This is a genomic window from Salipaludibacillus neizhouensis (assembly GCF_002886185.1).
Taxonomy (GTDB): Bacteria; Bacillota; Bacilli; order Bacillales; family Salisediminibacteriaceae; genus Salipaludibacillus; species Salipaludibacillus neizhouensis.
This window is the reverse complement of sequence record NZ_KZ614148.1, coordinates 40620-155962: the sequence shown is the minus strand read 5'-3', so window position 1 is coordinate 155962 and position 115343 is coordinate 40620. Positions and strand designations below refer to the sequence as shown.

Sequence of the window (115343 nt, the reverse complement as noted above, 5' to 3'; positions counted from 1 at the left end):
TCCAAATGTCGATATTCGAATTCACACCGTAGGTGGCGCAAATGATGACCTTTCCGATCTAAAAGCACAGATTGCTGCTGGTAATGGTCCTGATATTTTCACAAACAGTGGATACGAAAAAGCTAAACTTTGGAGTAATTATTTGGAGGATCTAACAGACCAACCATGGGTTGAAAATGCATATGAAGATACGTTATTACCAATGAAATTCGACGGAAAAATATACGGAATGCCGGTTAACCTGGAAGGATACGGACTCATCTATAATAAGGATTTATTTAATAAGGCAGGCATTGATACGTTACCAAAAACAGTGGCTGAATTAATAGAAGTGGCAGAAAAATTGCAAAAAGAGGGCATTACTCCTTTTGCAACCGGATATTATGAAGAGTGGAAATTGGGGGTCCATTTACTGAATGTGGCTTTTGCACAACAAGAGGATCCATCTGCTTTTATAAAAGGCCTAAATGACGGAACTGAAAAAATTGATAGTAATCAAAAGTTCAAAGATATAATCAAGTTGTTGGATGTAACATTAAAATATGGGAACGATAATCCGCTAACAACGGATTATAATATGGAAGTAACTTTGTTTGCTGAGGGAACTGCAGCAATGATTCAACAAGGAAATTGGATTCAGCCAATGATTGATAAATTATCACCCAATATGAATATTGGGTTTATGCCAGTACCCATTAATAACCAACCTATCGATGATGCCTTGATAGTTAGCGTACCTAATTATTGGGTAGTAAATAAACAAACATCACCAGAGAAAAAGAAAGAAGCGAAGAAATTTTTAAACTGGATGGTTTCTTCAGAGCAAGGCAAAACGTTTATGACGGAACAGTTCAAATTTATTCCGGCTTTCGATCACATAGGGGATGACAATTTAGGACCGCTCGCGGATGAAACGATCCGGTACTACAAAGAAGGGAAAACATTGAACTCTAATTGGTTTAATTTTCCTGTTGGAGTACGAAATGAGTTCGGACTTGCCATCCAATTATACGTAAGAAAACAACTTAATCGTGACCAATTACTAGAAGAATTTCAGAAGTCTTGGGAGAAGGCTTCCGGTAAATAAATCCTAGTAATTAAAGTTTCCCCACTCTGTCATAGCAATCTTCTCCCCATTCTTACTTGTTTACATGTGAGAAAACCACAACACCAAGCCTAGCATGATCCAGCTTTTTGTTGGCTAAATAATTATGAGGTTGTCCCAAAGGTTATGGGTGAATCGGTATCAATATAAGACTAAATTTCAATCAATATATGCCATATCCATAGTTTCAAAACTAACCTATAATTTTTATTGTAGATGAAACACGCTGGAACAGTTACTAGTTTCCTAGAAACACCCGAATAGTAACCGTATCACGCAATTTCATCAAAACACATTACAGGGGGTAGAGACTATGAACGTTAGCATGCTTGTCAAACAAGCGACAGTAGTAGTAACACTTAGTACAGCTATATTAATAGGAGGGAGTGGGTCACCAGCTTTTGCGGGACAAAAAGACTCATTAGATCACAATGAAACTTATGGCACGTCACAAATCACTCGCTCAGACATGTACGATATGATTTCTCAACATGGCGATGCAAAATTTACCGTGCCACAGTTCGATGCATCCACAATTAAGAATATCCTTTCAGCCACAAAAACGGATGAGAATGGCAATGTAATCGATATGGATGTGTGGGATACATGGCCGCTTCAGAACTCTGATGGAACAGTGGCAGAATATAATGGCTACCATATCCTATTCGGTTTAGCAGGAGACCCTAAAGACGCTAATGACACATTCATTTACATGTTCTATAAAAAAACAGATGAAACTTCGATAGACGCATGGAAAAACGCTGGACGTGTATTTGATGATAGTGATAAATACAAATCAGACGACCCATATTTGAAAGATCAAGCAGAAGAGTGGTCCGGTTCTGCAACCTTTACTTCTGATGGAGAAGTTCGCTTATTCTATACAAACCGTACAGACTTTAATACGGATGCCGAACTTTATGGGAAACAAACGTTAACTACGGCGCAAGTCAACGTATCCGAACCAAAATCTGGGACACTTAAAGTAGATGGTGTAGAAGATCATAAGTCTATCTTTGAAGGCGAAGACGGTTCAGTCTATCAAAACGTTGATCAAGCTTTCGGCAGCGGTAATATAAACTTTAATGAGAACCATACATTTAGAGATCCTCACTACATTGAAGAAGATAACCGTAAATACCTTGTTTTTGAAGCGAATACTGGAACAGATTATGGTTACCAAGGAGAGGAATCGCTATTTAACAGAGCTTACTATGACAATAGCAATAAATTCTTCCAAGATGAAAAGAATAAACTTCTGCAAAGCCCAATAAAAGAATTAGCTACTTTAGCAAACGGTGCACTAGGTATCATTGAAATAAATGATGATTATACATTGAAAAACGTAATGAAACCGTTGATTGTATCGAATACTGTGTCCGATGAAATTGAACGTCCGAACATCTTTAAACAGAATGGAAAGTGGTATTTATTTACAAGTGTAAGAGGATCAAAAATGACCATTGATGGAATTGATGATGAAGACATTTACATGTTAGGTTACGTGTCAAACTCTTTAACTGGATCATACAAACCTTTAAATAAAACCGGAATTGTATTACACCAAGATCTTGATCCATTTGATATTACTTGGACATATGCTCACTATGCTATCCCTCAACTGGAAAGTGATAATGTAGTTATAACAAGTTACATGACAAATAGAGGTTATTTTGAAGACCATAAATCTACTTTTGCTCCAAGCTTTACACTTAAAATTAAAGGGGCAAAAACATCTGTTGTTGAAAATGGTATTCTTGAACAAGGTCAAATAACAATTACCGAATAATCTAATATTTATCTATTATTTTACCGGGTGATATAAAAAGAAGAAAATGTCAGTGATGAATTGGCATTTTTTTTTTTGTCATAAAGAAAGTTTGACAATATCATTAGAATAAATATAAAAAATAGGAATAATCAAAAACGTGGTGAGTTACTTGGATAAAATATTTTTTAAAAAGAACGGATATAAGTTATTTGGTTTATTAATACTCGGTTTAATTATAATTATTATTGCCGGTTTATTAGAACATCTCGTCTCTAAGCCAAGTGAACCAATAGCAGATCATCATATAAATGAGTCTCAAGAGGCAACAATGGAGATTGAAGAGCAATCATATCGAGCTAACTACCATTTTACTACGCCCGACAAATGGAAAAACGATCCTCAGAGGCCGATTTATATAGACGGAAAGTATTATTACTATTATCTTTATAATGGTGATTACCCTAATGGAAATGGTACAGAATGGCGACTTGCAACATCAGAGGATTTGTTGCATTGGAGTGATGAAGGGGTAGCCATTCCAAAATATACAAATGATAATGGGGACCCATGGTCGGGATCTGTCGTTGTGGACGAGGAAAATACAGCTGGTTTTGGAAAAGACGCTTTTGTGGCGATTGTGACACAGCCCTCTAAAGATGGCGGCAAACAGGAACAATTTCTATGGTACAGCACTGACAAGGGAAAAACGTTTACCTCCTACAGTGACGATCCTATAATGCCAAATCCAGGTATAGATGATTTTAGAGACCCGAAAATCGTCTGGGATGATAATAATCATAAATGGATAATGGTCATGGCAGAAGGAATGAAAATAGGTTTTTATGAGTCTCACAACTTGAAAGATTGGCATTATACGAGTAGTTTCTTGACGGAAAATATCGGACTTGTGGAATGTCCAGATCTTTATGTGATGCGTGCCGATGACGGAACATTAAAATGGGTCTTAGGTGTCAGTGCAAATGGAAAATCGGTTGGTAAACCGAACACTTACGCCTATTGGACTGGAAACTTTGATGGAATGGAATTCATATCAGATCACAATGAACCACAATGGTTAGATTATGGCTTCGATTGGTATGGCGGAGTAACGTTTGAAGATGGAACAGAAAGCGATAAATACAACAAACGTTATGCAATCGCGTGGATGAATAATTGGGAATATGCCAATAATACCCCGACACTCCAAGAAGGTTTTAACGGAATGGATTCCATCGTTCGGCAGATTGAACTAGTGCATGAAGATGACAATTTGTATCATTTAGTTTCACAACCGGTCGAAGTATTGAATGAATTAACACAAACAACAGATTCTTATAAACATATCGAGGTAAACGGTACTGAAACACTTGATGTCACAGGTGATGTATATCAATTAGAAACGGATATCTCTTGGTCAGAGATTAATAATGTAGGCTTACGCCTTCGAGAGTCAGCAGATCAAACGCGCCACGTTGACGTAGGGATTTTTGTAGAAGAAGAATACTCTTACGTCAATCGTGATTTTACAGAACACCCAGACAAAAGTAACCAAAATGTTGAAAGTATGGCACCATTTGATGCTAGCAAGGAACATGTTCACTTAAAGATCCTCGTTGATAAAACAAGTATTGAAGTCTTTGTGGGTGATGGAAAGATCGCTCATTCAAGTTTAATTTTCCCGGAATCAGATGACAAAGGAATCACCATATTCTCCGAGGGTGGCAAAGCTAACTTTAACAATATTAAAATAAAACACCTTGGTTCAATTGATTGAACCAAGGTGTTTTACGGTCAATGTATTGTGCCTATCACTTGTCGAGTCTGCTAAATAAACACAATATAGTTTTACAACATAAAAAAAGTGCTTGTCCTATCGCTTTGTTGCGAGGGGCAAGCACTTTTTTAATCCTACTCGTTTCAATAAGGAAATAACTGTTTTTCTTCAAAAGCTACATCGGCAAGTAGCTTGGTAAAAATTCTCTGGATAACTAGAAGGACGACCTGCTCGCCTCGACCACTTGTTGTCCTTCTTAAAAATAACTTTTCATTGTACGTCTTGTCTAACAGAATCAACTTTACATCTTCAACTCTTGCAACATTCAAAAAATCATACATTTCTTGAATATTGCTACTGATGTTAAATAAGCTATGCAAGCTAATCTTCGATCTAATTCCATTAAGAAATAAAGAAGTCTTTTTTGTTAGCATAGAAACACTCCTAACCATTAATTAGTCATTACTATACGTTTATGAGAAATAAAGTGTCATTTTTATCTTTATGTACAAGAGAAAAAACTTATTGTCCGAAACTATCCATTACACTAACATTTGGCAATATATAATCTATACTGTATTCTCCACCAAAAGTATCGTGATCTCCTGAATCGAATACCATTCCAATCTTAATAATTTTCCTTGTGACTCTTTAAGATTGTCTGTTGCCTCCTCCTTTGCTCTTAAATAAATTACATGGAACTGGAATTGAAAAAATTCCTTCATTACTGCAAATTTTCAACGCAAAAAAACGACTATACTCCTCGTTAAGACGAGAAATAAAGTCGTTGATAACATATGTATGGTGGAGCCAAGGGGGCTCGAACCCCTGACCTCCACGCTGCCAGCGTGGCGCTCTCCCGTCATGGTTAGTTACACTGCCCCAAAATCCATACTCTAGTAAACTTACTAATATTATACTATCTTCAACAAAATTATGTTTTAATAACCTAAAAATGAGTATTGCGGATAAATTGAGCCAGTAAATGCGGAACGAGAGCCACTATTGATTACAGCCATAAGAATGTTCCACATCTGCAAAGTTTTATACCAGCGATGCCTTGGCTAAATCCTAACATCATTGACTTTCCTAATGCATTTGTATTGATATTAACTTGTAAGTGTTTAATTTCTATTGCAGTTAACGGTCTAAACTTACCACCTATGACGGAAATAAATGATTCTTTTTCTACGAAATCAACTTTCTGAGGATACGGAATAGTAGGAGCTGAAATTGGTACCCCTTTAGAACTTAATAAATGTAGTCCTTTTTCATAGGTCGTCATGGTATTGTTCAAAGCCATTTTAAAATAATCAACAACATCTTGTCTGGACGAAGTTGAAAGAGCATCTCCGTAGATTAATAAAGCAGCTCTAGACATTTGTGTAATGTAAAATAACATAAATATATCACTAAATAGACGTGGCGCTTCCTTTCGAATTATCCTGTTCTCCAAATCCTACGGGCATCGGTATGTTTTCTTTAGAATAAATTTCTTTTATTATCCTTAAATTTCTTTTGTGAATTATCTAATGCGAATTTCAAAAAATCTTTAATCTCATCATCTTCAACAACTTGGAGATGATGTTCGAAAACACAACTAAACAAAGAATCCCCCAGGTAATTGGAAAATAAATCTCCTAACTCCGAGGCATTTAACATTTTGTTTTGTTGATGCTCTTTAATTTGACCCAATACTTCCTTTTCAGTTTCAGAAAATGTGTTTGTTTCCAATGATACTGACCCTCCTAAAATGATATAGAATTAGTAATTCCGAACACCTTAAAATTATTAGATCCGCTAAGATTATTGAGTTAATTTTTACGAAACTATTCCCGTTAGTGACATAACAGCGAATCAAAACTTGTTCAACTATTGCAACTCCGTTAATTTAATAAATTTTTTCTAAGAATATTTGTATTTTCTTTGTCTAATTCTCCATAGCCTTCTTTCTCATTATTACTGACAATTTCTGCTGCACCTGCACCTGCACCTGCACTTTCATTAAACCAAATTTCGTATTCATACAATCTTTCAGGCATATTTTCGTCAAATTCGAGAAATAAAGTTGCTTTTACATTTGCTTTTCTAGCCATGTTAATCACTGTATAGGGAGACCATTTAATATCTTCGAATGCTTTCTTTAACAACTCAATTGATTCATTATCTGTTATCATTACAACTTCTTCGTAATCCCCTTCTTTATCAACCTTTTGAACATCCACTCTTGTTAAAACCCCTTCTTCTTGTCCAGAACAAGCAGCTAACAACATAATTGTAAAAAGAAAAATAACGCTCATTGTTTTTTTCATATACATACACCTCCATAAAATTAAACGTTATTCTTACTTAAATAGTTCCATTTTTTTTAAACTATCCTGCTCGTTAATTTAAGATCAATCTTTCACAAACAACTAATCCAACTCCTTCATCTGTTCGATAAAGCCGAATTGTTTAAAATGATATTTTATTGAACTTTATGGTCGGAATGCTTATTCTCAAAAATGGTTGAATGAAATGGAATTTTTATAAGCCCATTTACATAAGAGACATACCCAAAGTAATAAAAAATGCATATTATTTAATTGACTAACTAATTGGGAGGAATCTTATGTATAACGATAATTATACAAACGAGATCCATAATCAAAATGATGAAGTTTATCAAAATTTAGATAGCCTAGAACGACAATATCAAACGCAACATGCACCTTTTCATAGACCAAGATTTCCCTGGTGGTGGTTATTACCACCATATTACGCACCATATCCACCATATTACCCGCCGTACTACCCACCATACTACCCACCATACAGACCACCTTATTACCAAGGATACTAATTTCCTTCAAAGCGCTATCGCATGTAGCGCTTTGTTTTTTTATTACATGAAATCACTTTTTCATAAAAACAAGCCAATGTCTTCCTTATTTGTCCATGATTAATTCGACTGTTTTTTCTATCTATCCGCAATCAAACTACATCGTTTTTACCTTATTACATAAGATGTACTATCCCTTATGAAAGGGGGGGTTTACTAATGGGTGATTATGGATGTAAAAAAGACTCTAGTTTTGCGTTAATTGTAGTCTTATTCATTTTGTTAATTATTGTCGGTACAGCTTTCGTTAAACATTACTAAAATTTTTTGATGCGAGCGATTCTAAATAAGCGCTCGCTTTTTATATCCCCATTTCTGATTTGCATGATTCAATTTTTTATAACTACGGTTTATCGGTCAAATCCACCTAAAAAGTGAGCTGGTTTTTCATCATTCTTGTTCCACTGGGGTTTGTATGTTCAATAAGAAGAACGGAATCCTTTGTGGAAGGATTCTCCCCAATAGTTTAAGTGAAAAATTTCACAAAATCATATATTTTCTATATCACTTTAACATAAATTTCCCAATTAATTTTCAAAATCTTAGGAAATACTCTTCATACAGATAGGTAAGGGTTTGAAGTTATCGCTCCCTTTTCCCCCTGTTCACAACGTACGTGAGACTTTCACCTCATACGGCGTTCCAACTAATCCATTTCATTTATTCATAGATACATTTGAAACAACTTGTATCTCAGCGTCTTCCGTTTTAATAAGTCGGTGCCACCCTTGGGTGGTTAACCTCTATTAGTCTTACAAGAACCTTATTAATCGATAAAGAACTGTCTTACATGATTAAATAAACCTTCATTAGTCTAGTGGCTATCCCTCCATGTGGATTAGACATTTCATTGGTACTATGCCACCACTTTCACTGATATAAAGATAAGTTATCATAATAGCTATTTTCACTATTATTTTCCCTTTCAACGCTTCTTAAGAAGTAAGCCCTCCACGTTATCAGCTTACAACGTTGAATTATATCTATTATGGAATGAACTTAGGTGCTTCCTGTAAGCCTGTTAGCGTTTATATGCCTGTAACATATCATGGATTTTCATAATTGCTAGTCTTACTCATCCACTGCTAACTTCACCCTTAGTGATATACACATTTCTGTGTATTGCCAGTCTAGACCCGTATATTCAGAAGTTCGTCAGCTTAACCTTTTCTTATAGGTTTCTTTGCATTCTCACCGTATTCATTCAACTCAAGCATCATGATTTACACCACTCCCGCGAGTAGGTTTTCGTCAGCCGGAACTGTTACGGTAAATTCTTATGCCTTTTCACCGAGCTTATAACACTATCAGTCTTACTCATTCAAGTGCTAATCGACTTAGAGAGAACCCTTCCGGGCGTTACCCCATCATTTGATTCTTCGATATAATCCTTCAATTCCATAAGGAATTGCCTAGCCTTTACCGGAGTGATGTGACCATCATCCATTTAAACTAGAAACATTTCGCACAACAAACTGGCCCGTTTGTGGAGGACTGATCTATTGAAAGTCAATCAAATCTGTATAATAACTATAATATTTTTGATACAAAAACTATGCTTTTATTTCTTTGACTATCCAGAAGGTATGAAGTGGTAAACAGTCTGTCATCATTGGCTGCAGTTAACTATCGTAAAATACAAAATAAGAAACTTTGACAAACAATTTGCCACACAGTAAAAGGGCTACTCTACTTTGCCTAAGTCAGTGCAATTTCGGTAGTCCGCCACCACCATTGATTTAACTTGCAGTCAACAGAAAGCATTTTCGCTATGGCTCTTGCTCTATTCCATAAAAGAATAGTTCTATTAGTGGCTCTCTGTTTCGCAAATGATGGCTCAAAAGTATGCAATATTCATCAGATCGATAAACACATTTTTCCTTTGCACGTTTATACTTCTTTCAAAAACATTTAATAACAATAAAAATACTCTTGTTTTCAATATGTTTTATGAAAGATTAAACTCCTAAAAATATTACATCTCTTAGAATTGTTCAACCCAAAAAAACGACACCATTCCTCGTAAAGACGAAGAATAGCGTCGTTGATAACCTATGTATGGTGGAGCCAAGGGGGCTCGAACCCCTGACCTCTTGTCTGCCAGACAAACGCTCTCCCACTATGTTTAGTTGCACTGCCCCCAATGAATACAACTCTAATCGCAACACTATTGATTACGTTCTATTAATTACATAATCACCTAGCTCAAAATAATTAAATATCTACTGCTACAGTACATGACACAGGTCTATTTGGGTTGAAATGACAACTTACAGTTAATTATTTATAAATAATACCACCATTTGATCGATTTCTCTGGCTATCTTATGTTTTGAATTCATTATCTATTATATGTTCAATAAACCAATACATTATTTCTAGTAGATTTTTAAATTTCTTTTAACTCTTGACAGAAAGCGCCTTATTTTGTAATAAGGATTGTTACTGATTCTATCTGGCGAGACCTATATGATCTGCTGAAGAATGAAGTGCAATTTGCAAACATTTATTACATTAAGAAAAATAGAAGTATAATTAAGCCATTTTAAATTTAGGGGCAGCTATGTTTATAAATTGTTTTCAAGAAAAGCTTTAACAGAAAAAACTTCTATTTTAAAAAGCTGTTATGAAGAAAAATGAAATGTTTAGCTAAAAAAGATGGTGTATATGGTATGTCATTTTGAAGCCACGAAATAATCACACCTATTAAAGCTGATGAATTGTACCATACTATGATATCTTTTGGAATGCCTGCTTTTACAATAGAGGATTCCCCCATTTTTCCCTCTAGCATTAAGACAATTTTGTCGCTTAATAACGTATTTAACCGCTCTCGAAAGATTGGAACTACTTTTGATGCAAGAGTAATTTTATAAAAATCTGCGTCTTCAGATATGTGTACAAGTAATTTTTCTAACTTTTTTCCATTTTTTAATGGATTATCAAACACATGTTTAATGTCATCAATCATATCGTCTGCCATCTTTTCCTGCATGTCAGGAATGTCACTATAGTGTAAATAAAAAGTAACACGATTAATGGTTGCTCTTTCTGCCAACCGATTTACAGTAATTTTCTCTATATCCATTTCTTGAAGTAATTCAATAAAAGCATCTCTCAGTAGTTTACGAGTACGAATTTTACGTGGATCAGTTATAGAGTTTTGTCTGTTCACCTTAAATACCCCTTTCATTATCCGATTGAAAGCTACAATTATTAATTATCTGTCTAATATTTTATTGGTAAACGACATAAGTTCCTTGTTATGTAAACTAATTTACACTTTAGAGCTATGTGTAGGTTGTATAGACCGTTTATTGTAATGTAGGCTATTTAATATGATGTTGATTATACTACACATTGTAAATTAGTTCTACATACAGAAAGGAGAATTTGGTTTGAATAAAAATAAATCAACAGATGACCTGATTACAAAAAAGAACATTATTGTGTTTATTATGATTTTAGGAACTTTTCTTACTGCACTTAATCAAACGGTCATGAGTGTTGCTACTCCGGAATTAATGAAGGATCTTAATATTGAAGCATCAACTGCTCAGTGGCTAACCACAGGGTATATGCTGGTGAATGGTGTTTTAATTCCAATTACTGCCTTTTTAATTAAACGCTTTACTACCCGCCAACTATTTCAAAGTTCAATGATACTTTTTCTTGCCGGCACAATCGTTTCAGCAATAGCCTTCAATTTTCCAATCTTACTAATTGGGCGAGTGATTCAAGCAGCTGGCGCTGGAATTATTATTCCTTTGCTCTATAATGTAGTTTTAACACTCTATCCTCCAGCAAAGAGAGGAACTATCATGGGTATGGTGACGTTTGCGATTTTATTTGCACCAGCAATTGGCCCAACTCTAGCCGGCTATGTTCTAGATATCTCCTCTTGGAAAGTATTATTTTATGGGATGATTCCTTTTGTTGTGATTGTCATTGTTTGCGGTCATATTTATCTGCAGAACGTGTCGAAAACGGTGCGTGCAAAGGTGGACACTAAAAGTGTCATCATATCAACAATTGGTTTTTCAGGTTTATTATACGGTTTTAGTGTAGCAGGTAACAGTGGCTGGTTAAGTTTGGAGGTAATTGTTCCTCTTGTTGTAGGAGTCCTGAGTCTTGGTCTGTTTACATGGAGACAGTTAGTGTTGGAAAGTCCGCTTCTTGATCTACGGACCTTTAAATACAGTACGTTTACCTTGACTAATATAATAAATATAGGAATAACAATTATTATGTACGCAGATATGATACTGCTGCCACTCTATCTTCAGGATGCTCGAGGCTACTCTGCTATGGAGGCCGGTATATTAATGCTCCCTGGCGCACTTCTGATGGGCTTGTTAAGTCCTGTATCCGGAAAGCTCTATGACCGGTATGGAGCAAAATGGATTACTATAATTGGAATCATCATTACCATAGTTACAACAATTCCATTTACAGTATTGTCTGACTCAACGAATTATAATTATCTTCTCTTAATGTCTACTGGTCGACGAATCGGAATGGCTTTACTTATTACACCAATACAAACAGCTGGTTTAAATCAGATCCCATCTGCACTTAGTGCGCATGGCGTCGCGATATGGAATACAAGTAGACAAGTAGCTGGAGCGGTCGGGACTTCTCTACTTGTAACTGTCATGACTATCAGTACAAATGCAAACCTTCAGGATCAAATGTCTGTTGGAAAAACTAACGGTGAGATACCACAAAATATGTTAACGGCAGCTTCCATACAAGGAGTCAATGATGCTTATTTAGTGATTGTCATTATTGGAATCATTAGTTTAGTTCTTTCATTCTATATCAAAAGTGGATATATATATACAGACGAAATACAAAAAAGACAAATGGAAAGTTGAAAAGGTAATCAATAACAGATTCGTAAAAAACAATCTAGTTTGCAGCTCTATAAAACTTTTACTCATCGGTACGAACAGTTTATAAAAGAAACTTTAACCAATGATAAGAACTATTGAAACCTGTGTAAAAAATATATTTACACAGGTCACACGTAGACAAACTCGTATTCAAAGAGTTTGTCTACAGACTGAGAGGCATTCACAATCGAATGCCTTTTGTTTTTGATCAACTAATTATTGACAAGGAAATAAAATATTCATATATAATGATTAATTAGTGTGTTTCTAGTTAAAAATTCGAGAATTTGGAGTGGGTAAATTGTTAGATGAAAATGCTCTTATAGAAGATAATATTTTTGACAACCTTCCAATTTATAGATATCGTATTTTATTTTGGGTTGTTTTAGTATTTATTGCTGCTATCTTTTTGCAATTTTTAGAAGAAGTCATTTACGTTCAAACTGTGTTTTTCACAATGTTAATGATCCTCCATTTAACGCTACATAGCTTTTCAGGTAGCTTTAAAAACAATTATGCTTGGTTTTACTTTTTCCTACAATGTACTATCATATTTGTTTCAGCATTCATTATGCCACACGGGGCTCCTGCAGTGTTACTTGGTTTATTACCAATATTAATTGCTCAAAGTATCCATATATTCAATCACTCTCTCAAAGTAATTTTTGCTGTGGTGCTGTTATATTTACCTTATTCTTACGCAATTAGTGTAAATTATGGAATTCAAGAGCTGCCATTTTTTATTCCGATTTTATTTTTTATTATGGCTATCGCTGTGTTTTATTCAATTCTTTATGTGCGACAAGCAAATGCTTGGCGCCGGATGCAATATTATTTATATGAATTACAAATGGCAAATCAAAAAATTGAGGATCTAACAATTGTAAGTGAGAGAAAGCGTATCGCCAGAGATTTGCATGATACATTAGCACAGGGCCTTGCTGGACTTATTATGAGATTAGAAGCTATTGATATCCATCTTCAAAACGAAAATACTGATCGGGCAAAAGAAATTGTCCAAGAATCTATGAGTCAAGCAAGAGAAACGCTTCAGGATGCAAGGGAAGCAATAGATAATTTAAGATCCGATTCTGTTACTGAATTGAACTTTGTTCATGATGTAGAAAAGGAAATTTTAAAATTTACTGAAGCAATATCTATTGAGGTGAATAGATCTTTTGAGTCATTGCCACCATTATCAAGTCTCATTAAACAACATTGCATATACGTTATAGGTGAGTGTCTAATGAATATAGCTAAACATGCACAGGCAACTAATGTGAGCATTTCAATTTGTTGTAAAAAAGCGGAGTCAATAATTATTAAGATCGAAGACAACGGTGTGGGCCTCAATACAAGCAAAATAGGTAAGCAGGTTGGACATTACGGTTTGATAGGTCTGAATGAACGAGTTCGAATATTAAATGGTGAAATTGATATTAAAAGTGAAAAAGGAAAAGGAACAAGAGTATTTGTAAAAATTCCTCTTACTGGATCAAAGAAAAAAGATGAAAAATAATAAAAGTTTTGATTTGCCCAAACGTGCTTAAGGTTCATGGGCTTTTGTATGATTTATTTAAATTTCTTTACCTAATCTAATAGTACAAACGAACTTACTTTATTAGAGAGTGAAAGAAAATATATCTAGAGATTATGGTTAGCTAAGGTGGATTAGCAGGTGAAAATAGTGAGAAAGGTATGAGTTTCAATAAAATAGGTAGTATGAGAGTGATTCTTTTTCATAAATAGTTAATACCCGATCGTACAGTTGGTACATACCCAATTGTACGATTTTTTATATTGTTTAGTGCTATATAATGTGGATTAATAACAAAAGTGCTTTAAATGAGTTAGCACTTTTGGTAAAAGGGGGAGTTTAAAAGTATCTCATCGTGTTGATCCGATAACTACGAACAAGCAGGAAAAAACTAAATGCTTAACATTGAAGTAACCTTATTAAAAGAAAAGAGCTTGTATTGAGGTAAGTTTTTCTATTTCTCTTTAGGGAAAGTACAGGGTTTATTAGATTCTACTGAAATTAGAGGAGGTTTAAGATGCAGAATAATGAAGTAGTTGATATTACTATTATTGGAGGCGGACCAGTGGGGATGTTTGCAGCTTTTTATGCAGGGATGAGGCAAGCATCTGTAAAGATCATTGAAAATCTTCCACAGCTTGGCGGGCAGCTTTCAGCATTATATCCAGAAAAATACATTTACGATATTGCAGGATTTCCAAAAGTACGAGCTCAAGAACTCATAGACAATTTACAGGAACAAATGAACCTATTTAAAGAAAAAACGGAACTATGCTTTGGGCAATCAGTTCAGCAGATTGAAAAGGTTAATGGAGTATTTACCATTCACACTGAAACGGGAATGCATTTTTCAAAATCAATAATTATTACAGCAGGGAACGGTGCGTTTCAGTCAAGGAAATTACCTATTTAGATACCACAAAATCTGGATGATACGAACGTTCATTATTTTATTAATGATTTAGGTAAATTCTCCAATAGAAAAGTCGTTGTTTTTGGAGGTGGAGATTCAGCGGTTGATTGTTCCTTAATGCTAGAGCCGATTGCTGAAAAAGTTACACTCGTTCATCGACGTGATAAATTTCGTGCACACGAGCATAGTGTTGCTCTTCTTGAAATATCAAAGGTGGAGATTCTTACTCCTTATGTACCGGTTAGTTTAGAAGGACAGAGAGCTTTAGAAATAGTCATCCTTAAAGAAGCAAAAGGAGATACCGAAAAAGAGATTGAGGCAAACGATGTGCTCGTCAATTATGGATTTGTTTCGTCACTAGGACCTATCAAAGGATGGGATCTTAATATCGAGGGAAACTTGATTGTTGTGAACTCGAAGCAGGAAACAAATATTGAAGGAATCTACGCAGCATGTGATATTTGTACGTATGATGGAAAAATAAATCTCATTGCAACAGGTTTTGGAGAAGCTGCGACAGCGGTAAGTAACGCAAAGGTTTATATTGAACCATCAGCAAAAGTCCAACCATTGCACAGCACAAGCTTAATGGAAAAGAAGGACAAATCCCGTGTAAGAAAAAATATTTTTTACAGTGGAAAATGGGTGACCAATGTATGTGGTGAATCAAGAACATGCGTCGCGTGTGGAGTAGCAGCATTATTGAAAATACAAGTAGATTTTCACATCAAAACATTGACACCTTTATATAGGTAGGACATTTTGAGGATCCCTAGCACCAGAGCAAGGGTTATTAGGGGTACTAAGTGGAAAGAGCAGAGCCAATCCATTTTCAATATTCGCACAAACTAGAGAAATTGGATCAGTTGTACGATTGCCGTTTCCAATTGATTAACCCGTAAATATTGGGAGGTAAAAATGACTATAAAGTATACATTTGTAAATCAAAATACATGTATTGCCTGTGGTGCTTGTGGAGCAGCTGCACCCGCTATTTATGATTTTGATGATGAAGGAATCGCCTTTGTCAGGTTAGATGGTAACCAAGGTACATGCGAAGTATCTGAGGAACTGTGGGATGAGATGGATGATGCTTTTGAGGACTGTCCGACTGATTCCGTTAAAATATTAGATCGTCCCTTCACACAGAGAGAATAGTTATAAATAAATACCTTACAGTATAAAGAAGTAAAAGGGTGCAAATATTCTAGGAGGCTGACATAATGAATAAAGAAATAATAGATATGCAAGAAATCACAAAATTTCAATCTAAATCCGAAGAGTTTTGTCCAATGGATTGGTATAAGAAAATGCTAGTAAATGAACCAATATACTACAATAAAGAAACAGATACATGGAATGTTTTTAAATATAAAGATGTCAAACAGGTCTTAAGTAAACATGAATTCTTTTCAAGTGTAGGAAATAGATCAACAGTTGCTGTAGGCGCGAATAATAAAGAAGGACAGATCCCAGAAAAAGTAAATGTTGCTGGGAGCGATCCACCCAAACATCAAAAATCTCGTTCCCTATTGTCGGCAGCATTTACTCCTCGTAGCATAAAAAACTGGGAGCCTCGAATCCAGGAAATTGCCAATAAACTGGTGCATGACATGGAGGCAAACAGCACTGTTGATATTGTTCAGCAATTCTCAGGACTCTATCCAACCATGGTAATGGCTGACTTGATTGGAGTTCCTTCAACTGATAGTCTTAGGTATAAAAGATGGGTTGACGTTCTTTTTCAACCTTATACAAAAGGAAAAGAACAAGAAATTGATGAGAAAAAACAGAACGCTGCTCGAGAATATTTTGAATACCTGTATCCTCTTGTTATTCAAAAACACTCAAATCCTTCTGATGATATTATTTCGGATTTGATAAAAGTTGAGTTAGAAGGTGAAAGATTTACTGATGATGAGATTGTTCGAACAACTATGCTTTTACTAGGAGCTGGGATTGAAACAACTGGTCATATGATTTCAAGCATGTTTTATTCTCTATTGTATGATGATACAACCTTATACGAGCAATTAAGAAACGACCTGGAACTCGTTCCAAATGCTGTGGAAGAAATGCTTCGTTATCGATTCAATATATCTAAAAGAGAACGCTTCGTAAAACAGGACAATAATATTTTAGGTGTGGAACTGAAAAAAGGTGATGTAGTGATTGCGTGGATGAGTGCAGCAAATATGGATGAAGAAATGTTCGAAAATCCATTTGAATTAAATATACATCGACCAAATAATAAAAAACATTTAACTTTTGGTAATGGCCCACATTTTTGTCTAGGAGCGCCGCTTGCGAGGTTAGAATTGAATATTGCCTTAAAAACATTTTTACAAAATTTTTCACAAATAGAACCTGTTCAATCCTTTAACTTAGAAGAGAATCTAACTGAGTCTGCTCCAGGTCAGTCTTTAGTTCATTTACCTTTAAACGTGTACCAATAATAGATTTATTGTGAAAAATAATTTAAAGCATAATGATTTATTCTGCCCGAATATAGGGATCATATTCGGGTTATTTTTTTTCTTAATTAATAAAATAACTATTATTCCGCACGCTTAAAACAGTTGATTTGCCTCATTGGGCATAAGTATATTGCCCGAAAGTACGATATATAAATTAGCCATTCTTGATAGAATATTCATATACAAGATTCACATTTTAGAAAAACACCAAAAATCTAATCAACGGGGTGTCGTAAATGAAACTTAAAGACAAAATAGCGATTGTAACAGGAGCAGGCTCAGGAATGGGAAAAGCGATTGCGATAGTTTATGCCCAACACGGTGCTAAAGTAGTAGTTTCAGATATTAATGAAGATTCAGCAAATGCTACGGTGGAAGAAATTAAATCAAATGGTGGAGAAGCGGTAGCAGTTTTTGCTAACGTTGCAAATGAAAAGGATGTTCAAAATCTTATAGACAACTGTATTGAAACATTCAATACAGTTGACATTTTAGTTAATAATGCTGGTATTATGGATAATTTTATTCCTGCTGGCGAAATTGAGGATGAAATGTGGGAAAGAGTATTTGCTATTAATACTACAGGTGTCATGCGCACAACTAGAAAGGTATTACCTATCTTTTTAAAGAAGGAACAAGGTGTTATTGTTAATATTGCATCAAATGGCGGACTTCAGGGAGGACGTGCTGGTGCAGCATATACCGCCTCAAAACATGCGGTTCTTGGTTTCACAAAGAATACTGGATTTATGTATGCGAAAAGTGGAGTCCGATGTAATGCAATTGCACCAGGAAGTGTGGAAACAAATATAGCTGCTACATTAACGAATGTTAGTCAATTTGGTATGGAAAGATCTAGACCGGGGATGGCGACTAACCCACGTTTAGGACAACCAGAGGAAATTGCAAAGGTAGCTTTATTCTTAGCTTCTGATGACTCTAGTTTTGTTAATGCTACAACAGTTACAGTTGACGGTGGTTGGACAGCTTATTAATCAATACTTACACACTAAATAATCATTTACAGGATGAACATAAAGAATCAATCGAAAAAGGTAAAATTCTGGATTAAAGTGAACTCTTATAAAAAAGGTAATCTAAACGGTGACTTTTCTGAGATGATTTCTGTATATACAGTGTCATCTTTTTTTATACTATCAGATAGTTTTATTTAAGAAAAAAGTAAATCCTACACTCCAAAAGGAACAGGCAAATAAATCATGTTTTTCTATTTATTTGTATTCGTTTAAGTAACAGGTGAATAGATATCTTTAAAAGAAAGATATCTATTGATTACAATGACAAGGTTAACAATCATCCTACTTATAAGAATAGAATGATATTATGGTAATCTTAGTTTATGTAGGCACTATAGTATTGCAATTTTTAGAAGAAGTTCTAAATGCTCAAGCAAATATATTTACGGTATTAATGATCTTACACACAATATTATATAAATTCATGTACCAATTTAAACTTAAGTATTCATCCTTTTATTTTTTTCTACAATGTACGATCATTTTTATTTCTGCATTTATCATGCTTCATGGCTCACCGATTATTCTTATAGGATTATTACCAATCTTATATTCATTTTTTTGAAAACTCTTTTAAGGTTCTTTTAGCTATTATACTTTAATATTGACGGTACACCTTTGTTGTTTCAACATCCCGATTCTGTTTTTCATTATTGAGATTTCAGCCTTTTATTCAATCCTTTATGTTACAAGCGAATGCATGGGCTAACATGCAGTATTATATTAAAAAGTTAGAAGCAGCTAATCAAAAAATAGAGTAGCTCAAAATCGTAAACGAAAGAAAACAACTTGTGCGAGATTTACATGATACATTATATAATTGGAACGCAAAAGGGACTTACAAGTGACTTAAATATAGGAACTAGTGTAATGGTGAAAATTCCACTTGGTATGGAAGGTGAGAGGTTGAAAAAGAATATACTGATTGTTGATGACCATTTAGTTGTAAGGGAAGGGCTAAAGTTGATTTTAGAAACAAATGAATCCTTTAAAGTCATAGGTGAAGCTGGAAATGGTCAAGAAGCGATTGAGCTTCTCGAAAAAAATATTGTAGATGTTATTCTATTAGACTTAAATATGCCTGTTATGAGTGGACTAGAAACAATTCAACATCTTAATCAAGAACAGATTAACATTCCAGTCATAATCCTTACTACCTACAATGAAGATGAATTAATGTTAAAAGGCATCCAATTAGGTGCAAAAGGTTATTTATTAAAAGATACGAGTAGAGATGATTTATTTCGTACAATCGAATCTGCACTAAGAGGAGATACTCTGCTTAAGCCAGAAATCCTGATGAAAATTTTAAATATAAAAGAAAAAAGTGAGAAAAAGGATGATAATGATAAGTATAAGCAGTCAATTTTAACGGAAAAAGAATTATTTATCATACTAGCTGTATCGAAAGGCTACCGAAATAAAGAAATTGCATTTGATATGGGAATTGCTGAACGTACGGTTAAGGCACATTTAACGATCATCTATAATAAATTGAATGTTGATTCAAGATCTGAGGCTGTTTCTGTTTCGTTTAAGCAGGGTTATATTTCCTTATAACTGTATCACTTTGAGTTTCTGATTCATTACAAGTCGTTTGGCTAGGCTTATATTGGGCAACGGTATACTTTGAAACAAGCCCCTGTTCTGTCATTATACGGCCAATTCTACGTCGGGAAACCGTCCAACCAAGTTTTTCAAGCTTCTTTCTTGATCTTTCTCTGACCGTATATATTTCGGCTACTTTTAAAGTGCCCCTTATTGTTTGAATGGTGTTGAATGTTCGATTTTTATTTACATTTCTTCTCTATGATATATTCTTTATTAGCATCCAAGTAGTAATCTATTTTATTCTGAGGAATTATTATTCTCACACTTAATTATTATAAAAAAAATACAAGTTAATCTACAACAAGCAGATACTATACCGTTCATGAGAAATAAAGTGTCATTTTTATATTTATGTAAAGGGGAAAAACCTATTGTCTGAAACTAACCATTACACTAACATTTGGCAATTTATAATCTTTATTCTCCGCCAAAATTATCATGATCTCCTGAATAGAAGACCATTCCAATCTTAATTATTTTCCTTGTGATTGTTCAAGATTGTCTGTTGCCTCTTCCTTTGCTCTTTTATAAATTACATGGAACTAGAATTGATAAAATTCCTTCATTACTATAAACTTTGTTAACATTCAACTCAAAAAAGTTAGTAATATGCTGTCTTCGTATGAGTAAAAAATATAAACACGAAAAAAACGACTCTACTCCTCGTTTAGACGAGAAATAAAGTCGTTGATAACATATGTATGGTGGAGCCAAGGGGGCTCGAACCCCTGACCTCTTGTCTGCCAGACAAACGCTCTCCCAGCTGAGCTATGGCCCCAAAATGAAAGTCATATAAATGTGACTCACAATTTTAAATTATAATGTTTTTCCAGCCAATAATCAACCCTTTTATTTTTATTCGAAAATAATAAATAAAATATACCAGGCGAAACCTGCGATAATTGAAGCTATGAGACCTGATAAAACATTTTCTTTCAAAACTTTTTTGTGTTTGATGGCATCAAAAACAACCCAACCTCCAAACATCGTAATCGTAAAAATAATTGCTTGGAACATGACGGTCCCTCCTCACTTTTACTATCGTACCAAAATGGTGAATGTTTTGCATTACATTTAGTCAATAATGTAAGAAGAGAAACAGATAAAGGAGAAAAATGATGTTTCGAGAAACGTTACTCATGAAGTTTTACACGAATAGATTGTTGCTTCTAAAAGTTGTCGCCGCTTTGCTAATGTTTGTATGGGCGATAGGTTTAATCATGCATAGCATTGAGCCAGAAGAATTTCCAATGATTTTTGATGGTGTATGGTGGGCGATCGTGACAATTTCCACTGTAGGTTACGGTGATTTTGTTCCTGAAAGTGTTTTTGGAAGAATGATTGGAATTTCTTTAATCCTAGTAGGGATTGCTATTTTTTCATTTTTTGTGACCAATCTGGCTACCTCTACTATTTTAATTAAAGAGCAAAATGAAAGAGGGCTTGGCATGTATAAAAAAAATAATCATCTCCTTGTGATTGGCTGGAATGAGCGCAGTCGTCTACTCTTAGAGGAAACGCATGAACTCAATCCTTCACAAGAGCTTGTTCTTATAGACGAAACACTTCAGGTTTTACCGAAAAACTATTCCTTTGTTCGTTATATTAGAGGGAATCCCGGACAGGATGAAACGCATCTACGTGCCAACACAAAACAAGCAAAAACTGTCGTCATTACCGCAAACCTCCATATTGAGGAGCGTCAGGGTGACGCAAATACCATTTTAACGTTAATAACGTGTAAGGGGATAAATCCTGAGCTTTACGCCATAGTAGAGCTCGTCACAGAAGCTCAAGTCACGAATGCTAAACGAGCCGGTGCGGATGAAATTATTAAAGCTTCTCAGCATGTTAGTTTATTGCTTATGAACGGTACACTATTCCACGGAATAACAGATGTGATTTCAAAAATGTTGGACCATGATCAGATGGATCATTTGGGGATTGCCCGGTTATCGGAGGAATTGGTAGGAAAAACGTTTGAAAAGGCGATCGAAACCCAAGAAGATAAGGATCAATTTTTGTTAGGTATTCGCAGGGAGGGGGAAAATACACTTCACCCCCCTAAACATTTTATCTTAAAAAGAAAAGATGAGATAATTTATGTGAAAAGATAGCTTCAATTTAATGAAGCAATCAGCTCTTCACTATTATTCTTCGGATTATTTACCTGCGTACTTACTTCATAGGCGCTCATTTTATGTTCATAGGGAAGCAAGATTCCTTTCAATAATTGATGATCTTGAATGGAGGGATCTAACCAAGCATCCCGATTTCCTTCCCCTAAAATAACAGGCATCCGATCATGGATTTGCCCCATAAACGAATTCGGTTTGGTTGTAATAATTGTACAAGATACAATTTCTTCATCCTCAGATTGCCATCGATCCCATAATCCCGCAAATGTAATCAGGTTGTTTTCAGTTGTTACTCGAAAAGGTTTTTTTACATCCCCTTCTCTTTTCCATTCATAAAAACTATCAGCAATGATTAAACATCTTCGGCGGGTCAGTAATCGTTTGAATGCCGGTTTTTCATCAAGGCTTTCTCCACGAGCATTAATCATTTTAAAACCTATTTTTTTATCTTTTGCCCAAGATGGCACAAGCCCCCACTTTAGAAATCCTGCTTTCATGCCATCTTTACCGGCAACCAAACTCAATACATCTTGTGATGGGGCAACATTAAAACTTCCTTCGATCTCTGGAAAAACAATACCAAATTCTGCTTCTAATTGTTCTTTACTGGCTGTCAACGTAAAACGTCCACACATACAATCATCACCTCAATTTTAATGGATGGCTTTTATTGACTCTTTTTCTAGTATGTATCATTTTAACATACCCAACACTCTCAGGACCGGAGAAAAATAGCTTTCCCCAGCCTGAGGTATCAGTTTTACCAGCTACTTTGCTTCTTCATCTACAGGAGTTTTAGGTTCCGACCTTTTTCCAAATAATAAGTCATTCCACGGATCTCTATATACCGGTTTTTCATCTGTCTTTTCTTCGACAGGCCCTGCTTTTACATCTTCTTTTGCCTCAGAAGTATTCTCATTTATTGATTCTTTTTTCAAATAGGGAGCAGATTCCTTTTTGTTAGCCACTTTTTTCACCTCTTTCGTACACTTCACTAAAAATTAGAAGGACATTTCAGTTACATTATATTCATAGAAATGAAAAAGTGATTCCCCACTTTAAAAATGTTATTCTCTATTGAATTTTCAAATACAATTTTTTATCTTCATTTAACACGATTAGCCTTATGGTTAAACAGGAACAATTTTATTATTTTTTATTAGTTTTTTTCAGTAGCCCAATCAAAATCTTATTTACTGCCATAGGATGCAAGTGTAAGTGAAATACAAAAATATTAAATAAAGGAGAGGTTTTCATGAGTGCAGGATATGCAGGCGGAGGCTTTGCTTTAATCGTTGTATTGTTCATTTTATTAATTATCGTAGGTGCATCTTGGTACGGTGGCGGAGCATACTAATTCTTTAAATAGCATAAAGATTAAACATGAACTTCTGCCGATAAAGTAAGAAGGGAATTCCCTTCTTACTGCGGCATGAAGAAAGTTGTTATTTATACTTTCATACCTTTTAAGAAGCCTTCACGAGATATGTGAAGGCTTTTCATATTATTTACTGATTACTTTTTATTTACGTGGTGAAATATGAACACCGTTTATCAACACTTCTTCAAGTTCGCGTACATATTCCTTTCCCGTATTCACCCATTCTTGCGGGAATTCTGCATCAGAGTCTTCTGGTTCAGAAAATTGATTGAGAAGTGGGTTCGGATCATGAACATCCTCATCAAGTCCATCTTCGTATTTATGGGCTAGAAGAAATGGACGTTCGATTGTTACATTTACTCCTTTCATATCTAACTCTTCTCCCTCAACTGGTCGGAACGGTACTCTTACAAAAAGGTAAGATCCATCACTCTCCATTTCATAATCAAAATGGCCGTGATCGTATTCCCATCCTCCTCCAATCACATATCCTAACGGCTTTAATTTATTTTCTAGATCCATAAGCTTATATGTTTGGTCCTCTAACGCTGATTTTATTTCAATCATTGGTCATGCCTCCTTCATTGGACTTATAAAACTGTTCCACAAGTTCTCTTTTAACTAGTGTTCCCATCGAGGTGGACATATGCAATTTAAATTGCGAAGAATCAATTGTAAAATAATGGGGGGTCTGACCCCTTTTCACGAATTAAAAAACCCGTCTTCTCGTGAAAGAAAGACGGGCTGGTATACCTTTTAGTTTTCATCTAAACGTTTTTCTAGTTCTGCTTTCTCTTTTTCAAATCCTGGTTTACCAAGAAGTGCAAACATATTCTTTTTGTATGCTTCTACACCTGGTTGATCGAATGGATTTACTCCTAACAAATAACCGCTTAATGCGCATGCTTTTTCAAAGAAATAGATCAGGTGGCCAAAATTGTATTCGTTAATCTCAGAAATGTTTACAATCAAGTTTGGTACTCCACCGTCTAAATGAGCGAGAAGTGTTCCTTCATAGGCTTTATCATTCACGAAGCTCATTGTCTTTCCAGCTAAATAGTTCAAGCCGTCTAAATCACTGTCAGCCTCTTCAATCATAATTTCTTCTTTTGTAGAACCAACGTGTAAAACAGTCTCAAAGATATCGCGACGTCCGTCTTGAACATACTGTCCAAGGGAATGAAGATCCGTGGAGAAGTCTGCTGCTGCCGGGAAAATTCCTTTTTGGTCCTTCCCTTCACTTTCTCCAAACAATTGTTTCCACCATTCACTGACATAGTGAAGCGAAGGCTCGTAATTGACCATAAGTTCCACTGTTTTCCCTTTGTTGTATAGAGCATTTCTTACTGCTGCATACTGATAGGCCTCATTTGACTTCAAATCAGGGCTGCTGTATTCTTTGCGAGCTGCTGCTGCCCCATTCATCATGGCTTCAATGTCTAAACCTGCTGCGGCGATCGGTAAAAGACCAACCGCTGTAAAAATAGAGAAACGACCCCCAACATCATCAGGAATAACAAACGTTTCAAAACCTTCTTCTGTCGCTAGTTGCTTTAATGCCCCTTTTTCCTTGTCTGTTGTCGCGTAAATACGTTTGCGAGCTTCTTCTACACCGTATTTTTTCTCGACATAGTCGCGGAAAATTCTAAAAGCGATCGCGGGTTCAGTCGTTGTACCTGACTTGGAGATAACATTAATCGATACGTCTTTTCCTTCGATTACTTCAAGTAAATGACGAACATATGTTGAACTGATATTATTTCCTACATAAAAAATTTGTGGCGTTTTTCTTGCGCCTTTTTTAAGTTCATTATAAAAAGTATGTGTGAGTGCATCAATCGCGGCTCGAGATCCTAAATATGAACCACCAATACCGATTACTAAAAGAACGTCTGAGTCCGATTTGATTTTCTCTGCTGATTTTTGAATGCGTGCAAATTCTTCTTTATCATAATCTACAGGTAAATCAATCCATCCTAAAAATTCGTTCCCTGCACCTGTTCCTTGGTGAAGTGCTTCATGCGCGGATTTCACTGCATCTTGCATATAATCCACTTCGTGTTCAGCTAAAAATGATGCTGCTTTTGAATAATCAAAGTGTAACGTTTTTGTCATAGGACATTCTCCTCCATTTAATTACTGCTTTCATTCTCACTTTATTAAAACAAGCTTAAATAAGCAAGTAAACTTTTCATATTTTTACCTATTATACAAAAGCGTACAGCAGTAGCACCTACACAAAGAACGTAGGTGCTACTGGATTAAAGGTTTATATTTGTTATAGAGATGCCCTTAAAATAGACAACACATCTTCTTTGTTTAACTTATTAAAATTACCGAACTCGCCATTAATCATTGCTTTGTCAGCGATTTTATCTAACTGACTGTCATCAATGTCATAATCGGCCAAGTGGCTAGGTGCACCTAAAGAAGTCCAGAACTCTTCAAGTTTTTGAATGGATAGTTCCGCTAATTCCTGATCACTTTTCCCTTCAGGGTCAATACCCCAAACGCGAGTAGCCAGATTTATCAGCTTTTGCTCTCCCAGCTTCTGATGATGCTTCATCCACTGCGGGAAGAGAATTGCCAGGCCACCTGCATGGGGAATATCATACACAGCAGATACCGCGTGCTCAATGTTGTGAGAAGCCCAATCTCCGCGTGTCCCCATTTGCAGTGTGCCATTTAGCGCAATCGTACCTGAGTAAAGAACTGTTTCGCGAAGTTCAGTGTTTTCCAAGTCTTTTACGAGCTTTGGACCCGCTTCAATCACTGTATGCAACACCGCTTCACACAATCTCTCTTGTAATGGTGTATTTGTTTCTTGGTGAAAATATTGTTCTAATACATGCGTCATCATATCAACGATTCCGTAAATCGTATGATCCTTTGGAACCGATATCGTGTTTTGTGGATCAAGAATTGAAAATTTAGGGAAAACAAGTGGACTTCCCCAGCCGTATTTCTCCTGGGTCTCCCAATTCGTAATCACAGAACCAGCATTCATTTCTGAACCTGTCGCTGCTAATGTTAAGATAGTTCCAAATGGCACAGCGTCTTTGGGTGTTTCTTTCTTTGTCACTAAGTCCCAAACATCTCCATCATATTTTGCTCCCGCAGCAATTGCTTTCGTGCAGTCGATCACACTTCCGCCACCAACAGCTAAAATAACGTCAATGTTTTCTTTTTTACAAATATCTACTCCACGGTGAACAGAAGACAATCGCGGATTCGGTTCAACACCAGAAAGTTCACTCACTTCAAAATTATTTTTTGTTAATAATGATGTAACCTCTTCATGAAGACCATTTTTCTTAATGCTACCTCCTCCATAAACGAGAAGTACTTTATTACCGTATGGTTTTAGTTGGTTAACGAGTTGTTCTTGCACTTGTCCTTTTCCAAAAATCAAGCGAGTTGGATTTTGATAAACAAATGAATTCATCTTTAAAACGCTCCTTTTAATACTATTTAAATGAACCGGAAGTTTTTTCTCCTATCCAGCTTTAGTACTCACACGAAAACATGATTGCACATTTCATATTATCTCTTAGATATTCCCTAAATAGCAAAGAATACGTTTCTTCTTTATGATTTTTAATAAAATATGCTTTGCGTTTTTCTTAGATATGAATAATTCAGCGTTACTTAAAGCACTCTATAAAAAGAAGCTCACTTGCTTCGAGTTAGTAAATAATTTACCCCTTATAAGGAGGTGAGGAACGCATGAACGGAATCCAACGAACAGCGCTTGTTTTAACGATCATTGGTGCAGTAAACTGGGGCTTAATCGGATTTTTCAGATTTGACCTTGTCGCTGCTATGTTTGGCGGACAGGCTGCTGGATTTTCACGTTTCATTTATGCCCTCGTAGGACTGGCAGGATTGTATTGTATCTCTATTTTATTTAAACCAGATGCAGAGGTAGAAAGAAGTCCCGAACCGCAAGGCAGATAGTTGTTTCTGTCTACTTGGAGATTATGTAAATGAACCATTCGAATGTTTGCATTTTAGTCTATCCATTCATCTGACTAGTTTGAACAGAAGAATGAGAAAGAAAAAAGAGGTAGCCCATTATGAGCTGCCTCTTTATCGTTCAAAGAAAAATAATTATTTTTTGATGCGTTTGTTGAGATCTGCTTGAATCTCATTTGACTGCTTTAACCAGTCTTTAAGCTTGTCTTCAAGAGTGTTGAACCCTTGTGGTTGGCTTTGCTGACTGCTACCGCCGCGTTTGTTGCCTCCGCCCCCACGTGGAGCTCCGCCACCCTGTGGACGAGGACGCTCAGTGCGTTCAGGTTTAGGTTGAGTTTCTTTAATAGATAAAGAAATCTTACCAGATTCCTCATCAATAGAAAGCACCTTAACTTTCACTTCGTCTCCTACAGTAAGTTGCTCATTGATATCTTTAACATATCCATGAGCTATATGAGAGATGTGAACAAGACCTTGTTTTTTTTCATCTAACGCAACAAAGGCACCGAATGGTTTGATCCCTGTTACTTTTCCTTCAACGATACTTCCTACTTCATACTGACCTGACATGAAAACAACTCCTAATTATTTATTAACTGTGTAATTATAACATAGGAATACGATGATGACAAAAATTTTATTTATTTTCTCATTCATTTTTTTCCTTGACACGCACTTGCGTTCACTTTATAGTGAATAACGCCCTTATATATAGGGAAAAAATAAGAATGTTTTTCTTATGCAGGAGGAATCAGTATGTCAAAAAACACGGAACAATGGTCTTCGAAACTAGGATTTATATTAGCTGCAGCAGGATCTGCTATCGGTTTAGGGGCTATTTGGAAGCTTCCTTATGTGGCAGGAACGAGCGGTGGTGGAGCTTTTTTCCTCATCTTTTTATTATTTACCGTACTTCTAGGGCTTCCTTTACTATTAGCGGAGTTCACCATTGGTCGTCATACCCAAAAAGAGGCCGTTACTGCTTACCGTACCATTGCACCTCATACGAAGTGGCACTGGATTGGAAGGTTAGGTATCGTTACCTCATTTCTACTTCTTTCCTTTTATAGTGTAGTCGGTGGCTGGATTCTTATCTATTTGTTTCGAGCCTTCACTTTAAATATTCACGGAATGACTCCAGATCAATTCGGAGGTATGTTTCAAGAAACGATTGCAAACCCTGCTTTAGCTATTTTTGCACATTTTATTTTTATGCTCTTAACAATTTTAGTAATACAGATGGGAGTTTCAAAAGGCATTGAACGATCTTCCAAAATAATGATGCCTGCTTTATTCCTATTATTTATCGTCATTGTTGTACGATCGCTTACACTTGATGGAGCAATGGAAGGTGTGCGTTTTTTCTTGCTACCTGACTTTTCTTCAGTTACTGGCGAAACCGTATTATTCGCTTTAGGACAAGCTTTCTTTTCACTAAGTTTAGGGGTCTCAATCATGGTTACCTACAGTTCCTATTTAAAATCCAAAGAAAGCTTACCAAAGTCAGCGACATCAATCGTAGCCTTGACAATTTTTATATCAATATTAGCTGGGCTTGCAATTTTCCCTGCTGTATTTGCTTTTGGGTTAGAGCCTACAGAAGGACCTCCACTAATTTTCATTGTTTTGCCGGCGGTTTTTTCTAGTATTCCATTCGGAAGTGTATTCTTCATTTTATTTATGGCACTGCTTCTTTTCGCTACATTAACTTCCGCCTTTTCGTTATTAGAAATAATCGTAGCATCAATCACAAAAGGCGATGAAACGAAACGGAAAAAGGCTGCATGGATTGCTGGTTTACTCATTTTTATTATGGGTGTTCCATCCGCTTTATCTTACGGAATCCTGGCAGACACTTTGTTTTTCGGATTGACCTTCTTTGATTTTCTAGATTACCTTGTTAGTAATATCCTTCTTCCTTTAGGAGCTCTGTTAATTGCTATATTCGTACCTCTGAAAATAAAAAAGACGACCCTATTCGAGGAACTTTCGAAAGGATCTTCCATAAAAAAAGTTTGGTTCAATATTTGGTATGTATTACTAAGATACATAGCACCCGTCGCAATTATCATCGCATTTTTTCATGTAATTGGATTTTGGGATTATCTAAATCGTGTTTTATTTCGTATATTTTAATAGCAATGGTTCATACTAAGGGCTGTATACAACCTAGTATTCCCCCTTTTTGTGAAGAGTCCCAGTATACAAGGACTCTTCACTTTTTTTATTATAAAAAACGGCATAGCCGTCTTTTATTAAATACACCGTTAGCTTCTGCCGCCCCGAGTAGCACCTACGTAGTGCGTGTAGGTGCTACTCGAAAGGAGGTGGGTTTCCCTTGATACTTGCGGTGAGAAGGTAGCTGCTAATTTTATAAATTCTTATCTTATAATAAAAACGCGTAGCGTCTTTATTTCACTCTCTTATTAATAAACCTATCTATCCGCTCCACCGCTTCTTCCAACTGATTCATAGAGGCAGCATAGGAGCATCGAATATGCCCTTCTCCACCTTGACCGAATACATCTCCCGGAACAACCGCTACACGTTCTTCCACTAGAAGTTTCTCTGCAAATTGTTCAGAGGTGAATCCCGTTTTAATGATAGAAGGAAACACGTAAAAAGCTCCCCCAGGGTTGTGACAGGTTAATCCGATTTCTCGAAAAGATTTAACGACATAATTTCTCCTTTGACGGTAACTTGTAATCATTTCTTCCATCTCATCTCGCCCATTAGTCAATGCCTCTAATGCTGCGTATTGTGCCATTGTCGAAGCACACATCATGGAATATTGATGAATTTTCAGCATCGCTTTCGCATAGGTAGAAGGGGCAGTGACATATCCAACTCTCCAGCCAGTCATGGCAAAAGCTTTGGAAAAACCTGAAATTAAGATTGTTCTATCACGCATCCCTTTAATAGAAGGGACACTCACGTGCTCTGTGTCATAGGTTAACTCCGCGTAGATCTCATCGGACAGCACCACAAGGTCATGCTCACACACGACACGTGCAATAGATGCTAATGCCTCTTCCCCCATAATAGAACCGGTTGGATTACTAGGGAAAGACAACATAACCGCTTTTGTCTTGTCCGTGATTCTCTCCTCTATCATTTTCGAAGTCACTTCAAAATTCGTATCTAAGGACGTTGGAACGGAAACAGGAACACCTCCAACAAGAGAAACTAATGGCGCGTATGATACAAAGCAAGGTTCCACAATTAATATTTCATCGCCAGGATTAACAATGGCCCTTAACGCTAAATCAATACCTTCACTTGCCCCGACAGTCACGACAATCTCATCTTCCGGGTTATAACTAACATCAAAACGTCTTTCTAAATATTGAGCAATCGCTTCTCGAAGCTCAATCATTCCTGCATTTGCAGTATACGATGTTAGGCCGCGTTCAAGGGAATGAATACTTGCTTCTCGAACATTCCAAGGGGTGGAATAATCCGGCTCTCCAACACCTAGTGAAATAATGTTATCCATCTTTGAAGCTAAATCAAAAAATCTTCGGATTCCAGAAGGTTTAATACTATTTACTGCTTCCGATAACTGTGTTTTGTGATCTGTTTTCATGGTACTCATGGAGAAACCACCATTCGATGATCTCCATCCTCTTCCGCTTCAAACACGACCCCATCATGCTTATACTTCTTCAATTGAAAATGGGTCGTCGTAGAGATAACTGAATCCAGCGTTGATAATTTTTCCGAAACAAATTTTGCTGTATCTGACATGGAACGACCTTCGATGACTACGGAGAGGTCATAGGTTCCTGACATTAAGTACAAAGCTTTTACTTCTTTAAAACGATAAATCCGTTCTGCTACTTCATCAAAGCCAACCCCTCTTTTTGGCGTAACTTTCACATCAATCATCGCAGTCACATTCTCCGTAACATCTACCTTACTCCAATCAATTATCGCTGAATAACCTAAGATTATTTTTCTCTTCTTCATATTTGCCAACATTTCAGAGACGTTTTCCAAAGAGGTGTCTAACATTTTCGCAAGTTTACTCTCTGACATTCGTCCTTCTTTTTCAATAAGTAATAATAGTTCTCTTTCCTTCTCAGTCATCATGTGTACCCTCCATTGTTTCTGTATAATGCGCATTCAAGTTAAATTCCGGTTCATATATACCTGGAACACTTCAAACCATCTAATATTCGTTTTATATTTGTTCTATAGGGAATGATACATGTAAATCTTCATTATACCAACCATCATACATTCTTTTCTATGGTCGACTTCTATATATTTTACACGACACAGCTCTGCCATACTAGAGCAAATATTCGCTTAATAAGAAAAACGCGTAGCATTTTTCTTAAATACAGCGGGGCCTTCGCCACCATCATTTAAGTATCAAGCGTAGGTTTCCCTTGATACGTGTGGCGTAAGTCCTATTTATTAGGAAAAACGCAAAACATCACTTCTGTCGCCATCTCTTAAATAGAAAGGGAGCTTTGTCTGATACCTGAAAGGAGCTAGCACGATGCACAATAGTAACGACAACCCGCATGTGAATGAATATCAACATGTAGCTATTATACTCGTAGATATGATTAATGATTTCGATTTTCCTGAAGCAGATATGCTTTTTGAATCCGCATTACCTGCTGCTAAAAACATTGCTAATTTAAAAAAACAAGCAAAAGAGCTAGACATTCCCGTACTATATGTAAATGACAATTACGGACGCTGGCAATCTGATTTTCCGGCACTGGTGGGTCACTGCAAAGATCGGACAGACTATGGTAAAAAAATAACAGAATTAATTGAACCTGAGGATAATGATTATTTTATTCTTAAACCTCAATACTCTGGATTTTTCATGACTCCATTAGAATTATTACTGGACTATTTAAATGTTAAATCGTTGATTATTACAGGTGTCGCAGGAAATATGTGTGTACATTTCACTGCCAACGATGCATTTATGAGAGGCTATAAACTATATATCCCTTCAGATTGTACAGCATCTAACAGAAATAAGGACAACAAGGAAGCACTCGATCTCATGCGAGAAGTTCTCCATGCTAATATAGACGACTCTACAAATTTAAATCTAAAAACAATTAAATATGAGTGGACTGATGAGTCTGGCAAAACTATCGACAAAAATTAGAAAGCCTCTCCACACGTATACGAGGGGCTGAGGTGACAATTGTTACTATTTCAGCCCCACTAGTTTAAGCGCCCCTTACGTTGTATGCTGCGCAATTTCTTTTTTGTGGAAAAGATAAATTGTTCCTATTAAAATCCCTATTATAAGGACAAGCGTGAATGCTAGATTAAGTCCGAATCCACTACCTACCTGTCCAGTCTGATACAAATTTTGACTATGACTGGTAAGCATCGCAGGTGAGAGTGTCATCAGATCCGGAGTGAGGGAACTTAACAAACTTAAAACAACTGTTAATCCGAGACCCGCAAAAGCAACAAAAGCTGTGCTGTTTAGCAATGCACTTAAACATAAAATCACTGTCATTACAAAGGCAATCCATATACCATAGATAATCCCTCCATATATTAAATCAGCAATCACCATCTTTTCAATTAATAGAAAAGTGTAATACACTGCTGCAATATATCCCATAGCATAGGAACCTAAAGAAATGCATAACAGATGGGCCCATTTAGCCGTCAAATAATTCGTGTAAGAAACAGGTTTTACTAAAACCAATATTTGTGTACCATGATTCTTTTCTTTCGCGACAATGCCCATATAAGCTAAAACAAGAACAAGGAATCCAATTTGACCAAACTGACCTAACGTCGCCGTTATCACTTCTGCGCCAGTAGGGATAGGAATATCCATCACTGCCCCTTCTGGAAGTCCGCCAAATTGTCCAATAATATCAGCAAAGTAATATGACGTAACCGGTTGCGTTATCCCTAACAAAATAAAGACAACAGGAATCCAGAGAATTTTATAACTTCGAACGGATTCTGTCCATTCTTTCTTAAATAACACGATCCATTGCCTCATCATGATTCAGTCACCTTCATAAACAGGTCCTCCAAAGAAGTTTTTGCCACTTCAAATTTGTATATTTCCAGTTCCTGAAACATTGGATCCTTTAAAATTCTCTTCCTTGCCTCTTCTACATTATCTACGGTTAGGGTTAGATTCTTTCCATCCAAACTATATTGGTCGATCCAATCCTGACCTTTTATTGTTTCCACCCATCCCTCCAACTTGTCTTCTGCTTCTATAAAAAAGGTTGGCTTTTGATAGGTATTCTGTAAATGTGTCAGTGATCCTTCGATGACTACTTTTCCATCTTTCATAATAAAAATATCATCTGATACTTGTTCTGCATCGTGCAAAACATGTGTAGAAAACAGAATCGATGTATGTTCTTTTAGACGCTTCATCATTTCCAACACTTCCTTTCTTCCTAAAGGATCAAGTGCGGACACAGGTTCATCTAAAATAACAAGCTTTGGCTCATGTACTAACGCCTGGGCAATACCCAAACGTTGCTTCATTCCACCTGAGTATCCAGCTATTTTCTTTTTACTATTATCGTTCAACCCTACCAAATCAAGCATCTCTTTCGTTCTCTGCTTTGCTTGTTTTGATGTTAATCCTGCAAGCTCTCCCGCAAAAATAACAAATTCCTCTCCCGTCATCCATTCATAAAACTTCGGATACTGAGGGAGATAACCGATGTATTGCCTGCGATCTCCTTGATAACTCTGATCAAATTCAATGGTACCGGTAGAGGGCGTTATAAGACCCGTTAATAAGTTCAGTGTCGTCGTCTTCCCTGCTCCATTCGGTCCTAGCAATGCAGTGCAAACTCCTTCCTTTATAGACAAGTTCACACCATCTACAGCAATGTGTTGGCCAAACCTTTTAGATAACGATCTCGTTTCGATCAATTCCATTTAGCGATTTCCCCTTCCAAATATAAAATAGACAATTGGACCAAGCGTATTGATAAACAAAATGACCAAAATCCAAAGCCATTTTGGTCCATTTAAATTTTCATTCTTTAAACAATCAAATAAAGCAACAATCATTAAAATAAATTGCAAGAGTAGTATAGGTGCTATTAATCCCCAGTTCAATTCCTGTAGTGCGTTCACTGCCTCATTCATTCGACTCACCATCCTTTTTCTCTTTTTTTTCTGGAATAATAACGGTGGATAAACTTCTTTTTCTTGCACTATCCGAGTTTAGTTTACTAAACCTTACTAACAGATCACGGTATTCACTTGAAAATTGCTGAAAATCCTCTTCACTAAGACACATTTCTACTTGATGATACCCAAAACCATCTTTCTCGAAGTTTACTTCTCCTTCCATATACTCTTCTAGCTGTTTTAAAATCATTGCATAATAGGTCATGAAATAGTTAAAATGATCATCTTTGCTGATTTTTCCAGCCTCTTTCGCATTAATAATTGCGTTTTTTTCATTTAATGCATAAGTTTTTTCCACCGTTCCCCGACGTTTTCGTTCTTCTTCTACATATATTATTTCAAATTTAGTTAACTGATTTAAGTGCCGGTATAAAGTGGCTTGTGGAACATCGCCTAAATAGTCAAGCATATTTAACACAGTCATGCTCTTTTTCGCTAATGCTTGAATGATTTTCATTCTTACCGGATGTAAAATGATCTCAGCCTTTGATTGTTTCATATAATCTCCTCCTTACTATTATCATATTTGATAATATAAATATAACCTTTATAAATAGGATAGTCAATTATTATTATCACAATTGATAATGAAACTTTTTTTGGTCGTTAAAACAACCAATCCTTTAGAAACCATTCTTCTTTAAAATATGAAACTTTTTTCAGCAAGTAAACGTAGAAAATGATAGACAAATTAATTGGAGGTTTGAATATGAAAAAAAGTTCGACGTTTATAGTCTCTGGAGTCATGTTGTTGGCTCTATCTGCTTGTGGTGAAGAGACTACTTCTGAAGGTGGTATGAGTGTGGAAGAAGTTTTAAATGAATCGATTGGTGCAATGGAATCAATTGAAAATTACTCTCTGGAGATGGATATGAATCAAATGATGGACATGGGAGAAGAAGGGGAAGTCAATATTGATTCTTCATCTGAAATGTCTTTATCGATGGAACCCATGACATTTGTCCAAACTACCTCGATGGATATGGGAGATATGGGTTTAGAGGAAAATATGGATATGAAATATTTATCATATTTTTCTGAAGAAGAAGGATTTTTCGTAGAAGACCCTATGACCGAGTCTTGGACGAAACTACCCGAGGAATTCATGGAGGATATGCTTGCAATGTCTGACTTACAAATGAGTCCAGAGGAACAGCTCAAACCTTTTGAAGAATATATCTCTCATCTTTCTCTTGAAGAAACAGACTCCACCTATATCATTGATCTTAAAGGCGAAGATGTAGACTTATCAAAATTAATAGATCAGCTCGGATCCTAGGAGCAGGCGGAGGAGGAATGGATGAGATGCTTCAAGGGATGATGGAGGATGTTGAAGTGGAATCAATAGATTATCAGATTATCATTGATAAAGAAACATTCTATCAAACAGAAGCAACAATCAATATGGTCATGGGAATGGATATTATGGACCAGAGCATTACGATCGATCAGGATACTCATATGACACTCTCAGAGTTTAATGAAATAGATCCCATAGAAATTCCTCAAGAAGTTCTCGATAATGCAACAGAAATGTCCGAAGATGAATTAATGGGTGGCGGCTTTTAATTTGAATTCAAGTTGTAATTAAAAATAAAAAAGGTAGGATGCACACGACCGGTGCTCCTACCTTTTTTTATACTTATTATAGATTAAGGACTAGTACTTTATCACGTAGCATAGAATCGATACTTCTTCCGATTCCTTGAACACCTTGTCCCGAGTTTTTAACTCCTAAGAACGGAAAGTGGTCCGGTCCTCGAGATGTTTTACCATTCACCTGAACAGTTCCAACATCAAGACGATCTGCAATTATAAAAGCACCCTCTAAGTTCTTTGTGAAAATGCTTGCTTGTAGACCATACTCATTTCGCTTCTCTAGATCAATAGCTTCTAATTCATTAGAAACTCTCATGATTGGTAAAACTGGGCCAAACTGCTCTTCCCAAGCAATTCTCATATCTTCCGTAACATTGTCAAGTAAAGTTGGACCAAGCAAATTACCGTCAACAATACCTTTAGTTACGATTGTTGCACCTTTTTCAACTGCATCATCAATCAAGGAAATAACATAATCAGCAGATTTTTGATCAATCATAGGTGTGATATCTACATCTTCAGTTGATTTTCCTACTTTTAATTTTGCAATATTAGCTTTTATCTTTTCAACAAGTTCGTCCGCAACCTTGTCGATTACCATCACACGTTTAATAGCTGTGCAACGTTGACCGGAATAACTTAATGAACCACTTACAATCTCTTTTGCTGCTTTATCAAGATCTGCATCTTCTAAGACGATTGCAGGGTCCTTACCGCCTAACTCAAGCACTACTGGAATCATTGATGCTTTCTTTGCAATATGTTGACCAGTAGCTGTACCACCAGTAAAAGTAATCATATTTACTTTCGGATGAGTAACGATAAGATCACCAATTACTGAACCTCGTCCTGTAACCACGTTTACGACGCCTTCTGGTAATCCGGCATTTACTAAAGCCTTAATCATTAGAAGTCCACTGATAGCTCCTTGTGTAGCTGGCTTAAAGACCACTGTGTTTCCTGTAATAAGCGCAGGAGCAATTTTAGATGCTGCTAAGTTTACAGGATAGTTAAATGGAGATATAGCTAGAACAACTCCATGAGGAACTTTTTGAACCATCGCTTTAGTTTGCTTAGAAGCACCAGGAAATGCATCCCCTTGAATGAAGCTTCCGTGAGTGCGAAGACCTTCTTCTGCAGTATGTCTAATTAATTGAGCTGTACGTTTCACTTCACTCTTTGAAGCAGATAGTGTTTTTCCAACTTCTAAATGAATCATTTCACCAATTTCATCAGTCATCTTTTCAAGCTCTTCAGCCCACTTATGAAGAAGACCAGATCTTTCGTGACCATCTGTTGCCGCCCAATTCTCCTGAACATCAGCAGTCTTATCCACTGCACGATTAACTTCGTCTTGAGACATTGCAGGAACTTCCCCTACAACAGAGCCGTCATCCGGCGAGATAATTTGAACAGTGTTTCCCGTGTCACTGCTCTTCCATTCATTGTTATAAAGATATGGATGAATTTTCACTTCTTTTTGTACACTCATGCAAAATCTCTCCTTTAAAGTTTTTATAATAATTAAATTAATAGAACGAATGTTTATAATTAAATCATTTGTAAACACTTACAAGCAAGTGATATGCTCAAAATACTTTAAATACTTTAAATTCTTAAAAAACTTACAAAACTTACAAGCAAAGATATTAAATATCTGTACAAAAAAAGCCTACCTTTTTATAGGTAAACTGAATAAATATAATGGTGAGCCATGAAGGACTCGAACCTTCGACCCTCTGATTAAAAGTCAGATGCTCTACCAACTGAGCTAATGGCTCTCTATTTGATTGTGTATAATCGATGAATCTGTTCGTTATCTTTGCTTATGACATTCAGCTTTTCTCTCTTACTACCTTACAATCTTTTCTTTAAAATTGGTGACCCGTACGGGATTCGAACCCGTGATACCGCCGTGAAAGGGCGGTGTCTTAACCGCTTGACCAACGGGCCACTATAGATAAAAGGTGGCGGAGAAGGAGGGATTTGAACCCTCGCGCCGCTCACACGACCTACACCCTTAGCAGGGGCGCCCCTTCAGCCACTTGGGTACTTCTCCTTAATGGCTCCACAGGTAGGATTCGAACCTACGACCGATCGGTTAACAGCCGATAGCTCTACCACTGAGCTACTGTGGAAAAATGGTGGGCCTGAGTGGACTCGAACCACCGACCTCACGCTTATCAGGCGTGCGCTCTAACCAGCTGAGCTACAGGCCCATTAAGGAATACATACATAGAAATGGAGCGGGTGATGAGAATCGAACTCACATCATCAGCTTGGAAGGCTGAGGTTTTACCACTAAACTACACCCGCTTAATATGAAAATATAATGTTTGTTATTTAGAAGGTACCTATGTATGGGTATGACTTGTCCTAAATAACTATTTCTATCAAGTTTTAATGATTATTTAGAATTATGGAAGTATGTTCCTGGAGCGGAAGACGAGATTCGAACTCGCGACCCCCACCTTGGCAAGGTGATGTTCTACCACTGAACTACTTCCGCAAAAAATAATGGCAGGGCTAGCAGGATTCGAACCTGCGGGTCACGGAATCAAAATCCGATGCCTTACCGCTTGGCTATAGCCCTATAATTTATCATAATTAATAATAATGGGGCGGCTGATGGGAATTGAACCCACGAGTGCCGGAATCACAATCCGGTGCGTTAACCACTTCGCCACAACCGCCATTATAATAAATATGGCAGGGGTAGCAGGAGTCGAACCCGCATCAAAGGTTTTGGAGACCTTCGTTTTACCATTAAACTATACCCCTATAACATGGTGGAGGGGGGCAGATTCGAACTGCCGAACCCGAAGGAGCGGATTTACAGTCCGCCGCGTTTAGCCACTTCGCTACCCCTCCATGTTTTCTTATCAATAAGTTACGAATCTCTTCGTCAAATTCTTTTAACTTCTTTTAAATTATAAAATGGCGGTCCCGACGGGATTCGAACCCGCGATCTCCTGCGTGACAGGCAGGCATGTTAACCGCTACACCACGGGACCTTGATTTAAATAGATAAAAAATGGAGGAGGAAGAGGGATTCGAACCCCCGCGGGATTTGACTCCCCTGTCGGTTTTCAAGACCGATCCCTTCAGCCAAACTTGGGTATTCCTCCAAAAATAATTATGGTAGCGGCGGAGGGGATCGAACCCCCGACCTCACGGGTATGAACCGTACGCTCTAGCCAGCTGAGCTACACCGCCATAACATTAATAATAGATAATATATTTTAAAATATTGGTGGAGCCTAGCGGGATCGAACCGCTGACCTCCTGCGTGCAAGGCAGGCGCTCTCCCAGCTGAGCTAAGGCCCCAACATTAATTAAAATATTTACGCCCAGCGGCGTCCTACTTTCACAGGGGGAAACCCCCAACTATCATCGGCGCTGGAGAGCTTAACTTCCGTGTTCGGCATGGGAACGGGTGTGACCTCTCCGCGATCGTCACTGGACATAGTGAGTGGTCGTTGACCTCTCAAAACTGGATAACGTGATGGACTGAAAAGAATCGTTGCTTAGAGTAAAACATTTGGTTAAGTCCTCGATCGATTAGTATCTCTCAGCTCCGCATGTCGCCATGCTTCCACACGAGACCTATCTACCTCATCTTCTCTGAGGGATCTTACTCACTTACGTGATGGGAAATCTCATCTCGAGGGGGGCTTCATGCTTAGATGCTTTCAGCACTTATCCCTTCCACACGTAGCTACCCAGCGATGCTCCTGGCGGAACAACTGGTACACCAGCGGTGTGTCCATCCCGGTCCTCTCGTACTAAGGACAGCTCCTCTCAAATTTCCTGCGCCCGCGACGGATAGGGACCGAACTGTCTCACGACGTTCTGAACCCAGCTCGCGTGCCGCTTTAATGGGCGAACAGCCCAACCCTTGGGACCTACTTCAGCCCCAGGATGCGACGAGCCGACATCGAGGTGCCAAACCTCCCCGTCGATGTGGACTCTTGGGGGAGATTAGCCTGTTATCCCCAGGGTAGCTTTTATCCGTTGAGCGACGGCCCTTCCATACGGTGCCGCCGGATCACTAAGCCCGACTTTCGTCCCTGCTCGACCTGTATGTCTCGCAGTCAAGCTCCCTTATGCCTTTGCACTCTACGAATGATTTCCAACCATTCTGAGGGAACCTTTGGGCGCCTCCGTTACTCTTTAGGAGGCGACCGCCCCAGTCAAACTGCCCACCTGACACTGTTCCTGAACCGGATCACGGTCCGAGGTTAGAATGTCAAAACAGCCAGGGTAGTATCCCACCAATGCCTCCACCGAAGCTAGCGCTCCGGTTTCCAAGGCTCCTACCTATCCTGTACAAGCTGTTCCAACATCCAATATCAAGCTACAGTAAAGCTCCATGGGGTCTTTCCGTCCTGTCGCGGGTAACCAGCATCTTCACTGGTAATATAATTTCACCGGGTCTCTCGTTGAGACAGTGCCCAAATCGTTGCACCTTTCGTGCGGGTCGGAACTTACCCGACAAGGAATTTCGCTACCTTAGGACCGTTATAGTTACGGCCGCCGTTTACTGGGGCTTCAATTCAGAGCTTCTCCCTTACGGGATAACCCCTCCTCTTAACCTTCCAGCACCGGGCAGGTGTCAGCCCCTATACATCGCCTTGCGGCTTGGCAGAGACCTGTGTTTTTGATAAACAGTCGTTTGGGCCTATTCACTGCGGCTCTCTCGGGCTTGCACCCTAATAGAGCACTCCTTCTCCCGAAGTTACGGAGTCATTTTGCCGAGTTCCTTAACGAGAGTTCTCCCGCGCGTCTTAGAATTCTCATCCCGCCTACCTGTGTCGGTTTGCGGTACGGGCACCAGCTTCCTCGCTAGAGGCTTTTCTTGGCAGTGTAGGATTGGGAACTTCGGTACTAAATTTCCCTCGCGATCACAACTCAGCCTTCACGACAAGCGGATTTACCTACTTGTCAGCCTAATTGCTTCGACGCACACAACCAACGGTGCGCTTACCCTACCTTACTGCGTCCCCCCATTACTCAAACGGAAACGTGGTGGTACAGGAATTTCAACCTGTTTTCCATCGCCTACGCCTTTCGGCCTCGGCTTAGGTCCCGACTTACCCTGAGCGGACGAGCCTTCCTCAGGAAACCTTAGGCTTTCGACGGAGGGGATTCTCACCCCTCTTTTCGCTACTCATACCGGCATTCTCACTTCCAAGCGCTCCACATGTCCTTCCGGTCATGCTTCGACGCCCTTGGAACGCTCCCCTACCACAGGACACCCGAAGGTGTCTGTCCATAGCTTCGGTGATACGTTTAGCCCCGGTACATTTTCGGCGCAGAGTCACTCGACCAGTGAGCTATTACGCACTCTTTCAATGATGGCTGCTTCTAAGCCAACATCCTGGTTGTCTAAGCAACTCCACATCCTTTTCCACTTAACGTATACTTTGGGACCTTAGCTGATGGTCTGGGCTGTTTCCCTCTTGACTACGGATCTTAGCACTCGCAGTCTGACTCCCGAGGATAAGTTTTTGGCATTCGGAGTTTGACTGAATTCGGTAATCCTGTGGGGACCCCTCGTCCAATCAGTGCTCTACCTCCAAAACTCTTCCCTCGAGGCTAGCCCTAAAGCTATTTCGGGGAGAACCAGCTATTTCCGAGTTCGATTGGCATTTCACCCCTACCCACACCTCATCCCCGCACTTTTCAACGTGCGTGGGTTCGGGCCTCCATCCAGTGTTACCTGGACTTCACCCTGGACATGGGTAGATCACCCGGTTTCGGGTCTACAACCACATACTCATTCGCCCTATTCAGACTCGCTTTCGCTGCGGCTCCGCCTTTTCAGCTTAACCTTGCATGGGATCGTAACTCGCCGGTTCATTCTACAAAAGGCACGCTGTCACCCATTAACGGGCTCCAACTACTTGTAGGCACACGGTTTCAAGATCTATTTCACTCCCCTTCCGGGGTGCTTTTCACCTTTCCCTCACGGTACTGGTTCACTATCGGTCACTAGGTAGTATTTAGCCTTGGGAGATGGTCCTCCCAGTTTCCAACGGGGTTTCACGTGTCCCGCCGTACTCAGGATACACTCCGGAGGAGTCTGCATTTCGACTACAGGGCTTTTACCTTGTCTCGCGGACCTTTCCAGGTCGCTTCATCTACACAGACTCTTTGTAACTCCATATGGAATGTCCTACAACCCCAAGAGGCAAGCCTCTTGGTTTGGGCTGTTTCCGTTTCGCTCGCCGCTACTCAGGAAATCGCATTTGCTTTCTCTTCCTCTGGGTACTAAGATGTTTCAGTTCCCCAGGTCTGCCTTCTCACACTCTATGTATTCAAGTGTGGATCTTATCCCATTACGGATAAGGGGTTCCCCCATTCGGAAATCTCCGGATCAAAGCTTACTTACAGCTCCCCGAAGCATATCGGTGTTCGTCCCGTCCTTCTTCGGCTCCTAGTGCCAAGGCATTCACCGTGCGCCCTTTCTAACTTAACCATTTTTTGTTGCGGATTACCGGCAGATCTCATCGTCAGCTGCACTCCTCATCTCCTCACGTACGGTTGTACGCTCCGGGGATTCGTCATTTGCTTCCTCGATCTCCTTGGTTCTCCTTGCAAAAATTATCTTCGAATATAAAATTCTTCGGATAATTTCCACTCACAATTGGTGGCGTCTTTCTTAGCCTACATCTAAGACACTCGGTTCACTTTCTTTGAACGTATTCAAAGGGTATAACCGGTGATTCTTTTCAGTCATTTCGTTATCCAGTTTTCAAAGGACAAAGGCTTCTTTCAAAGAAAAGAAGCTTTGAGAGACTAACCTCTCAAAACTAAACAAAAAGTCCAAGACAAAGTTCGATTCAATAAGTTGAGCTTAAATGCTCCTTAGAAAGGAGGTGATCCATCCCCACCTTCCGGTAGGGATACCTTGTTACGACTTCACCCCAATCATCTGTCCCACCTTCGGCGGCTGGCTCCAAAAAGGTTACCTCACCGACTTCGGGTGTTACAAACTCTCGTGGTGTGACGGGCGGTGTGTACAAGGCCCGGGAACGTATTCACCGCGGCATGCTGATCCGCGATTACTAGCAATTCCGGCTTCATGCAGGCGAGTTGCAGCCTGCAATCCGAACTGAGAATGGCTTTACGGGATTCGCTTGACCTCGCGGTCTTGCAGCCCTTTGTACCATCCATTGTAGCACGTGTGTAGCCCAGGTCATAAGGGGCATGATGATTTGACGTCATCCCCACCTTCCTCCGGTTTATCACCGGCAGTCACCTTAGAGTGCCCAACTGAATGCTGGCAACTAAGATCAAGGGTTGCGCTCGTTGCGGGACTTAACCCAACATCTCACGACACGAGCTGACGACAACCATGCACCACCTGTCACTCTGTCCCCCGAAGGGGAAATCCCAATCTCTTGGGTGGTCAGAGGATGTCAAGACCTGGTAAGGTTCTTCGCGTTGCTTCGAATTAAACCACATGCTCCACTGCTTGTGCGGGCCCCCGTCAATTCCTTTGAGTTTCAACCTTGCGGTCGTACTCCCCAGGCGGAGTGCTTAATGTGTTAACTTCGGCACTAAGGGCATCGAAACCCCTAACACCTAGCACTCATCGTTTACGGCGTGGACTACCAGGGTATCTAATCCTGTTTGCTCCCCACGCTTTCGCACCTCAGCGTCAGTTATAGGCCAGAAAGTCGCCTTCGCCACTGGTGTTCCTCCACATATCTACGCATTTCACCGCTACACGTGGAATTCCACTTTCCTCTCCTACACTCAAGTCCCCCAGTTTCCAATGACCCTCCACGGTTGAGCCGTGGGCTTTCACATCAGACTTAAGAGACCGCCTGCGCGCGCTTTACGCCCAATAATTCCGGACAACGCTTGCCCCCTACGTATTACCGCGGCTGCTGGCACGTAGTTAGCCGGGGCTTTCTCGTGAGGTACCGTCAAGGTGCCGCCCTATTCGAACGGCACTTGTTCTTCCCTCATAACAGAACTTTACGATCCGAAAACCTTCATCGTTCACGCGGCGTTGCACCGTCAGGCTTTCGCCCATTGCGGATGATTCCCTACTGCTGCCTCCCGTAGGAGTCTGGACCGTGTCTCAGTTCCAGTGTGGCCGATCACCCTCTCAGGTCGGCTACGCATCGTTGCCTTGGTAAGCCATTACCTTACCAACTAGCTAATGCGCCGCGGGCCCATCTCGTAGTGTGAGGATAAATCCCCACTTTTACAACAGAATCATGCGATTCCGTTGGTCATCCGGTATTAGCTCCGGTTTCCCGGAGTTATCCCAGTCTACAAGGCAGGTTGCCCACGTGTTACTCACCCGTCCGCCGCTCATTCCACAAGCGTCACCCCGAAGGGATCAACTTGTTTCCTGCGCTCGACTTGCATGTATTAGGCACGCCGCCAGCGTTCGTCCTGAGCCAGGATCAAACTCTCCGATAAAGTATGATGACTTATCATCAAGCTTGATGTCCTAGACATCAAAACCAAACTTTCGTCTGGCGTTTGTCGAATGTTACCATTCAACGATTTGTTTCATTTGACGGGATATTTTAAAATATCCCACTTTGCTTGGCTTTTTGTTTAGTTTTCAAAGGTCATCTAAAATATCTGATTCAATAACTCAATTCCACTTATTAATGAAATCTAGTTTTTCACTGAATCGAATATAAATTGTGTCAGTCGTTTTTGGCGACTTTCATATCATAACATTATTTCAAATATGATGTCAACACCTATTTTCAAAATGTATAATATGTTTTAATTACGTCGAATCAAATTGCGACAACAATTAATATTATATCAGGATAGTTGCTTCTGCGCAACACCATTTTAAATATTATTTTGCGACTTGACCTATTATAAAGACGTTTATTTGTCTCGTCAATACCTTTTATTAAATTGAAAGATCTAATATACCTTTCTTCCTCTTACTACTAATTGGACAACCTATTCATCTCGCATTATTTTAGTATGCCAGAAGAAAAGAGTCGATCCCTTACACACAATTTATTGGATCAAATAACTGGAAAAACAACTGTAACAACCAATTCATTATATGCTGGTTATTAAAATTGTGAATTTATATTGACTTTACACTCTTAGTGCAAGTATTCTATTGTTAACCAGTAATATTTAAAGGTTAACAATAGAGAGAGAGGTTATTTCCATGAACAATAAAAAATTTACTGCAACAGATCTTACAAAAGGAGCTATATTTATAGCTCTAATGGCAATAGGAGCGAACTTAACAGCAATTATTACTATCGGCACTGTCCCCTTAACTTTTCAAACCGTTGTCGCAATTTTAGCAGGTATCTTACTTGGAAAAAGGTTAGCTGCTTTTGCTATGACAGGATATTTGATGTTAGGTCTAATTGGAGTTCCTGTTTTCGCAGGTTTCGTAGGAGGTTTTCACACTGTAACTTCTCCTACTTTCGGTTTTTTGCTTTCTTTTATAGCGCTTGCTTATATAGTAGGTTTAATCATTGAGTTGAATCAACAACCATCATTATTCACTTTTTATCTTTCAAGTTATGTTGGTCTTATCCTTAATTATTTAATAGGCGTTCCTTATTTATATTTACATAGTCATTTTATTTTAGGGCTAACCGATGTACAGTTCATCCCTATTGCAGTAAGCATGGTACCATTTTTTCTAAAAGATTTTGTATTAGTAGGGTTTGCAGCAACCTTGGCCCCGAAGCTTCTCAAGGCTATAAACAAATCTAGTCCCAAAAAACCAGTTGCTTCATAATTTTACTCCAGTCCTTTAAAATACGTCATTATTTTTAAATGATTTTTAAAAGGTGCTATTCCACATATAGGAACAGCACCTTTTTTGAATATTGTCTTTGATATCATTTATTGAATTCATCGATGATGCGAGGGATAGGCTCGTCCTGGAAAAGAAGCAACTAGCTGAAGCCTTGCCCACGGAAAGGGTCCTCCTAGAGCGCATTCGAGTACTCAGGTCGAAAAGGAAACTGCAGGACTAAAAAAATACCATATCCCCCTCAAAAACACCGTTCTATACTTACCTAGCAAAAAAGCTGCCTAGAGATACCAATCACCTTAAGACAGCTTTTAACTATTTTCACTTATGCTTGAATACTATTACCTTCTATTATAATGTATGCGAACATCCTCAATAGTTGTTATAAAATAATTGCAGATAACCAACCAAATATAATGAGAGGAATATTAAAATGAAGGAAAGTTGGGACACATGTATCCCAAATGTGATTATGCTGTCCGTCAGCATTCAAACCAGCTGTAGGACCCAAAGTACTATCAGAAGCCGGGGATCCAGCGTCACCAAGTGCTCCGGCAGTTCCAATGAGAGCAATAGTTGCCATAGGCGACATTCCTATCGCAACAGCTAACGGTACAAATATAGCTGTAATAATTGGTATGGTTGCAAAAGATGAACCAATACCCATTGTAATAAATAGACCGATAATGAGCATGATTATTGCCGCTAATCCGTGATTACCACCTATCCAATCCGACGTTGATGTAACGAGAGATTCTACGTGGCCCGTTTCTCTAATAACCTCCGCAAATCCACCCGCTGCAATCATAACGAAACCTATGAAAGCAAGCATCTTCATACCACTAGTCATTAACTGATCTGTTTGATTCAATGTAAATTCTTTTCTAAAATGTAAAACCCCAAAATAACAGTATAAGATAATTAACCCTGAAAGTGCACCGAAAATCATTGAATCTGTCACTACTTGTGCAATTAAAACGACAACAATAGATATGATAGAAATAACTATTCCTGTCGTTGTATAATTTTTGTCCCCCGAAGTCACTGACTCTTCGACTATTTCTTTATTGTGATAAGGTCTTTCTTTTCGGTAACTAACAAAGATTGCAAATAATAACCCAATTAACATCCCTAATACAGGCAAAGCCAAAGCTTGAGGGACCATCCCCATTTCAACACTCATTCCGCTTTCTTCCATATTCGTAACCAATATCTCGTGAAATATGAATCCATATCCAGCTGGAATTAATATATATGGTGCTTTTAATCCAAATGTTAATGCAGTAGCGACCGCTCTTCTATCAAGAGCGAGTTCATTAAAGATTAGTAGAAGTGGAGGAACTAATATTGGGATAAAAGCAATATGAACTGGAACTAGATTCTGAGAAAAACAAGCGACAATCGCAACGATAAACAAGAGAATTACTTTCGTCATCGTTTTTCTTCTGGTTTCTTCATTTTTACCAACAAGACGAATTGCCCCTTTTACCATAAGGTTTGGTAATCCAGTGAAGTTTATAGCTACTGCAAAAGCTCCTAGCATTGCATAACTGAGAGCAATACTTGCATTTGCACCTAAACCTCCCGTAAAAATTTCCAACGTTTCTGTAACAGAAAACCCGGCAACAATACCACCAACTATTGCCCCTCCAATCAGAGCTATAACGACGTGTATCCTTGCTAAACTTAATATAATCATGACGAGAACAGCCAATACTACAGCATTCATTGTAACAAAACCCCTCTGAAAATCCTTTATTGTGATAAATCGGTAACGTGAAAAACCTAGACTAATTTATCACTTCTTCAAGGTGATTGTCAATCCAATTCTCACTAAAATAAAGCATAAAATTTTTTAATCCTGTACTTCTTTGGTTCAATTACGACAAAAAAAGCTAGAGGATAGCCCTCTAGCTTTTTAAAAATTACTTATTAGTTACCCTGTGCCGCTTCAATCTCATCTTGAAGCATATCTAGAATCATTCCAGCGTCTTCACTTTCATCACGATAGGAATCACGAACTGGTACAGCTAGTTCACGGAATGCATCTCGCTCTTCTTCAGAAAGCTCATATACTTCTGTAGGAGTATCTGTTGCTTCTTCAATTAAACCTAAAGCAGCATCATTTTGCTCAGCTTGAATTTCAAAAGATCGAGATTTCATTTCCTCAATAGACTCATCAACAATTGTTTTTGTTGCGTCATCTAATCCCTCATAGAAATCAGGATTTACAGTTGTCATCGTTACATACATATTGTGATTTGAAATCGTCAAGTGGTCTTGCACTTCATGAAAGTTTGCATCTTCAATAAAGAAAAGTGGGTTTTCTTGACCTTCTACAGCACCTTGCTGAAGTCCAGTATAAAGTTCTCCCCAGCTCATTGCTGTTGGATTAGCATCATATGCTTCATAAGACTCAAGAATTAACGGTGATTCCTGTGTTCTCATTTGGAAACCATCAAAGTCATCAGGAGATTGTAGTGCACTGCTTCCAGTCCACTGCATAGCACCCTCTGTCCAGAAAGCTAATGGCATAATACCTTGTTCAACATATTTACCAGCTAAATGCTCATTAATAGCTTCACTTTCATTCAATACCTGCTGATTCAGTTCCTGATCATCATCAAACAAGAATTGAAGGGCAAAAATATTTCCCTCAGGTACGAGTGTACCTGTGAAACCTGGAGAAATAATTGCAAATTCTACAACACCGGTTGATAATTGTTCAACTTGGTCTACTTCACTACCTAATTCCCCAAAACCATATACATCGATTGAAATCTGTCCACCAGATTTTTCACTGACTAATTCAGCAAACTCTTCAGCATATACATTTTGGACTTGCCCTTCTGTTTCTTCTGTTACAAAGCGCCATTCTTGCGCTTCAACTTCAACAGCTTCTTCGTTTCCACCGTTATTTTCAACGGCCTCGCCATTGTTTGTTCCTTCATTTGCCGCTTCATTTGTACCGCCATTATTCTCCGTTTCGTCATTACCGCCACAAGCAGCAAGAACTAATCCAAAAGACAACATGCTAGCTAATAAACCTTTTTTCTTTAACATAATGTGAATACCCCCATAAAATTTTATTTTAAAAATATCTACACTCTTTAACCCTACTATTAAAACATATTCAGTAAGAAAAGTGAGATATCCTCAAAAACAACTACTAAAACTGAAACAATTAATAACATTACAATGTACGGCGGTGTTCCGCGTATGACATCCAAATAGGATTTATTAAACACCGAACTTGCTGTAAATATATCAACCCCAAACGGTGGCGTTGCTGAGCCCAAAGCCGCTTGGAATACGATGACTACCCCTAAATGTATTGGATCAATTCCTGCTGCAGTAGCAACTGGAGCAAAAATTGGAGTTAATATTAATATCACCACAATTGGATCTACGAACATACATCCAATGAAGAAAAAGATAGATACGATAAGTAATACATATAATGCTGAAGGATCGGGACCCATGACAGCATCTGTTAACATTCTTGGAATTCTTAAGAAAGAGATGACCCAAGAAAATGCTTGACCGCCTGCTACGAGTACAAATACCGCAGAAGTAACGATACCGGAAGACAATGCTATTCCAGGAATTTCTTTAAATTTAATCGTCTTGTAAATTAACACTTCAAGTATTAGTGCATATAACACAGAAACTCCTGCTGCTTCTGTCGGTGTAAATTGACCAGTGTAAATACCTCCAATGATAATAATCGGAAAGCCTAATGGTAAAAGTGCTTTTAATGTGACATTCCCTCTTTCTTTCCAAGGCATTTTAGGCCCCAGAGGGATATTATATATTCTTGCATGAATATAAGAATACGTTGCAAAAAAGAGAAAAATTAATACGCCTGGACCTATACCAGCGATAAATAAGTCCCCTACAGAAGCGTCAGAAACTAATGCGTAAATGATCATTCCTATACTCGGCGGAATTAAAAGTGCAATATCACTTGCATTGATAATTAAGGCGATAGCACTTGAATCTTTATATCCGACCTTTAATAATCGCTCACGCATTGGTTTCCCAATAGCTACTACAGTTGCTTGCGTTGAACCTGAAATAGATCCAAAAAGCGTACAAGCTGCTGCCGTGGTTATCGCATATCCTCCGCGAATATGCCCAATAAACGCTCCAACAAAATCTAGCAATTTGTTCGAAGTTCTTCCTGACGTCATGATATCGGCGGCAAATATAAATAGTGGAACAGCAATTAATACATATGATGATATTCCCTCAACCATCTGTTGAATCATAATCGTCGGATCTAAGTTATCCATGAAAAATAAAATAATAACTAAAGGTCCTGCGATCATAGGAATCATCATCGGAAAACCCATTAGGAGTAAAATAACCATAATGCCCAGTAATGTCCAAATCATCGTCGATTCCTCCACCGTCCTATTTTTTCGAAAATTCTTATCTATTTTGTTTATTACATATAGACAGTTCCCACTGACAATCTAATGTTTTATTGTTCGTCATAGTCCTTTTTATCCTCTGCAATATAAATTTCTTTATTAACTATGTTCATCCACATATTGCGTAAAAATTGAATAGCGCCGATAAAACAACCTAATGGAATAGCTACTACCATTAACCAAAAAGGGAATTCAAGGGCTGCTGTAGTACGACCTGTCTCGTAGATCCCGTATGTGTAAATTGTTCCAAAGTAACCGATGGTAATTAAGACTATTGCAGTAACTAAAGGGTTAAAGATAGCTAAAAACTTTTTAACAGGTTTTGGAGATAAATCAAAAAAGGCAGACATACTTATGTGTCTTCCCTTCCTTGCAGCATAACTAATTCCCAAAAAGGTAGCTACTATTACAGCCAATCGACTAATTTCAGCTGCAAAGTGCCAACTAGAACCTGTAATTATCCTAGTCAAAACATTTCCACAAGTCATGACCGAAATAACAATGATGGACCAACTAAGGATAAATTTCTCTGCTGTATGAAGCGAGGCGTCTAGCACTTTAAATACTTTATTTTGCGCTTTCTTTTTCGGTTCTTTTGTTTGCGAGCTTTCCAATGGTATATCCCCCCTTCTTTTTACTATCTTGAGATATCTTAAATTATGTAACACTGTCTGAAGACTAGAATGAATTGGTGATATAATATTTTTTTCGGAAAATGAAAATTATTTTTTCGTATATTCGCCTATTAAATATCATAAAACAAATCAATAATAACCACAAAACTTATACAGGCACAAATTCTCTTATTATTCAGGAAATAATATCCTTATCGTCAGTAACGTGTTTACAATGGCTATATCCTCTCCTCAGCTGTCAATACTAGCAATATACTCAAAGTCTGTGATTCACTACTAATTACCCTGTTTCTTAACAATTAAACGACTTTTTTGATTTTTTTAGGTTTTAAATATGATAATAAGTCCAGGTCTATTCCATCTTTCTCTTCGTTTAAAGAAGTCGTGAAAAGGGAAAAGTATATTTGAAATAACGATGTTACAGAACAAGCTTTAGAGCTTCCTATGTTATAATTAAAATTATTGTTTTTTAATATGTGTCGTAAATTTGAAGCATTGTCTAGAAAGGAAATAAATACTTTATGGAGATATTAACAAACTTCCCTTTATGGATTGCACTTTTCACAATTGTATTTGCTCAATTTATCAAAATACCTCTCCAATTTATTGCATCTAGAAAATTTGATTGGACATTATTTACTAGTACGGGGGGGATGCCTAGTTCACACTCTGGAGCTGTAACTGCTTTATCTACTGCAATTGCCTTGGAGTACGGTCTAGACTCTACGTTCTTTGCACTTTCGGCTATCTTTGGGATTATCGTTATGTTTGATGCCACTGGTGTTCGTCGCCATGCTGGGGAACAAGCGACTGTCGTTAACCGACTCGTAACTGATTACAATAAAATTGTCTTAGAAATGAAAAATTGGCCTGAAAAAAAAGAGCAGGAGAAACGCAAGGAACTAAAAGAACTGTTAGGTCATCAACCGATAGAAGTTTTTTTCGGTGGATTACTTGGTATAATTATTGCTCTCTCTGCTCATGCAATCCTATACTAAAAAAATGCTGGCTATATTACCCAGCATTTTTTTATGAGTTTTTTTCTCCTGGATACAATTCTCTAAATCCCTGTACTTCCTCCGCTTCATTTAAATCCTCTAACGTGTCATCAGTCAGTAGCCCGGCCCCTTCTTCTATAACAAATACCTCTACTGATTTTTTCCCCCATAGATTATATACATCTTCCACCGTCTCATAATACAAATCCAATATATTTCCTTTAATAGCTGACCCAGTATCCGCTACTACTCCGTAACCATACCCTGGTATAAACAGTATAGTACCTATCGGAAACACTTCTGGATCCGCAGCAACAGTGGAATAAAGATCACGCTTTACCTTCACGCCTGAAAACGTTATTCCATATTCAGGGTGTTCTTCGGATTTCCCTGTTGATTCGATACCAGCTGTATACCCGGTTGCAATCACTTCTTTTTTTGGATAGCCGGCTTCTGACATAACTGTTACCATGTCATTGTTATTAACATCTGACTTGGTTGGGTCACTAGGTAATTCCTCAACTTCTTCTTTTCGCGTTGCATCCTTCATAACTGCTATATCTGATACAGATTCTTTTAATTGCAGAAGACTTACATTTGTAATACCGATGTATGTCGATAATAGCGCTCCAATAAATAATCCAAATAATGCAATCATTTTTAATGTTCTCTGAAATACATTCATCTTTGGACACTCCTCTCATCAATCAAGGTTGCCCTAACATGCGAAGAGTATTCAATATTCATCTGAAAAAAGCCAAAATAAAAGGCATGCCAATAGTCATAGTTGACTAATTGACATGCCAATTCACTTAAAACATTTGATATCCTCTATTACGAAGCATTTTAATTGCAAGACCTGATAATAAAGCTCCGATCATACCAGCAGTTAATATAATAATATCAATTGCAGTTAATGATAATAAACCATCGCCTAATAATGCGAAAGATTCTCCTGCATTTGTAAAGTAGCTAAAGATTCCTGAGTCATCAACCATAAAGAAAATAACAATCGGATAAATGATAGCCATCGTCCAAGTTGAACGAAGAAGCATATTCAAAATAAAACCAATTCCAAAAAACAAAATAAAATATAATAATACTGCAATTATAAATTGTGGTAAATTCAACATTACTTGTTCCACCCCCATTAGGTCAAACTTTAGTTTACTTAATATCGAGGAGAAAATCAATTATTGTTTCTTTGAAATAACAGCAAAAAAACTCCTAGTCAGCTGAACTAGAAGTGAGTGTATCCTTTGCTCATTTATTTTCTCTTTTTCATTAAGCCGATTGCTGCTTTTTTCCTGACCCCAGACACCCTGCGCAAGTCTCCGAACCACCTAATAATAATTGATTATAACCTTTACCTGTACAGTATTCGCAATCATTCTCATTTAGTTTCTTATCATGTAATGCCATTTTAGTCACCTTCCGATGTTTAATTAATCACCAATTAACTGAAGTTTCTGATAATATATCAAAAAACATCCTACAAATCAAGTGGTAAAATAACCTCCCATCTTCTGTATTAGTGTGTTTTCCTTGAAATACTGTGGATTATCTATGTAATCCATTAAAGTTTTATATTACTGAAGCGTCAAACTATTTCGCTTGTTATTAGCGGCGTAAACAGCGTAAAAAAGCTGTTAATTTTGACTTTCGTATTTCTTTTTAAAAAAAGGGACTGAAAAAGTAAAAATCACCTTTCTCAGTCCCTTTCCCTATATTCGATTTAAAAGAAATTAAACTTTCCTTTTTTCAACACCAATGGCACTCCACCTAATTGAAACAGATACTTATTATCAATTATCTTCTTCATTGCAGATGCAGAACCTCCGTATAGCTTACGGTCTCCTACTAGACCAATCGCTTCCTTACCACCAAGAGAAGCCACCGTTCCTTGAATTTCCGGTTTGAACACATCAAGCTCTTCTTTTCCACTGATTAAATCTTTTAGATTCTTAGAACAGGTATAAGCTTGTTGGATTGCTATTTGAGCGGTAGGAGGATATGGACGATTAATCTCTTCATTAATGATCAATGCACAGTCCCCAATAATAAATACATTATCATAACCTGGAGCTCTTAAGTCTTTCTCCACTTTTACTCGGCCACGCATCGTTTCAAACCCTGAATCTTCAATAATAGAACTTCCTCGGATCCCAGTAGTCCAAACGATGGTTTGTGACTTGATTTCCTCTCCGTCATTAAGAAGTACTTTTCCGTCTTGAACTTCTTTAATAGGTGTATTGATTTTAAACTCAACTCCACGGCTTTCAAGAACATTCATTGCATATTCAACAAGTTCCTCATCAAAACCAGGTAAAGCAGTTGGTGCAGCTTCCACGGAATAAATCTTTACTTTTTTAGGATCAATATCATATTCTTCACAAAGTTCTGGTACACGCTCTGAAAGTTCTCCGACAAATTCTATCCCGGTAAAACCTGCTCCTGCAACTACAAACGTAAGTATGTCTTCATGTTTTTCATCTTCCTTATTATAGCTAGCAAACATGTATTCAATGTGTTCACGAAGTAATCGAACAGAGTTTACGCTTCTTATGGCAAACGAATTTTCGTTTACACCTGGAATACCAAAGGTTTCTGGCTCAGATCCTAATCCTATAACTAAATAGTCGTAATCAACTTCGCCATTTTCTAGGATTACTTTCTTTTCGTCTTTTTTGATTTCTACCACAGAGTCCTTAATAAAATTAATCTTTTTCAGATCAATCACACTGCTGATTTCCATTCTTGTTTTATCGTGATGAAGTGTACCCGCTGCCGGTTCATGCAACCACGTAGTCTGATAGTGATAATTATGCTTGTTCACTAATGTAATTTCTGCATCCTGCTGGGTATTTGACTTTATCAAACGAGAGGCTGTCATAATTCCACCGTAGCCCGCACCTAATATAACTATTTTCGGCTTTTTATTCATAATACTCACTCCAATCATTCTGATTCTTGATTCTTATTCTCCATTTTTCCCAATAAGTTTACATGTCAAGCGTGTGTTTTATTACCATCAACAAAAATATGTTTGTGATATAGTTCACGTACAAATCCATAAAAAATGTAAGGGACAAATTAGGAAGGATCAATCATATAAGTCCTGAGGTTAATCATATAAGTATTGAGAATATGTTTTTAATCCCTTATTATCATATGGGTTATCTTACTATTTTTCAACTATTTTTCGAACTTTTTAATAATACTGTTGATTTTTTAGTAGAAAACCTTACATTATTTCCAGATACGCCTTCATTTTAACATGAAAACTTATCATATAATTAAAATTTCTTTCATTAGAGATAAAATAGGATCCTTCTGAAAAATTGAAAGTTATAATAATAATGTCTATAATACATATGTGAATAACAAAAGAATTTTGATGGAGGTGTAAGTCTTGGCTGAAGAAAAAGAAATATTTGATATTACCATTATCGGAGGTGGTCCTGTTGGATTATTTACTGCCTTCTACGGTGGACTGCGACAAGCAAAAGTAAAAGTTATTGAAGCAATGCCGCAATTGGGAGGGCAATTATCCGCACTGTATCCCGAAAAATATGTTTATGATATAGCTGGTTTCCCAAAAATTCGCGCTCAGGAACTGGTGGACAATTTAACAGAGCAAGCCATGCAGTTTAACCCTACGATAGTCTTGGAACAGTCCGTTGCAAAACTAGAAAAGGATGATGATAATGTTTTTAAATTAACTACGGATAAGGAAGAGCATTACTCTAAGACCATCATTATTACAGCCGGAGTTGGCGCATTTAAACCCCGACGACTTGATGTTGAAGGTGCCGAGCAGTTTGAAGGTAAAAATCTTCATTACTTTGTCAACGATTTAAACCAATTTGCCGGTGACCGAGTTGTTTTAGCAGGAGGTGGTGATTCTGCTGTGGATTGGACACTGATGTTAGAAGATATTGCGAAAGAAATCACCATCGTTCACCGTAGAGATAAGTTCCGTGCACATGAGCATAGCGTTGAACAACTTAGAGGCTCAGAGAAAATCAACGTTAGTACACCTTATATGATCGAATCTCTTGATCATGACGGAGATAAGATTACTGCTGTCACGTTAAAAGAAACAAAGGGAGAAGCTACTCATAAAATAGATATTGATACGCTCATTGTTAATTATGGCTTTGTTTCCAATCTTGGTCCTATAAAAGAGTGGGGTCTTGAACTGAAAAAGAATGCCATTATGGTCAATACTAGTATGGAAACAAACATAGATGGTATTTACGCTTGCGGAGATATTGCCACATATGAAGGTAAAGCAAAGTTAATTGCCTCCGGTTTTGGAGAAGCACCAACAGCTATCAATAAAGCAAAAGTTTATATCGACCCTACAGCAAGTGCAACTGCAGGGCATAGTACTAGTTTGTTTTAAAAATGAATTTAACTGAACTCTTATGGGATCAACCTAATTTTCTAGGTTGATCTTTTTTATTAGAAATTAGGAATAAAAAACTAGCCCTTCTATAGAAAGGCTAGTTGTGTATGAGCGGTTATTAACAATTTTCGGGCTTGCCTGCATTCTTAGCTGTTCTGAAAGAAGAACCACATCCGCATGAGGCAATCGCATTCGGATTATCCAATGTAAAGCCGCCGCCCATCATATTTTGTTTGTAATCTATTTTTACACCTTCAAGCATGGAGAGACTTTCTTTATCAACTAATACTTGTATACCATCTGTTTCAAAGGTTGTGTCGTCTTCACCAGCTTCTGTATCAAATCCCATACCATAAGAAAGACCGCTACAGCCTCCACCTTGAACACCTACGCGAAGAAATTTAGCACTCTCTTCTGCTTCCATCATCGCTTTCACTTGACTTACTGCTGATTCAGTTATGTTTAACATTAAATTCCCTCCTACCTGTTTGTTTCTAATTCTAATTATAACGATTAATTCTCCTATCATCAAGAATCCTGTTCGAATATCCTGCCTAGATTGGGTAGTACTGTTTGGCACACTTGGCAAATTGATGGTAAGATGGAAGAGAGTTTCGTGAACCGAAATGACAATAACAATAACAATTACTACATATAAAAGGTAGGGGATAAAATGAGTACAGTATTACTGGATCAAAGTTTAAAGGGCATCCAAGAAAAAGTTATTAATGGAGAAAGGCTGTCTATTGAGGATGGTCTAAAGCTATATGAAACGACGGACATTCTAAGCATTGCTCAACTAGCAAATTATGTGAACGAAAATAAAAACGGCAAAAACGTTTATTTTATTGAAAACATGTATATAAATCCTACCAATGTATGTGAAGCTAGCTGTGCATTCTGTGGATTCAAGCGGAAACCCGGCGAAGAAGGCGCATATACGATGGACGAAGAGGCATTATTAAAATATGTCGCGGATCGCTGGAATGATAACATCCAAGAATTCCATATTGTCGGCGGGCACAACACCGAAGTTCCTTTCGATTACTATTTAGACACAATTAGAGCATTAAAGAAACATTATCCACAAGTGACAGTAAAAGCATACACAGGTGCTGAAATCGAATTTTTTGCACGTCATGCAGGATTAACAATGAGAGAAGTACTGGAAAAATTAATTGACGCTGGATTAGATACACTGCCGGGTGGCGGAGCTGAAATTTTAACAGAGCGTTACCGTGCAAAAATGAGCCCAGATAAAGCTTCTACGTATGAATGGCTTGAAGCCCATGAGATTGCTCATGATCTAGGATTAAAAACACATGCAACAATGTTATACGGTGGAATCGAAACAAAGGAAGAACGTCTTATTCATATGGACAGACTACGACAGCTTCAAGATAAGACCAATGGCTTCATGGTATTTATTCCGTTAGCCATGCAACCTAAAAGTGTCAACGCAGGTCTTAAACGTCGAACATCTGCCTATGACGACCTTCGTACGATTGCAATTAGCCGCTTAATGCTTGATAACTTCCAGCACATTAAAGCGTATTGGATTAATATCGGTCCTCAGCTTACACAGATGGCTCTTTCCTTTGGTAGCTCAGATATTCATGGGACGCTTATCGAAGAAAGAATTTCTCACTCTGCAGGAGCCTTGACATCTCAAGGGATGACTAGAGAAGAACTGGTGCATATGATCAAAGGTGCCGACAAACAACCGGTGGAAAGAGATACATTTTATAAAGAAATTAAGAGGTACTAACAATTAAAAAGGATCATACCAACTAATCAATTGGTATGATCCTTTTTAATGAGCGGTGCTAAGCTTACAGACTATTTAATAAACATAATTATACTAATTCCTAGAAAAGTCAGAATAGATAAATGTAGGCCGTTAGCTCTAAGTCCGGTTTGAACACCAGAGATGCCTACAATCCGACTGACCATTAAATTTAAACCCGAAAATGGACTTAAGGTTGAAGAAATTGACCATGCTAACAGAAGCAACATCGCCAATGCTAAGGTAGTTATACCTAATTCTTCTGGATTTAATTGCATAGCTAGCGCAGCAACTACGGCGATTTGATGTATCCCCACATAGGTTATAGATAACACGATTACCATCACAGCTATGGCAAACAATAGGAACGATCGATTAGCTAAAATCGTTAAAAACTCACTTAATGCATTTGCAAAGCCTGTTCCCTGGATAGCATGAGCTAATAATCCTGCACTTGTGAAAAGCATGATTTCGTTGTTCATCAACATGACAGATTGATCACGATATACTTTTAGCAGTGTACTTAGCCTGTGCCATCCATTCGCTATTGTTCCCCATATGATCGGTAACGAAAGAGAAATTAAACTAACTATCACAATCATCGACCACTTTGTGACGTATTCGATCGTTAAGGATGTTGTCATCAAGACTATGACAAAAAAGCCTAGTTGGAACAGTTTAAAACGATGTTTTTTATTTAGCGGAATTTTCGGATCATAACTTTTACTCAAAGGATGATTACGTTCCCAAAAAGCAAAAAGAATGTTTCCAACTATTAAAGAAAGAAAGGATAAACCGATCCCATACAAAATATATTTCCCAACAGGCATCTCTAAGTAGTAAAGCACCAGAGAAACAGAAGCGAAATATGGTGACCACATGATTGCAGTTGAAAACCCGATCATATAACCCTTTACGGACATTGCAGAAGGAAGTTTAATATCGGTAAGAAATTCACTTATAATCCGGACAGAACCTAAGCTTAATATTGGACTTAATATAAATAAACTTGTAGTAATACCAGCAAATAACTGTCTAGGATGATGTAATAAATTACGCAGTAAGGCATCAACGGCATCAAAATATCCACCTAGTTTTAGTGGAAGTGAAAGAAGTGGGGCCAGAGTGACAAGGCATATTAATGGTAAAATTAATAGCAGTCCTTGACTTATTCCTTCAAAACCTGCGCCTTTATTTAGTTCTAAAATCATCCCGGTTACCATCATAGTTATTCCTATTATTCTTGGAAAGCAGCCTGTTGAAATGGATACGCTTGCCAAAAATGATAAAATAGCCATGATGACAACCAAGTATCCTAACCATTCAATATTTGCAAAATATTGGATGAGAAACAAGATACACATGGATAAAATGAGATAACTGCGCATGCAGCTGTCATCCCCTTTCTTGAAGACCGAAATATTATGTCACTGGGGTTGGATTAAACAGGCTAAGGTCATTGCTTATCCCCCAGTGATCTGCCCATGTTTTCTTACGGTCACTTGCAACATCCAATATGAAATGAAATAATTCCCACCCAATATCCTCTATGCTCGATTCGCCTGTAGCTATGGTGCCAGCGTTAATATCAATTAAATCGCTCCACTGTTCTAATAAGGCATTTCTTGTAGAAACTTTAATTACCGGTGCCATTGATAATCCATAAGGCGTTCCTCTCCCTGTAGAAAAAACTTGAAGATGCATACCGGAAGCGAGCTGCAATGTACCACAGACAAAATCACTCGCCGGTGTTGCAGCAAACAGCAAGCCTTTTTGGGTGGCCTTTTCTCCAGGTGCTAATACACCTGAAATAGGACTACTTCCAGACTTGACTATAGAACCAAGCGACTTTTCAACTACGTTCGACAAACCACCCTTTTTATTTCCGGGAGAAGGATTTGCACTGCGGTCAGCATTCCCTTTTTGTAAATAGTCATCATACCACTTCATTTCACGTATCAACCCTTGACCAACCTCTTTATTTATAGCTCGTGGGGTTAATAAATGGACCGCATCTCTCACTTCAGTTACTTCGGAGAACAAAACGGTTGCCCCAGCTCGAACAAGTAAATCAGCAGTATATCCTATAGCAGGATTAGCTGTTACTCCTGAAAAGGCATCACTCCCACCACATTGCAAACCTATGACTAGATCGGAAACTGGACAAGTTACCCGCTCTCTCTTATTTAAAATTTCTAAACGTTCCTCAGCCATGTCTATAATCATTTTGACCATGTTTGTAAAACCTTGTTGGTTTTGGAGTGAAACAATATCTTCCTCATTACCTAATCTATCTGGCTGTAATTTTTCGCACCCTAATCCCACAATCATTACTTCTCCTCCGAAGTTAGGGTGGCTAGCTATGTTTTGAATCGTGCGAATCGGTATTTCAGCATCAGGAGCATTAATGGCAACACCACACCCGTATGTGTGATTTAGCGCTACAACATCATGAACATTTTGATAGTTTTGAAGAAGTTCTTTTTTGATTTTATTAACCGCGTAATCAAGTACACCTGCAACACACTGAACGCTAGTAGTTATTCCAAGTATGTTTTTGATTCCTGCACTCCCATCAGCATTTCTAAATCCTTCAAAGGTATAACCTTCCATAAGTGGCTGGGCATCGGGCACTTTATTGGCAAGCGGTAGTTTATCTAGTTCAGGCGGAACTGGCATTTGTACTAGCGATTCTTTAATCCAGCTTCCCTTTTTAATAGGCGTTTTAGCAAACCCAATTACTTCCCCGTAGCGGATGATCTCTTGATCTTGTTCTAAATCCACTAAAGCCGTCTTGTGTCCTTGAGGTACAAATTCGAATAATGTAAGACCACATGAAAACAACGTCCCTTGCTTTAAACCACCGGAGTTAACTATAATTGCCACGTTGTCTTGCGAATTGACTTTAATATATAATGGAATCTCATCTGATATCTGCGAGGCCATAAAAATCCTCCTTTTAAATTTTGTTTTTAACATTTATAATAAAAAATTAGGCTGTTTTCGTAAACCTTATTGTTTTATGGAAATGGTCGAAGTGAAAAGCACCTTCTCCAGCGTTGCCCTCAGAAAACGTCCAGCTAGAGCTTATTCGAGCACCACCTTGTACTAACTAGACCATTTAAGAAAACAGTAATAATTAAGAAAAACGCATAGCGTCTTTTATTAAATTTATGCATTCTTATCTTTTAAATGAAAAGTAGACCCAATTTCGGTCTACTCCTGCGACTACGTTATGTTATCTTATATGTCGGAGTCTCTAACTAAACATGGCCGTTTGTTATTGAACTCCCATCCTGGGATCAGATATTGCATAGCTACAGAGTCATCACGAACACCCAATCCTTCTTTTAGATACAACTTGTGAGCGATTTCAATTTGTTCCATATTGATATCAATGCCTAGACCTGGTCTTTGTGGAACTTCAATCTTCCCATCAGTTATTTCAAAAGGATTTTTTGTTAAGTTCTGACCATCCTGCCAAATCCAATGCGTATCAATTGCTGTAATATCCCCAGGGGCAGCTGCAGCCACATGAGTAAACATCGCTAGAGAGATGTCGAAGTGATTATTGGAATGCGATCCCCATGTTAATCCCCATTCATGACACATTTGTGCGACGCGGACAGAACCTTGCATCGTCCAAAAATGTGGATCTGCTAATGGAATATCAACAGATTGCAAAGTAATGGAGTGACCCATTTGACGCCAATCGGTTGCGATCATATTTGTAGCTGTTTTTAGACCTGTCGCACGTCTGAACTCTGCCATTATTTCACGAGCTGAATAACCATTCTCAGCTCCGCAAGGATCCTCTGCATAAGCAAGTACGTTATGTTGACCTCGGCAAAGTTTAATCGCTTCATCTAGTGACCAAGCACCGTTGGGATCAAGTGTTATTCGAGCATTTGGGAAACGCCTAGCCAGTGATGTAACCGCCTTCATCTCCTCTTCACCTCGTAATACACCGCCCTTTAATTTAAAATCATTGAAACCATATCGCTCATGAGCTGCTTCCGCCAATCTAACAATTGCCTCTGGAGTCATCGCTTCTTCATGACGTAACCTAGCCCAATCATCTTCTCCATTAGGATCACTTAAGTAAGGTAAATCTGTTTTGTTGCGGTCCCCGATGTAGAATAAATATCCTAATACTTCAACCTTATCACGCTGTTGACCTTCCCCAAGAAGCGCAGACACTGGTACATTCAAGTGTTTACCAAGAAGGTCAAGAAGAGCTGATTCGAGTGCTGTTACCGCATGTACCGCAATACGCAAATCAAATGTTTGCTGTCCACGTCCAGCGGTATCCCGATCTGCAAATTGTTTTCTTACTAAGTTAAGAACGTTATTATATTTTCCAATTGACTGACCAACGACTAATGGCTTTGCATCTTCTAACGTTTGTCGAATGTTTTCACCACCTGGCACTTCGCCAACACCTAAGTTACCCGAGTTATCTTTCAAAATCACTATATTACGAGTGAAAAACGGACTATGTGCCCCGCTCAAGTTAAGCAACATGCTGTCATGTCCAGCAACTGGTATGACTTGTAGCTCCGTAATTACCGGTGTTGAGGTTGCTTTTTCATTCGTAACTTGTTGAATTTGCATATGGAATCACCCCTGTATGTTAAATAATCTTTTCAAAAAATTTGTTAAAACTGTCTTCTTTAAGCTAAGACTGGTCAAAAAGGAAATCTTTTTGACCCAGCCTCTTTTATATTTATTTCACAAAAATAGTTTTAATCGATGTGAAGAATTCTTTGGCAGCTTCACCTTGCTCGCGGGAGTGTGAACTAGACTGTTTCATACCGCCAAAGGGGGCTTGAAGCTCTACACCGGCACTTTCTGAATTAACACGTATAAGCCCTGCTTCCATATCTTCTATAAATGAAAGCATGTTTTGAATATTACTTGTGAAAATTGAAGCACATAAGCCAAAATCAACATCATTTGCAATGTGTAGTGCATCTTTTAAGTTGTTTACTTGTATAAGAGCTATTACTGGACCGAATATTTCTTCTTGAGCAATGGTCATTTCAGAAGTAACATTTTCAAAGATAGTCGGCTCTACGAAATATCCACTGTCAAAACCTTCACCCTTTAAGCGGTTTCCACCAGCAAGAAGAGTTGCTCCTTCTTCTTTCCCTTTTTCAATATAATGTAGCACAGTATTTAATTGATTTTCACTTGCAGACGGACCCATCCATATTCCTTCTTTTAAGCCATCTCCAACTGTAATTTCAGCTGTTTTCTTTAATAGTTTTTCTTTAAATGTTTCATAGACTGCTTCTTCAATAATCACACGACTTGTAGCTGTGCACTTTTGTCCAGTAGAACGAAACGCGCCACTTATTGTTGCATCCACTGCTAGATCTATATCACAATCAGCAGCCACGATAACAGGATTTTTCCCACCCATTTCTAATTGGTACTTTGCTCCACGAGCTAAGCAACCTTGACCAATGACTTTTCCAACTCCATTTGAACCAGTGAAAGTAATCGCGTTAACATTAGGATTCTCTGTCAACGCTGGACCAATTACGGAACCGGATCCTGTAACCATATTAACTACACCTGCGGGGAATCCAGCTTCTTCAAAGCACTCAATTACTTTTGCGCAAGTTACAGCTGTTTCTTGTGCAGGTTTAATAACCACAGAATTTCCATAAATGAGAGCTGGTGCCATTTTCCATATTGGAATCGCCACTGGGAAATTCCATGGGGTAATGACGCCTACAACACCTAATGGCACACGGCTTGTAAACATGAGTGCACTGCTATCTGTTGATGGGATAACATCCCCTTCTTTACGCAAGCCTTCTCCTGCGTAGTAACGAAGAATCGCTACTCCCCGAGCTGTTTCACCTTTTGCCTCTGGAAATGTTTTCCCCATTTCACGAGTCATACACTCGGCAATCTCTTCCAATCTACTTTCTAAAATGTCCGCAGCTTTGTATAGGAACCCCCCACGATCGTTACCCGATAGCTTCTTCCAGCTTTTTTGAGCTTCTTTTGCTGCTGTAGCAGCATCGTCTATTTCTTCCTTTGTAGACATTTGCACATATCCTACTATATCGTCGTTATTTGCTGGGTTTAAACTTGGCATAACCTCACCACTTGTAGAAGCCGTCCAAGATCCATTTACAAAGTTTAAATAGGTTTCTTTTTTTGTATCAACTGTCATTTTAACTCCTCCTATCAAAATTTAATGAATCATAATTATAGATTAGTAGTTTGTTCACTTGTAACTGGATATTTTTCCAATGCTGAAACAATTATCTTTTTCAGTTCTTGGTAATGGCCTGATTCAACTGGTATACAAGGTGGGCGAACAGTATTTGCAACTGGAAACCCTTGAATTTCCATTCCCGCTTTAATAAGAGAAACAGCATAGCCTTTTCTTGCTTTTCGAATACGGTTAATTGGAAGCAGGACATTAATATATATTTCACTGACGAGAGCTTCATTGCCTTCAAGTAACGCATCGTAAAACATTTTTGAAATATGTGGCATGTAGTTTGACATTGCTGAGGAATAGGCGCTATACCCAATGTTTGCATAAGCAGGCATGGTAATTTCCGCGAAAGGCATTCCGTTCAACCACTCAAGACGATTACCGATTGTTTGAACCAATTCTAAATTTAATTCCATGTCACCATGGCCATCTTTTAAGGCAACAATTTGTGGGAACTGATCTACTAGACGTTGTAATGTATTTAAATTAACAATTGCATTATCACGGTTATAAAGAATTGCATTTAGTTCACTCGTTTGAATAATTGTTTTGTAGTAGTTGTATAGACCTTCTTGCTCTCCATTAACAAGGTATGGAGGAAGAATTAAGTACCCATCTGCACCTAAGTCTTCCGATAATCTGAGTAACTCAATAGCGTCTTTAATGTTTCCACCAACTCCAGTGTAAACTGGTACTCTGCCATCTGTAGTTTCAATAGCAACCTCTACCATTCTCTGATACTCTAATCTGCTTATTGCATGAAACTCACCAGATCCACAAGCAATAAAGATAGAACTTAGCCCCTCTCTTATTAGGTAGTCTATATTGATGGCTAATGCTTTTTCATCAATGTTTCCGCTTTCATTTAATGGTGCTGTTGGAAAACCTAAAATTCCTGTAGGGGCTTTTCTTTTACTAGTCATGACCAAATACTCCCTTCGATTTTAAAAGTTCTTTTAATGTTAATTAATTATTTTGTTCATTTGTCTTACAATTCAATGATTGTTTTAATTGTAAGACAAATGAACTTATGTGTCAACGTTAAAAACTTAATTTTCACAACTATTCCTACCAACTAAAACTGTTTGGGCTCATAACATAACCATGTCTTGAGCCCCATTCAGTTTGACTTGCAATCAAACCCTTCTACTCAGAAAGTTCTGTGTAGTAAGCTTCTGTTTCTTGCATGTAATCAAATGCCTCTTGCGGATTCATGTATGTTGGTGAAACCAAGAATTTATTAGCTTCAGCTACATATTCCTCATTATTTACGACTTTTTCAAGAGCGGTTGAAAATGCTTCTACAATTTCGTCAGGTGTTTCTTCAGGAAAACCTAAGAAGAAGAATTTTTCAAAACTACTATCAACGCCTTGCTCCTTGAAGGTTGGAACATCAGGCATTAAGTCGACTGAATCTTCAGCCATAATGCCAAGAGATCTCATATCTCCGGATTCTACATATTCTGTTACTAACCCTAAAGAAGTAGGAACGATATCAATGTGTCCACCTAGAAGAGCTGCGATTTTATCAGCTGCTCCACCAACATCCACAATATTTAATTCGATATCCTGGTCTTTTTCCAGAGCTAGTAGTTGTAAGTGTGTAAATCCACCAACTTCAGTAGCAATTGAAACTTCTCCTGGGTTAGCGCTAGCGAATTCAATCATATCTTGAAGGTCTTCAAATTCAGAATCAGCACTTACCATAAATGTATTTCCTTGATCTAGTACAGCAATTCCTGCTAGTTTCATATCTTCATAGCTAAAATCAACTAAACCTAAAATTTTATTTAATAACATGGAGTTATGAAAGAATAATGCAGTGTGTCCATCTGCTTCGGCATCTAAAACCTCTCTTGCTCCTACAGTACCACCAGCTCCAGTAACATTGGAAATAACAACAGGTTGACCCAATTCTTCTTCCAGATATTTACCTAATGTTCTTGCATTTAGATCCGTGTCGCCGCCTGCTCCAGCAGGAACAACAAATGTTATTGGTTCAGTAGGGTAATCGACAGCATCTTCTGAACTATCATTCATCTCATCCGCCACCGTTTCTGCCGACTCTTCAGCCTCATCAGTTTGTTCTGCTTCTGCTGTTTCCTCAGTATTACCCGTCGATTCACTAGAACTTTCTTCATTCGAACACCCAACAATAATTGCAGTTAGAAACATAATAGCCAACAATACTACCAATGGTTTTAAAACTAATTTCATAATAAACCCTCCTATAATTTTTTATATTCTAACAAGGGAGTAACCCCCCCTATCAAAATTAATGTGGACTAAATTCCGTTATTCGTATTGTCTAGACTTTCTAACTTTTTTCGTTTCTTTTTATGATTATCTCTAATTTTAAAGATAATAGATAAGGCAGCTAAACCTAAGAATACTGCTGCAATTGGTTCTGTAAGGAAAGGTAAGAAATCACCTTGTGAGTACATAAGTCCTCTTCGCAAGTTTGTTTCAACAAGTGGACCTAAAATAAATCCAAGAATAACAGGTGCAACTGGAAATTTATATTTCAGCATTAAATAGCCAAGGATTCCGAATAATAAAAGTGCTCCTGCATCAAACATACGGTTATTTACGCCAATCGCTCCAACGACACATAATACTAAGATGATTGGTAAAAGAATATATTTAGGTATACTTAAAATTCTCGTAAAGAATCTCATTCCAAAATAAAGGAAAGCTATCATAGCAACGTTCGCAATAATTAGTGCAATAAAAATCCCATAAACAACATCGCCATTATCCTGGAATAACAATGGACCAGGGGTTAACCCATGAATAACTAATCCTCCAAGAAGAAGAGCTGTCACCGTGTCTCCAGGAATTCCTAAGGCAATCAAAGGTACAAGTGCTCCTCCTATCGCAGCGTTATTCGCTGATTCAGAAGCTACAACTCCATCTGGAATTCCCTTTCCAAATTTCTCAGGAGTTTTTGATTGGTTTTTAGCCGTCACATAAGCAATAATATTAGCGGTTCCTCCACCTATACCAGGTAATATTCCGATAGCAACGCCAATGATACTTGACCTTAAACCATTCCATCCCTGTTTGAAAAAGTCCACCAGTGAAAATCCAAAACCTTTCATTTTATACTCGATTGATTTCTCTTTTTTGATTTTCCTTTCGGATGCTTTTATTATCTCTGCTACGGCAAACAGTCCGATTAGAACAGGAAGCAAATTGAAACCTGCATCAAGGCCGCTATACCCAAATGTAAACCTTGGAAACGCATCAATTGGTGCTGAACCAACCATCGCTAATCCAATTCCCATTAATCCAGCCAGTACACCTTTCACTAATGAACTGCCAGCTAAACTGGATATCATCGTTAAAGCAAATATCGTGATCGCGAAGTATTCATAAGGTCCAAACTTGAGAGCAATTGTCGCTAATGGTGGGGCAACAAGCATCAAGATGAAGATACTTAATAATCCACCTAAGAACGAAAACACGATCGCATATCCAAAGGCCTTTCCTGCCTCACCATTTTTTGCCATTGGATAGCCGTCAAAAGTTGTTGCAATGGATGAGGGAGTTCCCGGTAATTTCAGCAGAATTGCTGGTATTAAACCACCTGATACACCACCAATATATAACCCCATCAAGATAGCCATCCCATCCATTTGACTCATCCCAAATGTCATAGGTAAGGTGATTGCAATGGCCATGGTAGCTGTTAGTCCTGGAATAGAACCAAACACAAGCCCCATTATTACACCTAGCAGGATAAACAGGATCGTTTTAAAGGTCATTACTGATGTAAGCCCTTCCAAAAATAAATCAAACATTCTAACACCTCCTTATCCTAAGATTCCAGATGGTAACCTTAGATGAAATATTGATTTGAAACAATAATAGATTACCCCAGAAGAAACAACGGATATAATTAGAAAAAGTGTAATATTCCGATGTGCTTTTTCTGCCAGTAAATACATTTGTAAAAACAGATAAATAGCTGTCATAATTGGGAAACCAATTAAAGGCATTAATGCAACGTATCCAATTAATAAGCCTAATGTACCTAAAACAGACAACTTGCTAATTGGCTGATTCCCCTTTTCATCGTCATCGTCTTCATTATCGACAACGACAGCTTGTGGATTTTTTACTTGTTTAATAGTGTTAATTAATAAAATTAAGCTAAGTATGAAAATCCCAATAGCGACCAACTTCGGAGCAAAGTCTGCACCAATTTTAGAGACTGTTAATTTTTGAATACTAAAAGTAGCAATAAACATAATAACTGATACAACTAGTAAGAAAACACTTGCATAAATATCTTTATATTTTTTTACCATCGCAGCCTCCCCCAATCTTAAGAAAAACTATCCTTCAAATTCCACTAGTGCTGCTAATAAAGCCTTGATATATCCGATTGAGTATGCAAAACCTACACTTCCATAACTCCAACCTATATTGGAGTGAGCCCAATTTCCATCAAGGTCAGGGTTATCACCTTCCATCATTGGAACATGATCAGGATTTAAACAGCCATTGTATCCAACCTTTTTCAGTTCTAGTAGAATCTTATACATGTTCATATCACCATCATCTAGTAGGGCTTCTTCAAAAGCTCCTGCTGTTGGTAACGATCCACGTACGTTACGAAAATGAACAAGAAAGATTCGATTTTTTCTGCCATAGTGGTTAATTTCATTTAACACTAATGGGCTTCCACCTTCCTCTGCTCTTGTTCCAACACAGTAAATGTAACCTACGTTTTTGCTTGGAAACTCATCCATTATTCGCCGGAAACCCAAACCACCAAATGGCGTTTCATGATTTGGTGAATCGGAAGGGTGCATTCCTAAGTTCACCTCATATTCTTCACAAACTGGAACTAGTTTGGAATACGCATCACGGAAACGACTTCTCCACTGTTCATGCTGCTCCAAAGTAGGCGTTTCAAACAGTTCTTTTTGGAAACTTAAGCTTTCTCCTCGGGCAATCGCTCCTCCTCTTTGAAGAGCTTGGTAACTCTTCGTCATGTAATTAAAAGTATCTCCAGCGAAACGTTGTCTAACAAGTTTAATACCTGCTTCACCAAAAACCTTTACCGAGTTCACAGAGTTTTCTAATTCCTTCTCGCTACCTTTTTCATCGTTCATAAATTTTTGCGAAATATCAGGTAATGTCACTCGATTAACATCTAAACCAAAAGAACGTACTCGTTTTTTCATTTTCAAAACGGCATCCAAATCTGGAAACCCTTGTTCTTTTACACCCGGAAACGAAGAACCTGTCCCAAAATCAACGCAATCTACTCCTAATTGACACATTTGTTTTAGATCGCCATCCGACAAGTCAAATTTAGTTGTTGTTACAGAAACTTTCATCATTACTTTTCCTCCATTCAGACCGTTTCTTTCTATGTTGGTCTGTTATAATCTCCTTTGATATTAACCGGTCAAACACTTTTAAGAATACGCTTTCATTAATTGTTTTAAAAAGTCTTTAAACTGAGTAGTTCTCTGTAAGATAATTTTATTGTAAGACAATTAAAAAAATAAGTCAATACTGAATTTTCTTAATTTTATTAAAAAAGTGAAAAATAGAACACAATGATCTATTCTTCGGAGCTTAACATGCTTTTTTCTATTCCTTTTAATGCTTTTTTCCTTACGAAATCTAGATGACGATACATACTTATATATGCCTCTACCGGATCACGTTTTTCTAACGCATTGTAAATATCAATATGATAATTCAACGTATCAGTTAAGTTTCGATCTTCTAAAGGAATGTGATCCAAAACCTTTTGGTGAAACTTTTGCAATGGATCAATCATTCCTTCAAAAAGTGAGTTTTGGGCACTATGAGCAATTATTTTATGAAATACTTTATCAATTTCAGAAGAATCTTCTGTTGGTAACGTTCTCATTTTTTCAATATTTTCTCTTAGCATACGTAATTCTTCATCCGTAATTTTTTCAGCTGCCAGTGTTACTAAACCTAGCTCCAGTGCAACTCTTATTTCAATGATAGAAGGAAGGTCTCCGGCCGAAAGAGCAAGCATCATAGAAAAAGGTTTGCTGCCTATTTTATCGGAAAAAAAGCTACCACTTCGGGTTTTTCGGTTAATAATCCCCATTACCTCTAAAGATGTCAAAGCTTCCCTAATCACAGGTCTGCTAACATTACAAATATCCATTAGTTCAAATTCAGATGGGATACGATCCCCTGGTTTATACTTCCCTGTCATTAGCAGGTCAATTAATTCATCCATTACTTGTTTAGAAAGCGATTTACGACTGAGCGATTTTATATCCATCCCTTTTTTATCATTATCTATCATACTCTTTTCCTCCTTTGTTATTAATTATAATTGTAAGACAATATTCTATAAAAATATACAATTTCATTAAAATAATTTATATTTTTTCAAAATAAAAGCCTACCTCATAATTTAAGAGATAGGCGAAATAATCAATATTTATTTATCTTGCATATTTTTTTCTCCATGTTTACGTAACTCTTGAACCTCATCGAAAAAAGCATCAATTTTTTTGAAAAGTTTTCTCATATAAAAACCTTCCTTCGTTTTAAGTTACCTTTATTATGATAACCTTCAAAACTTTTAGCAAAGGTCATTTCCTTCCATGAAATCGGCAACATTTGCAATGTAAACGCGAACAACCACCTCAAACTTCTGTATTCATCGTTTTTTGTTTTTGAGAATAAGTCCATAGAATAAATAAGTCATTGACTAATGACATGCTGACCTCACCTTAACTTCTCCGTCGTCCAAAAATAATCTTCGTCAGCCTCTAATACGATCATCGTTTTATGACAGCAAGGCATATTTACTCTGACTTTCACCTGCTCTTTTGCTCGTCCCAAAGCTGCAGAGGATAGATTTGTCAGTACATTATCGGTAGAACAATATGGGCATGATGCTAAATAGATATCCCCCATTTGTTTTTCGTAGGGCCATGTATGATCAAAAGGGATTGGTTTCAAAGAAAGTCCTCCTTATAAATAAGCTTTACTAACTTTTAATAAATAGTTAACGTTTTCTCCTAGCTCTGAAAAGAAAAAAGCTTGCATGAATTTCATGGCAAGCTAGATATACTAAAACATAGGGTTTTCTTCAATAAATGTATAGATATTTTGCAGCAATTCTTCATTCGTTTCGCCTGTGACAACTTCTCCGTTCACTAATGCAAAACGATTACGTGCACATTGCCCGCAAAAACTTAAACAGCCATATTCGATCACATCTAAATCAGGATCTTTTTCCAGTTCTTCTTTAACTTTTTGAGTTCCACTTGCTAAGTTACTTACGCAAAACTCAATGATTGGGCCCACATTCATCACCTCATTGTATTGCTAACTTTCCTCGTCTATGCTACCTTCGTCCTTGAATTTTGTCAATTAATCAAGCTTGATTTTTATTATATTAATATTAAAACCGCTTCCAAAACCATTGTAGAATCCACAGGAAACTGATATATTTAGATTGTCAACAATTTCTCACAATAATATCGATGTAGAAAAAAATAAGCGTTCGGATCGTTTATTTTTTTTGTTATGATCGAAGGGGGTTAAGCCCGTGCGAAATCTAATTGTTTTAGGTGGAGGATACGGTGGGCTTCGAGCGATACAGAAGCTGTTAAATGAAAAAGATTTCAAAGATTTTACGATTACATTAATTGAAAAAGAAGCTTATCACAGTTTAAAAACGGAATTTTATGCGCTTGCCGCCGGAACAGTTGCGGATAGACACTTAAGAATGTCTTTTCCAAATGATGTCCGACTAGAATTAAAGTTTGAAACCGTAAAGAAAATTCAACTTGAATCGAACGAAATTGAACTTGAAAATGGTGAATTAATTCCTTACGATGATTTAATTGTCAGTCTTGGCTGTGAAGACAAATACCACGGTGTTCCTGGAGCCAATGAAAATACGCTTAGTATACAATCGATGAGAAGAGCACGAAAAACGTACCAGGTTCTACAAGGTGTAAAACCGAAGGGCAGGGTTTCTATCGTTGGCGGTGGTTTAAGTGGCGTAGAATTAGCCAGTGAATTACGGGAAAGTCGTCCTGACCTTGAAATAATGTTGCTCGATCGAGGGGAAAATATACTCTCCATGTTCCCAGCCAGACTTTACAACTATGTCACTGATTGGTTACTCGAAAATAATGTAACATTAGTAAATCGAGCAAACATTACCAAGGTCGAGTCTAATGTCTTCTACAATCATGATGAGCCAATTGAAGCTGATGCTATTATTTGGACAGCAGGAATTCAAGCGAATAAAATTGTCCGCGAATTAGACATTGAAAAAGATCATATGGCTAGAGCTCACGTTACGAAATATCACCATTTGCCGGATTATGATAATGTATTCGTTGTTGGTGACTGTGCCGCCTCCAGTCATGCACCCAGTGCTCAATTAGCGGAAGCCCAGGCTGAGCAAGTAGCTATGCTCCTCTTAAAAAAGTGGAATGACGAACCTTATCCTGATGAAATGCCTAAAATTAAACTAAAAGGCGTTTTAGGCTCCCTAGGTAAAAAACATGGCTTTGGACTAATGGGAGAAAAGTCTCTCACCGGTCGAGTACCAAGAGTATTAAAATCCGGTGTGTTATGGATGTATAAAAACCATTCCGGTCACTAATAAAAGCTAATCTACAGTCGAAGTAAAACGACCACCACCATCACTTAGAGATTTAAAATCAAAAAAAACGCCATAGCGCGTTTTTTTATTTATAAACTAATTTCTTCTATTTTTTTAAAGATAGTTGCTAATTTAGGATTTCCCTCTGCCACCACTTCACCATTTAAAACGACAAGTGGATAAAAATATTCTTCTTCTTCAATTTTATCCGAAAAAGAATGTTCTTCTTTTGTTACTGGATTTTCAATGTCACAATAGTGTATGTCAATTGCCTTCTCAGGAAATTTACGTTTAATTGCAGCCTCTAACCATTCTTTCGTCTCATAAGCACTTGGTAAATGGATGCAACTAGCGCACTTTATTTCTGCACCATATACCGTTATTTTTATAACAACCATATCTTCAATCCCCTCCACATACGTACATTTTATCATAAGCCTAAAATTAAATTTATGAACCCTGCCAACTAACAGAAAAAATGATATAAAAATTAAGTCATCATCATGGATTTTTTTCGAAAAAGATACTATAATAGGTATTAAAGAAAGGAGTGTTGCAAAATGACTACAGAAACAATGGATTCACAAGTTCAAGAGGTGCTCGATAAATTACGTCCATTCCTTCTTCGTGACGGTGGAGACGTAGAACTAGTTGATATCGAAGACGGAGTTGTAAAAGTTCGTCTTATGGGAGCTTGCGGTTCATGCCCAAGTTCAACAATTACTTTAAAAGCTGGTATTGAGCGCGCACTCTTAGAAGAAGTACCTGGTGTAACTGAATTAGAACAAGTATTCTAAGACAATATATGCAATAGTGTTCTGACAATTATTTGTCAGAACACTTTTTTTATGATTCCGTACGCCATATTTCAGGATTGAGAATAGTTTTAGGCTTGTCCCCATTTAATACATCCACAATATTCTGGCTTGCCAGAGAAACCATATGAAGCCGTGTTTCCACACTGGCACTACCGATATGGGGCAAAGCAACGACATTTGGATGAGTCAATAATGGATGCTTATTAGAAATGGGTTCCTCCTCAAAAACATCTAAGCCTGCTCCTGCAATTTCCTTGTTTAGCAGCGCTCTTTCCAGGTCTTCCTCTACTACAAGACCTCCTCTTGAAGCATTAATAAAAAATGCTGATCGTTTCATGCTCTGAAAAGCACCTTCATGAAAAATTCCTTTTGTCTCCTTGGTTAAAGGGGCTAAACAAACGACGAAATCTGAACGAGAAAGTAACTCCTCAAACGGAACATATTCTGCTCCAAGTGTATCTTCTATATTTTGATTTCGAGATCGATTGTGATATAAAACCTTCATATCAAATCCTGATGCCCGTTTAGCCACAGCAGCTCCAATTCTGCCCATTCCAAATATACCAAGTGTTTTGTGATGAATATCACTCCCGGCTAAAAGCATTGGCGCCCAATTTTTCCACTTATCATGCTTTACAAAATCGGCTGCCTCAAGGATGCGTCTAGCAGTTGCCATTAACAAAATAAAAGTCAGATCAGCAGTTGTGTCTGTAAGTACATCTGGTGTGTTGCAGACAACAATTCCTTTTGCAGATGCTGTTTCAACATCAATATTATCAAAACCTACAGCCATATTTGCTACAACTTTTAAATGATTGGCCGCACTCAATAATTCTTCATCTACTTGATCAGATATCATGGTTAGTAACCCATCCGCTGTTTTTGCCCTTTCAAGCAACACTTCCCTTGGGACTGGCATTTCTTCTTCCGGCCATACTTCAACTTCTGCAACTGTCTTCAATGCGCGTAATGATTCTTCAGGAACACACCTCGTAACAAATACTTTTGTCATATACTAATCTGGCCTCCTATTTAAAAATACTTCTGATGCAAGTATATCTTAATTTGGCCATATCTCTCATTTATTTTAAAGTAATCTTCGTTTATTCAAGATTTTCTTCCAAGGAGAGTTCTTTCCGTTGCAAAAACTAATTCCATGTTGGTTGAAAGAGCCTCAATTAATCAACCACTCGGGTAATATAGATGGATCTTTGGCTGTGAAAAACAAGGAACATATATGCTGAATAAACATTTCATAATCCTCAGATTTAGTAACCATGTTTACAAACTTTGTTTCCATTTCAGATCTTGTTTTGTCATCAATAGCCTGGTAATATTTTTCTAAAACATCAAAGTATTGTGCAGGAAAAAGCAACCTTGAGACAATGATATATCCATCCCACTCTACGAAATTCTTTACTGAATGGTATCTTTTAATAAACCGATTCGCCCGATCGATCTTTTCCTGCAGCACTTGTTCATTTTTTGCTATATGTCGTAAGTATTCCGTTATATCTCGCGTAAAATGATCACACACAAAGTCGGTTGGGAACTTTACATCAGATATATTTAGATTATCTGTCTTTAACCAGCTATTTTCATGAAACCGATGATGGCATACTGTACGTCCGTTGCCGTCAGAGTAATAGGAGGGCTTCATACTTATCATTTCAGTGACCATTTGTATCGCATTTTCTGTCATTGCTAAATAATAAGGAAACGTCAGAATAAATTCAGTATCTAATGCTGTTTTAACTGGCTCATTCATTATTTTTACATACCAGCTCTCTAACTGCTCTAACCGTTTGATCCATCTTTCTCTCCAAGATGTCCAGGTAGCATTCTCCTGTTTCGATGTGGACACATAGCTCTCTCCATCCAAATGAAACTGCGCAAGTTTTTTTGCCTTTGATTTTTCTTGAATTTGCTGTTCCCTATTTAACCCGGTTTTCAATTGAAAAAGGACCGTTTCTTGTCCGTCTATTATATTAAGCGTGCTCCCTCCTTTTGCCTTCATTGGATAGGCAATTCCCAGATGATTTAATGACTGAAAATGTTCGGCCATTTTTAGTCTCTCTTCTAAATGTACAATTTGAGTTTGCGGATATGGTCTTAAAATATAGGTTTCCTGTTCATCAAAGATAATCAGATCATTTCCGGCCTGCTCAACATTTTTGAGATGAATGCCAAAATGTTCATACAAGTGTCTTTCAAGCATTCAGACTCTCCCCTTTCTCTCGTTCCTCATTTCTCTGGTTATCGTATGATTCAAACGCCCAAAACGTTCCCCTGCCTTAGAATAACTTTTTCATATCTGAATACACTAACAAAACAGTGAAACCTTATAAAAGTAGGTGAAAGAATGACGCAGGATCATATGATTGTTGAAGAAACGGCTAGAAGGTGGTTGTCCGAAAGAGGTGTCACCATTCCTGATATTGCTGATTTGGTTTATGGATTACAGAAGGATTGTGCGTGGAGAACGTAGAAAAAGTCCTCATAAAAAGCCAAATTTTTTTGACTTAAGATTACTTTGAATTAAAAAGGTATGGAAATTATTACATAATGGTTAAAAAGACACCAAACCACATTTTACTTTTGTGGTTTGGTGTCTTTTCATCTATTGGCATGCCCCCTAATATAATTAGGTAAGTCTTTTAAAGATTTTAATTCAATAAATTTCCCCTTAAACTCCGTTTCGATTTCTAAGTTCTTCTTATTATATGCCCATTCAATATCTGAGGGAATATGAATGGCGTTAATTTCTAAATCAATCGCTGGCTGAATGTCTGTTCTTAGGGAGTTACCAATCATCCAAGTTGACTTAGGGGTTATTTTAATTTCTTCTATTACTTTACGTAAAGCATCTGCATTTTTGTGTTCAAAAATATAAACATTATTCTTAAAGTATTCTTCTAATTCTAACTGCATAATTTTTCTATTTTGATTCGGTTCATCTCCACCAGTAAAAAGGTACATAGAATGACCTTCATCCTTTAAAGTATTCAAGACATCATACATATCTGGAAATGGTTGTACCTCAATTTGAAATACACTTTTCCCGATATTTTTTACTATTTGTAGTTTTTCCTTCTCATTATTTCTATCACATTCTGTGCAGAAAGACATATAAGTTGTTGCAAGTGACTCAGGGAACCTTGAAGAATGTAAACCATGTTCTTTAACACTTTTTATATCAATTTCTATTTGCCTTTTTCTAATTTCTTCTTTGCTTAAATGGTCAAACCATTCTTGTATTTGTTCAACAAATTCATCAACTGCATTCTTAAAATATTTATTACAGTGAACCAATGTATCGTCTAAATCAAAAATTAATGTTTGTGATTCCAAATTTAATACCCCTTCCAAAAGAACTAATTATGTTTTAATGTTTGAGTCACTATTTACGTTGCTTATTATGTCTATCTTCCCTCTTTAAAATCAAAACGATTGGAGTAAATTATCTATATCACTGTTATAAGGACATTCTTTATTTTTCCCCAATTAGTTTTTGATATATACTATTGTTGGAGCTTATCGCTGGCTGCCGCATCAAGCCGATTAGCCCACAGTAAAGATGGGGAATATGACAAATAACAGAATAAGAAAATCTTTTTAACACAAAAAAGCCAGTCAATTGGACTGGTTTTTTTATTTAGAATGTTATATAGCTTGATCGAAGCAGAGAAGCTCCACCTTTTGCGAATCCAAATTCCAATTTGAAACGAACTTTAAATAGTAGCTTCCGATATACTTTTTTTATAACACTGTCCAATCATCTAGGGAATCAATAGACCATGTTGGTTTCTTTTTTTCTATTGCCAGTTGTTCCTTGGATGTCACACCAGTGTGAACAAGAAGCGTATCCATATTGGCATTAATACCGGCCATAATATCTGTTTGATAATTATCGCCCACCATCACTGTGTCATCAAGAGGAACTCCTAAAACTTCCAAGGCTTGGTCTACAATAATTGATTCTGGCTTACCGATAAAAGTTGGCTCTACACCTGTTGAAACACGAACAACGGATGTGAGTGAACCATTGCCCGGTAAAAGTCCTCTCTCTGTCGGTATTGCAACATCTCCATTTGTAGAAAGGAACCTTGCGCCGTTTCTTATTGCCAAACAAGCTATTGATAGTTTTTCATATGTAATATTTCGGTCGATCCCCATTACAACAACGTCTACGTCTTTATCCGTCACTTTTAAACCCTGATTAATCAAAGCTTCTTCCAGTCCATTTTCTCCGATCATAAACGTATTCGCTTTTCCATGCGTTTCGTCAATATATTGCGCCGTTGCCATACTTGTTGTAAAAACATGACCTTCCGTAGTCGGAATTCCCATTGACACAAGCTTATCGGCTACTTGCTTCGGTGTTCTCGACGAGTTATTTGTTACGAATAAATAAGGAAGTTCTTTCTCAATTAACTTTTGCACAAAACGGGATGCGGCTTCAATTTTTTCTTCGCCCCGATACATCGTCCCATCTAGATCAATCAAATATCCTTTATAATGCTTCATAGCCTTCACCTCTTAAGAAAAACGCGTAGCGTCTTTTATTTAATACAGCGTCAGCTTCCACCGCCATGTTTTAAGTATCAAGGGTGTGTTTCCCTTGATACATGCGGTGTGAAGGTAGCTGCCAATTTTATAAACTTATCTACTAAGAAAAACGGCAGATCCGTCTTTTATTAAATTCGACTCCTACCTATACTTCCTTGTTTGTAGGTAAGAGATTTGCGCCATATTATTTTTAATTTGTTCAATCCTACATGAATAAAACCGTTATGTCCAATCCGCTTCATTTCTAGGCCACATTTTTATGATCATTATTTCTCCGGTAAAAAAGCGGAAACTGGTCCTAATTCTGTCTTTAAATAAGACCTGACCTTTAACGGAAAGGTTTTTAAAGCTTCCATTTGTGATTGAAAAGCATCATATAGATCTTTATCGTTTAATTGTGTATATTGCTGTAATAAATCTTTACGCCAAGGAATTAGCGAGGTCAATGCATCTCCCTCTTTTTTTAGAAGCACTTTTTCATCTACCATAATATTGAGGATATCTTCATAGCTTCCTGGGTCTCTCATAATAAAACCATCAATCATTTGGTTTCCTATATCCATTACCGTTTCGATAATCATATGGCACATTCTTTCCGTTGCCATTTTTGAAAAGAGAGTTGATGGGGTTTCTGATTTCTCTAACTCATTTATTAACGACTCTAAATATACAATTCTGGTTTCCATTAGTTCCCTATCGACGAAATACAAGACAATCATCTCCTTAACTCTAATTAGTATGACACATTGAAAGGGTTTCCCATAAAAAATATAGACTAAATACGCGAAAAAGATATATTTTGTATGTAATTTTTGATATTATGATGAAGGATTAAAAGAGCTATATACTTATTATAACCGAAACATAACAACTATTGGAGGAATCAATATGGATCGAGAATTAGCAATGGAAATAGTACGCGTAACAGAAGCTGCTGCACTGGCTTCAGCTCAGTGGATGGGCAGAGGACTTAAAAATGAAGCCGATGATGCAGCTACTACAGCAATGAGAACCATGTTTGATTCAGTTAATATGAAAGGAACTGTTGTTATAGGTGAAGGAGAGCTTGATGAAGCACCTATGCTTTATATTGGAGAAGAGTTGGGTTCTGGAAATGGTCCAGATGTAGATATCGCTGTTGATCCGCTTGAAGGAACGAATATTGTTGCTAAAGGTCACCCAAATGCTATGGCAGTAATCGCAATAGCCGATCGAGGCGGACTATTGCATGCTCCCGATATGTACATGGAAAAAATTGTTGTCGGTCCTGAGAGTGCCGGCTTAGTAAGATTAACCGATCCTATTGAAAAAACAATCGATATCGTTGCTAAAATGAATAACAAACGTGTTCGCGATATGACTGTCATCATTCAGGAGAGAGAAAGACATCAAAATTTAATTGAACGTGTCCAAAAGAAAGGTGCTCGTGTTAAACTATTTGGAGATGGTGATGTTGGAGCTTCTATTGCAACCGCGTTACCTCAAACAGGAATTGATCTATTCGTCGGTACTGGCGGGGCCCCGGAAGGCGTCATCTCCGCTGCTGCGATCAAAGCATTAGGTGGAGACATGCAAGCAAGACTCGTTCCAATGAATGAAGAGGAAACAGAGCGTTGTAAACAAATGGGATTAGCTGATCCAACCATGCTTTTAACATTGGACGACCTAGTTAAAAGTGATGACGCTATTTTTGCAGCTACAGGTGTTTCATCTGGTGAATTATTGGAAGGTGTTCGCTTTATGGGCGGGGACTTGGTAGAGACAGACTCCATTGTAATGCGTGCCAAAACCGGAACTGTTCGTTACATCAAAGCCCAGCATCGTTTAAATAAAAAGCCGCACTTAGTCATGCCAGAAAATAGCTAGATAAGAAAAACGGCGTTATCTTTCGCCACCCCCGAGTAGCACCTACGAAGTGTGTGTAGGTGCTACTCGAAAGGAGGTGGGTTTTCCTTGACACGCGTGGCGTAAAGATAGCTGTCAACTTGTAAATTCTTATCTGATAAGAAAAATCGTCATAAACTGTATTGTTTTATAATAATTGTCGAGCAATCGATAGACGGTGATTTGTAGAAAATAACCTATATCAAATATCCTATTCGGAGGAGTGACCGTATGAGTGAACGATTTTTCCTTTACGACGATGAAGAAGAAACCAATACACGATTCGTAAGCTTTATGGGAGAAGCACAGCGATTTGATTTAGCGATTACGACAACTTCACGACATTACGGTAAAAAACTAGTACTCGATATGCAATCAAACCGATTTGCAATTCTTGGTAGTGACGATCTTGAAACAGAAGGCTACATTGAAAGAGCATTTGACATTTCCGATGAAGAAGAAGGAAATGAACTGCGTAATTTCCTCTTAGAGATCATTTAATTGTAGGTGCTTTAATTTTACTTTTTATAAACCTTTTACTATTGGAAAGCTTGATGTAGTGGAAAGCGTCCCCTAGAGCAATTTCAAGTACCTCTCTTTTCGAAGCAATAAAAGAATCTTTCAGAAAACACTTTAATTAAAAACAGCTTCTTTTGCCATATAGGTAAAAGAAGCTGTTTTTATATAGAATTCCAGTAAAACATATTATTTAATACAGTGTAAGCCTCCACCGTTACGAATTCGTTTGCGTTCCTGTTACTTTTTTCACCACAAAATAGGCACATCCAAAATTACAATATTCATATAGATATTCCGGTAAAAAACCTATTTTGGCATCAACAGAGGACTTACGATTTTTTTCTTCAAAAAAACCTTTAAGGCGAAGTTGCTCATAACCCCAGTCCCCGACAATGTAATCATATTTATTTAAGACGTCACTGAATCTAGCCTTGAAATCTTCTTCAGACCAACCTTCTCGAAACTCTTCCACAACTTCATACGTATTTCCCTGAATTTCAACCATCTATGATCACCTGCCTTCACTTCTTCTATCTTGCCTTATTTCTTTCTAAAATTCAATGCTTAGTTATCATAAATTACCACCTTAACTTAAAGAAAAATTGTACATCCTAATCAAGAAGGAGGTGGAAAATATGTTAACGAATCAATTTCGTAAAAGCTGTGGTTTTTTCCTTGTACTATCCATCCTATTGACCGGTTGTGGCGACAATATGGAAGGATTCAACTTCATGAATGGATCTAATGAACAATCGCACGCCATTAACAAGGAAAACGTAGGAGATACGAATCAATTCACACAATATGGATTTGAACGTCATTCTAAAAAAGAATCGCAAGAGGAAGAAGTGCCCGGTTATGCAGTTTATGATCGTCCCTTATTAGCAGAAAGTATTAGTGAGATGTCTGCAAACTTAAAAAATGTTCATGATGCAGGTGTATTAGTCACTGGTCAACATGTGTTGATTGCATTTGAACATTCCTCCGAGGATCGCGAAGCTGTCGCAGAACAAGTAAGAAAAACAGCAAAATCAGTGGTACCTGATTATTACGATATTTATGTTAGTGATGACGTTTTGTTAATGGAAGACATTGAAAGTTTTGAAGGCGAGTCCTCTAGAGATATTGAAAATATGCGGGCTTTGGAACAAATAATAGAAAGAATGAAAAATTCTCCCCAAGGTGACCTAGCAAACGAATCAGCCCAAAATGATTAATTTAGTGACGGTCTCGTGCGGTCGTACGAGGCTTTTCATATTTCACGTATGAATACATCATAATAATCAAACGATACAAGAAAATAATTGAAAGGAGACTAGTTGAGTGAAACCTCCCTATTACCTAATATTCTTCATATTCGTCATTCTGTTGCTTCTCTCCCCTGCAACGCTTACTTCAGCATCTGATAAAGCAGATTTCTCCACTGAGGATTTACACAAGGAACGAATGGCATTGTATTTAAAAGCAGAAGCAGAAACAACAATTCCATGGTTTTATTTTGCCGGTATAGATAGCTATGAGAGAAGTTTAAGACAGGCAAAAAAAGATTTACCAGAAGAAGAAGGATTAATTGCCATTTATTATTCCGAGGAAGACTGGTCAGGTGAATTAAATCCTAATAAACAAGATACAACCCCAAAATCGATTGCTTTTTTTGGTGGCAAAGGATTAGATGGTAATGAGGATGGAAGAGCTGAACGAACAAATGATGAAGATGTCCTTCATACCTTAGCTGTGCATATGAACAAGTATGGTTCCAAAGAATCTAGTATAAGAGCGGGGTTATGGGATTTTTATCAACGTGACAAAGCAGTTGAATTAATCCTTGGTCATGCCAGTGTCTATCATGAAATTGATTCACTTGATGTATCAAAGAGGGCTTTTCCCGTTCCTTTACATTTTAATTACAGCTATCGAACAACTTGGGGAAATGCTCGAGGATGGGGCGGAAAACGAATCCATGAAGGTACAGATATATTTGCAGGACATAGTACACCTGTCAGAGCAACCACATACGGCATTGTCGAATTAAAGGGATGGAATAAATACGGTGGATGGCGCGTAGGTATTCGAGATACAAGTAACGTCTATCATTACTTTGCACACCTAAGCTCCTTTGAGCAAGGCATGGAACGAGGAACAGTCGTTGAACCAGGAGATGTCATTGGTTATGTTGGAAGCTCCGGGTATGGTAAAGAAGGTACACAAGGAAAATTCCCCCCACACTTACATTATGGCATGTACAAAGACAGTGGTTATACGGAATGGTCATTCGATCCCTATCCTTCTTTAAGAGTCTGGGAAAGAGCCGAAAGAAAGCAAGAAAAATAAAAAACATTTTAATCGATAAGAAAAATAGCTCCAAATCCTTACATGGAAAGAAAAACGCATAGCATCTTTTATTAACTTACTTAACTAAAAAAACGACGAGTAGAATACTCGCCGTTTTTTGCGTTAATATAAGATTTATACTTCTTGATACACAGAGCTGTTCACTATCAATTTTAGAATGAAAATTGTTAATGCAAACAGTGCAAACCCGACAAGTAATCCAATCCAAACACTGCCGGAAAAACCGAGAGCCAAGAAGGATAATGTTGCGATAACACCCACTATTAGGGCATAAGGTAATTGTGTCATGACATGATCAATATGGTGGCTTCCTGCTCCTGTAGACGAAAGTATTGTCGTGTCGGAAATCGGAGAGCAATGATCACCGAAAATTGCTCCTGCCAACACTGCTGCTAGAACAGGAAGCATTAAATTAATGTCTGTTACTGCTGCAATATCGCCTGCAATCGGAAGCATAATCGCGAATGTTCCCCAAGATGTACCGGTACTAAATGCCATAAATGCAGCAATGATAAACAATAGAGCTGGTAAGTAGCCTAATTGAATATGCTCATCAACTAGTCCGGCTAAATATTCTCCTGTACCCAAAGCTCCAATAATTTCAATAATTGTCCACGCAAAAATTAAAATATATATTGCGGGAAGCATGGATTTTATTCCTGCTCCTAAACCAATCCCTAAAGTCTTAACTGGTAGACGACGTGAAAAAGAAATTCCTATTGCGACAATTAAGCTTATAATTCCACCATACAAAAGAGAAGCTGCAACATCTGTATTTTCGAATATTGCCAGCAATGTAACAGAGCCTTCAGTTGCTCGCATTCCTGTTAAAATCATCGACAGGACAGTAGCGATAATCAAGACAGCAATTGGCCGGATTAAGTCTCCAACCTTCCCCTTTGCAGCTGGTTTAAGTTGATCACTTTCACCAGGTGCTGCTCCTTTTTTAGTATCTACTAACTCACCTGTATCGATCGCTCGGTTTTCATGAGTTCGCATAAGACCAATATCCAATTTAAAATATGCAACTGCAAATACAAATAAGAGGGCAAATATCGCGTAAAAATTCATCGGTGCAATTAATAGGAACGCCTGTAACGCCTCGTATTGAGTGACTCCATGTGTTACAAGAATTCCGCCAATGATCGTGATAATGTACGCACCCCAACTTGACAGTGGAGAAATAACACACATAGGTGCAGCAGTCGAATCAACGATATACGCTAATTTTGCCCGAGAGATATTATGCCTATCCGTAAAAGGACGACTAACATTTCCGACCGTTAAACTATTGAAATAGTCATCAATAAATATAATAATTCCAAGAAAGGCTGATACAAATTGTGCTCCAACACGTGATTTAACTTTTGTTAGGGCCCATTCCCCAAATGCTTGACTCCCACCTGTGATGGTAATCAGAGAAGCAATCATACCCAATAATAACAAAAATAATATAATATAAAATTCCCATGAATTGATTGATCCATCTACAACAAATATTCCAGACACAATAGATGCAATTTGCGATATTGAGTCAATGATCATTGACTCTCCTCGATTTACAATCAAGGCACCAACAATAATTCCAATCCCTAAAGAAATGAGAACTTTTTTTGTAATAATTACCAATAAAAGTGCTAAAATTGGGGGTACAATTGGATAAATTTCAAGTTCCATACGTTTCTCCTCCTGTTAAAATAAAATGACTGATTATAACACCTTAACTTTAGACTGTACTGATAGCTCTAACTAAAAAAAGCAGCAAAGGAAAAATCCCTTGCCACTTCAATATGAAGTTAAGACGAATCCCCAACACAGTTCAGTAGTTCTCCACTATTAACAGATAGTGACAGTGTAATATTTATTGAATATTACCCCAGCTGTTGCATCGTAGGACACGATCACAATGCTTCGGCAACGTTTCCTTTCAAAGACTTTCCTCGTTGTCCTAACTCCAGTCTCCTAGTAATAAACTTTGCGCCTCTACCTCACCGATTGATGAGGTCTACTTAAATATTCAATTTTTTTAAGCCTGAATTATCATACCAAACGTATCACTTATTTTCAACAATAACTCACTAGTTATTTGTTTCCAAATCTAAATCATCCAGTCCATCAGGTCTTTGAATCACAGCTGGAGTCATTCCTCCGGTGCCAGTGCCGCTTTCACCACCATAAAACTCTGGAACTTCCCCTGGAATCAAGATCATTCCAACCGGAATAGAAGTTTTCACAACTTCCGTAGCTGTAGCAAATGGAATCACTATTTGTACGTCCGCTTCAATTTCCACTGATATACTCATATAGGTATTATTAATCCCAACATCTAAAATATTTTCTTTTAAATTGGACTTCACAGCCCCTATTGCTGATAACCGAACAGGAATTCGAGGCCCCAAGTGAGCTAACAGTGCATTGTTTGTAGCTTGCCCAAGCGGAATCATATGAATGATTCCATCTTCAGAAAAAACCGCTCCCTCTCCATTAACGTCAACATCCTTTGGAAATCTGTTATCTTTTGAACGCCCATGTTCTATGTCGTTTAAATAATTTTGTACACTTTCCGTGGTCTCCTGCAATACCCGATTATAGATGACAGAATTAAACTGAACAGAAGTAACCTCACCCTCTTCATTTTTTTCTAATTCTACTAAATCATCCATATCCGTATTATCAAGAAATTGACCAGAAACAGCATCATTAATAGCTAAGGTACCAATCCTTTGCGTTTCAGTCTTCGCAATAGCAATAAGAGTCGGTCTAACACCCGCGTCAATGATGCCTAAGCCGGTGAGTGTTAACATAATAAATATAATAGACGAAATCATAAAAACGTAACGGAAAGGAAGAGGTCCTTTCTTCTTTCGGCTTTTTGGCCGAACGGTGCGAAATGTCTTCATTGTGATTCCCCCTTCAGCACATACATATGCTAGAAAAGGCAAAGATTGTACCAACAATAACCGTGAAGTAGTATTTATTTTTCATAAGGCTTTTTTACACATTGAATGTTGTTTTTAAAGTAGATAAGGCTTCTCATTAAAATACGATGGACTAATGAGCCCACCGTAAAATAATTAATTTTTTCGTTCATATGTAAGGAAGGTATGAGCATGGGAATTCGTCTCATCCACCTTGCCTTTTTTTGAGGCCACAACTTCCCATTGGCCATCGTCAATGTCAGGAAAAAATGTATCCCCTTCAAATGTTTCATGTATTTTCGTAATATATAATCGGTCGGCTAGTGGCAACAGCTGTTCATAAATCGTTGCACCACCAATGACAAAAAATTCTTCCTCATCTTTTACAAGCTTATCCATTTCGGAAAAATTATTAATGACCTCAACTCCTTCTGCCGAAAAGTCATTATTTCTCGTCAACACTATATTTCGCCGTTTTGGTAAAGCTCGTCCAATAGACTTGAATGTTTTTCTTCCCATTACAATTGAATGTCCGTTGGTTGTCTGTTTAAAGAATTGTAAATCACCAGGCAGATGCCAGGGCATCTTCCCATCTTTTCCGATTACGTTATTTTCACTCATCGCCGCAATCATGGAGATCATACAGATACCTCCCCTTTAATATGTGGATGAGGATCGTATCCTTCAAGCACGAAATCTTCAATTGTAAAATCTTCAATATGCTTTCGATCAGGATTTATCTTCATCGTAGGTAAAGCACGAGGATCTCTTGTAAGCTGCAGTTCAACCTGCTCTATATGATTGTTATAGATATGTACATCACCGAACGTGTGAACGAACTCACCCACTTCTAAGCCGCACTCTTGTGCAATCATCATCGTTAATAAAGAGTAGGAAGCAATATTAAACGGTACACCCAGGAAAACGTCTGCACTTCGTTGATACAACTGACACGAGAGTTTCCCGTCAGCCACGTAAAATTGAAACAGGCAATGACATGGCGCTAGAGCCATTTCATCTAAATCTGCAACATTCCAAGCATTTACAATAAGTCTCCTTGAATCAGGATTCGTTTTAATTTGTTCTATAATAGAACCTAGTTGGTCTATAGTTTCTCCTGATGGAGTCGGCCAGGATCGCCATTGCTCCCCATAAATTGGGCCTAAATCGCCATTTTCATCTGCCCATTCATCCCAAATACGTACTTTGTTTTCTTTGAGATATTTTATATTCGTATCGCCTTTAATAAACCAAAGCAGTTCATGAATAATTGCTCGCAACGCTAATTTTTTAGTAGTCACGACCGGGAATCCCTTTGCTAAATCAAATCTTGTTTGATAACCAAAAGTACTTATCGTTCCAGTACCGGTACGATCCTCTTTTTTAACACCCTTATCAAGTACATGTTGACACAAGTCTAAATACTGTTTCAATGGTTGAACCTCCTAATAAAAACGGCATAGCCGTCTTCTATTAAATACAGCGTCCAGCTTCCGCCGCCATCTTTTAAGTATCAAGGGTGGGTTTCCCTTGATACGTGCGGCGTGAAGGTAGCTGCTAATTTTATAAATTCTCCTAATCAAAACGCGCAGCGTCTTTTATTAAATACAGCGTTTTCTCCTGCCTGACGCACAGGATCTGCGCTATTAGCAGTGTTTCTTTTCTACGACTAAAACCGCAGGCAGAGTTTCTATCGCTACAAGTAAAATTATATTTTGGTCTCCTGTGTCAAAGAATCACAAGATGAAATCGTGACATTTAATTCTTCTGACAGATCTATATCATAAGACCCATTACCTTCTCCATCAAACTCAACTCTTATAATTGGTCTGGACGGAAGTTCAGTATTATTGTTAATGATAATCCCTTGTCTGCCATCGCTTAGCGTTACTTCTAAACCTATCGGGTATATAGCAATTGTTTTAGAAAAGACTTCGATAATTTTTTTATCATAAAGAATATCTGCCCCACTATAAAGAAGTTCAAGAGCCTCATGTGGCAGAAAAGCTTTTCTGTAAACGCGATTGGAAGTCATCGCATCATAAACATCTGCAACCCCAATGATTCTTGCATAATAATGTATATCTTTACTCGATAATTGTCTGGGATAACCTGATCCGTCAAGTCTTTCATGGTGTTGAAATGCACAATGTGCCGTTAATAAAGATAAATCACCTGACTTACGAATCATTTCAAAACCTAATTCCGCATGGTTTTGAATGGTTTCATACTCTTCTTCCGTCAATTTATCCGTTTTATTTAAAATATCAACCGGAATACCCATCTTTCCAACATCGTGAAGAATTGCTCCAAGCCCTAAATCTTTTAATTCCTTCTCATTTAAACCAAGTTTTCTTCCCAACGCAATGGTATACACCGTTACATTTAAGGAATGATGGAACACATAAGAATCAAAAGAAACAACGTTTGCCAGCATGGAAATCGCTTCCTCATTGCCGGATATTTCCTGTAAAATAGAGTCAATAATATTTGAAAAGGAAGGCGTCAATTCATGTAAATTTACTGATTTACCTGTTTTAATCCGGTCAGATATACTCGTGAAATTGTCACTGATAGTCTTTAATGACTTGGCCTTTGTTTGTTCAGAAATAACATCAGTCACATAGATATCTGAAGTAAGGTCGTCTTCAATATAAAGATAGGAAATCCCTTTTTCCTTCAATCTGCTTATCATCGACTCTGACAGGGCAATCCCACTATTTAATAATCGTTGGCCATTATCATTGTAAATAGGCTTAGCCAAACGATCACTAATTTGAATCGAATAAATTGACTTTAACTTCATATAAATACGTTCCCCTCATCGATTATTTAGAATTCATTTCATACTATTTATTTTTAAGCCCCTTTAACTTCCATGCTAATACATCACGAAGGAATTCAGGCATGTAATATTCTTTTTCAGTTAGAGAACTAATTGATGGATACAAATGACCGAAAGTAAACATATCAAGTGTCGCAAGTTTATAATCTTTCGACCGAATTAGAGGTACACCGTTAATGATAACATTTTTTTCACTTATCAATCTAAAATGATCCAGGATTTCCATACCATCAAAAATCATATACCCCAAGACTTTTCCACGAAAACCAAAACCTTTCAAGGCGTAGTTTACCATATCACTTTGTTGCGATTGACGTATTGTTTCCAGCAAGCGGTCACCTGAAATTTTAACTGTTGAAGGGTTTATCGGATGAGGACAGATCCTGTGAAGATCCCCCAGTGTTACGTTTCCAGCATCTAAATTATCCAAGATTACGCCGGAATTAACCATGGAAATATCCGCTTTACACCATTCTCGGAGAGCTTCAGATAGTAAGGCAGGAGATTCACTTCTTTCATACCAGTCAACCTTGAGCGGATATTCCAGCCTTGTTACTGGCGCCTCGAGTAATTCGTTTCCTGCCTTAAAGAGCTCATTTAATTTCTGTTCCGTCCCACTATCCTTTTGCGTTGAATCTACTTTCAATGATTTTACGGATTCAACTTTCGTTTCAATATTACTCTTGGAGCCTTGTTGAAAGACTAATGAAACTTCGCCGATATATTCACCTGATCTTCCCGATTGATTAATCCACGTTTGATTCACATATTTACCATCCGGCAAGACATGATGCGTATGGGATCCGAGAATAATATCGATACCAGTAAACTCCATAGCCATTTTCTCATCTTCCCCCAGACCTAAATGGGAAAGACATACCATCACATCTACTTGTGGCCTAACTTCATTGATCACATGCTTTAATTCTACGAATGGATCCGTGAGTGTCCATCCTAACGGTTCATAAAAAAATCGGAAGGGGGCCGTGACCCCTGTAACACCTATTTTCACACCTGTTTTAAGAGTGTATATTTTGTAAGGGACGCTCCAATTTGGCCGTAAACCATTCTCATGTCTTAAATTGCATAAAATGATTGAAAAATCAGCTTGATCATAAAGTGCATTCAAATCTTTTTTAGAAAATGTAATACCCTCGTTATTACCAATTGTAACTGCATCATAATTCATATCATTGAGAAGTTGAACGTTTCCTTTCCCTAACAATGCCTCTGTCATAGGATGAACTCTGTCACAGTGATCGCCGACATCCATTAAAAGAACGTCTTCTCCTGCATCCTCAGCTTCTTTTCGGTGTTGCTTTAAAGCTGCTACGACGGAAGGCCATTGCTCTAATTGACTATGTAAATCATTCGTATGTAATATTCGCAGCTTTCCTAAAGTCAAAGGACATCACACCTTCATTCATTATATCTTGTTTTTCAAAAACTGTCCTACTATCAACTTCATTTAAAGTGAATCATTCCTACGATCGTTTATTATAAACTCGATACGCCCTGATATATTAATCGTATGCCAATAATCACTAAAAAAACTCGTAATAAAATGACTACTGCCTCACTGCTCATACGACGGTTTATTGCAGCTCCTAACTGTCCACCAAACCAAGCCCCTGGAATAAGAGCCATCGCATAATACCAATCAATATTTCCTAAACTTATATGTGAAAATGAACTTATGATCGCCGATAATAATATCATAAACATAGAGGTCGCTACTGCCAGATGCGCTGGGAATGCAAAGAGTACGATCATCGCAGGTACCATTAATGACCCGCCGCCAATTCCAAATAACCCTGAAAACATTCCTACAAAAAAAGAGATTAGAATTGCAATAAGAGGATTATAACCATATTTAACTGTTTCTCCAACCTCATTAATATAAGACCTTGTAATGCCCTTCGTATTCCTTTTCAATGGTTTAATATGATTTCTAATCATTAAAATAAAAGAAATAACGATAATAAATGCTCCAAATGCAATTAGAAATACATCAACTTCAATATCTTTATTTAGCCATACCCCAAATAGGGCTCCAGGTCCACTTCCAATAAAAAAAACGAGTGCGCTCTTTACGTCTACCGTTTTTTGTTTTAAATAGGCTAACGTAGAAGATAACCCTGTGAAAATCATGATTAACAATGAAGTTCCAACAGCTATTTGAGGCGTTATGCCACTAATGATTGTTGTATACTCACTTAAGATCATCAGTGCCGGAACGACAATAATTCCTCCACCTAAACCCATAATACTTCCTAAAATGGCTGCGACAAGTCCTAAAAAAAGCAAAAGTATCCATTCCATATAATGCCTGCCTTCTTAAATAAAGTTCATACTTTTAATGTGCACACTCTCTATTATTCATCAAATAAGTTTAATTGTCGAGGTGCCAAATCATTATATGTTATATGAAGATTTGAGATTAATGATTTTGCATTATCTGCTGCATGTCCACCGGAATTGTTATTAAAAACGATATACGTTTTCTTTACATTACCAGAAATGCTATTCACTTGTCTGGCAAGACTATCTATTTCAGCCTTTGAGTAATCATATAAATATCGTACTTCTCTCCATGCTTCTCCAGTAACAGGTTTGTTCCATGCTGCTTTATTTCTACCGTGTAAGCGAATAAATGCTTTCTCGTCACTTGTATTCACCGGTACAAATGGAACAGAGCGCTCCCCTACCTGAGGTTCATCACAAATACTATGGATCCATTCGTCATTTCTCATATATTCTAGCGTGCTTTCTCTTAATGACTCTTGATACCAGGATTGATGCCTAAATTCCAACGCTACTTCAAAATCTATTAGTTCTTGCCTAGCGTACCTTAAATAATCAACATGCTTCTTTTGACAATCAAACCAAGGTGGAAATTGACAAAGGACCATTGCTAACTTCCCTTCTTTCTTTAAAGGAAGAAATGTATTGGTGAAGGCTTGAAACATTTCTTTTTTTGAATCATATGAGATTTCTCCTCGCTGATGCCCCGTCATACCTTGATAAGCTTTAACAATGAATTCAAAGGAGGCCGGGGTTTCTCTTACCCATTTCTCTAAATTTCTTTGCGGAGGAATTGCGTAAAAAGAAGAGTCCAATTCAACAATTGGAAAATGTGCTGCATATGATTCTAATTTATTTGATGGAGAATACCCTTGCTCATATAAAGTATGATGATCTCCCCAGCCAGTTAAGCCAATTTTGATATCTTTCATAGTTAAATCCTTTCTATAAGAAAACGCGTAGCGTCTTTTATTAAATGTAGCGTTAGCTTCTGTCACCATGAAAATACTTAGTATCTTTGGACCTTTATGTAGTAGTGAAAATAAATAAAAGCGAACCCGAACGAGTCGGATTCGCTTAATTGATTAGTATTTTAACCGATTGAGCCTTCCATTTCGAACTTGATTAAACGGTTCATTTCAACCGCATATTCCATAGGAAGTTCTTTCGTGAATGGCTCGATAAAGCCCATTACGATCATTTCAGTTGCTTCTTGCTCAGAAATACCACGGCTCATTAGATAGAAGAGTTGCTCTTCTGATACTTTTGATACCGTTGCTTCATGCTCTAATGTGATATTGTTATTCAAAATCTCATTGTATGGAATTGTATCTGATGTAGATTTGTTATCCATAATGAGCGTATCACACTCGATATTTGCTTTAGATCCTTCAGATTTACGACCAAAGTGACAGATTCCTCTGTAAGTAACCTTTCCACCTTGTTTAGAAATTGATTTAGAAACAATCGTCGATGAACAGTCAGGTGCCAAGTGATGCATTTTTGCACCAGCGTCCTGATGTTGACCTTTACCTGCGATTGCAATGGAAAGAACATTACCACGAGCACCGCGGCCTTTCATTACAACAGCTGGGTACTTCATTGTTAGCTTCGAGCCAATGTTACCATCAATCCATTCCATCGTTGCATTTTCATGAGCAACTGCACGTTTTGTAACAAGATTAAAGACGTTTGGAGCCCAGTTTTGAATCGTTGTATAACGGCAGTAAGCGTCTTTCTTAACAATAATCTCTACAACCGCACTGTGCAAGGAATTTGTAGTATAAACTGGTGCCGTACAACCCTCTACATAGTGAATAGAACTATCTTCATCGGCAATAATGAGCGTACGCTCAAATTGTCCCATGTTTTCAGAATTAATACGGAAGTAAGCTTGTAAAGGTTGCTCCGTTTTAACTCCTTTAGGTACATAAATGAACGAACCGCCTGACCATACTGCAGAGTTTAACGCAGCAAATTTGTTGTCAGTTGGTGGAATTGTTTTACCGAAGTGTTCTCGGAAAATATCCTCATTTTCTTTAAGTGCAGTGTCTGTGTCTTTGAAAATTACACCCAAATCAGTCATATCTTGTTGCATATTATGATAAACGACTTCAGATTCATATTGTGCAGATACACCAGCGAGATACTTTTGCTCTGCTGCAGGAATCCCTAACTTGTCGAATGTGTTTTTAATTTCCTCAGGAACTTCATCCCATGAGCGTTCAGATTGAGCAGATGGCTTCACGTAGTACGTAATTTCATCGAAATTTAATTCAGCTAAATTCCCGCCCCATTGTGGCATCGGCATTTTATAAAATTGCTCTAATGATTTCAAACGGAAATCTAACATCCACTTCGGCTCATCTTTCATACGTGAAATTTCTTCTACAATTTCACGAGTTAAACCTTTTTTTGAACGGAAAATCGATACGTCTTTATCTGAAAATCCGTATTGATATTCACTAATTTCAGGCATTTTTTTAGCCATGTGAAACCCTCCTTCATAGTAGTAGATGGATTTCCCACCCTCTATAATAAAACCAACATGTTTGCATACGGTTGACAACTTTTTAAAAAATACTCTAATTGAAAGTAAAGTATTAATATCTTCATTTTACATCATATAGACAGTGAAAACCAAGGGGAAGTCCTGTATTTATAATATATTACTCAACTTCTTCGTCATTGAGTCCCTTCTCCATGGCTTTCCATGCTAATGTTGCACATTTAATTCTTGCTGGAAATTTAGCAACGCCTTTTAGCGCTTCAATATCTTCAAGCTCAAAATTTTCGGTGTCAACATCTTTTCCAAGCATCATATCAGAAAACATTTCGGACATCTTTAAGGCATCCTCTACAGGAACACCTTTGACAGCCTCAGTCATCATTGACGCAGAAGAAAGACTTATAGAACAACCTTCTCCCACAAATTTTGCTTGTGCAATCTTGCCATCTTCTACAATCATTTGCAATTGAATACGATCACCGCAAGTCGGGTTATTCATATTTATTTTCAAAGTATCGCCTTCAAGCTCCCCTCGATTTCGAGGGCTCTTATAATGATCCATAATCACCTGTCGGTACAAAGTATCTAGTTGATTACCCAAAGACATCGCCAAAATACTCCTTTGTTTTTATTAATGCTTTTACAAAAGCATCGACATCATCTTCTGTATTATAAAGATAAAAGCTAGCTCTTGCAGTTGCATTCACGTCTAACCACTTCATTAACGGTTGAGCACAATGGTGTCCAGCTCTAACTGCTACTCCTTCAGCATCCAATACAGTGGCCACATCATGAGGATGAACGTCGTCACAATTAAACGTTAAAATTCCGGCGCGTTCTTTAGGACCATAAATCGTTACACCTTCTACATCGCTAAGCTGTTGTATGGCATAATTTACGAGCTTTGTTTCGTGGCTTGCAATATTCTCAAGTCCGATGTCCTCAAGATAATCAATTGCAGCTCCTAATCCAATGGCACCAGCAATAATTGGCGTTCCTCCCTCAAATTTCCACGGGAGTTCCTTCCATGTCGAATCGTGTAAACCAACAAAATCGATCATCTCACCACCGAATTCAACAGGTTCCATTTTGTTCAATAATTTTTTCTTACCATAAAGAACTCCAATACCTGTTGGCCCACACATTTTATGACCAGAAAATGCAAAGAAGTCTGCATCGAGATCTTGTACATCTACTTTCATATGAGGAACGGACTGAGCTCCATCTACAACCATAACAGCATCATGTTTGTGTGCCACGGCAGCAATTTCCTTGATCGGATTTATTGTTCCTAAAACATTGGAAACTTGCATAACAGAAACAATTTTAGTTTTGTCTGATATAGTCGCTTCCACATCTTTTAATGAAATTGTGCCATCCTCTTGCAACGGAAGATAAGTTAGTGTCGCTCCGGTAACCTTTGCAAGCTGCTGCCAAGGAATGATATTACTGTGGTGCTCCATAGGAGTTATAACGATCTCATCCCCAGGTCCAACGTTATCACGGCCGTAACTCGTTGCCACAAGGTTAATTGCAGTTGTCGCACCACGGGTAAATACGATCTCAGCAGTACTCTTGGCATGAATGAATTGACGAACCTTTTCTCGTGCACCTTCATATCCGTCTGTTGCTAATGATCCGAGGGTATGAACCCCCCGGTGGACATTAGAATTATATCTTTTATAATAATCTTCAACTGCTTCAATAACTTGTCGAGGCTTTTGAGAGGTAGCTGCACTATCCAAATAAACGAGCGGATGTCCATTCACTTCCTGATCAAGAATCGGAAATTGCCGACGGACTTCTTGCACATTCATTAGTATACTTTCCTTTCAATCACATCATACAGTTGCTCTTTCACTGAATCGATTGGCAAAGCATTTACGACAGGCGCTAGGAAACCATGAATAATCAATCGTTCCGACTCTCGTTTGGATAAGCCACGGCTCATTAAATAGAACATTTGCATTGGATCAATTTTACCAACAGAAGCTGCGTGCCCTGCAGTAACATCATCTTCATCAATTAACAAAATCGGGTTTGCATCCCCGCGCGCTTTTTCACTTAGCATTAACACACGTTCTGTTTGCTCACTGTTTGATTTTGTAGCACCATGTTCGATTTTCGATACACCATTGAAAATAGCAGTAGCTGCATCTTTCATAACACCATGCTTAAGGATCTGACCGTCCGTATTTTTACCGAAATGAACGACGTTCGTCGTGAAGTTTTGAGATTGTTTTCCTCGGCCGATAGACACAGTTTTCGTATCTGCTTGCGACCCTTCTCCCATAAGATATGTGGAGTTTTCGGAAACAGTATTACCGTCATTCATTTGACCAAGCGCCCAATAAATTTTAGCATCTCTACCATTTACTTGACCACGACGGTTTACGTAAGTAGTAACTGCATCGGACAAATTATCCACAGCACCATATCTAACCGTAGCACCATTTTCCACATAAACCTCTGCAATAATGTTTACAGACGCTCCTGCAGAAGTTCCTTCGCTTAAGTAGTTCTCTACGTAGGTTACAGAACTATTTTCTTCCGCTACGATCACAACGTGGTTAAAGAGACCGAAACTTCCTTCATGAGAATATACAGCTTGCAACGGCAATGTGACTTCCACATTTTTAGGAACGTATATAAATGTTCCACCATTAACGAGCGCTGCATGAAGTGCAGTAAGTCGATGCTCATCCGCAGAAACAGCATCTTGCATGTAATACTTTTTCACAAGATCCTCGTGTTTACTCAATGCAGTTTTAAGATCAGTAAAAATAACACCTTTTGAATCTAAGTCTGCATTTAAAGCAGAGAAAGTTGTGACACCATTCTTTTGAGTGATTAAATTTTGAACGTTCGTTTCTTCTCCAACTAACGTTTTAACACTGTCAGACAGGTCTGCGAAATTCCCTGTTGCAGAAGTTTTAGGATCCGTATCAAAATCTGTAAAGCTCCACTTAGTTATATTTGTTTTTTCTGGTTTAGGTAAGTTCAAAGTTAATGCTTTCTCTAGAGACGATAGACGCAAGTCAGCGAACCATTTTGGTTCTTGTTGGTCTTTAGAGAAGCTTGCTAGATCTTGCTGATTAACTGGAAAAGTGATTTCCGTTGTCATCTTCATTCCTCCTCTTTAGCCGAAACTTATTGTTGACCTACAGTTTCGTCTTCAATTCCTAATTCTTGTTTAATCCAGTCATAACCATTTTCTTCAAGCTTCTTAGCTAATTCAGGTCCGCCTGATTTAACGATACGCCCTTGCATCATTACGTGTACAAAGTCTGGCTTAATATAATTAAGAAGACGTTGATAGTGAGTAATGATCATACAGCCAAAGTCTTCACTTCGTAGAGAATTAATTCCTTCTGCAACTACTTTTAAAGCATCTATATCAAGACCAGAGTCAATCTCATCTAAAATTGCAATTTTAGGTTCTAGCATCAAAAGTTGAAGAATTTCGTTTCGTTTCTTCTCTCCGCCAGAGAAACCTTCATTTAAATAACGCTGTTGGAAAGATTCGTCAATTTCCAATGTTTTCATTTTAGCATCCATCCCGCGAATGAATTTCATTAAAGAAACTTCATCGCCTTCTTCACGACCTGCGTTCATTGCAGAACGAATAAAGTCTGCATTTGTCACACCGGAAACCTCACTTGGGTACTGCATCGCTAGGAAAAGACCCGCACGTGCTCTTTCATCTACATCCATATCAAACAGGTTTTCTCCACCCAATGTTGCTTCTCCACTAGTCACTTCATATTTCGGGTGACCCATTAACGCAGAAGCTAATGTGGACTTACCTGTACCGTTAGGTCCCATAATTGCGTGGATTTCTCCACCGTTTACTTCAATACCGAAGCCTTTTAGAATTTCTTTTTCTTCAATAGAAACATGAAGATCTTTAACTGTTAGATTTGGTTTTGTCATGATTTAAATACCTCCATTTATTTTTTGAAAGTTTAATTTCAAACTGTTAAGATAAGAGAAGCAAAGAAGATCGACATTCTCATTTTATTCTCATTACAATCTTATATCAAATCAAAAATGAGTTCAAGGAAAATACACCATTCTTTTCAAACTCCCCTGACTCATTTTACACTTTATACTTATACCTCCGTTATTATTGAATTTCTTCTTCCTCTACTTTCAAAAAAACTGTCGATTTTATGATTAATTCATCCAAAATATATCCCGTCCTCTTCCTATTGAATAGGTTTCACCGTGATATATCTGATATTGATTCTCAATAGAAGTAACTTTTTCCCCTTTAATTGAGAATGAATCTTAATTAAACTTGTCCATTAAGTATAACAATAATTTTTTCCGATTGCACATTCCATAAACATCAAATAGGACGAACCAGAGAAAATACTGGTCCGTCCTATTATCTACACTATAATCAGCTTTATGTCAGTAATCAAGTATTAACTAAAATGTCCAAGCTTCGCTGATAATCTTTATCTCGCGCTTGTTCTACTTTAAGTCGATTGTCTAGTTTGCGATTATACTCCTCATATCCTATTCCATAAGATTGGTACATCGCTTTTTCCATTTCAGTTGTGTGTTTTGTCTGTATCTGATGGATAACAGATCACTTTCCTTCCTGATTGGTTTTTAGATTTGATCTTTGCCATCCTGTTTTCTATCAACTAAAAAGTATCTAAAACAGTGGAATCAAGATCTTCTTTAACAAGATTAATTATATCTTTATTAAGTATTTAAACCAATCAGCACCTATTGTTAAATAATCTGACAATTTAGACTCACAACTTGTGAAGAAATATGACCACACTTTTATTTAGAATAACTGCCGTTTACAAGCAAATATTCATGTTTTGACAAGTTATGCACTTTATTTTTATAATTGAAACATTTAAGATGTCAGATTATCCCCTGAAAGTTCCATGAGACATTCCTCCACAAGTGTTACAGCTTGGCTCATAGTTCCGCCGCCTCCAAATGCACCCGTAACTGCGATAGCTTCTAAAATCTCTTCTCTTGATGCTCCTTGTTCTAGACACCCATTTACATGGTAAATAATGCAGTACTCATCTTGAGCATACAGGCTGATTCCTAATGCTATCATTTGTTTTTCCTTCGCTGACAGCTTGCCAGGATGGAAACAAGCTTCCGTAAACGCTTGATATTTAGATGCAACATCCGGCATTTGCTCTGAGAAATAACCTAATCCTTCTTTATAATGTAGCAATGATTCTTGAATCGATGAATTGCTAAACTCTTGTTCATCCATAACTTTCACTCCTTCTCTTGCTAAGATACACTTATTTTGGCGTGAAAGCAGAAGAAGTATGTACATACACTGTTCTTTTTTGATCTTTATAGCATTTAGTTCCACTCAATCAATTCGATACGGCCTGAATGTCACTATATGCTATGTTTAGCTCTACTCAGTTTGGCTCTCAACACCTGAGTGTCACTATGTCCTCTGTTTAGTGACACTCGGACAGAGAACCCTTGTTTGAGTGTTACTATCAGCATTCCCAGTAGAAAATACGTAACCAAACGCATAACTCCTTTAAAAAAACTCAGCATCTATAATATCAAATTGTTACCTTACTTTGATAAGGTGGAAGGTTGTTTGGAAGAATTACCGTTCGTTTTCTGTGGGTGATCTGCAAGCCGCCTAGTGCTGGTTCGATCCCTCTATTCGAAATACATACTTATAATTAAAATTCCACTCTAAAAAAAGCATCAGAGAATTTCTCTGATGCTTTTCATTATTTAAATTATTATTCAGTCACAGGTACTACTGCATTCTCATATTCTTCAAGAATAAAGTCACGAACATCTTCTGATCGTAGAACTTCGATTAATTTCAAGACACGCTCATCTTCTTCGTCTCCACTGTTTGTTGCAATAACATTAACGTAAGGATTGTCACTGTCAGAGGATTCAATAGCGATAGAATCTTCTAATGGATTTAGCCCAGCATCTAATGCATAGTTTGAATTGATAAGAACAGCATCCCCTTCTCCTTTCTCATACGCTGTTGGTAGCAATGCCGCTTCCACATTTGCGGAGAATTCAAAGTTATTCGGGTTCTCTTCAATATCGTCAATTGTTGCTTCAATACCGACTCCGTCAGCTAGCGTAATTAATCCTTTTTCTTCAAGCATCTTCAAGATTCTTCCGTGGTCAGGAATAGCACTACTCATAATAATTTCTGCACCTTCTGGAAGTGCTTCTATGCTGTCAAATTCCTGAGAATACAAACCAATCGGCTCAATATGAATTCCTCCAGCGTTTACAAAGTCATATCCATGCTCTTCAATCTGTGTTTCAAGATATGGAATGTGCTGGAAATAGTTTGCGTCTATTTCCCCGGCAGCTAAAGCTTCGTTTGGAAGAACGTAATCATTGAATGACTCGATCTCTAGAGTCAAACCTTCTTCTTCAAGAAGTGGTGCAGCAAATTCTAATATTTCAGCGTGAGGAACGTTGGAAGCACCAACAACTAATGTTCCGAGATCTTCTCCTTCTGCTTCCTCGTTTGCGTTTTCTGTGTTATTGGTTTCTGTATCATTTGTACCCGCAGCGTTATTTTCATTCGTATTTTCTTCCGTACCGCATGCTGCTAATACTCCTACAGATAGTGCTGTAATTCCTAAACCTTGTAGTAACTTTCTCATGTTGAATTTCCCCTTTTGTTTTTTATTACGCCTTTAGCGTTTGTCTAATTTATTGGTAAAGTAATCGCCGATGAATTGTAAAACAAAGACGAATACTAACACAATCATTGTTGCTATTAATGTAATATCTGGATTATTTCGTTGAAAACCATCACGGTATGCTAGGTCACCTAATCCACCGGCACCAATTACACCTGCCATCGCTGTGTAACCGATAAGCGCGATCGCTGTAACCGTAATCCCCGAGATAAGTGCTGGTACTGATTCTGGGATTAACACTTTAAAAATAATCTGAGAATTGCTTGCTCCCATTGCTTTTGATGCTTCTATCACACCTTTATCAATTTCCCTCAACGCAATTTCAACCATTCTCGCATAAAAAGGTGCTGCTCCAATAATAAGCGCTGGCAATGCGGCTGATGGCCCTAACATTGTTCCAACTAGAGCACTGGTAAATGGAACAAGCAGGACGATGAGAATAATAAATGGAATTGATCTGAATATATTTACATAAGCTGCGATAATACTGTGAACGATCTTATTTTGCCAAAGTTGACCCCGAGCAGTAAGAAATAATAGTAGTCCGAGTATTGTACCAAATATAAACGTAAATAAAAGAGCAATTAACGACATATAAACTGTTTCTGCTGTCGCTTCCCACATGTTTACCCAATTAACATTTTCAAGAAGTAGAATTGATCCAACCAAAAGATTATTCACCGTGGATCACCTCCACTTCTACTTCCTGCTTTCGGATATAATCGATAGCTTCAATTATATGATGCTCGTCACCAGTGACATTTATAAACAATGATCCATACGAGCCATCTTGGGTTTGCGAAAGTTTGCCTTGTAAAATGTTTATCGTAACCTCAAATTTACGAATAAGATCTGTTATAAGGGCTCTTTTTGCATCGCCTCCAACAAATGTAAGTTGAAGGACATGGCCAATACCTTCTTCAGTAAACAAATGCTTAAGGGCTTCTTCTGTTTCTTCAGGTTCTGTCACTTGTTTCACAAATTCTTTTGTCATATGCTCTTTAGGTCTTCTAAAGACATCAAGGACAGGACCCTGTTCAACAATCCGGCCATTTTCCATTACAGCCACCCGGTGACATATTTTACGGATAACATGCATTTCATGCGTGATAAGTACAATGGTCAGATTCAACTTTTTGTTAATATCTATCAATAATTCTAAAATTGAATCGGTTGTTTTGGGATCCAATGCGGATGTTGCTTCATCACACAATAATACTTGTGGATTATTCGCTAGCGCCCGTGCAATGCCGACTCGTTGTTTTTGCCCTCCACTTAGCTGAGAAGGGTAGGATGCCCCTCGACCATTTAAACCTACCAGTTTAATAAGTTCTTCCACTCTAGTTTTTCGTTCTGTGCTCGGTACACCTTTAATTTCTAAAGGAAATGAAATGTTCTCAGCTACTGTTCTCGACCACAAAAGATTAAAGTGTTGAAAAATCATTCCTATTTCCTGTCTTGCCTCTCGTAGTTTCCTTTGAGACAATGTATTCATATTTTTACCAGCGACACTTACTTCCCCTGTAGTTGGCACTTCCAGCATGTTCAACATTCTTATGAGCGTGCTTTTTCCAGCACCACTATAGCCGATCACACCAAAAATTTCACCCTTTTCAATCGTGAGATCTATTTGATCGACGGCAGTTACTTTACCGTCACGCGTATTAAATGTTTTTGCTAATTTTGATAAAGTAATCATTTGCTTCCCCTTTTTAAACCGATCGGTTTAGTCGTATTAAAGCACAAAAGTTAAAGATCAAAGAAAAACCTCACTGCTCGATAAAATGAGCAGAAAGGTTTTTAGTAATGAATTAAAAGCCCTTCTCCTCATTTTTCAAAGTAAATTGTTTACTTTGATGGAATTGGCACCTTCTAATGGTTTTTATACCTTAGTGGTTGCCGGGCTTCATAGGGCCAGTCCCTCCGCCGCTCTTAATAAGAAGAATTAATATTTAATTTATAGTCTGTTATGGATAATATCATTATCGATTAATTCTTGTCAACTAATTTATTTCACCGTTTTTTGAGAGAGGTAGAGAAGTGATTCCAGCCAAAGCAAATGTTTTAATGAACCTTCAACTTCAAGATCTCCTCTGCGTTTCATGGCCAGCAGAAAGTCTTCCCCACGGAATAAGAGTTTCAATTCATCTTCGTCGCCACTAATCATAATATCACAAACATCCTCATCCAACGTTAATTTAAAATCTTTGTTATCTAAATTCATATACCAACGCTTTTCCAGATATTTAACTTGAACGATTAGATGATGTTTTTTCAATAGTTCTCTTAAGTGGCTTGTCTTTGTCATACCTTCCATTGATTTAATGAGTAAATGATTCATGATATCCGCCTCTAATCCGAACTTCGTCTTTTGATTACTCATTCTACGAGACGAACAGTAAGTCCTCTTTTTAAGGAAAAGTTAGGCGATATTATTTTAATCAAAAGCTTTGTTTAGAATGAAATACCATTCTAAAACATTCCAGAAAATCATAGAAAAAAAGAGTGCCTGCGATTTGTCTTTAGTTCGACAAAAAGCAGACACTAACTGTTAACACCAACCCATATCGCAGCCTTCTACATAAGATTCAGGTGGCTTCGTTTTTTTCGCTTGCGCATCCTTGAAAAATTTTTCATTTTCAAACTCAAATCCTTCCGACATTTCATACATTTGAGAATGTCCTTTTTTTCGGATTTGACCAATTTTTTCAGCATTAAAATAGAGCGCAGTTTCCCCTGCTTCATCCTTTTTTTCTACCTGGTCGGAAATATCGACCAATGACGTTGGTGATGCTTCCAAGCCATCCATATTGTTATTCACTGTATTTTCTTGATCATTATTGCTGGTATTTTCCGTAATATCATCTTGTTGCATCTATATATCCCTCCTCCTATACATCTAGTTTGAGCGAGTTTAGATGATCTCATTCAAGAGGAAATATTAGTCAAAAATCCAACAATCTCTCTGTTTCACAAAAAAACAACCTCTAAAAATCCAATAATTATATATAAAAAAGCCTTCCAAATATAAATCATTTGGAAAGCCCTTAGAGTACTATTTAGTCTTCATTAATCATTTCTTCATAAGCGGATGCATCCATTAATTTGTCAAATTCAGATTTATTAGAAGGCTCAACTACAACCATCCACGCTTTTTCATATGGTGATTCATTCACGAATTCCGGAGAATCTTCCAATTCTTCATTTACTTCCACAACTTTACCACTAACTGGAGCATACAGTTCAGAAACAGTTTTAACCGACTCAACACTGCCAAACGGCTCATCCGCTTCAAGGACATCGCCCACTTCTGGAAGCTCTACGAAAACAATGTCGCCTAGCTCTGATTGGGCGAATTCAGTAATCCCAATCCTAACTTTTTCTCCTTCTGTTTTAACCCACTCATGCTCTTCTGAATACTTCAAATCTTTTGGTAAACTCATCTAAAAATCCCTCCATTTATGTAATTAATTATTCTACCTTTCCTTACTATAATATATCCTAAGGCTATGCTTCAACAATCTACTGCTTATTTCCATACCTCGTTATAGACTTCCTCTTTAAAACCAAGTGTTACATTTTTACCATCAGTTGCTAGCGGTCGCTTAATAAGCATACCATCTGAAGCCAAAACTTCTAATAACTCGTCTTCCGAGTAAGTCTTCATTTTGTCTTTCATGCCTAATTCACGGTATTTTTGTCCACTTGTGTTAAAAAATTTCTTTAATTCTAATCCACTTTTTTCATAATAAGATGCTAATTCCTCTTTAGATGGTGGATGACTAACGATATCGACAGCTTCATAGTCGACATTGTTCTCGTCAAGCCATTTCTTTGCATTGCGGCAAGTACCGCATTTTGGATAATGATAAAAAGTAACTCTCATCTTTCTTTCCTCCTAGTAAAACATGATTCACACTCTGTCCTCATCATATACCACTTTCAGGTTTTTTTCACACATTCCTGCTTGTTATTATTCCTACACAAAAGTAGAAAGGAAATCGAAATAATGAAATTTAATGTCCTAGTGTCATAACTGAAAAACTCGAAAAAGCGAAGGACCTCATGAGTTTCATGAGGTCCTTCGCCATCCTTAAGAGAGGAGAATGCCCTTTCATTTAGAAAGGAGTCATATTTTATTGGGACAGGGGAGTGCCCCAAATTGGTTAACAATAGTTATATATAACAAAACTTCATTTTTATCTTCATCGGCAGAAAAGACACTATACGTTTTTCTTAGATAACGTATTTCTCTTCTTCAATGACTCGTGCTGCTATTTCTCGTTTTTTTGCAATCATATTAATTGGAGTGTGACGAGTTAATTTTTTAAGAATGGATAGCATTGTTCTTAAGCTATCTCCTTCTTCAAGTGTTACTAATGATTCTTTTGCTATTGCTTCAATTCGGTTAAATGCCTCTTGAGAATAAACTTGAGTCATCAGAAGCTTTTGGTTTGATTTAGCTTCTCCATCTTTTGCCATCGCTTTTTCCGTTCGTAAAATAATAGACTCGATGTTGAATATTTCGTTTACTATATCTGCCACGTTGGCAAGCATTTCTTGTTCTTTTTGAAGCTTTTCTCCATATTTTTGGGCTGCAGTTCCAGCAATCATCAAGAAAATCTTTTTAGCATTACCCAACAAATACTTTTCTTGCTCTAATGGCTCATCGCCAACTTCTTCAGGCATCATCATCATTAATTCTTCCTGCAAACTACTTGCTCTTTCTATTAGAGCTAGTTCGCCTTTCATGGCCTTTCGCATAATTGTGGCTGGCACGAGCATACGGTTAATCTCATTTGTTCCTTCAAAAATCCGATTGATCCTTGAGTTGCGATACATAGATTCCACTTCATACTCTGCCATGAAGCCATATCCACCGTGAATTTGCACTGCCTCGTCGACTATAAAATCCAATACTTCTGAACCGAAAAACTTGTTTAATGAACATTCAATTGCATATTCACCAATTGCTTTTCCTACCTTCGCTCCATCCTTCTGTTCTTCTTCAGAAAGATTTTCAAAAGCTCCATCAATTAATCCACCTGTTCGATAGATTTGACTTTCCATTGCATAAGTTCTTAATGCCATTTCCGCCAATTTTTTCTGAATGAGTGTAAATTTCGAAATAGGCAGTTTAAACTGTTTTCGTTCATTTGCATATTTAGCGGAAATTTCTATCGCGCGCTTTGCACCACCGATACACCCGACTCCTAGTTTATAACGGCCAATATTAAGAATATTAAACGCGATAACGTGCCCTTTACCAATCTCACCTAATACGTTTTCTTTCGGTACCTGAACATCCTGTAATATTAGTGTACGCGTAGAAGACCCTTTGATTCCCATCTTCTTTTCTTCAGGTCCGGTAGACACACCTTTATACTCTCTTTCTACAATAAATGCCGAAAAATGTTCCCCATCAACTTTTGCATAGACAACAAATACATCAGCAAAACCAGCGTTTGTAATCCACTGCTTTTCACCATTGAGTACATAGTGAGTTCCAGCATCATTTAATTTGGCTGTTGTTTTTGCACTTAACGCATCTGAACCTGAACTAGGCTCTGTTAACGCATAAGCAGCTAGTTTTTCTCCACTTGCTAATGCAGGAAGATATGTCTTCTTTTGATCCTCAGTTCCGAAAAAAACAATGGGTAAAGAGCCAATTCCAACGTGTGCACCATAGGATAAAGAGAAAGAGCCTGCTAGAGCAAATTTCTCTGTAATCAGAGAAGAACTGATTTTATCTAAGCCAATACCACCGTATTCTTCCGGTACGTCTGCTCCAAGAAGACCTAGTTCCCCCGCTTCTTTTAATAGTTTCACAGACCGATCAAATTCATGGTTTTCGATGAACTCGATTTGTGGAACCACTTGCTCAACAACAAAATCTTCTGTTGTCTTGGCAATCATTTTGTGCTCATCGGTAAAATCCTCTGGTGTAAAAACTTGGTCGTATGAAACATCGTCCAGTAGAAAACTTCCACCTTTAGCTGTTTTATTTGCAGTTGCCATAATATAGTTCCTCCTTTAATATCTTAAATCAATTCAAACACTCCAGCGGCACCCATTCCTCCACCGATACACATCGTAACAACGCCATACTTTTCATTACGACGCTTCATTTCATGAATGAGACTAAGTGTAAGTTTCGTTCCCGTACATCCAAGAGGATGACCTAATGCTATTGCCCCACCGTTTACATTTACTTTTTCTCTGTCTAATTCTAAATGGCGAATGATCTGTAAGGATTGTGACGCAAACGCTTCATTCAACTCGTAAAGACCAATATCAGCCATTTCTAATCCAGCTTGTTTTACCGCTTTCGGAATGGCCTCAATTGGCCCAATTCCCATAATTTCCGGAGCGACACCCGCAACTGCAAATGAGCGGAACTTTACTAAAGGTGTTAGTCCTTCTGCTTCTGCCACTTCACGGTCCATCACTAAAACGGAAGCAGCACCGTCACTCATTTGAGATGCGTTTCCTGCGGTGACTGTTCCTCCATTGACTTTAAATGCAGGCCGAAGTTTTGCTAATGTTTCTGCCGATGTTTCAGGACGAACTCCTTCATCGGTATCTACAATAATCTCTTTTTCTACTAATTTATTATTCTCATCGACCGAACGAAGGGTAACCGACACAGGAACGATCTCATCGTTAAACTTACCTTCCTTCAACGCTATTGCTGCGCGTCGATGGCTTTCTACTGCATATGCGTCCTGATCTTCACGACTCACCTCGAAGCGTTTTGCAACTTCCTCAGCGGTATGACCCATGCCCATATAATATTCTGGTGCTTCTTCTACGAGCTTAGGATTTGGTGCAATGACGTGACCTCCCATAGGAATCATGCTCATCGACTCCGCTCCTCCAGCGATAATCGCTTCGGATTGTCCGAGCATAATTCGCTCAGCTGCATAAGCTATACTCTGCAATCCCGAAGAGCAATAACGGTTGATCGTAATTGCGGGAACATGATCCGGCAAACCGGCCAATGCAGATATGTTTCGTGCCATATTCATCCCTTGCTCTGCTTCTGGCATTGCACAACCGATAATGACATCTTCAATGCGGTTTGGATCAAAATTATTTGCACGTTTTAATGTTTCCTTAATCGTAATAGCCGCTAAATCATCTGGCCTTACGTTAGCAAAGCTTCCCTTTTTTGCTTTTCCAATAGGTGTTCTAGCACCCGCTACAATCACAGCTTCTCTCAAAAAATTCCCCTCCTCATTCCTTCACGTTCAACTTGTTTAATTGCGTAACGGTTTGCCCTTCGACAGCATATACTGCATCCGCTGCTGTGTTTTCGGTTCACCGACAAGACTTAAAAATGCCTCTCTTTCAATGTCTAATAAGTATTGTTCATCTACCATTGTTCCTTTAGGAAGACGTCCCCCTGCCAAAACAAACGCTAGTTTATCGGCAATTTTCAAATCATGGTCGGAAATCATTCCGCCGAATTTCATTGTTTTTGCCCCTAGTAACATTGTTCCATAACCCGTTTCACCAACAACTGGAATCTTCTTACGCTTAGGTGGCTGATATCCTTGATTGAACAGGTGCAACGCTTTTCCTTTTGCATCATAAAGCAAGTGATCTCCATTAATGCTTATTCCGTCTTGTTCACGGATAAACCCAATTCCTTCTGCTTCCTGTGCACTCGTACTCACCTTAGCCATCGCAATTGTTTCGAAAACTTGGTTTGCAATGGCTTGATGGTCAATTTGAGCACCTTCTGGCAGACTTTCTATTTTACGGAGGTAAAGTTCCTTGTTTCCACCGCCGCCTGGTATAAGACCTACACCTACTTCTACGAGACCCATGTATGTTTCAGCGGAAGCCTGGATACTTGCTGATGGTAAACAAATCTCTGTTCCGCCTCCTAGAGTCATCGCAAACGGTGCAGTAACAACCGGTCTCCCCGAGTATCTGATTTTTGCCATCGACTTTTGGAACTGGCGAATAACCAAATCTATTTCAGGAAAGTTCATATCTTGCGCTTCCATTAAAATCATCATCAAATTAGCGCCAACACAGAAGTTTTTACCTTGATTATTAATAACGAGTCCTTTATAGTTTGATTCTACTTCCTCAATCGATTTATTAATCATTTGCATCACATCAAGCCCAATGGAATTATTTGGTGATGTAAATTCCAGGCATGCAATATCATCCCCAAGATCAACCAAGGACGCACCAGCATTTTTCATAATGACATGATCATTATCTTTTAACGCTTTGATGTTTATCACTTTTTTATTCATCGCTGTTTTCACATATTCGCCATTGTGGTAGTAGCTATCATGCGCTTGATAAAAAGAAGTGAATCCTTTTTCTAGCATCTCTTCTATCCATGCCGGTATCTTATCGCCTTCGTCTTTCATTCGAGCAACAGATTTCTCAAGACCAATAGCATCCCAGGTTTCAAAGGGCCCTAATTCCCAACCGAATCCCCATTTCATGGCTTGATCTACATCAATAATGGTCTCCGCGACCTCCGAAAGCTTTTCAGCAGAATAAAGTAGTGTTGGCTTAAGGACATTCCAGACAAGTTCTCCTGCTCGATCATCCGCATAGATAAGCGCTTTCATTTTTGCTGAGCGACCTTTTGCTTGTTTGCTCTGTTGAACGGAGGCAGCCTTCAGTTTTTTCCCTTCCACATAATCCATTGTCTCAAGGTCCAGTTCTAATATTTCACTGCCTTTATCTGTCTTTTTCTTATAATAAAAGCCTTTGCCAGTTTTGCTTCCCAGCATCTTCTTTTCAGCCATTTCTTTCATAAAAGCGGGAGGATCAAATACTTTCTTCTCATCCCCGTCTACTTGGTCAAAGACATTTTTCGCTACATGTAAAAAGGTATCAAGACCAACGACGTCCAATGTTCTGAAAGTTGCACTCTTCGGACGTCCTAAAGCAGGACCGGTTACAGAATCAACTTCTCCAATGGAATAACCTCGCTCCACCATTTCCCTTACTGTTACGAGCAACCCATAAGTACCGATTCTGTTTGCAATAAAGTTTGGTGTATCCTTGGCTTCCACGACTCCTTTTCCGAGTGTATCTTCCCCAAATTGCTTCATAAACTTAACTACTTCATCTGACGTATCCTTTGTTCGAATCACTTCTAACAATTTCAAATAACGGGGTGGGTTAAAGAAGTGCGTTCCAAGAAAATGACTCTTGAAATCATCAGATCTGCCCTCGGCCATCGCTTCTACAGAAATTCCGGATGTGTTAGAACTTACAATCGAACCTGGTTTACGGTGTTCATCTACTTGCGCAAATACCCTCTGTTTAATCTCAAGGTTTTCAACAACTACCTCAACAATCCAATCAACTTCCGCCAAACGATTCATATCATCTTGCATGTTCCCCGCTTCAATAAGTTCGATATTTTCTTTTTTTGCAAGCGGTGCTGGTTTTTGCTTCAAAAGTTTTTTTATCGATTCTGAAGCTAGTCTATTTCGAACAATTTTATCCTCTAACGTAAGCCCTTTTTTCTGTTCCATTTCATTTAGCTCTCTTGGCACTATGTCCAATAATATCGTTGGAATGCCAACATTTGCGAGATGCGCTGCAATACCTGAACCCATGACTCCTGATCCTAAAACTGCAACTTTACCGATTCTTTTCAGCATGAAGTACCTCCTTCTCCCTATCTTGAATGAATACTCATTCATTTTTAAAGCAAAAAATATGGCGCCTATATTTGCGCTTTTTTTAATCTCAACTATCTACACTTATAACTATATATAATTTTCACCTGATACGCAATAGAATTAACAAAAAATTTTAATTTCGTATTCAACTAATTTTTTTCATTTGTTGATATTAGGAATATCTCCTCACCTATTGTGAAAACTAACTTAGGTAACAACGTCAACGAATATTAGCAGATAAGGAGGAATGTTAGATGCAACAACAACCAATGAACCAACAGGGGCAATCCATGTCGCAGCCACCACAAGTACTTACGGATAAAGATCTTCTCTACATTAGTGACATGCTGTCGTGGAACCTTATGGCTATGAAAAAGGCTAATGATATGTCGCAAAATTGTTCTGATCAACAAGTTTCTCAATCGTTGGATACTGCTGGAAGAATGCATCAGCAACATTATCAGACATTACTTTCTCATTTACAGAATAATTCTAATCCACAAGGAACATCAACTCTACAATAATTATTAGAAAGGAGTGTTTATATGGACCAGCAAACAAATAAAATTTCAAACCCGCCTACACAAGTACCAAAAACACCTCAAATGAATGCTCGCGACTATGCTAACGACATGCTGTCTACCGAAAAATATATGACAGACGCGTATGCGACAGCACTTAACGAAGCAAGTCACCAAGCGTTATACTTAGACATTGAAAAAGCCTTTCTAGATTCACAGCGATGTCAGAGAGAATTATTTAACTTAATGTTTGAGAAAGGCTGGTATAGCTTTGAAAAAGCAGATACCCAAAAAATAGATCAAGCTTTTCAACAATTCTCAGGCTATAGCAGTCAATTCCCATATCAACAATAAAAACGCGTAGCGCCTTTTATACGTCATCTTCTGCCGCCATCTTTTAAGTAGCAAGGTGGTCTTCCTTGCTACGTGCGGCTTGAAGGTAGTTGCCCTAGGACAGCGTCCGCATAGAGCGGATTCGGGTCCTCTGTTCGAAAGCATACAACAATCTCTAAGAAAAACGGCATAGCCGTCTTTTATTAAATACAACGTTATCTTTCGCCACCACGAGTAGCACCTACGAATTACGTGTAGGTGCTACTCGAAAAGAAGGGTGGGTTTCCCTTGACACGTGTGGCGTAAAGATAGCTGTCAACTTATACATGAATCCTATAAAAAAACTGAGCCGGCATATTAGCCGACTCAGTTTTTTACTTTATTATGAACTTCTCTTCATGAAACCAGTATAACGTCGTTCGATTAATTGACTTTCGATGCGTTTCATTGTGTCTAAAGCAACCCCAACAACGATGAGAAGGCCTGTCCCACCAACTTGAACAGATGGTGGAAGTCCTGCGAAATTACCAAACAGGAGAGGCAACACAGCAACCGCGGCTAAAAATAACGACCCTACAAATGTTAAACGGTAAAGAATCCGGATAATGAATTTCTCCGTAGTTTTTCCGGGTCTAATACCTGGAATAAAGCCATTTTGTTTTTGTAAATTTGCTGCCATTTGTTCAGGATTCATTTGAACAAACGTATAAAAATAAGCAAATGCAATGATAAGCGCGGCATAGACAATCATTCCGATTGCATTTGTATAATCAAATGTCTCAACTATCCATCTGGCAGTTGCACTTCCCTCACCAAAAAAGTTCGCTACTGTCGGCGGGAAAATGAATAAAGACATTGCAAAAATAACAGGAATGACTCCAGCCGTATTTACTTTTAAAGGAAGATGAGAGGACTGGCCACCTGATGGCTTACCTCCAGGCGTTATTTTTTTCGCATATTGAATGGGAACCTTTCGTTCTGCTTGCTGAACGAAAATAATACCAACAATAATCGCCAAAATAGCTAGTAGAATAAGTACTACTGTAATAATATTTAGAAACAATTGATCGCCAACATCCGTAAAATACATGCTGTACAATTGATTAACTCCTCCAGGTATACCTGAAGCAATACCAGCAAAAATCATGATGGAAATACCATTTCCAACACCATTAGCGGTAATCTGCTCCCCTAACCAAAGAAGAAATGCCGTTCCAGCAGTTAATATGACTGCTATGAGTAAATACGTTGAAATAGTTGGATCCGGTACCAATCCTGGCATAATATTATTAAAGCCAATGGACATCCCTAAAGCTTGAATAAAAGCAATTCCTATCGTTCCGTATCGAGTAACCTGGGCCAGCTTCTTTCGACCGGATTCACCTTCTTTTGCCCACTCTGCGAAAAGCGGTACAACATCCATTCTAAGTAGCTGCACGATAATCGATGCCGTGATATAAGGCATGATTCCTGTGGCAAAAATAGAGAAATTCTCTAAGGCGCCTCCGCCAAATTGGTTTAAGAATCCCAATGCAGCAAGGCCTTCAAAATTAAGAACGTCGGCATTTACACCTGGTGCTGGTATGTGAGCGCCAATTCTAAAAACAAGAAGAATCGATAGTGTAAAAAAGATTTTGTTACGCAAATCACTAATACTCATCATGTTCTTAATTACTCTAAACATAAATATACACCTCAACCCTATAAATTATGTATAACTTCCTTTTAAAGAATACCACAATAAGCAGAAAAATAGAGCATTTTTTTGAAAGCCCTTACTTTTATATTGTTTTTATACCGTACCTTTATAATAAAGGAAGCTTTTAAGGGCCCAATTAGTCGAAAAAGACTTCTTGGACCCTTCACATAAAAAACTTTTGTTTCAGTATTTAGGATACTTTTGTTTGGGCTATAGAAAGTGGAAAGACTTCTGTATGATCTCCGGAAAGAGGATACACTACTACCGTATCATTTAAGGAAGTGAATAATTCTTCTATGGCTTTATTGTCTCCGGTTATGACAATCCCTTCACGCCCATTCACTCTTGATACTTTAGAAATATAACTCACTGTAAACTGATTTTCTAACTGCGGTCCAAGTTTTTCTCCTGTTAAAAGCCATGCTTTCAGCGGTTCAACAACACTATCATCCTCAGAATGAGATAAAATCATTTTTTCGAATTCGATTCCGGATACCGGTTCTTCTTCACTTGTACCTGTCCAGAAATTTATCAAATCTTCGACAACGGCACTTGCTGTAGGAAACTTACCTGCTCCCGGACCTTGAAAAAGCAAGGAACCTACGATGTTCCCTTGAACGTGAATGCCATTATTGACACCCTCTACCCCATACAAAGCGTGATCAGATAGCACAAATCTTGGCTCTACACATGCCGATACTTTGTCCTTACTTTTTTCTAATGAAGCAACGTGTTTAATTCGTCCACCGAAAGTTTCTGCAATTAATAAGTCATTCACGTTTACACCTCGGACTCCCTTTGGTTTTTCAGTCTGCCAATTCGGAGCGACACCGTATATCCAATGACTTAAAATCGTTGTTTTAAAATACGCATCCCATCCGTCCACATCTTTATCAGGGACTGCTTCCGCGTACCCATGAGCTTGCGCTTCTTCTAGTGCAGTCTCAAAGGAAGTCCCTTCTTTACGCATTTTAGTTAGAATAAAGTTTGACGTGCCGTTAAGAATACCTTCAACTTTTTCTAAAACATTTGATTTTAAGGTATGACGAATACTCGTTAAGATTGGGATTCCGCCTGCCACTGCTGCCTCGAAAAATAACCGGCAATGATTAGTTCTCGCCAGCGTCAACAATTCTTCCCCATATTTAGCCACCAGCTCTTTATTAGCAGTAATCACGGAAACCCCTTGCTGTAATAAAGCTTTCACATATGGATAAGCAATCTCAGCGTCAGGGGAAGCTTCTACAACCACATCTAAATCTTTCCGATCGATAATCGCTTGAAAATTATCTGTGACTTCTGTGTTATCGCTTAGTTCTCTTACCTTACTAGCATCTTTCACTAAAACAACCGGAATACTATAAGGACCGCCAATTAGTCTTTCTAACTTGTTTCTTTGCTCTATCAGAGTTTCATAAACCCCGCTTCCAACAGTTCCGAACCCTATGATTGCTAGTTTTTTCACAGCTTTGCTCATGTGAATATTCCCTCCCAATGTTGAATTGTTATACATCTCTATTTAAAAATGAGAAAGATACAATCCAATGATTTTCTTCAAAAAACAGGTTAAATTGTTTGTTTACACAAATAAAATAAATGTCGTACAAGCGAATTTCTCGAATCAAAATAATTCTACGTAAATTAATAAAACTCCCTATCAATTTAATGAAGGGAGTTTGGAAGATGCGTAACTTAAAAAACAATTACTTTTCCTCATCTCCCAAAGCATTCTACTAAGAATCCCTTGCAGGAATTAGCACCTTGTATTAAAAGACATCACACATTCATGCGTCTTCATACCGGTTGCTGGGTTTCATAGGGCCAGTCCCTCCACCACTCATGATAAGTTGAATATTTGAAGTTGTAAGAATACTTTATCACTCTAGTGTATGCTTGTCAAAAGCAATTTTAAAGTAATTTTGATGTTTTCATTTCCACGCAACGTATTCATTTCGGCACCTCACACGCTCATTTCACTGTCGAACGCACTCATTTCAGCACCTCACACGTTCATTTCCACGCAACGCATTCATTTCAGCACCTCACCCATTCATTTCCAAGCCCAACACAATCATTTGCCCAACTACCAAACCAACCAACGCACAAAAAAAAGAGGCTGCGATTTGAACTGTAACCTATAAAATGGACAGTTTATAAAAGAGACCTATGCAGCTAGTAAATGACTTCGGTATTGAGCCGGGGTCATTTTCTTTAATCCCCACTGGTAACGATGACTATTATATTCTTCCATGTAGTCATCTACTTCTTGTCTTAATTGCATAAAGTTCTCGCATGCTTTGTGATCGACCATATCTTTGAAATGACCAAAGAATGATTCCATTGGTGCGTTGTCCCAACAATTTCCCTTTCTTGACATAGATTGACGTACCCCTAATTTTTTCACTCTGTCCTGGAACTCTGGATGAGTATAGTGAACCCCTTGATCAGAGTGGAGGATAGTCTCAGGGTGAAAGATACCCATCCCTTCCTTGAGGTTGTCTAATGTTTGATAAACAATATCCATTTCT

At 37.9% G+C, this 115343-nt stretch carries 105 protein-coding genes, 16 tRNA genes, 3 rRNA genes, 2 pseudogenes and 3 riboswitches (1 of these 129 only partly in view); of the genes and pseudogenes, 31 read left to right on the top strand and 95 right to left on the bottom strand.

The annotated features are described in order from the left end of the window. From CEF18_RS23715 to CEF18_RS23705, 3 genes are all read left to right on the top strand, one after another. Window positions 1–1087, top strand: the 3' portion of a protein-coding gene (locus tag CEF18_RS23715; protein WP_110938981.1) for an ABC transporter substrate-binding protein. The gene continues 194 nt to the left of window position 1, outside the view; 1087 of the gene's 1281 nt are visible here — the last part of the coding sequence; the start codon falls outside the window, past its left edge; its stop codon occupies window positions 1085–1087. Between the two features lie 331 nt (window positions 1088–1418). Continuing rightward, a complete protein-coding gene (locus CEF18_RS23710; protein ID WP_110938980.1) occupies window positions 1419–2894 on the top strand; it encodes a glycoside hydrolase family 68 protein in 1476 nt (491 codons plus the stop codon). A gap of 151 nt (window positions 2895–3045) precedes the next feature. Then, window positions 3046–4650 (top strand): glycoside hydrolase family 32 protein, encoded by a 1605-nt coding sequence (locus tag CEF18_RS23705; protein ID WP_407690441.1) that lies wholly within the window; start codon window positions 3046–3048, stop codon window positions 4648–4650. Window positions 4651–4793: 143 nt separating this feature from the next. Here CEF18_RS23705 and CEF18_RS23700 read toward each other — a convergent pair whose 3' ends face one another. From CEF18_RS23700 to CEF18_RS26205, 5 genes are all read right to left on the bottom strand, one after another. After that, window positions 4794–5084: a hypothetical protein gene (locus CEF18_RS23700; RefSeq protein WP_110938979.1), complete on the bottom strand. Its 291-nt coding sequence runs from the start codon at window positions 5082–5084 to the stop codon at window positions 4794–4796. 575 nt (window positions 5085–5659) lie between these two features. Next, window positions 5660–6052, bottom strand: a complete 393-nt coding sequence (locus CEF18_RS26920; RefSeq protein WP_259458009.1) for a DUF3231 family protein — start codon at window positions 6050–6052, stop codon at window positions 5660–5662. Window positions 6053–6132: 80 nt separating this feature from the next. Continuing rightward, entirely contained in the window at window positions 6133–6384 is a 252-nt protein-coding gene (locus CEF18_RS26915; protein WP_259458010.1) for a DUF3231 family protein, read from the bottom strand. Between the two features lie 152 nt (window positions 6385–6536). Beyond that, on the bottom strand, window positions 6537–6962 hold the full coding sequence (locus CEF18_RS23690) for a hypothetical protein (RefSeq protein ID WP_110938978.1): 426 nt from the start codon (window positions 6960–6962) through the stop codon (window positions 6537–6539). Between the two features lie 297 nt (window positions 6963–7259). Further along, window positions 7260–7463, bottom strand: a complete 204-nt coding sequence (locus tag CEF18_RS26205) for a hypothetical protein (RefSeq protein WP_190238716.1) — start codon at window positions 7461–7463, stop codon at window positions 7260–7262. Window positions 7464–7690: 227 nt separating this feature from the next. Between CEF18_RS26205 and CEF18_RS23680 the strand changes: the two genes are divergently transcribed. Beyond that, the gene (locus tag CEF18_RS23680; RefSeq protein WP_110937740.1) at window positions 7691–7792 is read left to right on the top strand and encodes a YjcZ family sporulation protein; all 102 of its coding nucleotides are present in this window, start codon (window positions 7691–7693) and stop codon (window positions 7790–7792) included. A gap of 2347 nt (window positions 7793–10139) precedes the next feature. Here the strand turns inward: CEF18_RS23680 and CEF18_RS23675 are convergent. Beyond that, on the bottom strand, window positions 10140–10706 hold the full coding sequence (locus tag CEF18_RS23675; RefSeq protein WP_223292465.1) for a TetR/AcrR family transcriptional regulator: 567 nt from the start codon (window positions 10704–10706) through the stop codon (window positions 10140–10142). A gap of 283 nt (window positions 10707–10989) precedes the next feature. Between CEF18_RS23675 and CEF18_RS23670 the strand changes: the two genes are divergently transcribed. From CEF18_RS23670 to CEF18_RS23640, 7 genes and pseudogenes are all read left to right on the top strand, one after another. Then, the gene (locus CEF18_RS23670) at window positions 10990–12408 is read left to right on the top strand and encodes an MDR family MFS transporter (RefSeq protein WP_110939240.1); all 1419 of its coding nucleotides are present in this window, start codon (window positions 10990–10992) and stop codon (window positions 12406–12408) included. A gap of 319 nt (window positions 12409–12727) precedes the next feature. Then, the gene (locus CEF18_RS23665; RefSeq protein WP_110938976.1) at window positions 12728–13945 is read left to right on the top strand and encodes a sensor histidine kinase; all 1218 of its coding nucleotides are present in this window, start codon (window positions 12728–12730) and stop codon (window positions 13943–13945) included. Between the two features lie 535 nt (window positions 13946–14480). Further along, window positions 14481–15476, top strand: a pseudogene (locus CEF18_RS23660) (NAD(P)/FAD-dependent oxidoreductase); the annotation flags it as partial. A gap of 318 nt (window positions 15477–15794) precedes the next feature. Beyond that, complete coding sequence (locus CEF18_RS23655) at window positions 15795–16034, top strand: 4Fe-4S domain-containing protein (protein ID WP_110938975.1); 240 nt, start codon at window positions 15795–15797, stop codon at window positions 16032–16034. Window positions 16035–16099: 65 nt separating this feature from the next. Continuing rightward, window positions 16100–17332, top strand: a complete 1233-nt coding sequence (locus tag CEF18_RS23650) for a cytochrome P450 (RefSeq protein WP_110938974.1) — start codon at window positions 16100–16102, stop codon at window positions 17330–17332. Window positions 17333–17589: 257 nt separating this feature from the next. Then, a complete protein-coding gene (locus CEF18_RS23645) occupies window positions 17590–18348 on the top strand; it encodes an SDR family oxidoreductase (protein WP_110938973.1) in 759 nt (252 codons plus the stop codon). 948 nt (window positions 18349–19296) lie between these two features. Beyond that, a complete protein-coding gene (locus tag CEF18_RS23640) occupies window positions 19297–19950 on the top strand; it encodes a response regulator transcription factor (protein WP_110939239.1) in 654 nt (217 codons plus the stop codon). Here CEF18_RS23640 and CEF18_RS23635 read toward each other — a convergent pair. The 3 genes and pseudogenes from CEF18_RS23635 to CEF18_RS26200 form a co-directional block, all read right to left on the bottom strand. Further along, window positions 19934–20141: pseudogene (locus CEF18_RS23635) on the bottom strand (IS3 family transposase); the annotation flags it as partial. The gene CEF18_RS23640 and the pseudogene CEF18_RS23635 overlap by 17 nt on opposite strands. A gap of 562 nt (window positions 20142–20703) precedes the next feature. Further along, window positions 20704–20779, bottom strand: a tRNA-Ala gene (locus CEF18_RS23630). Between the two features lie 77 nt (window positions 20780–20856). Further along, complete coding sequence (locus CEF18_RS26200) at window positions 20857–21018, bottom strand: hypothetical protein (RefSeq protein WP_183041234.1); 162 nt, start codon at window positions 21016–21018, stop codon at window positions 20857–20859. Between the two features lie 101 nt (window positions 21019–21119). Here CEF18_RS26200 and CEF18_RS23625 point away from each other — a divergent pair, with 101 nt between their 5' ends. Further along, complete coding sequence (locus tag CEF18_RS23625; protein WP_183041235.1) at window positions 21120–22118, top strand: potassium channel family protein; 999 nt, start codon at window positions 21120–21122, stop codon at window positions 22116–22118. Between the two features lie 2 nt (window positions 22119–22120). Here CEF18_RS23625 and CEF18_RS23620 read toward each other — a convergent pair whose 3' ends face one another. Both CEF18_RS23620 and CEF18_RS23615 read right to left on the bottom strand, forming a co-directional pair. Continuing rightward, window positions 22121–22774 carry an SOS response-associated peptidase gene (locus CEF18_RS23620; protein WP_110938971.1) on the bottom strand — a complete coding sequence of 218 codons (654 nt, stop codon included), beginning with the start codon at window positions 22772–22774 and terminating at the stop codon, window positions 22121–22123. Window positions 22775–22906: 132 nt separating this feature from the next. After that, the gene (locus tag CEF18_RS23615) at window positions 22907–23107 is read right to left on the bottom strand and encodes a hypothetical protein (RefSeq protein WP_110938970.1); all 201 of its coding nucleotides are present in this window, start codon (window positions 23105–23107) and stop codon (window positions 22907–22909) included. A gap of 287 nt (window positions 23108–23394) precedes the next feature. On the opposite strand from CEF18_RS23615, the gene CEF18_RS23610 reads away from it, so the two are divergent. Then, a complete protein-coding gene (locus tag CEF18_RS23610) occupies window positions 23395–23496 on the top strand; it encodes a YjcZ family sporulation protein (protein WP_110938969.1) in 102 nt (33 codons plus the stop codon). Between the two features lie 165 nt (window positions 23497–23661). Here CEF18_RS23610 and CEF18_RS23605 read toward each other — a convergent pair whose 3' ends face one another. From CEF18_RS23605 to CEF18_RS23595, 3 genes are all read right to left on the bottom strand, one after another. After that, window positions 23662–24087: a YugN family protein gene (locus tag CEF18_RS23605; RefSeq protein WP_110938968.1), complete on the bottom strand. Its 426-nt coding sequence runs from the start codon at window positions 24085–24087 to the stop codon at window positions 23662–23664. Window positions 24088–24276: 189 nt separating this feature from the next. Continuing rightward, window positions 24277–25635 carry a glucose-6-phosphate isomerase gene (locus CEF18_RS23600; protein WP_110938967.1) on the bottom strand — a complete coding sequence of 453 codons (1359 nt, stop codon included), beginning with the start codon at window positions 25633–25635 and terminating at the stop codon, window positions 24277–24279. A 163-nt stretch (window positions 25636–25798) separates the two neighbouring features. Then, window positions 25799–26965: an iron-containing alcohol dehydrogenase gene (locus CEF18_RS23595; RefSeq protein ID WP_110938966.1), complete on the bottom strand. Its 1167-nt coding sequence runs from the start codon at window positions 26963–26965 to the stop codon at window positions 25799–25801. Between the two features lie 281 nt (window positions 26966–27246). On the opposite strand from CEF18_RS23595, the gene CEF18_RS23590 reads away from it, so the two are divergent. Continuing rightward, the gene (locus CEF18_RS23590; RefSeq protein ID WP_110938965.1) at window positions 27247–27477 is read left to right on the top strand and encodes a DUF378 domain-containing protein; all 231 of its coding nucleotides are present in this window, start codon (window positions 27247–27249) and stop codon (window positions 27475–27477) included. 153 nt (window positions 27478–27630) lie between these two features. Here CEF18_RS23590 and yugI read toward each other — a convergent pair whose 3' ends face one another. Beyond that, window positions 27631–28065, bottom strand: a complete 435-nt coding sequence (gene yugI / locus CEF18_RS23585; protein WP_110938964.1) for a S1 domain-containing post-transcriptional regulator GSP13 — start codon at window positions 28063–28065, stop codon at window positions 27631–27633. A 186-nt stretch (window positions 28066–28251) separates the two neighbouring features. Between yugI and CEF18_RS23580 the strand changes: the two genes are divergently transcribed. Continuing rightward, window positions 28252–29631, top strand: coding sequence for a sodium-dependent transporter (locus CEF18_RS23580; protein ID WP_110938963.1), 1380 nt, complete (start codon window positions 28252–28254; stop codon window positions 29629–29631). A 274-nt stretch (window positions 29632–29905) separates the two neighbouring features. Here CEF18_RS23580 and CEF18_RS23575 read toward each other — a convergent pair whose 3' ends face one another. Continuing rightward, window positions 29906–31090, bottom strand: a complete 1185-nt coding sequence (locus CEF18_RS23575; RefSeq protein ID WP_110938962.1) for an aminotransferase — start codon at window positions 31088–31090, stop codon at window positions 29906–29908. Beyond that, window positions 31087–31584 (bottom strand): Lrp/AsnC family transcriptional regulator, encoded by a 498-nt coding sequence (locus CEF18_RS23570; protein WP_110938961.1) that lies wholly within the window; start codon window positions 31582–31584, stop codon window positions 31087–31089. The genes CEF18_RS23575 and CEF18_RS23570 overlap by 4 nt, the downstream gene beginning before the upstream one ends. Before the next feature lie 418 nt (window positions 31585–32002). Between CEF18_RS23570 and CEF18_RS23565 the strand changes: the two genes are divergently transcribed. Next, window positions 32003–32635: a cysteine hydrolase family protein gene (locus CEF18_RS23565; RefSeq protein ID WP_110938960.1), complete on the top strand. Its 633-nt coding sequence runs from the start codon at window positions 32003–32005 to the stop codon at window positions 32633–32635. Window positions 32636–32710: 75 nt separating this feature from the next. Here the strand turns inward: CEF18_RS23565 and CEF18_RS23560 are convergent, their stop codons facing one another. The 4 genes from CEF18_RS23560 to CEF18_RS23545 are packed head-to-tail and all read right to left on the bottom strand — an operon-like array spanning window position 32711 to window position 35161. Beyond that, window positions 32711–33502 (bottom strand): ABC transporter permease subunit, encoded by a 792-nt coding sequence (locus CEF18_RS23560; protein WP_223292464.1) that lies wholly within the window; start codon window positions 33500–33502, stop codon window positions 32711–32713. After that, window positions 33499–34404: an ABC transporter ATP-binding protein gene (locus CEF18_RS23555; protein WP_110938959.1), complete on the bottom strand. Its 906-nt coding sequence runs from the start codon at window positions 34402–34404 to the stop codon at window positions 33499–33501. Before CEF18_RS23555 ends, CEF18_RS23560 begins: the two co-directional genes overlap by 4 nt. Then, window positions 34405–34617 carry a PLD nuclease N-terminal domain-containing protein gene (locus CEF18_RS23550; protein WP_183041236.1) on the bottom strand — a complete coding sequence of 71 codons (213 nt, stop codon included), beginning with the start codon at window positions 34615–34617 and terminating at the stop codon, window positions 34405–34407. Further along, window positions 34610–35161 (bottom strand): helix-turn-helix domain-containing protein, encoded by a 552-nt coding sequence (locus CEF18_RS23545; protein ID WP_110938958.1) that lies wholly within the window; start codon window positions 35159–35161, stop codon window positions 34610–34612. The genes CEF18_RS23550 and CEF18_RS23545 overlap by 8 nt, the downstream gene beginning before the upstream one ends. A gap of 210 nt (window positions 35162–35371) precedes the next feature. On the opposite strand from CEF18_RS23545, the gene CEF18_RS23540 reads away from it, so the two are divergent. Both CEF18_RS23540 and CEF18_RS23535 read left to right on the top strand, forming a co-directional pair. Continuing rightward, window positions 35372–35941 carry a DUF6612 family protein gene (locus CEF18_RS23540; protein WP_110938957.1) on the top strand — a complete coding sequence of 190 codons (570 nt, stop codon included), beginning with the start codon at window positions 35372–35374 and terminating at the stop codon, window positions 35939–35941. A gap of 17 nt (window positions 35942–35958) precedes the next feature. Beyond that, on the top strand, window positions 35959–36231 hold the full coding sequence (locus tag CEF18_RS23535) for a DUF6612 family protein (RefSeq protein ID WP_147422030.1): 273 nt from the start codon (window positions 35959–35961) through the stop codon (window positions 36229–36231). A 76-nt stretch (window positions 36232–36307) separates the two neighbouring features. On the opposite strand, the gene CEF18_RS23530 is transcribed toward CEF18_RS23535, so the two are convergent. The 19 genes from CEF18_RS23530 to CEF18_RS23435 all read right to left on the bottom strand — a co-directional run bounded on the left by CEF18_RS23530 (window position 36308) and on the right by CEF18_RS23435 (window position 44703). Beyond that, window positions 36308–37753 (bottom strand): NADP-dependent glyceraldehyde-3-phosphate dehydrogenase, encoded by a 1446-nt coding sequence (locus CEF18_RS23530; RefSeq protein WP_110938955.1) that lies wholly within the window; start codon window positions 37751–37753, stop codon window positions 36308–36310. 213 nt (window positions 37754–37966) lie between these two features. Further along, window positions 37967–38042 (bottom strand) — tRNA-Lys (locus CEF18_RS23520). A 97-nt stretch (window positions 38043–38139) separates the two neighbouring features. Next, window positions 38140–38214 (bottom strand) — tRNA-Glu (locus CEF18_RS23515). Window positions 38215–38229: 15 nt separating this feature from the next. Next, a tRNA-Ser gene (locus CEF18_RS23510) sits at window positions 38230–38320 on the bottom strand. 4 nt (window positions 38321–38324) lie between these two features. Continuing rightward, window positions 38325–38399, bottom strand: a tRNA-Asn gene (locus tag CEF18_RS23505). 4 nt (window positions 38400–38403) lie between these two features. After that, window positions 38404–38480 (bottom strand) — tRNA-Ile (locus CEF18_RS23500). A 23-nt stretch (window positions 38481–38503) separates the two neighbouring features. Beyond that, window positions 38504–38577 (bottom strand) — tRNA-Gly (locus tag CEF18_RS23495). A 118-nt stretch (window positions 38578–38695) separates the two neighbouring features. Further along, a tRNA-Gly gene (locus CEF18_RS23490) sits at window positions 38696–38770 on the bottom strand. 9 nt (window positions 38771–38779) lie between these two features. Beyond that, window positions 38780–38854: transfer RNA gene (locus CEF18_RS23485), tRNA-Gln, on the bottom strand. Window positions 38855–38878: 24 nt separating this feature from the next. Further along, window positions 38879–38954, bottom strand: a tRNA-His gene (locus CEF18_RS23480). Window positions 38955–38968: 14 nt separating this feature from the next. Next, window positions 38969–39042 (bottom strand) — tRNA-Trp (locus CEF18_RS23475). A gap of 6 nt (window positions 39043–39048) precedes the next feature. Further along, a tRNA-Tyr gene (locus CEF18_RS23470) sits at window positions 39049–39132 on the bottom strand. Window positions 39133–39199: 67 nt separating this feature from the next. Next, window positions 39200–39275, bottom strand: a tRNA-Asp gene (locus CEF18_RS23465). Window positions 39276–39296: 21 nt separating this feature from the next. Next, window positions 39297–39389 (bottom strand) — tRNA-Ser (locus CEF18_RS23460). Window positions 39390–39400: 11 nt separating this feature from the next. After that, window positions 39401–39477, bottom strand: a tRNA-Met gene (locus tag CEF18_RS23455). 35 nt (window positions 39478–39512) lie between these two features. Further along, a tRNA-Ala gene (locus tag CEF18_RS23450) sits at window positions 39513–39588 on the bottom strand. Between the two features lie 21 nt (window positions 39589–39609). After that, window positions 39610–39725 (bottom strand): 5S ribosomal RNA (gene rrf / locus CEF18_RS23445). 77 nt (window positions 39726–39802) lie between these two features. Then, window positions 39803–42742: ribosomal RNA gene (locus tag CEF18_RS23440) — 23S ribosomal RNA — on the bottom strand. Between the two features lie 393 nt (window positions 42743–43135). Continuing rightward, a 16S ribosomal RNA gene (locus CEF18_RS23435) occupies window positions 43136–44703 on the bottom strand. The 16S, 23S and 5S rRNA genes sit together here with 15 tRNA genes alongside, the layout of an rRNA operon. Before the next feature lie 727 nt (window positions 44704–45430). On the opposite strand from CEF18_RS23435, the gene CEF18_RS23430 reads away from it, so the two are divergent. Next, the gene (locus CEF18_RS23430) at window positions 45431–46018 is read left to right on the top strand and encodes a biotin transporter BioY (protein WP_110938953.1); all 588 of its coding nucleotides are present in this window, start codon (window positions 45431–45433) and stop codon (window positions 46016–46018) included. 400 nt (window positions 46019–46418) lie between these two features. Here CEF18_RS23430 and CEF18_RS23425 read toward each other — a convergent pair whose 3' ends face one another. From CEF18_RS23425 to CEF18_RS23410, 4 genes are all read right to left on the bottom strand, one after another. Continuing rightward, complete coding sequence (locus CEF18_RS23425) at window positions 46419–47765, bottom strand: Na+/H+ antiporter family protein (protein WP_110938952.1); 1347 nt, start codon at window positions 47763–47765, stop codon at window positions 46419–46421. Between the two features lie 203 nt (window positions 47766–47968). Then, window positions 47969–49099, bottom strand: a complete 1131-nt coding sequence (locus CEF18_RS23420) for a DctP family TRAP transporter solute-binding subunit (RefSeq protein ID WP_110938951.1) — start codon at window positions 49097–49099, stop codon at window positions 47969–47971. A gap of 59 nt (window positions 49100–49158) precedes the next feature. Continuing rightward, the gene (locus tag CEF18_RS23415; protein WP_110938950.1) at window positions 49159–50433 is read right to left on the bottom strand and encodes a TRAP transporter large permease; all 1275 of its coding nucleotides are present in this window, start codon (window positions 50431–50433) and stop codon (window positions 49159–49161) included. 89 nt (window positions 50434–50522) lie between these two features. Continuing rightward, window positions 50523–51086 (bottom strand): TRAP transporter small permease, encoded by a 564-nt coding sequence (locus CEF18_RS23410; RefSeq protein ID WP_223292463.1) that lies wholly within the window; start codon window positions 51084–51086, stop codon window positions 50523–50525. 542 nt (window positions 51087–51628) lie between these two features. Between CEF18_RS23410 and CEF18_RS23405 the strand changes: the two genes are divergently transcribed. Then, complete coding sequence (locus tag CEF18_RS23405; RefSeq protein WP_110938949.1) at window positions 51629–52105, top strand: divergent PAP2 family protein; 477 nt, start codon at window positions 51629–51631, stop codon at window positions 52103–52105. A 31-nt stretch (window positions 52106–52136) separates the two neighbouring features. On the opposite strand, the gene CEF18_RS23400 is transcribed toward CEF18_RS23405, so the two are convergent. From CEF18_RS23400 to CEF18_RS23390, 4 genes are all read right to left on the bottom strand, one after another. Further along, window positions 52137–52790 (bottom strand): 3D domain-containing protein, encoded by a 654-nt coding sequence (locus CEF18_RS23400; protein ID WP_110938948.1) that lies wholly within the window; start codon window positions 52788–52790, stop codon window positions 52137–52139. A 127-nt stretch (window positions 52791–52917) separates the two neighbouring features. Further along, window positions 52918–53238, bottom strand: coding sequence for a YuiB family protein (locus tag CEF18_RS23395; protein WP_110938947.1), 321 nt, complete (start codon window positions 53236–53238; stop codon window positions 52918–52920). A gap of 151 nt (window positions 53239–53389) precedes the next feature. Further along, a complete protein-coding gene (locus CEF18_RS26195) occupies window positions 53390–53527 on the bottom strand; it encodes a YuiA family protein (RefSeq protein WP_183041199.1) in 138 nt (45 codons plus the stop codon). Window positions 53528–53840: 313 nt separating this feature from the next. Next, complete coding sequence (locus tag CEF18_RS23390; protein ID WP_110938946.1) at window positions 53841–55049, bottom strand: NAD(P)/FAD-dependent oxidoreductase; 1209 nt, start codon at window positions 55047–55049, stop codon at window positions 53841–53843. A 468-nt stretch (window positions 55050–55517) separates the two neighbouring features. Here CEF18_RS23390 and CEF18_RS23385 point away from each other — a divergent pair, with 468 nt between their 5' ends. Further along, window positions 55518–56513: an NAD(P)/FAD-dependent oxidoreductase gene (locus tag CEF18_RS23385; RefSeq protein ID WP_110938945.1), complete on the top strand. Its 996-nt coding sequence runs from the start codon at window positions 55518–55520 to the stop codon at window positions 56511–56513. Between the two features lie 121 nt (window positions 56514–56634). Here CEF18_RS23385 and CEF18_RS23380 read toward each other — a convergent pair whose 3' ends face one another. Continuing rightward, on the bottom strand, window positions 56635–56985 hold the full coding sequence (locus tag CEF18_RS23380; protein ID WP_110938944.1) for a HesB/IscA family protein: 351 nt from the start codon (window positions 56983–56985) through the stop codon (window positions 56635–56637). A 204-nt stretch (window positions 56986–57189) separates the two neighbouring features. Here CEF18_RS23380 and mqnE point away from each other — a divergent pair, with 204 nt between their 5' ends. Continuing rightward, window positions 57190–58284: an aminofutalosine synthase MqnE gene (gene mqnE, locus CEF18_RS23375; RefSeq protein WP_110938943.1), complete on the top strand. Its 1095-nt coding sequence runs from the start codon at window positions 57190–57192 to the stop codon at window positions 58282–58284. 71 nt (window positions 58285–58355) lie between these two features. Here mqnE and CEF18_RS23370 read toward each other — a convergent pair whose 3' ends face one another. From CEF18_RS23370 to CEF18_RS23315, 12 genes are all read right to left on the bottom strand, one after another. Then, window positions 58356–59690 (bottom strand): hypothetical protein, encoded by a 1335-nt coding sequence (locus CEF18_RS23370; RefSeq protein WP_110938942.1) that lies wholly within the window; start codon window positions 59688–59690, stop codon window positions 58356–58358. A 34-nt stretch (window positions 59691–59724) separates the two neighbouring features. After that, window positions 59725–61248: a galactarate dehydratase gene (gene garD, locus CEF18_RS23365; RefSeq protein WP_110938941.1), complete on the bottom strand. Its 1524-nt coding sequence runs from the start codon at window positions 61246–61248 to the stop codon at window positions 59725–59727. A 297-nt stretch (window positions 61249–61545) separates the two neighbouring features. After that, window positions 61546–62916, bottom strand: coding sequence for a glucarate dehydratase (gene gudD / locus CEF18_RS23360; RefSeq protein WP_110938940.1), 1371 nt, complete (start codon window positions 62914–62916; stop codon window positions 61546–61548). A gap of 112 nt (window positions 62917–63028) precedes the next feature. Next, window positions 63029–64492 carry an alpha-ketoglutaric semialdehyde dehydrogenase GucD gene (gene gucD, locus CEF18_RS23355; protein WP_110938939.1) on the bottom strand — a complete coding sequence of 488 codons (1464 nt, stop codon included), beginning with the start codon at window positions 64490–64492 and terminating at the stop codon, window positions 63029–63031. Between the two features lie 35 nt (window positions 64493–64527). Beyond that, window positions 64528–65466 (bottom strand): 5-dehydro-4-deoxyglucarate dehydratase, encoded by a 939-nt coding sequence (kdgD, locus tag CEF18_RS23350; RefSeq protein ID WP_110938938.1) that lies wholly within the window; start codon window positions 65464–65466, stop codon window positions 64528–64530. A gap of 223 nt (window positions 65467–65689) precedes the next feature. Then, window positions 65690–66760: a tripartite tricarboxylate transporter substrate binding protein gene (locus CEF18_RS23345; RefSeq protein ID WP_110938937.1), complete on the bottom strand. Its 1071-nt coding sequence runs from the start codon at window positions 66758–66760 to the stop codon at window positions 65690–65692. Between the two features lie 68 nt (window positions 66761–66828). Beyond that, complete coding sequence (locus CEF18_RS23340; protein ID WP_110938936.1) at window positions 66829–68346, bottom strand: tripartite tricarboxylate transporter permease; 1518 nt, start codon at window positions 68344–68346, stop codon at window positions 66829–66831. A gap of 12 nt (window positions 68347–68358) precedes the next feature. Continuing rightward, window positions 68359–68856 (bottom strand): tripartite tricarboxylate transporter TctB family protein, encoded by a 498-nt coding sequence (locus tag CEF18_RS23335; protein ID WP_110938935.1) that lies wholly within the window; start codon window positions 68854–68856, stop codon window positions 68359–68361. 27 nt (window positions 68857–68883) lie between these two features. Continuing rightward, window positions 68884–69897, bottom strand: a complete 1014-nt coding sequence (locus CEF18_RS23330; RefSeq protein ID WP_110938934.1) for a mannonate dehydratase — start codon at window positions 69895–69897, stop codon at window positions 68884–68886. A gap of 227 nt (window positions 69898–70124) precedes the next feature. Next, window positions 70125–70853, bottom strand: coding sequence for a FadR/GntR family transcriptional regulator (locus CEF18_RS23325; RefSeq protein ID WP_110938933.1), 729 nt, complete (start codon window positions 70851–70853; stop codon window positions 70125–70127). 428 nt (window positions 70854–71281) lie between these two features. Then, the gene (locus tag CEF18_RS23320) at window positions 71282–71518 is read right to left on the bottom strand and encodes a hypothetical protein (protein WP_110938932.1); all 237 of its coding nucleotides are present in this window, start codon (window positions 71516–71518) and stop codon (window positions 71282–71284) included. 111 nt (window positions 71519–71629) lie between these two features. After that, a complete protein-coding gene (locus CEF18_RS23315) occupies window positions 71630–71866 on the bottom strand; it encodes a YuzB family protein (RefSeq protein ID WP_110938931.1) in 237 nt (78 codons plus the stop codon). Window positions 71867–72110: 244 nt separating this feature from the next. On the opposite strand from CEF18_RS23315, the gene CEF18_RS23310 reads away from it, so the two are divergent. After that, window positions 72111–73181, top strand: a complete 1071-nt coding sequence (locus CEF18_RS23310; protein ID WP_110938930.1) for an NAD(P)/FAD-dependent oxidoreductase — start codon at window positions 72111–72113, stop codon at window positions 73179–73181. An 89-nt stretch (window positions 73182–73270) separates the two neighbouring features. Here CEF18_RS23310 and CEF18_RS23305 read toward each other — a convergent pair whose 3' ends face one another. Continuing rightward, window positions 73271–73579, bottom strand: coding sequence for a YuzD family protein (locus CEF18_RS23305; RefSeq protein ID WP_110938929.1), 309 nt, complete (start codon window positions 73577–73579; stop codon window positions 73271–73273). A 162-nt stretch (window positions 73580–73741) separates the two neighbouring features. Here CEF18_RS23305 and CEF18_RS23300 point away from each other — a divergent pair, with 162 nt between their 5' ends. After that, the gene (locus CEF18_RS23300) at window positions 73742–73978 is read left to right on the top strand and encodes a NifU family protein (protein WP_110938928.1); all 237 of its coding nucleotides are present in this window, start codon (window positions 73742–73744) and stop codon (window positions 73976–73978) included. A 49-nt stretch (window positions 73979–74027) separates the two neighbouring features. Here CEF18_RS23300 and CEF18_RS23295 read toward each other — a convergent pair whose 3' ends face one another. Both CEF18_RS23295 and yutH read right to left on the bottom strand, forming a co-directional pair. Further along, entirely contained in the window at window positions 74028–75011 is a 984-nt protein-coding gene (locus tag CEF18_RS23295; RefSeq protein ID WP_110938927.1) for a 2-hydroxyacid dehydrogenase, read from the bottom strand. Window positions 75012–75173: 162 nt separating this feature from the next. Further along, entirely contained in the window at window positions 75174–76217 is a 1044-nt protein-coding gene (gene yutH / locus CEF18_RS23290; RefSeq protein WP_110938926.1) for a spore coat putative kinase YutH, read from the bottom strand. A 144-nt stretch (window positions 76218–76361) separates the two neighbouring features. On the opposite strand from yutH, the gene CEF18_RS26715 reads away from it, so the two are divergent. Continuing rightward, on the top strand, window positions 76362–76487 hold the full coding sequence (locus tag CEF18_RS26715; RefSeq protein WP_310793593.1) for a hypothetical protein: 126 nt from the start codon (window positions 76362–76364) through the stop codon (window positions 76485–76487). A gap of 128 nt (window positions 76488–76615) precedes the next feature. Here CEF18_RS26715 and CEF18_RS23280 read toward each other — a convergent pair whose 3' ends face one another. From CEF18_RS23280 to CEF18_RS23270, 3 genes are all read right to left on the bottom strand, one after another. Beyond that, window positions 76616–77350: an HAD family hydrolase gene (locus CEF18_RS23280; protein WP_110938925.1), complete on the bottom strand. Its 735-nt coding sequence runs from the start codon at window positions 77348–77350 to the stop codon at window positions 76616–76618. A gap of 408 nt (window positions 77351–77758) precedes the next feature. Continuing rightward, window positions 77759–78526 (bottom strand): TIGR01457 family HAD-type hydrolase, encoded by a 768-nt coding sequence (locus tag CEF18_RS23275; RefSeq protein ID WP_110938924.1) that lies wholly within the window; start codon window positions 78524–78526, stop codon window positions 77759–77761. Between the two features lie 308 nt (window positions 78527–78834). After that, window positions 78835–79287 carry a DUF86 domain-containing protein gene (locus tag CEF18_RS23270; protein ID WP_223292462.1) on the bottom strand — a complete coding sequence of 151 codons (453 nt, stop codon included), beginning with the start codon at window positions 79285–79287 and terminating at the stop codon, window positions 78835–78837. A 169-nt stretch (window positions 79288–79456) separates the two neighbouring features. Here CEF18_RS23270 and glpX point away from each other — a divergent pair, with 169 nt between their 5' ends. Both glpX and CEF18_RS23260 read left to right on the top strand, forming a co-directional pair. After that, window positions 79457–80434 carry a class II fructose-bisphosphatase gene (gene glpX, locus CEF18_RS23265; RefSeq protein ID WP_110938922.1) on the top strand — a complete coding sequence of 326 codons (978 nt, stop codon included), beginning with the start codon at window positions 79457–79459 and terminating at the stop codon, window positions 80432–80434. Between the two features lie 249 nt (window positions 80435–80683). Further along, window positions 80684–80953, top strand: coding sequence for a DUF3055 domain-containing protein (locus CEF18_RS23260; protein ID WP_110938921.1), 270 nt, complete (start codon window positions 80684–80686; stop codon window positions 80951–80953). Between the two features lie 232 nt (window positions 80954–81185). Here the strand turns inward: CEF18_RS23260 and CEF18_RS23255 are convergent, their stop codons facing one another. Further along, window positions 81186–81476 carry a YutD family protein gene (locus CEF18_RS23255; RefSeq protein WP_110938920.1) on the bottom strand — a complete coding sequence of 97 codons (291 nt, stop codon included), beginning with the start codon at window positions 81474–81476 and terminating at the stop codon, window positions 81186–81188. Window positions 81477–81606: 130 nt separating this feature from the next. Here CEF18_RS23255 and CEF18_RS23250 point away from each other — a divergent pair, with 130 nt between their 5' ends. Continuing rightward, the gene (locus CEF18_RS23250; protein ID WP_110938919.1) at window positions 81607–82188 is read left to right on the top strand and encodes a YhcN/YlaJ family sporulation lipoprotein; all 582 of its coding nucleotides are present in this window, start codon (window positions 81607–81609) and stop codon (window positions 82186–82188) included. A 106-nt stretch (window positions 82189–82294) separates the two neighbouring features. Further along, on the top strand, window positions 82295–83302 hold the full coding sequence (locus tag CEF18_RS23245; RefSeq protein ID WP_223292461.1) for a M23 family metallopeptidase: 1008 nt from the start codon (window positions 82295–82297) through the stop codon (window positions 83300–83302). 135 nt (window positions 83303–83437) lie between these two features. Here the strand turns inward: CEF18_RS23245 and CEF18_RS23240 are convergent, their stop codons facing one another. From CEF18_RS23240 to CEF18_RS23125, 24 genes are all read right to left on the bottom strand, one after another. Then, window positions 83438–85000, bottom strand: a complete 1563-nt coding sequence (locus CEF18_RS23240) for a Na+/H+ antiporter NhaC family protein (protein ID WP_110938918.1) — start codon at window positions 84998–85000, stop codon at window positions 83438–83440. 138 nt (window positions 85001–85138) lie between these two features. Continuing rightward, window positions 85139–85317, bottom strand: a riboswitch (Lysine riboswitch). Between the two features lie 84 nt (window positions 85318–85401). Then, window positions 85402–86223, bottom strand: a complete 822-nt coding sequence (gene yunB / locus CEF18_RS23235) for a sporulation protein YunB (RefSeq protein WP_110938917.1) — start codon at window positions 86221–86223, stop codon at window positions 85402–85404. A 174-nt stretch (window positions 86224–86397) separates the two neighbouring features. After that, window positions 86398–86883: a dihydrofolate reductase gene (locus CEF18_RS23230; RefSeq protein WP_110938916.1), complete on the bottom strand. Its 486-nt coding sequence runs from the start codon at window positions 86881–86883 to the stop codon at window positions 86398–86400. Continuing rightward, window positions 86880–87674: a thymidylate synthase gene (locus CEF18_RS23225; RefSeq protein ID WP_110938915.1), complete on the bottom strand. Its 795-nt coding sequence runs from the start codon at window positions 87672–87674 to the stop codon at window positions 86880–86882. The genes CEF18_RS23230 and CEF18_RS23225 overlap by 4 nt, the downstream gene beginning before the upstream one ends. A gap of 275 nt (window positions 87675–87949) precedes the next feature. Further along, a complete protein-coding gene (locus tag CEF18_RS23220; RefSeq protein ID WP_110938914.1) occupies window positions 87950–89047 on the bottom strand; it encodes an HD-GYP domain-containing protein in 1098 nt (365 codons plus the stop codon). Between the two features lie 43 nt (window positions 89048–89090). Then, the gene (locus CEF18_RS23215; protein ID WP_110938913.1) at window positions 89091–90491 is read right to left on the bottom strand and encodes a bifunctional metallophosphatase/5'-nucleotidase; all 1401 of its coding nucleotides are present in this window, start codon (window positions 90489–90491) and stop codon (window positions 89091–89093) included. 92 nt (window positions 90492–90583) lie between these two features. Then, on the bottom strand, window positions 90584–91408 hold the full coding sequence (locus CEF18_RS23210) for a sulfite exporter TauE/SafE family protein (RefSeq protein WP_110938912.1): 825 nt from the start codon (window positions 91406–91408) through the stop codon (window positions 90584–90586). A 53-nt stretch (window positions 91409–91461) separates the two neighbouring features. Then, window positions 91462–92322: a DUF72 domain-containing protein gene (locus CEF18_RS23205; RefSeq protein ID WP_110938911.1), complete on the bottom strand. Its 861-nt coding sequence runs from the start codon at window positions 92320–92322 to the stop codon at window positions 91462–91464. Between the two features lie 161 nt (window positions 92323–92483). Beyond that, window positions 92484–93881, bottom strand: coding sequence for a Fe-S cluster assembly protein SufB (gene sufB, locus CEF18_RS23200; protein ID WP_110938910.1), 1398 nt, complete (start codon window positions 93879–93881; stop codon window positions 92484–92486). 178 nt (window positions 93882–94059) lie between these two features. Beyond that, window positions 94060–94506, bottom strand: coding sequence for a Fe-S cluster assembly sulfur transfer protein SufU (gene sufU, locus CEF18_RS23195; protein ID WP_110938909.1), 447 nt, complete (start codon window positions 94504–94506; stop codon window positions 94060–94062). Then, entirely contained in the window at window positions 94493–95716 is a 1224-nt protein-coding gene (locus CEF18_RS23190; RefSeq protein ID WP_110938908.1) for a cysteine desulfurase, read from the bottom strand. Before CEF18_RS23190 ends, sufU begins: the two co-directional genes overlap by 14 nt. Further along, window positions 95716–97023 carry a Fe-S cluster assembly protein SufD gene (sufD, locus tag CEF18_RS23185; RefSeq protein ID WP_110938907.1) on the bottom strand — a complete coding sequence of 436 codons (1308 nt, stop codon included), beginning with the start codon at window positions 97021–97023 and terminating at the stop codon, window positions 95716–95718. The genes CEF18_RS23190 and sufD overlap by 1 nt, the downstream gene beginning before the upstream one ends. Window positions 97024–97049: 26 nt before the next feature. Beyond that, window positions 97050–97832, bottom strand: coding sequence for a Fe-S cluster assembly ATPase SufC (sufC, locus tag CEF18_RS23180; protein WP_110938906.1), 783 nt, complete (start codon window positions 97830–97832; stop codon window positions 97050–97052). Window positions 97833–98778: 946 nt separating this feature from the next. Continuing rightward, on the bottom strand, window positions 98779–99156 hold the full coding sequence (locus CEF18_RS23175) for a carboxymuconolactone decarboxylase family protein (RefSeq protein WP_110938905.1): 378 nt from the start codon (window positions 99154–99156) through the stop codon (window positions 98779–98781). 499 nt (window positions 99157–99655) lie between these two features. Continuing rightward, window positions 99656–100555 carry a MetQ/NlpA family ABC transporter substrate-binding protein gene (locus tag CEF18_RS23170; protein ID WP_110938904.1) on the bottom strand — a complete coding sequence of 300 codons (900 nt, stop codon included), beginning with the start codon at window positions 100553–100555 and terminating at the stop codon, window positions 99656–99658. Between the two features lie 33 nt (window positions 100556–100588). After that, complete coding sequence (locus tag CEF18_RS23165; RefSeq protein WP_183041201.1) at window positions 100589–101218, bottom strand: methionine ABC transporter permease; 630 nt, start codon at window positions 101216–101218, stop codon at window positions 100589–100591. A 49-nt stretch (window positions 101219–101267) separates the two neighbouring features. After that, window positions 101268–102293 (bottom strand): methionine ABC transporter ATP-binding protein, encoded by a 1026-nt coding sequence (locus CEF18_RS23160; RefSeq protein ID WP_110938903.1) that lies wholly within the window; start codon window positions 102291–102293, stop codon window positions 101268–101270. Window positions 102294–102418: 125 nt separating this feature from the next. After that, window positions 102419–102536: riboswitch (SAM riboswitch) on the bottom strand. A gap of 66 nt (window positions 102537–102602) precedes the next feature. Further along, on the bottom strand, window positions 102603–102935 hold the full coding sequence (locus CEF18_RS23155) for an SCP2 sterol-binding domain-containing protein (protein ID WP_190238715.1): 333 nt from the start codon (window positions 102933–102935) through the stop codon (window positions 102603–102605). Window positions 102936–103145: 210 nt separating this feature from the next. After that, complete coding sequence (locus tag CEF18_RS23150; RefSeq protein WP_110938901.1) at window positions 103146–103469, bottom strand: DUF2553 family protein; 324 nt, start codon at window positions 103467–103469, stop codon at window positions 103146–103148. Window positions 103470–103653: 184 nt separating this feature from the next. Next, window positions 103654–104037, bottom strand: a complete 384-nt coding sequence (gene gcvH / locus CEF18_RS23145; protein WP_110938900.1) for a glycine cleavage system protein GcvH — start codon at window positions 104035–104037, stop codon at window positions 103654–103656. Window positions 104038–104123: 86 nt separating this feature from the next. Next, a complete protein-coding gene (locus CEF18_RS23140) occupies window positions 104124–104480 on the bottom strand; it encodes an arsenate reductase family protein (RefSeq protein WP_110938899.1) in 357 nt (118 codons plus the stop codon). A 350-nt stretch (window positions 104481–104830) separates the two neighbouring features. Continuing rightward, window positions 104831–106612: an acyl-CoA dehydrogenase family protein gene (locus CEF18_RS23135; protein ID WP_110938898.1), complete on the bottom strand. Its 1782-nt coding sequence runs from the start codon at window positions 106610–106612 to the stop codon at window positions 104831–104833. Between the two features lie 23 nt (window positions 106613–106635). Next, entirely contained in the window at window positions 106636–107817 is a 1182-nt protein-coding gene (locus CEF18_RS23130; RefSeq protein ID WP_110938897.1) for an acetyl-CoA C-acetyltransferase, read from the bottom strand. Between the two features lie 36 nt (window positions 107818–107853). Next, on the bottom strand, window positions 107854–110241 hold the full coding sequence (locus tag CEF18_RS23125) for a 3-hydroxyacyl-CoA dehydrogenase/enoyl-CoA hydratase family protein (protein WP_110938896.1): 2388 nt from the start codon (window positions 110239–110241) through the stop codon (window positions 107854–107856). 275 nt (window positions 110242–110516) lie between these two features. Here CEF18_RS23125 and CEF18_RS23120 point away from each other — a divergent pair, with 275 nt between their 5' ends. Both CEF18_RS23120 and CEF18_RS23115 read left to right on the top strand, forming a co-directional pair. Continuing rightward, window positions 110517–110786, top strand: a complete 270-nt coding sequence (locus CEF18_RS23120) for a hypothetical protein (RefSeq protein ID WP_110938895.1) — start codon at window positions 110517–110519, stop codon at window positions 110784–110786. A gap of 21 nt (window positions 110787–110807) precedes the next feature. Then, the gene (locus CEF18_RS23115) at window positions 110808–111137 is read left to right on the top strand and encodes a spore coat protein (RefSeq protein WP_110938894.1); all 330 of its coding nucleotides are present in this window, start codon (window positions 110808–110810) and stop codon (window positions 111135–111137) included. Between the two features lie 361 nt (window positions 111138–111498). On the opposite strand, the gene secY is transcribed toward CEF18_RS23115, so the two are convergent. From secY to CEF18_RS23100, 3 genes are all read right to left on the bottom strand, one after another. Next, entirely contained in the window at window positions 111499–112800 is a 1302-nt protein-coding gene (gene secY / locus CEF18_RS23110) for a preprotein translocase subunit SecY (protein ID WP_110938893.1), read from the bottom strand. A 205-nt stretch (window positions 112801–113005) separates the two neighbouring features. Next, on the bottom strand, window positions 113006–114292 hold the full coding sequence (locus CEF18_RS23105) for a homoserine dehydrogenase (RefSeq protein WP_183041200.1): 1287 nt from the start codon (window positions 114290–114292) through the stop codon (window positions 113006–113008). 233 nt (window positions 114293–114525) lie between these two features. Then, window positions 114526–114664: riboswitch (SAM riboswitch) on the bottom strand. A 315-nt stretch (window positions 114665–114979) separates the two neighbouring features. Then, a partial coding sequence (locus tag CEF18_RS23100) for an IS3 family transposase (RefSeq protein WP_190238692.1) occupies window positions 114980–115343 on the bottom strand: 364 nt, incomplete at its 5' end.

Excerpts from the sequence above, each read along its gene's own strand:
- CEF18_RS23120 (WP_110938895.1), top strand. The coding sequence starts at position 110,517 with ATGCAACAACAACCAATGAACCAACAGGGGCAATCCATGTCGCAGCCA.
- CEF18_RS26920 (WP_259458009.1), bottom strand. The coding sequence starts at position 6,052 with ATGTTATTTTACATTACACAAATGTCTAGAGCTGCTTTATTAATCTAC.
- CEF18_RS23610 (WP_110938969.1), top strand. The coding sequence starts at position 23,395 with ATGAGTGCAGGATATGCAGGCGGAGGCTTTGCTTTAATCGTTGTATTG.
- CEF18_RS26715 (WP_310793593.1), top strand. The coding sequence starts at position 76,362 with ATGACGCAGGATCATATGATTGTTGAAGAAACGGCTAGAAGGTGGTTG.
- CEF18_RS26200 (WP_183041234.1), bottom strand. The coding sequence starts at position 21,018 with ATGTTCCAAGCAATTATTTTTACGATTACGATGTTTGGAGGTTGGGTT.
- CEF18_RS23670 (WP_110939240.1), top strand. The coding sequence starts at position 10,990 with ATGATTTTAGGAACTTTTCTTACTGCACTTAATCAAACGGTCATGAGT.
- kdgD (WP_110938938.1), bottom strand. The coding sequence starts at position 65,466 with ATGACTAGTAAAAGAAAAGCCCCTACAGGAATTTTAGGTTTTCCAACA.
- CEF18_RS23555 (WP_110938959.1), bottom strand. The coding sequence starts at position 34,404 with ATGGAATTGATCGAAACGAGATCGTTATCTAAAAGGTTTGGCCAACAC.
- CEF18_RS23710 (WP_110938980.1), top strand. The coding sequence starts at position 1,419 with ATGAACGTTAGCATGCTTGTCAAACAAGCGACAGTAGTAGTAACACTT.
- gudD (WP_110938940.1), bottom strand. The coding sequence starts at position 62,916 with ATGCAAATTCAACAAGTTACGAATGAAAAAGCAACCTCAACACCGGTA.
- CEF18_RS23565 (WP_110938960.1), top strand. The coding sequence starts at position 32,003 with ATGCACAATAGTAACGACAACCCGCATGTGAATGAATATCAACATGTA.
- CEF18_RS23645 (WP_110938973.1), top strand. The coding sequence starts at position 17,590 with ATGAAACTTAAAGACAAAATAGCGATTGTAACAGGAGCAGGCTCAGGA.
- sufC (WP_110938906.1), bottom strand. The coding sequence starts at position 97,832 with ATGACAAAACCAAATCTAACAGTTAAAGATCTTCATGTTTCTATTGAA.
- CEF18_RS23420 (WP_110938951.1), bottom strand. The coding sequence starts at position 49,099 with ATGTTAAAGAAAAAAGGTTTATTAGCTAGCATGTTGTCTTTTGGATTA.
- CEF18_RS23295 (WP_110938927.1), bottom strand. The coding sequence starts at position 75,011 with ATGACAAAAGTATTTGTTACGAGGTGTGTTCCTGAAGAATCATTACGC.
- gcvH (WP_110938900.1), bottom strand. The coding sequence starts at position 104,037 with ATGAGTTTACCAAAAGATTTGAAGTATTCAGAAGAGCATGAGTGGGTT.
- CEF18_RS23115 (WP_110938894.1), top strand. The coding sequence starts at position 110,808 with ATGGACCAGCAAACAAATAAAATTTCAAACCCGCCTACACAAGTACCA.
- CEF18_RS23275 (WP_110938924.1), bottom strand. The coding sequence starts at position 78,526 with ATGAAGCATTATAAAGGATATTTGATTGATCTAGATGGGACGATGTAT.
- CEF18_RS23380 (WP_110938944.1), bottom strand. The coding sequence starts at position 56,985 with ATGTTAAACATAACTGAATCAGCAGTAAGTCAAGTGAAAGCGATGATG.
- CEF18_RS23255 (WP_110938920.1), bottom strand. The coding sequence starts at position 81,476 with ATGGTTGAAATTCAGGGAAATACGTATGAAGTTGTGGAAGAGTTTCGA.
- CEF18_RS23415 (WP_110938950.1), bottom strand. The coding sequence starts at position 50,433 with ATGATTTGGACATTACTGGGCATTATGGTTATTTTACTCCTAATGGGT.
- CEF18_RS23170 (WP_110938904.1), bottom strand. The coding sequence starts at position 100,555 with ATGAGAAAGTTACTACAAGGTTTAGGAATTACAGCACTATCTGTAGGA.
- CEF18_RS23680 (WP_110937740.1), top strand. The coding sequence starts at position 7,691 with ATGGGTGATTATGGATGTAAAAAAGACTCTAGTTTTGCGTTAATTGTA.
- CEF18_RS23345 (WP_110938937.1), bottom strand. The coding sequence starts at position 66,760 with ATGAAATTAGTTTTAAAACCATTGGTAGTATTGTTGGCTATTATGTTT.
- CEF18_RS23190 (WP_110938908.1), bottom strand. The coding sequence starts at position 95,716 with ATGAATGTGCAAGAAGTCCGTCGGCAATTTCCGATTCTTGATCAGGAA.
- CEF18_RS23530 (WP_110938955.1), bottom strand. The coding sequence starts at position 37,753 with ATGAGTGTACAAAAAGAAGTGAAAATTCATCCATATCTTTATAACAAT.
- CEF18_RS23620 (WP_110938971.1), bottom strand. The coding sequence starts at position 22,774 with ATGTGTGGACGTTTTACGTTGACAGCCAGTAAAGAACAATTAGAAGCA.
- CEF18_RS23300 (WP_110938928.1), top strand. The coding sequence starts at position 73,742 with ATGACTACAGAAACAATGGATTCACAAGTTCAAGAGGTGCTCGATAAA.
- CEF18_RS26195 (WP_183041199.1), bottom strand. The coding sequence starts at position 53,527 with ATGGCATTACATGATAAGAAACTAAATGAGAATGATTGCGAATACTGT.
- CEF18_RS23305 (WP_110938929.1), bottom strand. The coding sequence starts at position 73,579 with ATGGTTGTTATAAAAATAACGGTATATGGTGCAGAAATAAAGTGCGCT.
- mqnE (WP_110938943.1), top strand. The coding sequence starts at position 57,190 with ATGAGTACAGTATTACTGGATCAAAGTTTAAAGGGCATCCAAGAAAAA.
- CEF18_RS23580 (WP_110938963.1), top strand. The coding sequence starts at position 28,252 with ATGTCAAAAAACACGGAACAATGGTCTTCGAAACTAGGATTTATATTA.
- CEF18_RS23210 (WP_110938912.1), bottom strand. The coding sequence starts at position 91,408 with ATGGAATGGATACTTTTGCTTTTTTTAGGACTTGTCGCAGCCATTTTA.
- CEF18_RS23595 (WP_110938966.1), bottom strand. The coding sequence starts at position 26,965 with ATGAATTCATTTGTTTATCAAAATCCAACTCGCTTGATTTTTGGAAAA.
- CEF18_RS23205 (WP_110938911.1), bottom strand. The coding sequence starts at position 92,322 with ATGAAAGATATCAAAATTGGCTTAACTGGCTGGGGAGATCATCATACT.
- sufU (WP_110938909.1), bottom strand. The coding sequence starts at position 94,506 with ATGTCTTTGGGTAATCAACTAGATACTTTGTACCGACAGGTGATTATG.
- CEF18_RS23325 (WP_110938933.1), bottom strand. The coding sequence starts at position 70,853 with ATGATAGATAATGATAAAAAAGGGATGGATATAAAATCGCTCAGTCGT.
- glpX (WP_110938922.1), top strand. The coding sequence starts at position 79,457 with ATGGATCGAGAATTAGCAATGGAAATAGTACGCGTAACAGAAGCTGCT.
- CEF18_RS23600 (WP_110938967.1), bottom strand. The coding sequence starts at position 25,635 with ATGACAAAAACGTTACACTTTGATTATTCAAAAGCAGCATCATTTTTA.
- CEF18_RS23155 (WP_190238715.1), bottom strand. The coding sequence starts at position 102,935 with ATGAATCATTTACTCATTAAATCAATGGAAGGTATGACAAAGACAAGC.
- CEF18_RS23330 (WP_110938934.1), bottom strand. The coding sequence starts at position 69,897 with ATGATGAAAGTTTCTGTAACAACAACTAAATTTGACTTGTCGGATGGC.
- CEF18_RS23240 (WP_110938918.1), bottom strand. The coding sequence starts at position 85,000 with ATGGAACTTGAAATTTATCCAATTGTACCCCCAATTTTAGCACTTTTA.
- CEF18_RS23545 (WP_110938958.1), bottom strand. The coding sequence starts at position 35,161 with ATGAAACAATCAAAGGCTGAGATCATTTTACATCCGGTAAGAATGAAA.
- CEF18_RS23400 (WP_110938948.1), bottom strand. The coding sequence starts at position 52,790 with ATGAATGTATTTCAGAGAACATTAAAAATGATTGCATTATTTGGATTA.
- CEF18_RS23370 (WP_110938942.1), bottom strand. The coding sequence starts at position 59,690 with ATGCGCAGTTATCTCATTTTATCCATGTGTATCTTGTTTCTCATCCAA.
- CEF18_RS23175 (WP_110938905.1), bottom strand. The coding sequence starts at position 99,156 with ATGGATGAACAAGAGTTTAGCAATTCATCGATTCAAGAATCATTGCTA.
- sufD (WP_110938907.1), bottom strand. The coding sequence starts at position 97,023 with ATGACAACGGAAATCACTTTTCCAGTTAATCAGCAAGATCTAGCAAGC.
- CEF18_RS23250 (WP_110938919.1), top strand. The coding sequence starts at position 81,607 with ATGTTAACGAATCAATTTCGTAAAAGCTGTGGTTTTTTCCTTGTACTA.
- CEF18_RS23395 (WP_110938947.1), bottom strand. The coding sequence starts at position 53,238 with ATGTTGAATTTACCACAATTTATAATTGCAGTATTATTATATTTTATT.
- garD (WP_110938941.1), bottom strand. The coding sequence starts at position 61,248 with ATGGCCTCGCAGATATCAGATGAGATTCCATTATATATTAAAGTCAAT.
- CEF18_RS23590 (WP_110938965.1), top strand. The coding sequence starts at position 27,247 with ATGAACGGAATCCAACGAACAGCGCTTGTTTTAACGATCATTGGTGCA.
- CEF18_RS23535 (WP_147422030.1), top strand. The coding sequence starts at position 35,959 with ATGGATGAGATGCTTCAAGGGATGATGGAGGATGTTGAAGTGGAATCA.
- CEF18_RS23390 (WP_110938946.1), bottom strand. The coding sequence starts at position 55,049 with ATGAATAAAAAGCCGAAAATAGTTATATTAGGTGCGGGCTACGGTGGA.
- CEF18_RS23105 (WP_183041200.1), bottom strand. The coding sequence starts at position 114,292 with ATGAGCAAAGCTGTGAAAAAACTAGCAATCATAGGGTTCGGAACTGTT.
- sufB (WP_110938910.1), bottom strand. The coding sequence starts at position 93,881 with ATGGCTAAAAAAATGCCTGAAATTAGTGAATATCAATACGGATTTTCA.
- CEF18_RS23655 (WP_110938975.1), top strand. The coding sequence starts at position 15,795 with ATGACTATAAAGTATACATTTGTAAATCAAAATACATGTATTGCCTGT.
- secY (WP_110938893.1), bottom strand. The coding sequence starts at position 112,800 with ATGTTTAGAGTAATTAAGAACATGATGAGTATTAGTGATTTGCGTAAC.
- CEF18_RS23605 (WP_110938968.1), bottom strand. The coding sequence starts at position 24,087 with ATGATTGAAATAAAATCAGCGTTAGAGGACCAAACATATAAGCTTATG.
- CEF18_RS26205 (WP_190238716.1), bottom strand. The coding sequence starts at position 7,463 with ATGGTGGGTAGTATGGTGGGTAGTACGGCGGGTAATATGGTGGATATG.
- CEF18_RS23335 (WP_110938935.1), bottom strand. The coding sequence starts at position 68,856 with ATGGTAAAAAAATATAAAGATATTTATGCAAGTGTTTTCTTACTAGTT.
- CEF18_RS23570 (WP_110938961.1), bottom strand. The coding sequence starts at position 31,584 with ATGACTGAGAAGGAAAGAGAACTATTATTACTTATTGAAAAAGAAGGA.
- yunB (WP_110938917.1), bottom strand. The coding sequence starts at position 86,223 with ATGAAGACATTTCGCACCGTTCGGCCAAAAAGCCGAAAGAAGAAAGGA.
- CEF18_RS23560 (WP_223292464.1), bottom strand. The coding sequence starts at position 33,502 with ATGATGAGGCAATGGATCGTGTTATTTAAGAAAGAATGGACAGAATCC.
- CEF18_RS23430 (WP_110938953.1), top strand. The coding sequence starts at position 45,431 with ATGAACAATAAAAAATTTACTGCAACAGATCTTACAAAAGGAGCTATA.
- CEF18_RS23700 (WP_110938979.1), bottom strand. The coding sequence starts at position 5,084 with ATGCTAACAAAAAAGACTTCTTTATTTCTTAATGGAATTAGATCGAAG.
- gucD (WP_110938939.1), bottom strand. The coding sequence starts at position 64,492 with ATGACAGTTGATACAAAAAAAGAAACCTATTTAAACTTTGTAAATGGA.
- CEF18_RS23140 (WP_110938899.1), bottom strand. The coding sequence starts at position 104,480 with ATGAGAGTTACTTTTTATCATTATCCAAAATGCGGTACTTGCCGCAAT.
- CEF18_RS23135 (WP_110938898.1), bottom strand. The coding sequence starts at position 106,612 with ATGGCAACTGCAAATAAAACAGCTAAAGGTGGAAGTTTTCTACTGGAC.
- CEF18_RS23160 (WP_110938903.1), bottom strand. The coding sequence starts at position 102,293 with ATGATTACTTTATCAAAATTAGCAAAAACATTTAATACGCGTGACGGT.
- CEF18_RS23230 (WP_110938916.1), bottom strand. The coding sequence starts at position 86,883 with ATGATCTCCATGATTGCGGCGATGAGTGAAAATAACGTAATCGGAAAA.
- CEF18_RS23340 (WP_110938936.1), bottom strand. The coding sequence starts at position 68,346 with ATGTTTGATTTATTTTTGGAAGGGCTTACATCAGTAATGACCTTTAAA.
- CEF18_RS23260 (WP_110938921.1), top strand. The coding sequence starts at position 80,684 with ATGAGTGAACGATTTTTCCTTTACGACGATGAAGAAGAAACCAATACA.
- CEF18_RS23165 (WP_183041201.1), bottom strand. The coding sequence starts at position 101,218 with ATGTGGGAAGCGACAGCAGAAACAGTTTATATGTCGTTAATTGCTCTT.
- CEF18_RS23575 (WP_110938962.1), bottom strand. The coding sequence starts at position 31,090 with ATGAGTACCATGAAAACAGATCACAAAACACAGTTATCGGAAGCAGTA.
- CEF18_RS23270 (WP_223292462.1), bottom strand. The coding sequence starts at position 79,287 with ATGATTGTCTTGTATTTCGTCGATAGGGAACTAATGGAAACCAGAATT.
- yugI (WP_110938964.1), bottom strand. The coding sequence starts at position 28,065 with ATGTCAGGTCAGTATGAAGTAGGAAGTATCGTTGAAGGAAAAGTAACA.
- CEF18_RS23150 (WP_110938901.1), bottom strand. The coding sequence starts at position 103,469 with ATGCAACAAGATGATATTACGGAAAATACCAGCAATAATGATCAAGAA.
- CEF18_RS23550 (WP_183041236.1), bottom strand. The coding sequence starts at position 34,617 with ATGAATGAGGCAGTGAACGCACTACAGGAATTGAACTGGGGATTAATA.
- CEF18_RS23425 (WP_110938952.1), bottom strand. The coding sequence starts at position 47,765 with ATGAATGCTGTAGTATTGGCTGTTCTCGTCATGATTATATTAAGTTTA.
- CEF18_RS23650 (WP_110938974.1), top strand. The coding sequence starts at position 16,100 with ATGAATAAAGAAATAATAGATATGCAAGAAATCACAAAATTTCAATCT.
- yutH (WP_110938926.1), bottom strand. The coding sequence starts at position 76,217 with ATGCTTGAAAGACACTTGTATGAACATTTTGGCATTCATCTCAAAAAT.
- CEF18_RS23220 (WP_110938914.1), bottom strand. The coding sequence starts at position 89,047 with ATGAAGTTAAAGTCAATTTATTCGATTCAAATTAGTGATCGTTTGGCT.
- CEF18_RS23690 (WP_110938978.1), bottom strand. The coding sequence starts at position 6,962 with ATGAAAAAAACAATGAGCGTTATTTTTCTTTTTACAATTATGTTGTTA.
- CEF18_RS23405 (WP_110938949.1), top strand. The coding sequence starts at position 51,629 with ATGGAGATATTAACAAACTTCCCTTTATGGATTGCACTTTTCACAATT.
- CEF18_RS23540 (WP_110938957.1), top strand. The coding sequence starts at position 35,372 with ATGAAAAAAAGTTCGACGTTTATAGTCTCTGGAGTCATGTTGTTGGCT.
- CEF18_RS23125 (WP_110938896.1), bottom strand. The coding sequence starts at position 110,241 with ATGCTGAAAAGAATCGGTAAAGTTGCAGTTTTAGGATCAGGAGTCATG.
- CEF18_RS23625 (WP_183041235.1), top strand. The coding sequence starts at position 21,120 with ATGTTTCGAGAAACGTTACTCATGAAGTTTTACACGAATAGATTGTTG.